109 protein-coding genes, 1 pseudogene and 1 riboswitch (2 of these 111 cut by a window edge) are annotated in these 110900 nt (G+C 66.4%); of the genes and pseudogenes, 30 read left to right on the top strand and 80 right to left on the bottom strand.

What is annotated here, in order from left to right; genetic code table 11:
- A protein-coding gene (cphA, locus tag K2L43_RS03500; protein WP_220638512.1) for a cyanophycin synthetase crosses the window boundary here: on the top strand, positions 1-789 show its final stretch. 1797 nt of this gene lie to the left of the window's left edge; only the last 789 of its 2586 coding nucleotides appear in the window; its start codon lies beyond the left edge, outside the window; it ends in the stop codon at positions 787-789.
- Complete coding sequence (locus K2L43_RS03495; protein WP_047349115.1) at positions 786-1292, top strand: CreA family protein; 507 nt, start codon at positions 786-788, stop codon at positions 1290-1292. The genes cphA and K2L43_RS03495 overlap by 4 nt, the downstream gene beginning before the upstream one ends.
- 68 nt (positions 1293-1360) lie before the next feature.
- On the opposite strand, the gene K2L43_RS03490 is transcribed toward K2L43_RS03495, so the two are convergent.
- Both K2L43_RS03490 and K2L43_RS03485 read right to left on the bottom strand, forming a co-directional pair.
- Positions 1361-2023 carry a DsbA family oxidoreductase gene (locus tag K2L43_RS03490; RefSeq protein WP_103738113.1) on the bottom strand — a complete coding sequence of 221 codons (663 nt, stop codon included), beginning with the start codon at positions 2021-2023 and terminating at the stop codon, positions 1361-1363.
- Positions 2024-2094: 71 nt separating this feature from the next.
- On the bottom strand, positions 2095-3645 hold the full coding sequence (locus K2L43_RS03485) for an AMP-binding protein (protein WP_220638511.1): 1551 nt from the start codon (positions 3643-3645) through the stop codon (positions 2095-2097).
- Positions 3646-3827: 182 nt separating this feature from the next.
- Here K2L43_RS03485 and alkB point away from each other — a divergent pair, with 182 nt between their 5' ends.
- Together alkB and K2L43_RS03475 are read left to right on the top strand one after the other, a co-directional pair.
- The gene (gene alkB / locus K2L43_RS03480; protein WP_012655641.1) at positions 3828-4490 is read left to right on the top strand and encodes a DNA oxidative demethylase AlkB; all 663 of its coding nucleotides are present in this window, start codon (positions 3828-3830) and stop codon (positions 4488-4490) included.
- Between the two features lie 159 nt (positions 4491-4649).
- Positions 4650-5021, top strand: coding sequence for a response regulator (locus K2L43_RS03475; protein ID WP_220638510.1), 372 nt, complete (start codon positions 4650-4652; stop codon positions 5019-5021).
- A gap of 52 nt (positions 5022-5073) precedes the next feature.
- Here K2L43_RS03475 and K2L43_RS03470 read toward each other — a convergent pair whose 3' ends face one another.
- The 4 genes from K2L43_RS03470 to K2L43_RS03455 are packed head-to-tail and all read right to left on the bottom strand — an operon-like array spanning position 5074 to position 11111.
- Complete coding sequence (locus K2L43_RS03470) at positions 5074-6222, bottom strand: hybrid sensor histidine kinase/response regulator (RefSeq protein WP_220638509.1); 1149 nt, start codon at positions 6220-6222, stop codon at positions 5074-5076.
- Positions 6219-6824 carry a chemotaxis protein CheB gene (locus tag K2L43_RS03465; RefSeq protein WP_220638508.1) on the bottom strand — a complete coding sequence of 202 codons (606 nt, stop codon included), beginning with the start codon at positions 6822-6824 and terminating at the stop codon, positions 6219-6221. The genes K2L43_RS03470 and K2L43_RS03465 overlap by 4 nt, the downstream gene beginning before the upstream one ends.
- Positions 6821-7654 (bottom strand): protein-glutamate O-methyltransferase CheR, encoded by an 834-nt coding sequence (locus K2L43_RS03460; RefSeq protein ID WP_011804100.1) that lies wholly within the window; start codon positions 7652-7654, stop codon positions 6821-6823. Before K2L43_RS03460 ends, K2L43_RS03465 begins: the two co-directional genes overlap by 4 nt.
- Positions 7655-7697: 43 nt before the next feature.
- Positions 7698-11111: a response regulator gene (locus K2L43_RS03455; protein WP_220638507.1), complete on the bottom strand. Its 3414-nt coding sequence runs from the start codon at positions 11109-11111 to the stop codon at positions 7698-7700.
- Positions 11112-11614: 503 nt separating this feature from the next.
- Here K2L43_RS03455 and infA point away from each other — a divergent pair.
- Positions 11615-11884: a translation initiation factor IF-1 gene (gene infA / locus K2L43_RS03450; RefSeq protein ID WP_011804098.1), complete on the top strand. Its 270-nt coding sequence runs from the start codon at positions 11615-11617 to the stop codon at positions 11882-11884.
- On the opposite strand, the gene K2L43_RS03445 is transcribed toward infA, so the two are convergent.
- Positions 11881-12942: an NAD(P)-dependent alcohol dehydrogenase gene (locus K2L43_RS03445; protein WP_103738107.1), complete on the bottom strand. Its 1062-nt coding sequence runs from the start codon at positions 12940-12942 to the stop codon at positions 11881-11883. The genes infA and K2L43_RS03445 overlap by 4 nt on opposite strands.
- 324 nt (positions 12943-13266) lie before the next feature.
- Between K2L43_RS03445 and K2L43_RS03440 the strand changes: the two are divergent.
- Positions 13267-13749, top strand: a pseudogene (locus K2L43_RS03440) (DUF4256 domain-containing protein); the annotation flags it as partial.
- A gap of 12 nt (positions 13750-13761) precedes the next feature.
- Here the strand turns inward: K2L43_RS03440 and K2L43_RS03435 are convergent.
- Positions 13762-14664: a LysR family transcriptional regulator gene (locus tag K2L43_RS03435; RefSeq protein ID WP_220638506.1), complete on the bottom strand. Its 903-nt coding sequence runs from the start codon at positions 14662-14664 to the stop codon at positions 13762-13764.
- A gap of 115 nt (positions 14665-14779) precedes the next feature.
- On the opposite strand from K2L43_RS03435, the gene K2L43_RS03430 reads away from it, so the two are divergent.
- A complete protein-coding gene (locus K2L43_RS03430; protein WP_255580521.1) occupies positions 14780-15316 on the top strand; it encodes an NAD(P)-dependent oxidoreductase in 537 nt (178 codons plus the stop codon).
- Positions 15317-15573: 257 nt separating this feature from the next.
- Here K2L43_RS03430 and glmS read toward each other — a convergent pair whose 3' ends face one another.
- Entirely contained in the window at positions 15574-17484 is a 1911-nt protein-coding gene (glmS, locus tag K2L43_RS03425) for a glutamine--fructose-6-phosphate transaminase (isomerizing) (protein ID WP_220638505.1), read from the bottom strand.
- A 136-nt stretch (positions 17485-17620) separates the two neighbouring features.
- Between glmS and K2L43_RS03420 the strand changes: the two genes are divergently transcribed.
- The 3 genes from K2L43_RS03420 to K2L43_RS03410 all read left to right on the top strand — a co-directional run bounded on the left by K2L43_RS03420 (position 17621) and on the right by K2L43_RS03410 (position 19577).
- On the top strand, positions 17621-18112 hold the full coding sequence (locus tag K2L43_RS03420; protein WP_220638504.1) for an Lrp/AsnC family transcriptional regulator: 492 nt from the start codon (positions 17621-17623) through the stop codon (positions 18110-18112).
- Positions 18113-18237: 125 nt separating this feature from the next.
- A complete protein-coding gene (locus K2L43_RS03415; protein WP_047349101.1) occupies positions 18238-19233 on the top strand; it encodes a DnaJ C-terminal domain-containing protein in 996 nt (331 codons plus the stop codon).
- A gap of 2 nt (positions 19234-19235) precedes the next feature.
- Positions 19236-19577, top strand: a complete 342-nt coding sequence (locus K2L43_RS03410; RefSeq protein WP_011804091.1) for a chaperone modulator CbpM — start codon at positions 19236-19238, stop codon at positions 19575-19577.
- Positions 19578-19611: 34 nt separating this feature from the next.
- Here the strand turns inward: K2L43_RS03410 and K2L43_RS03405 are convergent, their stop codons facing one another.
- The 3 genes from K2L43_RS03405 to K2L43_RS03395 all read right to left on the bottom strand — a co-directional run bounded on the left by K2L43_RS03405 (position 19612) and on the right by K2L43_RS03395 (position 22377).
- Positions 19612-20382 (bottom strand): ATP-binding protein, encoded by a 771-nt coding sequence (locus K2L43_RS03405; protein WP_220638503.1) that lies wholly within the window; start codon positions 20380-20382, stop codon positions 19612-19614.
- 4 nt (positions 20383-20386) lie between these two features.
- Complete coding sequence (gene glmU / locus K2L43_RS03400) at positions 20387-21817, bottom strand: bifunctional UDP-N-acetylglucosamine diphosphorylase/glucosamine-1-phosphate N-acetyltransferase GlmU (protein ID WP_047349099.1); 1431 nt, start codon at positions 21815-21817, stop codon at positions 20387-20389.
- Positions 21818-22008: 191 nt separating this feature from the next.
- Positions 22009-22377, bottom strand: coding sequence for a DUF2917 domain-containing protein (locus K2L43_RS03395; RefSeq protein WP_238526565.1), 369 nt, complete (start codon positions 22375-22377; stop codon positions 22009-22011).
- Positions 22378-22599: 222 nt separating this feature from the next.
- On the opposite strand from K2L43_RS03395, the gene K2L43_RS03390 reads away from it, so the two are divergent.
- Both K2L43_RS03390 and K2L43_RS03385 read left to right on the top strand, forming a co-directional pair.
- Positions 22600-23610: a LysR substrate-binding domain-containing protein gene (locus K2L43_RS03390; RefSeq protein WP_220638502.1), complete on the top strand. Its 1011-nt coding sequence runs from the start codon at positions 22600-22602 to the stop codon at positions 23608-23610.
- Between the two features lie 250 nt (positions 23611-23860).
- Positions 23861-24289 (top strand): bacteriohemerythrin, encoded by a 429-nt coding sequence (locus K2L43_RS03385; protein ID WP_220638501.1) that lies wholly within the window; start codon positions 23861-23863, stop codon positions 24287-24289.
- A 70-nt stretch (positions 24290-24359) separates the two neighbouring features.
- Here the strand turns inward: K2L43_RS03385 and tyrS are convergent, their stop codons facing one another.
- The gene (tyrS, locus tag K2L43_RS03380; protein ID WP_220638500.1) at positions 24360-25592 is read right to left on the bottom strand and encodes a tyrosine--tRNA ligase; all 1233 of its coding nucleotides are present in this window, start codon (positions 25590-25592) and stop codon (positions 24360-24362) included.
- Between the two features lie 193 nt (positions 25593-25785).
- Here tyrS and K2L43_RS03375 point away from each other — a divergent pair, with 193 nt between their 5' ends.
- Positions 25786-27150 (top strand): M23 family metallopeptidase, encoded by a 1365-nt coding sequence (locus K2L43_RS03375; protein WP_047349095.1) that lies wholly within the window; start codon positions 25786-25788, stop codon positions 27148-27150.
- Between the two features lie 12 nt (positions 27151-27162).
- Positions 27163-28284, top strand: coding sequence for an anhydro-N-acetylmuramic acid kinase (locus K2L43_RS03370; protein ID WP_220638499.1), 1122 nt, complete (start codon positions 27163-27165; stop codon positions 28282-28284).
- 62 nt (positions 28285-28346) lie between these two features.
- Here K2L43_RS03370 and erpA read toward each other — a convergent pair whose 3' ends face one another.
- The 6 genes from erpA to K2L43_RS03340 form a co-directional block, all read right to left on the bottom strand.
- On the bottom strand, positions 28347-28721 hold the full coding sequence (gene erpA / locus K2L43_RS03365) for an iron-sulfur cluster insertion protein ErpA (protein ID WP_103738617.1): 375 nt from the start codon (positions 28719-28721) through the stop codon (positions 28347-28349).
- Positions 28722-28781: 60 nt separating this feature from the next.
- Positions 28782-29180 carry a polymer-forming cytoskeletal protein gene (locus K2L43_RS03360; RefSeq protein WP_011804081.1) on the bottom strand — a complete coding sequence of 133 codons (399 nt, stop codon included), beginning with the start codon at positions 29178-29180 and terminating at the stop codon, positions 28782-28784.
- A 54-nt stretch (positions 29181-29234) separates the two neighbouring features.
- Positions 29235-29951, bottom strand: coding sequence for a DUF6776 family protein (locus K2L43_RS03355; protein WP_012655620.1), 717 nt, complete (start codon positions 29949-29951; stop codon positions 29235-29237).
- 140 nt (positions 29952-30091) lie between these two features.
- Positions 30092-30484 carry a 30S ribosomal protein S9 gene (gene rpsI / locus K2L43_RS03350; protein ID WP_011804080.1) on the bottom strand — a complete coding sequence of 131 codons (393 nt, stop codon included), beginning with the start codon at positions 30482-30484 and terminating at the stop codon, positions 30092-30094.
- Positions 30485-30494: 10 nt separating this feature from the next.
- Positions 30495-30923, bottom strand: coding sequence for a 50S ribosomal protein L13 (rplM, locus tag K2L43_RS03345; RefSeq protein ID WP_011804079.1), 429 nt, complete (start codon positions 30921-30923; stop codon positions 30495-30497).
- A 153-nt stretch (positions 30924-31076) separates the two neighbouring features.
- Entirely contained in the window at positions 31077-32963 is a 1887-nt protein-coding gene (locus K2L43_RS03340) for a serine/threonine-protein kinase (protein WP_220638498.1), read from the bottom strand.
- Between the two features lie 215 nt (positions 32964-33178).
- Here K2L43_RS03340 and K2L43_RS03335 point away from each other — a divergent pair, with 215 nt between their 5' ends.
- Positions 33179-34069, top strand: coding sequence for a 23S rRNA (adenine(2030)-N(6))-methyltransferase RlmJ (locus K2L43_RS03335; protein WP_220638497.1), 891 nt, complete (start codon positions 33179-33181; stop codon positions 34067-34069).
- A 44-nt stretch (positions 34070-34113) separates the two neighbouring features.
- On the opposite strand, the gene K2L43_RS03330 is transcribed toward K2L43_RS03335, so the two are convergent.
- The 5 genes from K2L43_RS03330 to ahcY all read right to left on the bottom strand — a co-directional run bounded on the left by K2L43_RS03330 (position 34114) and on the right by ahcY (position 38917).
- Positions 34114-34827: a septal ring lytic transglycosylase RlpA family protein gene (locus K2L43_RS03330; RefSeq protein ID WP_255580520.1), complete on the bottom strand. Its 714-nt coding sequence runs from the start codon at positions 34825-34827 to the stop codon at positions 34114-34116.
- Between the two features lie 19 nt (positions 34828-34846).
- Positions 34847-35470 carry a DUF4124 domain-containing protein gene (locus K2L43_RS03325; protein ID WP_220638496.1) on the bottom strand — a complete coding sequence of 208 codons (624 nt, stop codon included), beginning with the start codon at positions 35468-35470 and terminating at the stop codon, positions 34847-34849.
- A 69-nt stretch (positions 35471-35539) separates the two neighbouring features.
- The gene (gene metF / locus K2L43_RS03320; protein ID WP_103738621.1) at positions 35540-36379 is read right to left on the bottom strand and encodes a methylenetetrahydrofolate reductase [NAD(P)H]; all 840 of its coding nucleotides are present in this window, start codon (positions 36377-36379) and stop codon (positions 35540-35542) included.
- Positions 36376-37374 (bottom strand): TlyA family RNA methyltransferase, encoded by a 999-nt coding sequence (locus K2L43_RS03315; protein WP_220638495.1) that lies wholly within the window; start codon positions 37372-37374, stop codon positions 36376-36378. The genes metF and K2L43_RS03315 overlap by 4 nt, the downstream gene beginning before the upstream one ends.
- 112 nt (positions 37375-37486) lie before the next feature.
- The gene (gene ahcY / locus K2L43_RS03310; RefSeq protein ID WP_220638494.1) at positions 37487-38917 is read right to left on the bottom strand and encodes an adenosylhomocysteinase; all 1431 of its coding nucleotides are present in this window, start codon (positions 38915-38917) and stop codon (positions 37487-37489) included.
- 66 nt (positions 38918-38983) lie between these two features.
- Positions 38984-39065: riboswitch (S-adenosyl-L-homocysteine riboswitch) on the bottom strand.
- 137 nt (positions 39066-39202) lie between these two features.
- Between ahcY and K2L43_RS03305 the strand changes: the two genes are divergently transcribed.
- From K2L43_RS03305 to K2L43_RS03295, 3 genes are all read left to right on the top strand, one after another.
- Positions 39203-40828: a peptide chain release factor 3 gene (locus tag K2L43_RS03305; RefSeq protein ID WP_220638493.1), complete on the top strand. Its 1626-nt coding sequence runs from the start codon at positions 39203-39205 to the stop codon at positions 40826-40828.
- Positions 40829-40845: 17 nt separating this feature from the next.
- Entirely contained in the window at positions 40846-41682 is an 837-nt protein-coding gene (locus K2L43_RS03300) for an HAD-IIB family hydrolase (protein ID WP_103738624.1), read from the top strand.
- A gap of 96 nt (positions 41683-41778) precedes the next feature.
- Positions 41779-42435 carry a c-type cytochrome gene (locus K2L43_RS03295; protein WP_011804069.1) on the top strand — a complete coding sequence of 219 codons (657 nt, stop codon included), beginning with the start codon at positions 41779-41781 and terminating at the stop codon, positions 42433-42435.
- Positions 42436-42460: 25 nt separating this feature from the next.
- Here K2L43_RS03295 and K2L43_RS03290 read toward each other — a convergent pair whose 3' ends face one another.
- Positions 42461-42892: an Lrp/AsnC family transcriptional regulator gene (locus K2L43_RS03290; protein WP_012655610.1), complete on the bottom strand. Its 432-nt coding sequence runs from the start codon at positions 42890-42892 to the stop codon at positions 42461-42463.
- A gap of 112 nt (positions 42893-43004) precedes the next feature.
- On the opposite strand from K2L43_RS03290, the gene K2L43_RS03285 reads away from it, so the two are divergent.
- The gene (locus tag K2L43_RS03285; RefSeq protein ID WP_220638492.1) at positions 43005-44057 is read left to right on the top strand and encodes an ornithine cyclodeaminase; all 1053 of its coding nucleotides are present in this window, start codon (positions 43005-43007) and stop codon (positions 44055-44057) included.
- A 284-nt stretch (positions 44058-44341) separates the two neighbouring features.
- Here K2L43_RS03285 and K2L43_RS03280 read toward each other — a convergent pair whose 3' ends face one another.
- The 6 genes from K2L43_RS03280 to K2L43_RS03255 all read right to left on the bottom strand — a co-directional run bounded on the left by K2L43_RS03280 (position 44342) and on the right by K2L43_RS03255 (position 49680).
- Positions 44342-45079, bottom strand: a complete 738-nt coding sequence (locus K2L43_RS03280) for an amino acid ABC transporter ATP-binding protein (protein ID WP_011804066.1) — start codon at positions 45077-45079, stop codon at positions 44342-44344.
- A 22-nt stretch (positions 45080-45101) separates the two neighbouring features.
- Complete coding sequence (locus K2L43_RS03275) at positions 45102-45773, bottom strand: amino acid ABC transporter permease (RefSeq protein WP_011804065.1); 672 nt, start codon at positions 45771-45773, stop codon at positions 45102-45104.
- Between the two features lies 1 nt (position 45774).
- Positions 45775-46527, bottom strand: a complete 753-nt coding sequence (locus tag K2L43_RS03270) for an amino acid ABC transporter permease (RefSeq protein WP_011804064.1) — start codon at positions 46525-46527, stop codon at positions 45775-45777.
- Positions 46528-46647: 120 nt separating this feature from the next.
- Positions 46648-47547 (bottom strand): transporter substrate-binding domain-containing protein, encoded by a 900-nt coding sequence (locus K2L43_RS03265; RefSeq protein WP_011804063.1) that lies wholly within the window; start codon positions 47545-47547, stop codon positions 46648-46650.
- 122 nt (positions 47548-47669) lie between these two features.
- Positions 47670-48560 carry an amino acid ABC transporter substrate-binding protein gene (locus K2L43_RS03260; protein WP_172206126.1) on the bottom strand — a complete coding sequence of 297 codons (891 nt, stop codon included), beginning with the start codon at positions 48558-48560 and terminating at the stop codon, positions 47670-47672.
- Between the two features lie 181 nt (positions 48561-48741).
- Positions 48742-49680, bottom strand: coding sequence for a LysR family transcriptional regulator (locus K2L43_RS03255; protein WP_011804061.1), 939 nt, complete (start codon positions 49678-49680; stop codon positions 48742-48744).
- 250 nt (positions 49681-49930) lie between these two features.
- Here K2L43_RS03255 and K2L43_RS03250 point away from each other — a divergent pair, with 250 nt between their 5' ends.
- From K2L43_RS03250 to K2L43_RS03240, 3 genes are read left to right on the top strand one after another with little or no spacing between them, the layout of a single operon-like run.
- Positions 49931-50521, top strand: coding sequence for a TRAP transporter small permease (locus K2L43_RS03250; protein WP_012655605.1), 591 nt, complete (start codon positions 49931-49933; stop codon positions 50519-50521).
- A complete protein-coding gene (locus K2L43_RS03245; RefSeq protein WP_220638491.1) occupies positions 50518-51816 on the top strand; it encodes a TRAP transporter large permease in 1299 nt (432 codons plus the stop codon). The genes K2L43_RS03250 and K2L43_RS03245 overlap by 4 nt, the downstream gene beginning before the upstream one ends.
- Before the next feature lie 33 nt (positions 51817-51849).
- Positions 51850-52881 carry a DctP family TRAP transporter solute-binding subunit gene (locus tag K2L43_RS03240; RefSeq protein ID WP_012655603.1) on the top strand — a complete coding sequence of 344 codons (1032 nt, stop codon included), beginning with the start codon at positions 51850-51852 and terminating at the stop codon, positions 52879-52881.
- A gap of 113 nt (positions 52882-52994) precedes the next feature.
- Here K2L43_RS03240 and K2L43_RS03235 read toward each other — a convergent pair whose 3' ends face one another.
- Both K2L43_RS03235 and K2L43_RS03230 read right to left on the bottom strand, forming a co-directional pair.
- Positions 52995-53309 carry a nucleotide pyrophosphohydrolase gene (locus tag K2L43_RS03235; RefSeq protein ID WP_220638490.1) on the bottom strand — a complete coding sequence of 105 codons (315 nt, stop codon included), beginning with the start codon at positions 53307-53309 and terminating at the stop codon, positions 52995-52997.
- Between the two features lie 18 nt (positions 53310-53327).
- Entirely contained in the window at positions 53328-55175 is a 1848-nt protein-coding gene (locus K2L43_RS03230; RefSeq protein WP_220638489.1) for an ABC transporter ATP-binding protein/permease, read from the bottom strand.
- Between the two features lie 42 nt (positions 55176-55217).
- On the opposite strand from K2L43_RS03230, the gene K2L43_RS03225 reads away from it, so the two are divergent.
- Positions 55218-55649, top strand: coding sequence for an acyl-CoA thioesterase (locus K2L43_RS03225; RefSeq protein ID WP_011804055.1), 432 nt, complete (start codon positions 55218-55220; stop codon positions 55647-55649).
- 52 nt (positions 55650-55701) lie between these two features.
- On the opposite strand, the gene K2L43_RS03220 is transcribed toward K2L43_RS03225, so the two are convergent.
- The 19 genes from K2L43_RS03220 to K2L43_RS03130 form a co-directional block, all read right to left on the bottom strand.
- Positions 55702-56256: a polymer-forming cytoskeletal protein gene (locus tag K2L43_RS03220; protein WP_220638488.1), complete on the bottom strand. Its 555-nt coding sequence runs from the start codon at positions 56254-56256 to the stop codon at positions 55702-55704.
- A 187-nt stretch (positions 56257-56443) separates the two neighbouring features.
- Positions 56444-56926: a thioesterase family protein gene (locus K2L43_RS03215; RefSeq protein ID WP_011804053.1), complete on the bottom strand. Its 483-nt coding sequence runs from the start codon at positions 56924-56926 to the stop codon at positions 56444-56446.
- A 180-nt stretch (positions 56927-57106) separates the two neighbouring features.
- Positions 57107-57883: an enoyl-CoA hydratase gene (locus K2L43_RS03210; RefSeq protein ID WP_011804052.1), complete on the bottom strand. Its 777-nt coding sequence runs from the start codon at positions 57881-57883 to the stop codon at positions 57107-57109.
- Between the two features lie 17 nt (positions 57884-57900).
- On the bottom strand, positions 57901-58743 hold the full coding sequence (locus tag K2L43_RS03205) for an acyl-CoA thioesterase II (RefSeq protein ID WP_011804051.1): 843 nt from the start codon (positions 58741-58743) through the stop codon (positions 57901-57903).
- 25 nt (positions 58744-58768) lie between these two features.
- Positions 58769-59665 (bottom strand): alpha/beta fold hydrolase, encoded by an 897-nt coding sequence (locus K2L43_RS03200; RefSeq protein ID WP_220638487.1) that lies wholly within the window; start codon positions 59663-59665, stop codon positions 58769-58771.
- 80 nt (positions 59666-59745) lie between these two features.
- Complete coding sequence (locus tag K2L43_RS03195) at positions 59746-60942, bottom strand: acetyl-CoA C-acyltransferase (RefSeq protein ID WP_220638486.1); 1197 nt, start codon at positions 60940-60942, stop codon at positions 59746-59748.
- A gap of 21 nt (positions 60943-60963) precedes the next feature.
- On the bottom strand, positions 60964-63366 hold the full coding sequence (locus K2L43_RS03190) for a 3-hydroxyacyl-CoA dehydrogenase/enoyl-CoA hydratase family protein (RefSeq protein WP_220638485.1): 2403 nt from the start codon (positions 63364-63366) through the stop codon (positions 60964-60966).
- 100 nt (positions 63367-63466) lie between these two features.
- The gene (locus tag K2L43_RS03185; protein WP_220638484.1) at positions 63467-63901 is read right to left on the bottom strand and encodes a DUF2147 domain-containing protein; all 435 of its coding nucleotides are present in this window, start codon (positions 63899-63901) and stop codon (positions 63467-63469) included.
- A gap of 52 nt (positions 63902-63953) precedes the next feature.
- The gene (locus K2L43_RS03180; protein ID WP_220638483.1) at positions 63954-65750 is read right to left on the bottom strand and encodes an acyl-CoA dehydrogenase C-terminal domain-containing protein; all 1797 of its coding nucleotides are present in this window, start codon (positions 65748-65750) and stop codon (positions 63954-63956) included.
- A gap of 67 nt (positions 65751-65817) precedes the next feature.
- Positions 65818-66483, bottom strand: a complete 666-nt coding sequence (locus K2L43_RS03175) for a TetR/AcrR family transcriptional regulator (protein WP_012655592.1) — start codon at positions 66481-66483, stop codon at positions 65818-65820.
- 206 nt (positions 66484-66689) lie between these two features.
- On the bottom strand, positions 66690-67334 hold the full coding sequence (gene slmA / locus K2L43_RS03170) for a nucleoid occlusion factor SlmA (protein ID WP_011804043.1): 645 nt from the start codon (positions 67332-67334) through the stop codon (positions 66690-66692).
- Between the two features lie 196 nt (positions 67335-67530).
- Entirely contained in the window at positions 67531-68421 is an 891-nt protein-coding gene (gene argB, locus K2L43_RS03165) for an acetylglutamate kinase (RefSeq protein WP_220638482.1), read from the bottom strand.
- Positions 68422-68490: 69 nt separating this feature from the next.
- Complete coding sequence (locus K2L43_RS03160; protein WP_011804041.1) at positions 68491-69591, bottom strand: glycosyltransferase; 1101 nt, start codon at positions 69589-69591, stop codon at positions 68491-68493.
- Positions 69592-69655: 64 nt separating this feature from the next.
- Positions 69656-70738 (bottom strand): DUF1972 domain-containing protein, encoded by a 1083-nt coding sequence (locus tag K2L43_RS03155; protein ID WP_011804040.1) that lies wholly within the window; start codon positions 70736-70738, stop codon positions 69656-69658.
- Between the two features lie 37 nt (positions 70739-70775).
- Positions 70776-72146, bottom strand: a complete 1371-nt coding sequence (locus tag K2L43_RS03150; protein ID WP_011804039.1) for a TolC family outer membrane protein — start codon at positions 72144-72146, stop codon at positions 70776-70778.
- A gap of 4 nt (positions 72147-72150) precedes the next feature.
- Positions 72151-73518, bottom strand: a complete 1368-nt coding sequence (locus tag K2L43_RS03145; RefSeq protein WP_011804038.1) for an HlyD family type I secretion periplasmic adaptor subunit — start codon at positions 73516-73518, stop codon at positions 72151-72153.
- Between the two features lie 51 nt (positions 73519-73569).
- Positions 73570-75291, bottom strand: a complete 1722-nt coding sequence (locus K2L43_RS03140; RefSeq protein WP_220638963.1) for a type I secretion system permease/ATPase — start codon at positions 75289-75291, stop codon at positions 73570-73572.
- Positions 75292-75328: 37 nt separating this feature from the next.
- Positions 75329-77074 (bottom strand): type I secretion system permease/ATPase, encoded by a 1746-nt coding sequence (locus tag K2L43_RS03135; protein ID WP_172206104.1) that lies wholly within the window; start codon positions 77072-77074, stop codon positions 75329-75331.
- The gene (locus tag K2L43_RS03130; protein WP_011804035.1) at positions 77071-77685 is read right to left on the bottom strand and encodes a hypothetical protein; all 615 of its coding nucleotides are present in this window, start codon (positions 77683-77685) and stop codon (positions 77071-77073) included. The genes K2L43_RS03135 and K2L43_RS03130 overlap by 4 nt, the downstream gene beginning before the upstream one ends.
- Positions 77686-78142: 457 nt before the next feature.
- Here K2L43_RS03130 and K2L43_RS03125 point away from each other — a divergent pair, with 457 nt between their 5' ends.
- Entirely contained in the window at positions 78143-78961 is an 819-nt protein-coding gene (locus tag K2L43_RS03125) for a SapC family protein (RefSeq protein ID WP_083766787.1), read from the top strand.
- Between the two features lie 5 nt (positions 78962-78966).
- Positions 78967-79524, top strand: a complete 558-nt coding sequence (locus K2L43_RS03120; RefSeq protein ID WP_011804033.1) for a hypothetical protein — start codon at positions 78967-78969, stop codon at positions 79522-79524.
- A gap of 63 nt (positions 79525-79587) precedes the next feature.
- Here K2L43_RS03120 and K2L43_RS03115 read toward each other — a convergent pair whose 3' ends face one another.
- Both K2L43_RS03115 and K2L43_RS03110 read right to left on the bottom strand, forming a co-directional pair.
- Positions 79588-81144, bottom strand: coding sequence for a glycosyltransferase (locus tag K2L43_RS03115; RefSeq protein ID WP_011804032.1), 1557 nt, complete (start codon positions 81142-81144; stop codon positions 79588-79590).
- Between the two features lie 113 nt (positions 81145-81257).
- Positions 81258-81608, bottom strand: coding sequence for a hypothetical protein (locus tag K2L43_RS03110; protein WP_172206100.1), 351 nt, complete (start codon positions 81606-81608; stop codon positions 81258-81260).
- Between the two features lie 51 nt (positions 81609-81659).
- On the opposite strand from K2L43_RS03110, the gene K2L43_RS03105 reads away from it, so the two are divergent.
- The gene (locus K2L43_RS03105; protein ID WP_011806505.1) at positions 81660-82646 is read left to right on the top strand and encodes an IS5 family transposase; all 987 of its coding nucleotides are present in this window, start codon (positions 81660-81662) and stop codon (positions 82644-82646) included.
- Positions 82647-82812: 166 nt separating this feature from the next.
- Here K2L43_RS03105 and K2L43_RS03100 read toward each other — a convergent pair whose 3' ends face one another.
- Positions 82813-84204, bottom strand: a complete 1392-nt coding sequence (locus K2L43_RS03100) for an IS701 family transposase (RefSeq protein WP_196996032.1) — start codon at positions 84202-84204, stop codon at positions 82813-82815.
- A 148-nt stretch (positions 84205-84352) separates the two neighbouring features.
- Between K2L43_RS03100 and K2L43_RS03095 the strand changes: the two genes are divergently transcribed.
- Positions 84353-85036 (top strand): site-specific integrase, encoded by a 684-nt coding sequence (locus K2L43_RS03095; protein ID WP_085947529.1) that lies wholly within the window; start codon positions 84353-84355, stop codon positions 85034-85036.
- 24 nt (positions 85037-85060) lie between these two features.
- Here the strand turns inward: K2L43_RS03095 and K2L43_RS18965 are convergent, their stop codons facing one another.
- From K2L43_RS18965 to K2L43_RS03075, 5 genes are all read right to left on the bottom strand, one after another.
- Positions 85061-85192, bottom strand: a complete 132-nt coding sequence (locus K2L43_RS18965; RefSeq protein WP_255519514.1) for a hypothetical protein — start codon at positions 85190-85192, stop codon at positions 85061-85063.
- A gap of 9 nt (positions 85193-85201) precedes the next feature.
- Positions 85202-86716, bottom strand: a complete 1515-nt coding sequence (locus K2L43_RS03090) for an IS66 family transposase (protein WP_011804030.1) — start codon at positions 86714-86716, stop codon at positions 85202-85204.
- Positions 86717-86796: 80 nt separating this feature from the next.
- Positions 86797-87108: an IS66 family insertion sequence element accessory protein TnpB gene (gene tnpB / locus K2L43_RS03085; RefSeq protein ID WP_011804029.1), complete on the bottom strand. Its 312-nt coding sequence runs from the start codon at positions 87106-87108 to the stop codon at positions 86797-86799.
- 20 nt (positions 87109-87128) lie between these two features.
- Positions 87129-87536, bottom strand: a complete 408-nt coding sequence (locus tag K2L43_RS03080; protein ID WP_041835871.1) for a transposase — start codon at positions 87534-87536, stop codon at positions 87129-87131.
- Between the two features lie 282 nt (positions 87537-87818).
- Positions 87819-88124 carry a phage tail assembly protein gene (locus tag K2L43_RS03075; protein WP_011804027.1) on the bottom strand — a complete coding sequence of 102 codons (306 nt, stop codon included), beginning with the start codon at positions 88122-88124 and terminating at the stop codon, positions 87819-87821.
- A gap of 57 nt (positions 88125-88181) precedes the next feature.
- Here K2L43_RS03075 and K2L43_RS03070 point away from each other — a divergent pair, with 57 nt between their 5' ends.
- Together K2L43_RS03070 and K2L43_RS03065 are read left to right on the top strand one after the other, a co-directional pair.
- Complete coding sequence (locus K2L43_RS03070) at positions 88182-88634, top strand: antitoxin Xre/MbcA/ParS toxin-binding domain-containing protein (protein WP_011804026.1); 453 nt, start codon at positions 88182-88184, stop codon at positions 88632-88634.
- A complete protein-coding gene (locus tag K2L43_RS03065; protein WP_011804025.1) occupies positions 88634-89110 on the top strand; it encodes an RES family NAD+ phosphorylase in 477 nt (158 codons plus the stop codon). The genes K2L43_RS03070 and K2L43_RS03065 overlap by 1 nt, the downstream gene beginning before the upstream one ends.
- 61 nt (positions 89111-89171) lie before the next feature.
- On the opposite strand, the gene K2L43_RS03060 is transcribed toward K2L43_RS03065, so the two are convergent.
- Positions 89172-90521, bottom strand: a complete 1350-nt coding sequence (locus K2L43_RS03060; RefSeq protein WP_011804024.1) for a DNA cytosine methyltransferase — start codon at positions 90519-90521, stop codon at positions 89172-89174.
- 215 nt (positions 90522-90736) lie between these two features.
- Positions 90737-90949, bottom strand: a complete 213-nt coding sequence (locus K2L43_RS03055) for a hypothetical protein (RefSeq protein WP_041835870.1) — start codon at positions 90947-90949, stop codon at positions 90737-90739.
- A gap of 249 nt (positions 90950-91198) precedes the next feature.
- On the opposite strand from K2L43_RS03055, the gene K2L43_RS03050 reads away from it, so the two are divergent.
- Entirely contained in the window at positions 91199-91969 is a 771-nt protein-coding gene (locus K2L43_RS03050) for a hypothetical protein (RefSeq protein WP_011804022.1), read from the top strand.
- Positions 91970-92429: 460 nt separating this feature from the next.
- Here the strand turns inward: K2L43_RS03050 and K2L43_RS03045 are convergent, their stop codons facing one another.
- The 18 genes from K2L43_RS03045 to K2L43_RS02960 all read right to left on the bottom strand — a co-directional run.
- Positions 92430-93542 (bottom strand): transposase, encoded by a 1113-nt coding sequence (locus K2L43_RS03045; RefSeq protein ID WP_220638481.1) that lies wholly within the window; start codon positions 93540-93542, stop codon positions 92430-92432.
- Between the two features lie 222 nt (positions 93543-93764).
- Complete coding sequence (locus K2L43_RS03040) at positions 93765-94874, bottom strand: transposase (protein ID WP_220638480.1); 1110 nt, start codon at positions 94872-94874, stop codon at positions 93765-93767.
- Positions 94871-95104 (bottom strand): DUF2442 domain-containing protein, encoded by a 234-nt coding sequence (locus tag K2L43_RS03035; RefSeq protein ID WP_196996034.1) that lies wholly within the window; start codon positions 95102-95104, stop codon positions 94871-94873. Before K2L43_RS03035 ends, K2L43_RS03040 begins: the two co-directional genes overlap by 4 nt.
- Positions 95105-95120: 16 nt before the next feature.
- Complete coding sequence (locus tag K2L43_RS03030) at positions 95121-95285, bottom strand: DUF4160 domain-containing protein (RefSeq protein WP_231403456.1); 165 nt, start codon at positions 95283-95285, stop codon at positions 95121-95123.
- A gap of 389 nt (positions 95286-95674) precedes the next feature.
- Positions 95675-96787, bottom strand: coding sequence for a transposase (locus K2L43_RS03025; RefSeq protein WP_220638479.1), 1113 nt, complete (start codon positions 96785-96787; stop codon positions 95675-95677).
- Positions 96788-96791: 4 nt separating this feature from the next.
- Positions 96792-97100: a BrnA antitoxin family protein gene (locus K2L43_RS03020; protein ID WP_103739200.1), complete on the bottom strand. Its 309-nt coding sequence runs from the start codon at positions 97098-97100 to the stop codon at positions 96792-96794.
- Positions 97060-97332, bottom strand: a complete 273-nt coding sequence (locus K2L43_RS03015) for a BrnT family toxin (RefSeq protein ID WP_103739201.1) — start codon at positions 97330-97332, stop codon at positions 97060-97062. Before K2L43_RS03015 ends, K2L43_RS03020 begins: the two co-directional genes overlap by 41 nt.
- 46 nt (positions 97333-97378) lie before the next feature.
- Positions 97379-97564, bottom strand: coding sequence for a hypothetical protein (locus K2L43_RS18960; RefSeq protein ID WP_255580519.1), 186 nt, complete (start codon positions 97562-97564; stop codon positions 97379-97381).
- Positions 97565-97620: 56 nt separating this feature from the next.
- Complete coding sequence (locus tag K2L43_RS03005; protein ID WP_255580518.1) at positions 97621-97992, bottom strand: transposase; 372 nt, start codon at positions 97990-97992, stop codon at positions 97621-97623.
- Between the two features lie 213 nt (positions 97993-98205).
- Positions 98206-100644 (bottom strand): hypothetical protein, encoded by a 2439-nt coding sequence (locus K2L43_RS03000; protein ID WP_220638478.1) that lies wholly within the window; start codon positions 100642-100644, stop codon positions 98206-98208.
- A 286-nt stretch (positions 100645-100930) separates the two neighbouring features.
- A complete protein-coding gene (locus K2L43_RS02995; protein ID WP_220638477.1) occupies positions 100931-102052 on the bottom strand; it encodes an acyltransferase in 1122 nt (373 codons plus the stop codon).
- A 17-nt stretch (positions 102053-102069) separates the two neighbouring features.
- Complete coding sequence (locus K2L43_RS02990) at positions 102070-103119, bottom strand: glycosyltransferase (protein ID WP_011804014.1); 1050 nt, start codon at positions 103117-103119, stop codon at positions 102070-102072.
- 36 nt (positions 103120-103155) lie between these two features.
- Positions 103156-103833: a response regulator transcription factor gene (locus tag K2L43_RS02985; protein WP_220638476.1), complete on the bottom strand. Its 678-nt coding sequence runs from the start codon at positions 103831-103833 to the stop codon at positions 103156-103158.
- A 31-nt stretch (positions 103834-103864) separates the two neighbouring features.
- Positions 103865-105892, bottom strand: a complete 2028-nt coding sequence (locus tag K2L43_RS02980) for an ATP-binding protein (RefSeq protein WP_220638475.1) — start codon at positions 105890-105892, stop codon at positions 103865-103867.
- Positions 105889-106833, bottom strand: a complete 945-nt coding sequence (locus K2L43_RS02975) for an ABC transporter substrate-binding protein (RefSeq protein WP_011804011.1) — start codon at positions 106831-106833, stop codon at positions 105889-105891. The genes K2L43_RS02980 and K2L43_RS02975 overlap by 4 nt, the downstream gene beginning before the upstream one ends.
- 11 nt (positions 106834-106844) lie before the next feature.
- On the bottom strand, positions 106845-108821 hold the full coding sequence (locus K2L43_RS02970) for a TonB-dependent siderophore receptor (protein WP_220638474.1): 1977 nt from the start codon (positions 108819-108821) through the stop codon (positions 106845-106847).
- Between the two features lie 384 nt (positions 108822-109205).
- Positions 109206-110357, bottom strand: a complete 1152-nt coding sequence (locus K2L43_RS02965; protein ID WP_103738560.1) for a DegT/DnrJ/EryC1/StrS aminotransferase family protein — start codon at positions 110355-110357, stop codon at positions 109206-109208.
- A 284-nt stretch (positions 110358-110641) separates the two neighbouring features.
- Positions 110642-110900, bottom strand: the 3' portion of a protein-coding gene (locus K2L43_RS02960; protein ID WP_011804008.1) for a GtrA family protein. It continues 125 nt past the right edge of the window; the window shows 259 of its 384 coding nt (coding positions 126-384); the start codon falls outside the window, past its right edge; its stop codon occupies positions 110642-110644.

Genomic DNA, 110900 nt, shown 5'->3' with positions numbered 1-110900 from the left:
CTCAACGCCGCCGACCCGCACGTGGCCGCCATGGCCAGCGTATGCCCGGGCAAGGTGATCTTCTTCGCCGCCGACCGCCACCACCCCGTCATGGCCACGCACCGCGCCCAGGGCAACCGAGTGGTCTACGTGGATGGGGACTCCATCGTGGCGGCCGAGGGCTCGTGGCGCGAGACCATCTCCTTGCGCGAGATCCCGATCACGCGCGGCGGCACCATCGGCTTCCAGGTCGAGAACGTCATGGCCGCGATCGGCGCGGCCTGGGGCGTGGGCCTGCCCTGGCAGACCATCCGCCGCGGCCTGGCCGGCTTCATGAACGACAGCGACAACGCGCCCGGCCGCTTCAACGTGATGGACTACCGCGGCGCCACCGTGATCGCCGACTATGGCCACAACCCCGACGCCATGCGCGCGCTGGTGCAGGCCGTGCAGGCCATGCCGGCCCGGCAGCGCAGCGTGGTGATCAGCGGTGCGGGCGACCGGCGCGACCAGGACATCGTCGAGCAGACCCAGATCCTGGGCCAGTCCTTTGACGACGTGGTGCTGTACCAGGACGCCTGCCAGCGCGGCCGTGCCGACGGCGAGGTGCTGGCGCTGCTGCGCCAGGGCCTGCAGGGCGCGCCGCGCACGCGCTACGTGACCGAGATCCACGGCGAGTTCCTCGCCATCGACCATGCGCTGGAGCGCCTGCAACCGGGCGACCTGTGCCTGGTGCTGGTGGACCAGGTGGAGGAAGCCCTGGCCCACTTGGCGCAGCGCTGCAGCGAAGCCTCGGCGGTTGCGCCATGAATGCGCGCGGCGGCCTGCGCGCGGGCATGGCAAGCCTGGCCCTGCTGGCATGCGCCCTGGGCTTGGCTGCCGGGCCGGCCGCGGCCCAGGCCGAGAAGATCGGCACCGTGGACACCGCCTTCCAGTGGATCGGCCGCGACCACGACATCATCGTGGAGGCCTATGACGACCCCGCCGTGCAGGGCGTGACCTGCTATGTGTCGCGTGCGCGCACCGGCGGCATCAAAGGCACGCTGGGCCTGGCCGAGGACCGCGCCGAGGCCTCCATCGCCTGCCGCCAGGTCGGGCCCATCACCTTCATGCAGCCGCTCAAGGCGCAGCAGGAAGTGTTCAGCGAACGCATGTCCATCCTGTTCAAGCGCCTGCGCGTGGTGCGCATGGTGGACGCCAAGCGCAACACGCTGGTGTACCTGACCTACTCCGAGAAGCTCATCGACGGCTCGCCGCAAAACAGCGTGACGGCCGTGCCCGTGGACCGGGGCACGCCGATCCCGCTGCGCTGACAGGTTTCAAGCCAAAACAGGCTGCAGCGCTTGATGGGCAAGCGCTACCAGCTATCAATAAAAGAGCATCAAGCCTGCTGCGCGATCTGCCGCAGCGCCTGCTCGAACACCTCGACCGGCTGGCCGCCCTGGATCAAATGGCGGTCGTTGATGATCACCGCCGGCACCGAATGGATGCCGTGACCCTGGTAGAAGGCCTCGCGCTCGCGCACCGCCTCGGCATATTCCTGGGACGCCAGCACGGCGCGGGCGCGCGCCTCGTCCAGCCCCAACTGCGCCACCAGCCGCAACAGCACGCCGTGGTCGCCAGGGTTCTCGCCCTGCGTGAAATACGCGGTGAACAGCGCATGCTTGAGCGCGCCTTGCTGCTCCGGCGTGCCCTCTTCCTCCAGCCAGTGCAGCAGGCGGTGCGCATCGAAAGTGTTGTAGATGCGGCCGCGCCGGTCCATGTTGAAGGTAAAGCCCAACTGCGCGCCGCGCGCGGCGATGGCCTCGCGGTTTTGCTGTGATTGCTCCGGCGTGGCGCCGTACTTTTGCTGCAGGTGTTCGCCGATGTCCTGGCCCTCGGGGCCCATCTGCGGGTTCAGCTCGAAGGGCTGAAAGTGCAGATCCAGCGCCACCTCGCCGTCGAGCCGCTTCGCGGCCTGCTCCAGCGCGTGCAGGCCGATGGCGCACCAGGGGCAGGACACGTCGGAGACGAAGTCGATCTTGAGGGAGACGGGTTGGTTCATGGCAAGGGCTCCAGCCGGGGCAAAGCGCCCATGGTAGGGGCGACGCAATGTCCGCGCCGACCCCGGGTTTGTTACGCCCCGCTCCCCGCCCCTTCGGCCTGCAGCCATGCGCGCAGCTCGGTCTTGAGCACCTTGCCATAGCTGTTCTTGGGCAGTGCGGGCACCCAGCGGTAGGCCTTGGGGCGCTTGAAGCGCGCGATGTGGTCCAGGCACAAAGCGTCAAGTTCCGGATTCAGCGCGGCATCGTCCACGGCGCCGCCCTCGCCCGCCACCAGGAAGGCCACCACCACCTCGCCCCAGTCGGCGTCGTGCTGGCCCACCACGGCCACCTCGCTCACGCGCGGGTGCAGCAGCAGCACCTCCTCCACCTCCCGCGGGTAGATGTTGGAGCCACCCGAGATGATCACGTCCTTGCTGCGGTCGCGCAGGGTCAGAAACCCGTGCGCGTCCAGGCTGCCGACATCGCCCGTGTGCAGCCAGCCGCCGCGCAGCGTCTGCGCAGACGCCTCGGGATTGCGCCAGTAGCCGGCCATCACGGTGTCGCCACGCACCACCACTTCGCCCAGTTCGCCCGTGGGCACGGGTCGGTCCTCGTCATCCACCACCCGCACTTGTACGCACGCATGCGCCACGCCGACCGAGGCGATGCGCTCGGCCCGGCGCGGGTGCGCCGTGTCGGCCAGGTGCTCGCGCGCCAGCGCGGTGATGGTCATGGGGCTTTCGCCCTGGCCATAGATCTGCACGAACTTCTGCCCCATGGTGTCGATGGCGCGACGCAGGTCGTCCACATACATGGGACCGCCGCCGTAGACGATGGTTTTGAAGCCGTCCACATTGGCGCCCGTGCGGCGCACGTGCTCCACCAGCCGGTGCACCATGGTGGGCGCGGCAAACAGCGACAGGCGGCCCACGTCCGCGGCCAATTGCACCAGCTCGGCCGGGTCGAACCCGCCGGACGCGGGCACCACGTGGCGCGCGCCGCGCAGCATGTGGGCGTAGTTGTACAAGCCCGCACCATGCGACATGGGCGCGGCATAGACCATGGCGTCGCCGGGCTGCACGTCGTCCACGTCGGTGAAGTAGGCCATGGTCATGGCCAGCAGGTTGCGGTGCGTCTGCATCACCCCCTTGGGCCGCCCGGTGGTGCCCGAGGTGTAGAACAGCGAGGCCACGTCGTCGGGAGCGCGCTCCTGCAGCGCCAGCGGCGCGCCCTGCGCCGCCTGCTCCCAGGCGGATGCCCCCAACACCTGCACCGCCGCGGCGTCGGCGCCCGCAGCCAGCGCCGCATCGTGCAGCGCCGCAGACACGCACACCACGCGCGCGCCGCTGTCGGCAAGCACGTAGGCCAGCTCGCGCGCATGCAGCTTGTAGTTGACGGGCACCGAGATGCCGCCGCACCAGTGGATGGCGTGCAGCGCCTCCAGGTACTGGGGACCATTGGCCGAGAAGATGGCCACGCATTCGCCCGGCTGCACGCCGCAATGCGCGCGCAGGTGTGCGGCCAGCGCGGCCACGCGCGCGGCAAGGGTACGGTAGTCGTGCAGCAGGCATGTGCCGGCCAGCAGCGCGGGCCGCTCGCCATGCACCAGCGCGCTGCGCTGCAACAGGTGGGCAATGTTCATGGGGTTGTCGCGTTGTCTCCTGGGGCGACTATAGGCAAGCGCCGGCAGCGCGCACAGTCGCAGAAATACACAAGGGAAATCCCTGGCGGGGATGAGCGCCGATCAACCGATTGCTCCTCTATCAGTAGCACGTTGCGCTGGATGGTTAAGCGCTGGAGGCCGTTTTGGCTCACACTACGGGCATGCCATCTGCGCCCTCCGACGACCTATTTGCCGACGACCCCGCGGAGCCGTCCACGCTGGCGCTGGGCATGCAGGCCGTGCTGCTGCGCGGCTTCGCGCTGGCACAGGCACCCCAGTTGCTGGAAGAAGTGCGACAGGTGGTGCGCCAAGCGCCGTGGCGCCACATGCAGACCCCTGGAGGCAAGGCGATGTCGGTAGCCACCACAGGCTGTGGGCCGTTGTCGTGGGTGAGCGACCGGCGCGGTTACCGCTACGCTGCGCTGGACCCGCTGACCGGCAAGCCCTGGCCCGCCCTGCCCGCGGACTTCGCGCAGCTGGCACATGCCGCAGCGCAGGAGGCCGGCTTTGCCGCTTTCGTGCCCGACGCCTGCCTGATCAACCGCTACGCCCCCGGCACGCGCCTGTCGCTGCACCAAGACCGCGACGAGCAGGACCTGGCAGCGCCCATCGTGTCCATCTCGCTGGGTCTGCCCGCCACCTTCTTGTGGGGTGGCGCCACACGTGGCGAGCGCGCCTTGCGCGTGCCGCTGCGCCATGGCGACACGGTGGTCTGGGGCGGGGTGGACCGACTGCGCTTTCACGGCGTGCTGCCGGTGGCGCCGGGCCAGCACCCGGCAACGGGCGAATGCCGCATCAACCTCACGCTGCGCAAGGCCACCTGATACTACATGTTTGATAGCTGCTTGCGCTTACTGGGCGGATCTTGTAGCCATTTTTAACGATAATTTCGCAGAACGGCACATTGTCTTACACCGGCGTAAGACGTTCCCCGCACAATGCCCCTTTGCCCTGCGGCAGAGCCCGCATCCCAAGGACCTCACTTGCGCATCCTCTACGTCGAAGACAACTGCGAACTGCGAGACACCATCGGCCTGCTGATGGAGGGAGAAGGCCGCACCGTCGTCACCTGCGCCAGGGCCGAGGAGGCCTTGCAGCGCGATGCGGCCCAGCCGCACGACGTGGTGGTTTCCGACGTGAGCCTGCCCGGCATGAGCGGGCTGGATCTGTGCCGCCACCTGCTGGCAAGCAACCCCCAGCGCTGGGTGGTGCTGTGCTCGGGCTATCCGCTGGAGCACGGGGTGGGCACGCTGGGCCCGCATGTGCGGTCCCTGCTCAAGCCGTTCGAGCTGGAAGAGCTGGAGGAGTTGCTGGACGTGATCGCCAGCCACCTGCAAAGCGCCAGCCCCGCCTGAGGCGGCACCTGCCGGGCCGCTGAAGGCCCGGCATCCCCCCGCCCCCGTCCTGTCAAGCCGCCACCGCGCGCCGCGGCAGCGTCACCGTGAAGCAGGTGCGCCCCGCCTGCGAGGCGGCATCGATCGTCCCGCCATGGGCCTGCACGATCTGGTGCACGATGAACAACCCCAGCCCCAATCCCTGGTGTTGACCGGCCCGGTTGCGCCGGCCCGTAAATGGCGCGAACAGCCGGGGCAGCAGTTCGGCGTCAATCCCGCCGCCGTTGCTCACGCGCAGCACCACGGTATCGGCGGCGGCGCCGTCCAGTGACAACTCCACCGGCTGGTCGGGCGTGCCGTGGTGCATGGCGTTGCCCAGCAGGTTCGCCAGCATCTGGCCCAGGCGCTCTTCGTCCCACTCGCCGCGCAGATCCCCTTGCTGCTCAAGCCGCAGGTGGCGCTCGGGGTGGCCGGCGCGGACTTCCTGCACCACGCGCTGCGCCTGCTGCCCCAGGTCCATGGGTGCAGGCTCGATGGCCAGCCTGCCATGCTGGCGGGCGCGCGTCACATCCAACAGGTCCTCGATCATGCGGCCCATGCGTCGCCCGGCCTGCTGCACGTTGCACGCCAGAGCCTGCACCTTGGCGGGCTCGGGAGCGCGCTGCAGCGCACTGGCCACGGCCATGATGGCGCTGAGCGGGCTGCGCAGATCGTGGCTGAGCACGGCCATGAACATCTCGTTGATGTACAACGCCTCGGTGCGCTCCTGCAGCTCGCGTGCCAGCGCATGCCGCTGGCGCTGCAGGTCGAAGAACACCCGGGCCTTGTTGACCAGCATGTGGGGGTCGACGGGTTTGTAGAGGAAGTCCACCGCACCTTTTTCGTAGCCGCGGAACTGCCAGCCCTGGTCCCGCGAGCCGGCGGTGATGAAGATCAGCGGGATGTGCCGCGTGCGCTCGCTGCCGCGGATCAACTCCGCCAGTTCGAAACCGTTCATCTCGGGCATTTGCACGTCCAGCAGCGCCAGCGCCACGTCGTTGTGGGCCAGCAGCAGTTCCAGCGCCTGGGCGCCGGAGCCGGCCATGAGGATCTCTACGTCCTCATCCTTCAACAGCGCCTGCAATGCGACAAGGTTTTCAGGAACGTCATCCACGATCAGGCATTTCACGCACGCGCCGGTTCGATGACTCGCGGCCTGTGCAGCCGGTGGGGCAAAAATCACGAAAGTCCCTCCTTATGCAAGGTGGTCAACAGCGCGGCGATGCGTGCCGGGGGCAGCACCTGATCGGGCTGGATCAGGGCCAGCGCCGCCTGCGGCATGGCCATGGACGAAGCGCTGTCGGGCGACTGCACCACCGTGGCGCCGCCAGCGGCCTGCACTGCGCGCAAGCCCCGCGCTCCGTCACTGTTCGCGCCCGACAGGAGCACGGCCATGAGCCGCGGCCCATATTCATCGGCGGCGGATTCGAACAACACGTCGATCGACGGGCGCGAAAAATTCAGCGGTGCATCCACGGACAGGGACAGCCTCGGCCCCGAATCCACCAGCAAATGATAGTCAGGCGGCGCGAAATACACCGTGCCCGGCTCCACGGGCTCCTTGTCCTGGGCCTCGCGTACCGGCAGGGCGCAGCGCTGGCGGAAGATGTTGCACAGCAGGCTGGGCCGCTCGCGCGGCAGGTGCAGCACGACCAGCAGGGCCGCATGGAAACCCGCAGGCAGCGCGGGCAGCACCACACCCAGCGCTTCGATGCTGCCGGCCGACCCGCCAATGGCGATGGCGATGGCGTCCAGGCGCACGCGTGGCAAAGCCGCCTGCCTCATGCGTCACCTCTCTTCTGAAAGATGCGCTCGGGCGCCACGAAGTCTTCGAATGCCGGCGCGTGCGAGGAAAAGCGCAGGGATTCCTTGGCCCCCAGGCCCAGGAATCCACGCCGGCACAGGGCCTCGCGGAACAGGCCCAGGGCGCGGTCCTGCAGCGTACGGTCGAAGTAGATCAGCACGTTGCGGCAGGAGATGAGGTGCACCTCGGCAAATACACTGTCGGTCGCCAGACTGTGGTCGGAGAAAACGATATGCCGGCGCAGGCTCTTGTCGAACACCACGCGGCCGTAGGCGGCGCTGTAGTGGTCGGACAGCGAGGAACGCCCGCCCGAGCGCGCATGGTTTTCGGTGAAGCCGGGCACGCGCTCAATGTCGTACACGCCCGCCTCGGCACGCTGCAGTGCCGTGCTGTTGATGTCGGTGGCGTAAATCAACGAGCGTTCCAGCAACCCCTCTTCACGCAGCAGGATGGCGAGCGAATACGCCTCCTCTCCTGTGCTGCAGCCCGCGACCCAGATCTTGAGCGAGGGGTAGGTGCGCAACAGCGGCACCACCTTTTCGCGCAGCGCGCGAAAGTACTCCGGGTCGCGGAACACATCGCTGACCTGCACGGTGAGGTAGTCCAGCAGCGCAGGAAACACCGCGCGCTCGTGCAGCAGCCGATGCTGCAGTTGGGACAGCGTCTCGCAATCAAACCGCGTGAGCGCGGCCTGGAGCCGGCGCTTGAGCGACGACTGCGCATACCCGCGGAAGTCGTAGTGGTAGCGCAGGTAAATGGCCTCGATCAGCAGCTGCTGCTCGATCTCTGCGGTCTTGCGTTGGTGCGGCAAGTGTTGGCTCCGATATCGTGTGTCTCCGCGCGCTGGCGCACGCTCACTTGGGCATCCACACCCTCACCAGCGACAGGAGTTTCTCCACGTCCAGCGGCTTGGCGATGTAATCGTTGGCGCCGGCGGCCAGGCATTTTTCCTGGTCGTCCTTCATGGCCTTGGCGGTCAGCGCGATGATCGGCAGACGACGCCACTCGGGGCGCCGGCGGATTTCCGCCATGGCGGCGAAGCCGTCCATCTCGGGCATCATGATGTCCATCAGCACCAGGTCCACGGTGTTCTCGCCGGCGGCGTTGGAACGCTCCAGCGCCTCCAGCGCCTCGCGTCCGTTGCGCGCGATCTCCACGCGCGCCCCCGTGGGCTCCAGCACGCTGGACAGCGCGAACACGTTGCGCACGTCGTCCTCCACCACCAAAATGGTGCGCCCTTCAAAAGTGGACTCACGGTCGCGCGCCAGCTGCAGCATGCGGCGCCGGTCGTCCGGCAAGGTGGATTCCACCTGGTGCAGGAACAGCGTGACCTCGTCCAGCAGGCGCTCGGGCGAGCGCGCGTCCTTGATGATGATGGACTTGGAGAAGCGTCGCAGTTGCTGTTCCTCGTCGCGCGACAAGTTGCGCCCGGTATAGACGATGACGGGCGGAAAGGACACCTCTTCCTGCTCGGCCATCTGCTGCAGCAGCTCGTACCCGTTCAGGTCGGGCAGGTGCAGGTCCATCACCACGCAGTCGAACGTGCTGCCCTTGAGCAGGTCCAATGCCTGCCGCGCGGTGGCGGCGCCCACGATCTCCACGCCGTCGGTTGCCAGCAGATGGTGCACGCTCTCGCGCTGGCGCGCGTCGTCTTCCACCACCAGCACGCGGCGCATGCTCTGGGTGAACTTGGCCTGCATGTGGCGTAGCGCCTGCTCCAGCTCCTCGCGCTTGACGGGCTTGAGCGCATAGCCGATGGCGCCGCGCTCCATGGCCTCCTGCATGTAGTCGGCCACCGAGACCACGTGCACGGGAATATGGCGCGTGGCCGGGTTGCGCTTGAGCTGGTCCAACACGCCCAGGCCGGAGAAATCCGGCAGGTTCATGTCCAGCACCACCGCGCTGGGGCCGTATTCCAGCGCCGCCGCCAGGCCGTCGCTGCCCGTCGAGGCGATGACGCACTGAAAACCCATCTCATGCGCGAGGTCGCAAAGGATGCGCGCAAACCGCGGGTCGTCCTCGATGACCAGGATGGTGTAACGCCCCTGTTCCAACTGCTCCCGGTCATCCGGCAGGACGTGCACGGGGGCGCATGGTTTTGCCGCCGGGGCCTCTGGCTGGCTCGCATGCGGTGGTTCGGCAGCGCGTGTGGCAAGCGCCGGCGCCACTGGCAGCTTTGCAGGACGCTCGCCCGGATCGCCGACAAGGGGCGCCGTGACGGGCAGGGTCAGCGTGAAGACGCTGCCTTCGCCCGGCGCACTCTGCACCGCGATGCTGCCGCCGAGCAACTGCGCCAGATCCCGGGAGATCGACAGGCCCAAGCCCGTGCCGCCGTATTTGCGATGGGTACTGCCATCGGCCTGGTGGAAGGCATCGAAGATGCGCTCTTGCAGGTCGGGCGCGATGCCGATGCCCGTATCCCGCACAGCAAAGCACAGCGTGTCGTTGTCTCCTGCAAAGACGCGCATGGTCACTTCGCCGCGCGCGGTGAACTTGAGCGCATTGGAAAGCAGGTTTTTGAGAATCTGCGCCAGGCGCTGCGCGTCGGAGGTTATGAATGCCGGCACGCCCGGCTCCACCACCGCGTTGAATTGCAGGCCTTTGTCCTGCGCCTGGGCCCGCAGCGGCTCCATCACGCCCGCCACCACTTTGGCCACCGTCACCGGGCCAATCTCGACAGAGGTCTGCCCCGCCTCGATCTTTGCCAGATCGAGGATGTCGTTGATGAGGTTCAGCAGATCGGTGCCAGCGTTGTGGATGGTCTGCGCGTAGCGGACCTGTTCCGCCGTCAGGTTCTGCTGCTTGTTGTCGGCCAGCAGCTTGGCCAGGATCAGGCTGGAATTCAACGGCGTGCGCAATTCATGGCTCATGTTGGCCAAAAACTCGCTCTTGTACTGACTGGCCTGCGCCAAATCGCGCGCCTTGGCCTCCAGGGCGTCCTGTGCAGTCAGCAGGCGCTGCTTCTGGTACTGCAGCTGCTCGGTCTGCGCTTCCAGTTGGGCGTTGCTGTGCTCCAACTCCGCCTGCTGCGCCTGCATCAGGTTTTGGGACTCCTGCAGCATGCGGCTTTGCTGCTCCAGTTCCTCATTGTTGACGCGCAGCTCTTCCTGCTGTGCCTGCAACTCCTCCGCCTGGCGCTGCGTCTCGTCCAGCAGACTCTCCAGGCGCGAGCGATCCAATGCGCCCCGAACGGCCTGGGCCAACTGCTCCCCGGCGCGCACAAGGAAGTCAACTTCGTGCGGAGCAACCGCGCGGAACCACCCCATTTCGACGACCGCGAGCGCTACGCCATTGAGCACGATGGGCATCATCACCAATTCGGCGGGCGTGGCCTGGCCCGTGCCGGAGGTCACGGGCAGATACCCGCTGGGCACGTGGCGCACATGCTGAAGAGTGCGGCTCTGCAACGCCTGGCCCAGCAGGCCCTCTCCCGCCCGCACGGCCCCAGGGCCGGTGTCGGGCGCCAGCGCATAGCCGCCCATGCGCTCGAAGATGCCGTGGCCTTGCGTCACGTAGATGGCCCCTACCCTGGCATCCAACTCCGTCGCCAGATAGCCGATGACAGCACCCGCCATGTCATGGATGCGCTGCTCACCTTGCAGCCGCGTGCCCAGCCCTACAAGGTTGCCTTTGATCCAGTTCTCGACCTCGCGGCTGCGGTACTCCGCCATGGTCATCACCGCAGACGCACAGGTCAGCAGCAACAGCACGGCGGCACTGCCCCACGTCAGGTAGGCCGAGATGGCAAACGCTCCTTCCCACACCTCCCGCTGGGCCTGCAGTTGCTGCTGTTCGGTGTTGAGCATCTCGCGCACCAGCGTGCGGGTGGTTTCCATGGTGGCCTGGCCGTCGCCGCGCATGGCCTCCAGGGCCTCTTCGCGCCGGCCCTCGCGCTGTAGCGCAACGATGTGCGCAAGTTCGGTCATGCGCTTCGTGGCCAACCCCTGCAATTGGTCGAAGCGCTGCTGCTCCAAGAGACTCCCGCGCGTCATCCCGCGCAGCTTTTCCAGGGCCACCGGCACGGCGGCCTGGGCTACGGTGAACAAGCCCAGCGTCTGCTCCTGCCCTGACAGCAGGTAGCCCCGCTTGGCGGATTCAGCGTCCTTCAAATGCGACCAGACCATCTGGATCTGCGTGATCCGTTCGACCGTCGCGTTGAGATTGTCCACGGCTTTCGCGCGCTCGTCGTTGGACCGGTAGGTGACCACGGCGATCAACAGGGCGGCAAATGCCGCCAAAGCAAATCCCACCATCAGGCGGACGGGCATGCCCCCTCGGATGGCCGCACGGGGCCGAGCATCGGAACTGGAGACAGTCATGTGTGACGTGGAGTAAACATTGCCGCGCGATGACAGGAGCAACGGGTCCCTTGCTCCTGTAGGGCAACGTCTTCACCGCAGCGTATCCCTCTAGCGATCTTATGTCGCACCTGCCGGCAGGGCCAATCCACCACTGGTCAGCAAGGGTTAGGTAATCGTCCTAAACTCCCATCCTTTCCCGCGTTACGCGCGCCCGGGGAGCAGATCCCCGCAGCGGCAAGCGCCGGCTTCCCACCCCTTCCCTCGGTGATCCGCCGCACTGTGCGTTCTACAGCGCGCTTACGGCCCTTCATTTCACTGCCGCAGGTGGCAACGCGCCAGCGCAGCAAAAGACGGGCAATACCTCGTCTATCGCGCCGGACGGCCGGCGCGTTCCGCAGCCTGTGCTCTCACAGGCCCCCAGGCAAGGGCATGCCCATGCTGGCTCTTGCCGTTGATCTCAAAGGAGTTCCGTGTCCAATAAAGAGCAGTTGATTGAAATGCAAGGCAAGGTAGACGAAGTGCTGCCGGATTCCCGTTTTCGCGTGGTCCTCGAGAACGGACACACCCTCATCGCCTATTCGGGCGGAAAGATGCGCAAGCACCGCATTCGAGTGCTTGCGGGCGACACCGTGTCTCTGGAGATGTCCCCCTACGACCTTACCAAGGGCCGTATCACCTTCCGCCACCTGGAGCCGCGTGCCGGCGGCGCACCGCGCCGCCCCTCGCCCCATCGCCGCTAGGCCCCGGCTGATTCGGCCAGCGTGGCAATATCGATGACGAAGCGGTATTGCACGTCGCCCTTCAACATGCGTTCATAGGCGGTATTGATCTCATCGGCGCGGATCAACTCGATATCCGCCACGATGCCATGCTCCGCGCAGAAATCGAGCATCTCCTGGGTCTCGGGAATGCCGCCGATCAAGGAGCCAGCCAGCGTGCGCCGCTTCATGATGAGGTTGAACACGTTGGGCGACGGATGGGGCGACGCTGGCGCACCCACCAGCGTCATCGCACCGTCGCGCCGCAGCAGGCGCAGGAAGGCATCCAGGTCGTGCGGCGCCGCCACCGTGTTGAGGATGAAGTCGAGACTGTTGGCATGCGCTGCCACCTCCTGCGGATGACGGGAAACCACCACTTCGTGCGCACCTAACGAGAGCGCCGCAGCGCGCTTGGATTCAGAGGTGGTGAATGCCACCACATGCGCCCCCATTGCGTGCGCCAGCTTGATGCCCATGTGGCCCAGCCCGCCGATGCCGACCACACCCACGCGATGCCCCGGACCCACCTTCCAATGGCGCAATGGCGAGTAGGTGGTAATGCCCGCGCACAGCAGCGGAGCAACCGCGGCCAACTGCCCTTGCGGATGGCGCACCCGCAGCACATAGCGCTCATGTACGACGATCTGTTGCGAGTATCCGCCCAGCGTGTGGCCCGGCGCGTCCTCGGTCGGGCCGTTGTAGGTGCCGACCATGTGGCCGCAATAGTTCTCCAGCCCTTCGTCGCAATCCTGGCAATGCCGGCAGCTGTCGACAATGCAGCCCACGCCGACCAGGTCGCCCGCCTGGAACGCCGACACCTGCGCGCCCACGGCCACTACGCGCCCGACGATTTCATGCCCCGGCACGCACGGATACAGCGTGCCCGCCCATTCCGAACGCACCTGGTGCAAATCGGAATGGCACACACCGCAATAGGCAATGCCAATCTGCACGTCGTGCGCGCCCGGCGCGCGCCGTGCGATCTCCAGGGGCTGCAATGGGCGGTCGCTCGCGTGGGCGCCGTAGGCTTTGACGGTCATGGGGTTCTCCTGTGAATGGCTCACGCCCCTGTTGTACAGGTTCGGTCCGATGCGTTTCGGAACAGAATCTTATCGGCACTTCCGGCCTGAGGCAGGGCGTTGCTGGAGTAGAACCGCGTCAACGGCCCCTCAGCCTGGCCATGCCCCCGACCAAGGAGTTGACATGAAGGACACGATGACACCCCCACACCGTGCGGTGGTGAAACGGCTGCTTGCCCACCTCCGCACCGGCCCGGTGGCGTGAAACCGTGACGTCTATGCCAGCCTACTCGGGGTCGGCATCCCACAGCGCTCGCGTCCATATAGGTCGCCGCTGGACATGCCATGCGTCGTCGTTTGGGCCCGCTGACGATGCAACAAGCCACCACCCAGGCGCTGAAGGCGCCGTTGCCAGGAGCAGACATGAAAACAGCACAACGTGATGTCCTTGTCCAGACGCTGAAAAAGCGGTTCGAGAGCCACATGCACCGGCACCCCACCGTCGCCTGGGCCGATGTCCATGCACGCTTGAATGCCAACAAACTGAAGGCGCTGCAGGACATGGAGGCAACGGGCGGCGAGCCCGACATCGTCGGCAGTGCCACCGCGGACGGAACCTACCTTTTCTGCGATTGCACGGCCGAGAGCCCGAGCGGGCGCAGGAGCCTGTGCTACGACGCACAGGCCCTGCATGCCCGCAAGCTGCACAAGCCGCAGAACAGCGCCATCGAAGCGGCCGCGGCCATGGGCGTCACCCTGCTGACAGAGGCGCAGTACCGCGCACTACAGGAGGTAGAGGATTTCGACCAGAAGACTTCGAGTTGGATTTGGACCCCTGCATCAGGCCCTCCGGAGCATTTCGCCCTTCAGAAGCTCGACGAAGGCGCGCGCCGCAGGTGCAATGGCTGTGCCGGGCGGATACACGGCATAGACGCCTCCTTTGGGCAATGTCCATTCCGGGAGCAGCCGAACCAGCGTTCCACTGCGGATGTCACTCTCCAAATGAAGCAAACTGCCAACCGAAACGCCTGCGCCATTGAGCAGCAAGGCGCGCAAGGCAACAGCGGAATCGGTGCGCAGCTTGGGCGCCATGCGCACCGTGATGTCCTTTGTCCCGTTGGTGAATGACCATGTGAGGGGCGCCGGCAGCAAGGTCAGCGCGATCCACCGGTGATGCGCCAGGTCCTCGGGAGCCTCCGGACGCGGACAGCGGGCCAGGTACTCGGGTGACGCCAGGGCCGCCTGCCCAAATTCCCCCAGTTTCGCAACCCGCGCGCTTGAATTGCGCAACCACCCCACACGGATGCTCACGTCGATGCCCTCGCCAACGAGGTCTTGCACCTTGTCACTGACCACAAGTTCCAAACTGACCTCGGGATGGCGGACAGCGAACTCCGCCACCACCGGCGACATGACCTGAACGGCATATTCAACAGGCGCACTGACACGCAAGCGGCCACGCAGACCCGATCCACGCGATCCGGCGTGTTGCAGCACTTGCTCAAGCCCCTGCATGAGAGGCGCGCTTTCTTCGAACAACCGTTGCCCCGCATCGGTGAGCGTAACCGTGCGCGTCGTACGGTGGAACAGGGCCGAGCCCAGCACGTTCTCCAGACGGCGAATCTGAAGACTCACCTGCGGACGCGCAATGTGCAGACGTTCGGCGGCAGCCGTGAAGCTGCGCGCATCGGCGACGGCCAGGAAAGCGCGCAACAGGTTGAGATCGCCCACGGGGGATGGCATGATTGGTTCGAATTAGATACCAGTATTGTCCTTTTTGTCCTCTTTTTCTGACGATGCGGCAAGAGGATCATTGACCCCGCACCCCGAATCCGCGGGTCAAAGAAAGGAACATTCCATGCGTATCGCACTGATCGGCGCCACTGGCTTTATCGGCTCCGCCATCCGCCAAGAGGCGCTCTCGCGCGGTCATCACGTGACCGCCATCGTGTCCAACCCCGCAAGACTCCCCGCCGCGCAGGGCCTTGAGGTTCAGGGCGCAGATGCCCTGGACTCTCAGCAATTGCGAGCGGTTCTCCGTGGGCACGACGTGGTGATCAGCGCATTCAGTGGCCATGCCAACTCCGACGTATATGGCTATTACCTCAAAGGAATGCACTCCATCATCGATGCAGCGCGTGCCACGGGCGTCCGCCTGCTGGTCGTCGGCGGGGCGGGCAGTCTGGAGGTCGAGCCCGGCGTGCAATTGCTCGACACACTGTCGTTCCCTGAACAATGGAAAGCGACGGCCGAGGGTGCCCGAGCAGCCCTGAAACTGCTGCGCGAAACACCCGATGTGGATTGGACGGTGCTGAGCCCCCCCGCCCATGATCCACCCGGGAACCCGCACCGGACAGTACCGGACCGCGAACGATGCCGTGATCATGTGCGATAGCGGGCCCAGCGACATCTCGCTGGAGGACTATGCGGTCGCCATGGTGGATGAAGCAGAGTCCGCGAAACACCGCGGCCGGCGCTTCACCGTGGCGAACTGAGAACGAACCGAAAGCCCCGTGCCGGTTCGCGCCCGACCCGGGGCGATCCCCTGCCCCGACTTTCGCTGTACCAATGAACCACCGATGCCGGCGATAGGCATCGTTGGAATACCGCAACCGGGCGGCGGCAACCACCATGCCGCCGGTGTGCTTGGCCTTACTCCACCGTGACGCTCTTGGCCAGGTTACGGGGCTTGTCCACATCCGTTCCGCGCGCGCAGGCCGTGTGGTAGGCCAGCAGTTGCAGCGGCACCACGTGCAGCAGCGGCGACAGGGCGCCGTAGTGCTCTGGCATGCGGATGACGTGCAGACCTTCGCTGCTGTCGATATGGGTATCGGCATCGGCCAACACGTAGAGCACGCCGCCACGGGCGCGCACTTCTTCCATGTTGCTCTTGAGTTTCTCCAGCAGCGCGTCGTTGGGCGCCACGGTCACCACCGGCATGCTGCTGGTGACGAGAGCCAGCGGGCCGTGCTTGAGTTCACCCGCAGGGTACGCCTCGGCGTGGATGTAGCTGATCTCCTTGAGCTTGAGGGCACCCTCCAGTGCAATGGGGTAGTGCAGTCCGCGGCCCAGGAACAGGGCGTTCTCCTTCTTCGCGAAGTCCTCGGACCAGCTGATGATCTGCGGCTCCAGCGCCAGCACGGCCTGCAGCGCGGCGGGCAGGTGGCGCATGGCTTTCAGGTAGTTGCCCTCGGCCTCCTCGGTCAGGCGCCCGCGCGACTGCGCCAGCGCCAGGGTCAACAGGAACAGTCCCGCCAGCTGCGCGGTGAAGGCTTTGGTCGACGCCACGCCAATCTCCACGCCGGCGCGGGTGACGTAGGCCAGCTCGCACTCGCGCACCATGGCGCTGGTGGCCACGTTGCAGATGGTGAGCGTGTGGCGCATGCCCAGGCTCTGCGCATGGCGCAGTGCGGCCAGGGTGTCGGCGGTTTCGCCGGATTGGCTGATGGTCACCACCAGCGTGCGCGGGTTGGGCACGCTGGTGCGGTAGCGGTATTCGCTGGCCACTTCCACCTGGGTGGGAATGCCCGCGATGCCCTCCAGCCAGTACTTGGCGGTGCAGCCGCTGTAGTAGCTGGTCCCGCAGGCGAGGATGAGCACGGAGTCGATCTCCTTGAACACACGCCAGGCTGCCGCGCCCGGCTGTCCGGGCTGACCCACGCCGTCGAACAGCTCGGGCACGATGCCCTGCAGGCCGTGCAACGTGTCGGCAATGGCGCGCGGCTGCTCGAAAATTTCCTTTTGCATGTAGTGGCGATAGGGCCCCAGCTCCACCGCACCACTGTGTGCGTGCACGGTGCGCACGGGGCGGCTGCCGGCGTCCAGCGGCTGGCCATCGGCCGTGGTGATCCAGTAACGGCCCAACTGCAGGTCCACCAGGTCGCCCTCTTCCAGGTACACGATCTGGTCGGTCACACCAGCCAGGGCCATGGCATCACTGGCCAGGAAGTGCTCACCCTCACCGACACCCAGCACCAGGGGCGAGCCCGCGCGCGCGCCCACCACGCGGTGCGGCTCGTCCTTGTGGATCACGGCGATGGCGAATGCGCCGTGCAGCCGCGCAGTCGCGGCGCGCACGGCCTGGAACAGGTCGCCGTCGTACAGGCTGTCCACCAGATGCGCGATGACCTCGGTATCGGTCTGGCTGGAGAACACGTAGCCGCGCGCCTGCAACTCGGCGCGCAACTCCTCGTGGTTCTCGATGATGCCGTTGTGCACCAGCGCGACGCGGCCGGGGCGCTCTGCCTGCGCCGGCGCGGCACCGGGTCCGTGGCTGAAGTGGGGATGGGCGTTGTGCACGGCGGGGGCGCCGTGCGTGGCCCAGCGGGTGTGGGCGATGCCCGTGGCGCCTTGGAGGTGTTCATGGTTCACCTGCGCCAGCAATTCGGCCACGCGGGCAGTGCTGCGCGCACGGTGCAGGCCACCCGCGGGCATTTCGCCCAGGCTCGCCTCGTGCACGGCGACGCCGCAGGAGTCATAGCCGCGGTACTCCAGCCGCTGCAGGCCTTGCACCAGGATGGGAACGATATTGCGGGTGGATACCGCGCCGACGATGCCGCACATAACTACTGCTCCAATGAAAGAATGGGCGAGATGCTAGGCGGCCTATCCAGAAATTTTTGATCTGATTTTCATAACATATGAACAAAAATTTCTTCCGTAATAATCTAAGAAATATTTCTTCATAAAACACACTCTTATGGAATCTGACTTCTCGCTGGATGCCGTGGATTTGCAATTGCTGGACCTGCTGCAGCGCGACGCCTCCCTCAGCAACCAAGCTCTGGCAGAACAGGTGCATGTCTCCCCACCCACCTGCCTGCGCCGCGTGCGGCGGCTGCACACCCTGGGCCTGATCGAGCGGCAGGTGGCGCTGTTGCAGCCCGACCGCCTGGCCGCGCTGCAGGGCCACGGGCTGGCTGCGATCGTCGAGGTTGCACTGGACCGCCAGGGTGCCGAGCACCTGGACGCGTTCGAGGCCCGCGCCGTCGCCGAAGACGAGGTCCAGCAATGCTGGCGTGTCTCGCCGGGGCCGGACTTCGTGCTCATCGTGCACACGCGCGACATGCCGGGCTACCTGGCCCTGTCGCAGCGGCTATTCACGCAGGACGCCAATGTGCGCAACGTGAAGGCGTTCTTCTCGGTCCACCGTGCAAAATTTGAAACAAAAGTACCTCTAGCGCTCATCTAGCAAGCGCCAACAGCTATTTAATTTATAGCAATCCTGCACGACCCCTTGACCTTCCGGGACATCGACTCCACTCTGTGAACCTCAAGGCCGCGCCCACTGCGGGCCGGCCATGCATGGAGGGACGCATGGAGTTCAAGGACTACTACCAGATCCTCGGCGTGGCACGCGACGCCACTGCCGCCGACATCAAGAAGGCCTACCGCAAGCTCGCGCGCCGGTACCACCCCGACGTGAGCAAGGAGGCCGATGCCGCGGCCCGCATGGCCGAGGTGAATGAGGCCAATACCGTGTTATCGGACCCGGAGAAGCGCGCCGCCTACGACGCGCTGGGCCGCGAGGCACCGCACCGCGCGGGGCAGGACTTCCGCCCGCCGCCGAACTGGGACGCAGGGTTCGAATTCACCGGCACGCCCGGCGCCGAGGGCATGGACGCGGCGCAGTTCAGCGACTTTTTCGAGCAGCTCTTCGGCCGCGCCGCCCGCGCCCAGCGCAGCCGGCACGCGGGCCCGTCGGCCCATGATGGAAGCGGCAGAACCTCACCACAGCGCGGGCGCGACCACCACGCCAGCATCGAGCTGGACCTGCGCGATGCCTACCTGGGCGCCGAGCGCACGCTGACGCTGCGCGGCGCGCGGCTGGACGACAGCGGCCACCTGGTCAATGAAGAACGCCAGCTGCAGGTGAACATTCCCAAGGGGGTGCGGGAGGGCCAACTCATCCGCCTGGGCGGCCAGGGCGGCCCGGGCCTGGGCGGCGCGCCCGCGGGCGACCTGTTCCTGGAGGTGCATTTCAAGCCCGACGCACGCTGGCGCGCCGAAGACCGCGACGTGTACCAGTCCGTCACCCTCGCGCCCTGGGAGGCCGAACTGGGCGGCCCCGTCGAGGTGCAGACACCCGGCGGCGCCACCGTGGAAGTGACCGTGCCGCCGCGCTGGAAACCCGGCCGCAAGCTGCGCCTGAAGGAGCGCGGCATTCCCGCCGCCACGCCCGGCGACCTGTACCTGGAACTGCACGTGGCCCTGCCCCCCGCCACCAACGAGGCCCAGCAGCAGGCCTACCGCGCGTTCGCGCAGGCCTTCCCGCAATTCCAGCCCCGCAAGCCCTCTACGCAAGGAGCCTGAGCATGCCCACGCCCCCATTTGTTGATCATGCCCTGGCCGAGCTGCTGGACGAGCAGCCCCGCCTCACGCTGGAAGACCTGGCGCGCACCTGCTGCATGGGCCCCGACTGGGTTGTGGAGCGCCTGGAGGCCGGCTTGCTGCAAGGGGAGCAGGCAGGCGGGCACTGGCGGTTCAGCAGCGCGAGCGTGGTGCGCGCGCGGCGGCTGGCACGCCTGGAATCCACTTTTGACGCCGACCCCGAGCTGGCCGCACTGACGGCAGACCTGATCGAGGAAGTGACCGCGCTGCGCCAGCGCCTGCGCGAGCTGCAGACGCGCCTGGGCCTGCCTGCGGCGATGCCTTGAGCGCGGCGGCGGGAAGTGCGGCAAGCGCAGGCCGCTACCGCGCCGCAGCCGGCCACTCCAGCGCCACCGTGCAGCCCGCACCGGGCGCCGCGGTGGCCTGGATGCGGGCGCCATGGCGCTGCGCGATCGCCTGGCACAGCGCGAGACCCGCGCCCACGCCCTCGAATTCGGCTTCGCGGTGCATGCGCTGGAACACGCCAAAGAGCTGCTGCGCGCGCGTGCCATCAAAGCCCACCCCGTTGTCCCGCACGGTGATGCGCACACTGCCCTGGGCCGCAGGTTCAGCCTGCACCTGCACATGGGGCTGCGCCACGCCGCGCGAGAACTTCACCGCATTGCCCAGCAGTTGCACCAGCAACTGGGCCAGCAGCTCGGCATCGGCCTGCACGACGGGCAGATCCGGCGCAATGTTCCATGCCGCGCCTTCGGCCGCCGCACCCAAAGCCTGCCGAGCCTCCTGCACAGCCGCGGTCAGCGCAACGGCCCGGGGCCGCAGCGCAGCGCTGCGTGCGCGGGCGATGGCCTGCAGCCCGTCGATCATCTGCGCCATGCGGCGCGCGGACTGCTCCATCGTGGCCAGGAAACCCAGCGCCTCGTCCACCTGCGGCGGCTGCTCCTGTAGTACCTCGCGCACCAGCGCGCCATAAGAGGTGACGTGGCGCAGCGGCGCGCGCAGGTCGTGCGACACACCCCGTAGAAAGTCCTCCTGCGCCGCCGCCATATCGCTGATCTGCTGGCGCGCCTGGGCCAGTTCGCTGCGCAGTTGCGCCAGCGTGTCCGCCGGTGGAATGCCCTCGCCGGTCATGGCCTCAACCCTTGGCCTGTTTGGCGGGGCGCTTCCAGTTCGCGATGCTCACCTGCCGGCCACGCGCCACGCTCAACACCCCCGGTGGCGTGTCCTTGGTGATGGTGGAGCCGCCACCCACCGTGCCGCCCGCCCCAATGGTGACGGGCGCCACCAGCACGCAGTTGCTGCCGATGTGCACGTCGGCCTCGATCACCGTGCGGTGCTTGTTGGCACCGTCGTAATTGGCGGTGATGCTGCCGGCGCCGTAGTTCACGCGCTCGCCCACGCTGGCGTCGCCCAGGTAGGCCAGGTGGTTGGCCTTGGCGCCGTCGGCCAGCGTGCTGTTCTTCACCTCCACGAAGTTGCCAATGTGCACCTCGCGCCCCAATTGCGCGCCGGGGCGCAAGCGCGCGAAGGGACCAATCAGTGCGCCTTCGCCCACATGGGCGCCGGCCTTCTCGCCATCGATGTGGGTAAAGGGGTGGACCACCGCGCCCGCGGCGATGGTGGCGTTGCTGATGTGGCAGTAGGCGCCGATGCGCGCGCCCTCGCCCAGTTCCACGCGGCCGGTGAAGATGCAACCCACGTCGATCTCCACATCCTGCGCACAGAGGATTTCGCCGCGCGCGCCGCTGCGCGCATCGTCGCGCAGGTCAAAGCGCGCGGGGTCGGCCAGGCGAACGCCCTGCTCCATGAGTGCCGCGGCCTGGGCGCGCTGGTGCGCGCGCTCCAGCTCGGCCAGTTGCGCGGGGCTGTTCACGCCCGCCACCTGCAGCGCATCGCCAATGCAGTGGGCCGCCACGGGCACGCCGTCCGCCACAGCCATGGACACGATGTCGGTCAGGTAGTACTCGCCCTGCGCGTTGTCGTTGGTCAGACGCGCCAGCCAGCCCGCCAGGCGCTGCGCGGGCACGGCCATGATGCCGCTGTAGACCTCGTCGATGGCGCGCTCGGCATCGTTCGCATCCTTGTGCTCCACGATGCGCTGCACCGTTCCGCCCTCGCCGCGCACGATGCGGCCGTACCCTGTGGGATCGGGCAGGCGCACGGTGAGCAGCGCAAGGCGCTCGCCCGCCCCGGCCTCGACCAGCGCGCGCAGCGTCGCGGCCTGGGTCAACGGCACGTCGCCCGACAGCACCACCACCGTGCCATCGCCCGCCAGCGCGGGCGTGGCCTGCTGCACCGCGTGGCCCGTGCCCAGCTGCGGCTCCTGGCGCACGAACTTCAAGTCAAAAGTGCCCTCATGGCCCGCCAATCCTGCGCAAGCAGCTTCTACTTCTGTAGCGCCATGGCCCGTTACCACCACCACGCGGCGCGCCTGCAGGCTGGCGGCCTGGCCCAGCACATGGTGCAGCAGGGGCCGGCCGGCCAGGCGCTGCAAGACCTTGGGAATGCGGCTTTTCATGCGCGTGCCCTTGCCCGCGGCCATGATGATGATGTCCAGTGCTGTCATGAAGGTGTGGAGAGTGGAAGGTCGTCGTGTCCTGCCAGCCCAGGCCGGCAGCCCGCCGCCATTATCCCGCCGCCCATGCGCTGCCCCTCTGCGGCGCGGAGGCGTCACCGTCCCCGATCATTCCTAAAAAAATAGCTGCTAGCGCCCGTCATTCGGGCGCTAGCAGCCAGTTTGATGCGATAGCCGGACGGTCAGGCGCGGCAGACATCGCCCCGGGGGGCGGCGTGCTGCGGTGACGGTGCGCGCACCGCGGCGGCGCTGCGCCACTGGAACTGCAGCGGCTCGCGGCCCATCGGCTCGACCACGGCGTGCTGGCCGGAGGCCACGCACACGCTCTGGCCCGCGTGCAGCATGAGGTCCCCCGAATCCTCGCGCCAGCCATGGGGGCCGTCGCTCAGGGTCACCCAGGCCAGGCCGCTGACCACGCGCAGTTGCATCGGCGCGCGGGGGTGCAGGCTGCGCGCCGCGCCCTGGGGAATGGTGCACAGTTCCGGTCCGGCAACGCCGGCGGGAACGCTGGAGGCTTGCGAATGCAGAACTTGCGAGGTGGTCACGGTCATCTCCTGGTAAACCCTTTGAAGTGACGTCAGTGTGCGACTGCGACCCGGGCACCGTCCAATGAAAACGGAAGGCCTCATCGATTACGGAACGGCATCAATCACGGTATCACCCCTGCCCCGGGGGACTGCAACCACCAGCGGCGCTTCCGCTGCCTGAGCAGCCCGCTGCGCGATCGATGAAAAAGCGCTAGCATTTTGATTCCTAATTGTCATCAATCTGCCATGAACTCCCCGATCTTGCCCGCCAGCGCTCCTCCCATCGCGCATCTGCGCACCCGGCCCGTGGCCGTAGGTCATTGGCGCGCATTTCTGGCCGTGGCGCGGCATTTGAACTTCCGCGCCGCGGCCGAGGAACTGGCCCTGACCCAGTCGGCGGTGAGCCGCCAGATCCAGGCGCTGGAGGACGAAGTGGGCGTGCCCCTGTTTCTGCGCCACACACGCGCCGTGGAGCTCACCAGCGCCGGCGGCCAGCTGCAGCGCGCCGTGGCGCCCGCGCTGGAGCGCATGGACGCGGCCGTGCGCCTGGTGCGCCAGACGGCGGGGCGCAAGAGCGTGGCCATCACCACCTGGGCCAGCTTTGCGTCCATGTGGCTGATCCCGCGCATGGAGGAATTCCAGCGCGACAACCCCGACATCGACATCCGCATCGACGCAACCGACACCATCGTGGACCTGGAGACGGCCGACGTGGACCTGGCCCTGCGCTCCAGCGTGCCCGGCACGCAGGCCGCGGGCGCGCAGCGGCTGTTTGGCGAGCAACTGGCGGTGGTGGCCAGCCCCTGGCTCCTCAACAGCATGCCGCCCATCCGCACGCCGGCCGACGTGGCGCAGTTCACGCTCATCGAGGCAGGCGACGCGCACCGCATGCCCTATTTCGAGTGGATCACCTGGCGGCGCTGGTTCGAACTGCACGGCCTGGGGCGGCTGCAGCCCAAGCGCTGGCTGTACTTCAACTACGCGCAGCAGATCGTGCAGGCCGCGCTGGCCGGCCAGGGCCTGGCGCTGGCGCGCATGCCGCTGATCGCGGAAAGCCTCGCCTCGGGCGACCTGCAGGAGGTGCTGCCGGGCCACCGGCTGGACTCTCCGCTGGTGTACTGGCTGGTCGTCGGCCCGCGCAGCGGCCAGCGCCCCGAAATCCAGGCGTTCAGCGCCTGGCTGCTGCTGCAGGCCGAAGCCACGCGCCAAGCCGTCGGCGAAGTGCCGGACACGGACCTGAACGACGACATCTCCTGAGCGCGGCACGATCGCTCCTCTATTTATAGCGCCTAGCGCGTGATGGGCGGGCGCGCTTGGCTTTTTTGCTCAGGAATGCGTGGCAAACCACTCACGCAGCCGGGCGCTTCGTCTGACGAAGATCAAGGTCCATGTAAATCCATGCGAATGGCATGGTCTTCCCCTATGGGTTGTCACGCAAAGGTCTGCGACCGTCGGCAGGCTATGCCCCGCCCCCGACAACACGAATAGACAAAAGAGAAGACCCTGTATGCCTTTCATGCCCTGGACCGCGGAACTGGAGCTTGGCCTGCCCGAAATCGACGACCAGCACCGTCAACTGGTCGCGCTGACCAACCTCCTGCACGATGAACTGAGCGCGGCGAGCCCGCGCCGCAGCGCCGTGGGCGAAATTTTGGAAGGCCTGGTGGACTACACGCACAACCACTTCATCGTGGAGGAGGTGCTGTTCCAGCAGCACGACTACGCCGAGACTCCTGCCCATAAGGCCGAGCATGACGGCTTCACGCGCAAGGCCATGGATCTGCTGACGCGCTTTGACGGCGGGCAGGAGGTCACGCTGGAGGCGCTGGAATTCCTCAAGCAATGGCTGGTGCACCACATCTGCAAGGTGGACCGCGCCTACCTGCCGTTCATGCGCGAGGCGCTGCAGGCGCAACGCACCGCCGCCCTGGCCTGAACGGGCATGAAAAAAGCCACTGCGCGGAGTGGCTTGGCAAAGCGGGAGCGCGGTCGCGCCCCGCCGGGCATCAGGCCAGGGTGACGCGCGCGAACTTGCGCTTGCCGACCTGCACCACGTAGCTGCCCGCTTCCAGCTTCAGGCCCTTGTCGCTGACCACGACGCCGTCCACACGCACGCCGCCGCCGTCGATGAGGCGGTTGGCCTCGCTGGTCGAGGGCGCAAGGTTGGCCTGCTTGAGCAGCGCACCGATGCCCAGGGGCGCGCCCGCCAGGGGGACTTCGGGAATGTCGTCGGGGATGCCGCCCTTGCTGCGGTTGACGAAATCCTGCTCGGCCGCGTCGGCCAGTGCGGCGCTGTGAAAGCGCGCGGTGATCTCCTTGGCCAGCATCACCTTGGCATCCTTGGGATTGCGGCCTGCCGCCACCTCGGCCTTGAGCGCAGCGATTTCGCCCAGGCTCTTGAACGACAGCAGCGTGTACCAGTCCCACATCAGGGTGTCCGAGATGGAGAGCACCTTGGCGAACATGGAGTTAGCGTCCTCCGTGATGCCGATGTAGTTGTTCTTGGACTTGGACATCTTGTCCACGCCATCCAGCCCCACCAGCAGCGGCATGGTGAGCACACACTGCGGCTCCTGCCCCCATTCTTGCTGCAGATGGCGTCCCATGAGCAGGTTGAACTTCTGATCAGTGCCGCCCAGCTCCAGGTCGCTCCTGAGCGCTACCGAGTCATAGCCCTGCAGTAGCGGGTAGAGGAACTCGTGCAGGCTGATGGAGCTGCCGTCGGTGAAGCGCTGGTGGAAATCGTTGCGCTCCATCATGCGTGCCACGGTGTACTTGGCCGACAGCTGAATCATGCCGCGCGCACCCAACTGGTCGCACCACTCGCTGTTGTAGCGGATCTCGGTGCGTGCAGGGTCCAGCACCTTGGCCGCCTGGGTGTAGTAGGTTTCGGCGTTGGCCTTGATCTGCTCGGCCGTCAGGGGCGGGCGCGTGCTGTTGCGGCCCGATGGGTCGCCGATCAGCGTGGTGAAGTCGCCGATCAGGAAGATGACCTGGTGGCCCAGGTCCTGCAATTGGCGCATCTTGTTGAGCACCACCGTATGGCCCAGGTGGATGTCCGGCGCCGTGGGGTCCAGCCCGAGCTTGATGCGCAGCGGCTGGCCCGTGGCCTCCGAACGCGCCAGTTTCTGGGTCCATTCTTCTTGGGGCAGAAGCTCGTCGACCCCGCGCAGGGAGACTTCAAGCGCCCGTCCTACACCATCGGTCACCGGGAATGTTGTAACAGCAGATTGATTCATAAGGGTTTTTTGGGGTGCCGCCAGGGCCCCAACGACTATACTTCCGGGCACTTTCCAGCCGTGGATTCTAGTGGGCCACCCGTACGCCCGGCGTTCGCTCCCTTCCACAGCACTACGACATTGACAGTGCCTCCCGCCCTTTAAGACCCCTGGCCCGGGGCCTGGAAGCACACAGACGCCTGGGGTAAGACTCTTGAACAACGGCTTGACGACCGCCTGCCTGGTATTGCTCAACCAACTGAAGCAGTCCGTTCAGAAACATCCAAAACGCATCACTGCCGCCGTGGCCACCCTGCTGCTCACCGGCGGCGGCGGTGCCTTCGCAGTGGCTTCGTTCGCGCCCGACCCGGCCGACCTGCCCGTGCGCACCGTCACGCAGGCCGTGCAGTCGCTGGCGGCAGACGAACCGCTATCGTCGCTGGTGGACATCCCGCAGTACGCGCTGTACCGCTCCGACGTCACCCGCAGCGCCGATACCGCCGAGAGCATCCTGCAGCGCCTGGGCGTGGCAGACCCCGCCGCTTCGGCCTTCCTGCGCAGTGACGCCAACGTGCGGCAGAACCTGCTGGGACGCACCGGCCGCTCGATGTCCGCCGAGACGACCGACGACCACCGCCTCACCCGCCTGACGGCGCGCTGGGCCCCCGACGACAGCGAGAGCTTCAAGCGCCTGGTGGTCGAGCGCCAGCAGGACGGCAGCTTCGCCTCGCGCATCGAGACGGCGCCGCTGACGGTGGGCAGCCGCCTGGCGGGCGGCATCATCCGCAGCTCGCTGTTTGCAGCAACGGATGCCGCCAACATTCCCGACGCCGTCGCCGTGCAGCTGGCAGAGGTGTTCTCCGGTGACATCGACTTCCGGCGCGCCCTGCGCAAGGAAGACCGCTTCTCGGTGGTGTATGAAACCCTGGAGGCAGATGGCGAGCCCCTGCGCAGCGGCCGCGTGCTGAGCGCCGAGTTCCACAATGGCGACAAGACCCACAGCGCCGTCTGGTTCCAGGAGCCGGGAGCCACCAAGGGCTCGTACTACACGCTGGACGGCGAGAGCATGCGCCGCGCCTACCTGTCGTCGCCGGTCGAGTTCTCCCGCGTCTCCAGCGGCTTTGCGATGCGGTTCCACCCCATTCACAAGACCTGGCGCGCGCACCTGGGTACCGATTTCGCGGCGCCGACCGGTACTTCCGTACGCACGGTAGGCGACGGCGTGGTGGATTTCGCCGGCGTGCAGAACGGCTACGGCAACGTGGTGTACATCAAGCACCGCAACCAGCACGTCACCGTCTACGCGCACCTGAGCCGCATCGACGTGCGCAAGGGCGAAAGCGTAGAGCAGGGCCAGAAGATTGGCGCCGTGGGCTCCACCGGCTGGGCCACGGGCCCGCACCTGCACTTCGAATTCCGCGTCGCGGGCGAGCACAAGGACCCGATGGTTATTGCGCGCCAGAGCGAGGCAGCCCAGCCGGTCTCGGCCGCCGCACGTCCGGCATTCGACCGCCTGGCCGGCAACATGCGCGTGCAGCTGTCCTCCGCCGCACAGATCCTGCAAGCCAGCGCCGAGTAACGCCCTTCGCCCATGGATACGCCGCCACGGTGGTTCATCGGGCTGATGTCGGGCACGTCGCTGGACGGCGTGGATGGTGTGCTCGCGCATTTTTCAGGCCAAAAATGCGCTGTAGCCCAGCATGCATCAGCGCCACTAGCTCCTGATTTAAGAGCAGAATTCCTCGCTCTCAACAGTACCGGCCACGACGAACTGCACCGCGCGGCGCTCGCCGCGAATGCGCTGGCGCGTACCTATGCGAAGGTAGTCCACCGTCTGCTGGACCAAGCGGGCCTCACGGCGGCCGCGGTGCAGGCCCTGGGCGCGCATGGGCAGACGGTGCGCCACCGGCCGCAGGCGTTCGATGGCACGGGCTACACGCTGCAACTCAACCAGCCCGCCTTGCTCGCTGAAATCACCGGCATCACCGTCGTGGCCGACTTCCGCAGCCGGGACGTGGCGGCGGGCGGCCAGGGCGCGCCGCTGGTGCCCGCCTTCCACCGCGGCGTGTTCGGCCAAGCCGGACGCACCGTGGCGGTGCTGAACCTGGGGGGCATTTCCAACCTGAGCATCCTGCGGGCCGACGGGACCACCGTGGGGTTTGACTGCGGCCCGGCCAACGCCCTTATGGATCACTGGTGCGAGCGGCACACGGGGCAGCCCTACGACCACGAAGGCGCCTGGGCACGCAGCGGCCATGTCCTGCCCGCCCTACTGGAGGCGATGCTGGACGAGCCATTCCTCGCCCTTGCGCCCCCAAAGAGCACAGGGCGTGACCTGTTCCATCCGCAATGGCTGGCCACACGCCTTGCGGCCAGCGCCGTGGGCGCCGCGCCCCAGGATGTCCAGGCCACCCTTGCTGAGTACACGGCCCTTACGTGCGTCCAGGAGTTGTCACGGCACGCACGGGACTGCGGGCTGTTGATCGTCTGCGGCGGCGGGGCACTGAACCGCTATCTGATGGAGCGCCTGCAGCAATTGGCACCGACGGTTCGTGTCGAAAGCTCGGATCACCACGGGCTGCCCCCCCTGCAGGTCGAAGCGGCTGCCTTCGCGTGGCTGGCGCATCAATGCGTCAGCGGCCAGACAGCCAGCTTGCCCGCGGTCACGGGCGCCCGCGGGGAGCGTATCCTCGGCGCCATCTACGCCGCCTGAGCAATCTGCCACGCAGCCATAAAAAAGCCGCCCGTAGGCGGCGGATTCTCATGGGCTGTGCGTCAGTGGTCTTCCACGGAGAAGCTGGAGCCGCAGCCGCATGTCGAAGTGGCATTCGGGTTCTTGATGACGAACTGCGCACCCTGCAGGTCTTCCTTGTAGTCGATCTCTGCACCCACCAAGTATTGGTAGCTCATGGCATCGATGAGCAGTGACACACCGTTCTTGGTCATGGTGGTGTCGTCTTCGTTCGTGATTTCATCAAATGTGAAACCATACTGGAAGCCCGAGCATCCCCCGCCCTGCACGAAGACCCGCAGCTTGAGGTCAGGATTGCCTTCTTCGGCAATCAACTCGGCCACCTTGGCGGCGGCGCTGTCGGTGAAAAGGATGGGGGCGGGCATCTCGGTCGTGGTGTTCTCGGCAACGGCGCTCATGAAGGGCTCCTTGGGTCAGTCTTTGTTTCGATGGTAAGGCATAGCCCCCCAGCGCTCCGTTCACTGTGCGTTTGACGCCAGTTTCAGTGTGGGCTTTTCTTCCAGCAGCAGCGGCGCGGCCGGGCAGAGCTGCCCGGCAATCACCGCGCCCTGGTGCATTTCAAGGGCCTTGTAATGCACGTTACCGGTGATCCGCGCCTTGGGCTGAACCTCCAGCAGCTCCGTGGCATGTACGGGCCCCTCCACCGTTCCGTTGACGATGACATGGGCGGCATGCACCGCACCTTCCACCTTTGCTGATTCGGACACCACCACAATGCTGGGTTCAGCCGAAGACCGCAGGTCGCCGATCACTTCGCCATCCACCCGCAATCCGTCAGCGAACAGCACATCGCCCTGCACGCGCGTTCCTTGCGCAATCAGGCTCTTGATCGGGGGTGGCTTCTTGCGCGAAAACATGTGGTATTCCCTCGGGGTGTAGTAGTCATTGCCATGCGGGTCCGCAGCCGGGCCCTATGGCTCTAGTGAAAAAGTCTGGGCCGCGCGCAACGAGGTTCCATCCATCAGGCGCGCGGTCACGGTTTTTACCATGGCGCCCGGCGGCAGGGCCGCCACGCCCTGAACCCGCCGGTACTGCCGGAACTGAAGCGGCTGGATGACCGCTGGAGACGTGGAGGACCACTCCGCCCCGTTCAGCGTGCCCGCCAGCAGCAGTTCCAGCCGGCCCTTGAATTCCGGCGCATTGCGCATGGGCTGCATGGCCAGCACCTGCCAGCGCAACTGCCCACCTCCTTCCAAGGTCTCGGCATGCAGCCCGCGGATGGTCAGGTTGCCAGGCTTGCCGGTGGGGGTCAGCTTCTCGAAGAAGCCCAGGTCCTCCCGCAGGCTACGGTTGTCGGCTTCGAGTTGCCGCAGTTGCTCCAGCAGGCGATCCATGGCCGCCTGCTCGGCTATGCGCAGGCTGCCCGCGGCTTCCTGCTTTTCGTGCTGGAGACGGTTGTGCTCGCGCAACTGCGACACCTCTGCACGAAGGCGCTGCAATTCCTCCCGGCTGCCCGCGTCCAGCCCGGCGATCCGCTTGCCCAGGTCGAAGGCCCACAGCGTCATGGCCGCGCACAGGCCCAGGACGATGGCCACGGCCGCCCAGCGCAGCGGCCACGGAAGCGCGCTGCGCACGGTGACGCGCGGAGCGGAGATCGTGAGGCGGCGGCGCAGCAGTCGGTAACGCATGGGCAGTGCACGTTTCTTTCAGTGGGATGGTCGCCGCCCGCGGCAACGCCCAAAAACAAAAAACCGCCCCAAGGGGCGGTTTCTGCAGTCTGCAGCACGCCAAAGGGCGCTGCAGCATAACGCAAGGCAGTGGCCGAAGCTTAGCGCTTCGAGAACTGCTTGGCGCGGCGTGCGGAGTGCAGGCCGACCTTCTTACGTTCGACTTCACGGGCATCACGCGTCACGAAGCCGGCTTGGCTCAGTGCGGGCTTCAGCGTCGCGTCGTAGTCGATCAGAGCGCGGGTGATGCCGTGGCGGGCAGCGCCAGCCTGGCCGGATTCACCACCGCCGTGCACGTTGATCTGGATGTCGAAGGTTTCGACATGGTTGGTCAACGCCAGGGGTTGCTTGGCAATCATGATCGAGGTTTCGCGGCCGAAGTACTGCTGAATGTCTTTGCCATTCACAGTGATCTTGCCGGAACCCTTCTTCAGAAACACGCGGGCGACGCTGGACTTGCGACGGCCGGTGCCATTGTTCCATTCACCAATCATTCAAGGCTCCTTAGATTTCCAGCGCTTTAGGCTGCTGAGCGGTGTGCGGATGTTCCGCGCCGCCGTACACCTTGAGCTTCTTGATCATGGCGTAGCCGAGCGGGCCCTTGGGCAGCATGCCCTTGACGGCCTTTTCCAGCGCGCGGCCGGGGTGCTTGGCTTGCAGATCGCGGAAGTTCGTGGCCGTGATACCGCCGGGATAACCCGAGTGGCGGTAGTACACCTTGTCCAGGGACTTGGTGCCGGTGACCTTGAGCTTGGAGGCGTTGATGATGACGATGTAGTCGCCGGTATCAACGTGAGGCGTGTAAATGGCTTTGTGTTTGCCGCGCAGACGGAGGGCAACTTCGCTGGCTACCCGGCCGAGCACCTTGTCGGTGGCGTCAATCACAAACCACTCGTGCACGACCTCAGCGGGCTTTGCGCTGAATGTGGACATGAGTTTCTCTTTTCTAGAGGTGGTTTGGCGGTCCTTTTCCACGGTCGGTGCTTTTCTGATGAAAGCCTCTTAGGTGGGATGTGCGCTTCGCCGCGGGACCTAAAAATCGCTGCGAAGCCGGCCATTATACAAAATCGACCGCTGCGCAGTGCCCTACTGCGAGTAAAGCTGTCGCCTGTGCTCCTCGGCTTCCTGCCGGCGGCGGTTTTCCACGCAAACGGGATGGTTGGCCAGCCCCGGCTTCTGGCATTGCTCGTGAATGCACAACGGGCGAGCAAAGAAACTGGATGCCTCGCAGGCCTCGTCAGGCCCGGGCACCCTTGCGGGCACCGCAGGGCGTGACGGCGCAGGGGGAGGTGGCGCCGGCTCGGGAGCCGGAGTCACAGGGGCGGGCGCTGGGGCAGGCGCGGTCGCCTCGGCAGCCTTGCGCGCAAGCCGGGGTTTGGAGACGGCCGCCGGCCGGGCCTCAGCCACCGACGCAGCCTCTGGCTGCATTGCCATTGCCGCCGACGCGGGGTCCGCCGCCTCATGCGACACCATCACCACCTCTGCCGGCTCCGGTGCTGGCGCTGGTGACGCAAGTTCCGTGATGATCTCGTTTTCGGGTGTATACCGCGGCGCGCTCTCCCGGCCTCCCCACCACGGACTGCTGGCGATGACCAGCAGCGCCAGAGAGGCAGCCATACCCCACACCAGCCGTGCCCGTCCGCCATGACCTGCTCTGGCAACACGGGGGGCTGATGCATGGCGTGCAGCCTTCTGGGGGCGGGGTGCGCGCGCGCGCGTCGGGTGGCGTGTACCGGTCGGCGCGTCATGTTGCGGCATCTCGCGCGTATCTGCGAAGGCCTGCGTGTCGCCCGCATCGGCAACGGTTTCCGCAAACACGGTCGCAGGCTCCACGGTTGACACCATGAGGTCTGCCGGCGCGCTAACCGGCGCCGCCACAACGGTGGCGGCCTGCGGCCGGGAATCCTGCGGTTGCGACATCGCCGTGAGGTCGATCATCGGGACTGCCACGCCCTGCGCATCCTTGCTCGAGGGCTCCACCCAGATGGAGCCCAGTTCGGCACGGAAGTCGAACCCGTCCAGTCCCGCGGGCGCCGCCGTCATGCCCATCGTCTGCAGGAACGCGTCGATCGATTGCGGACGGTCTTGCGGCTGCAGCGCCAGGCATTGCGACACCGCATCGACGAACGGACGCGAGTATTCCACGCCGAACTGCTTGCGCACCGTGCGTGCTACGCGGGAGAACGACACCATGCGGTCACGTATGGCACGCAGAGTAGCGGGCAGCGGCGTGTCGTTGCACAGGCAGCCATGCACGACGGCGCCCAGCGAATACAGGTCGCTCCACGGCCCTTGGTGCAGGTGCGATGCCGCGTCCGTGTACTGCTCTATGGGCGCGTAGTTGACTTTGAGCACGGCCGTGTGCTTCTGGTCCCGGTCGCTGATCGCATGCCGCGCGGCGCCGAGGTCCAGCAGCACTGGTGGGCCATGGTCCTGCAGGAAGATGTTGTCCGGCGAGATGTCGCGGTGCAGCGTCTGTCCATCGTGCAGCACCCGCAACGCGCTAGTGACCGACCACAACACCTTGCGCAGCCATTCCTCGGGGGGCGGCGTGCGCATGTGCGCGCGCGCCTGCTTGAGGGTCAAGCCGCTGTACAGGGGCATGACCATGTAGGCCGTGTGATTGGCTTCCCAGAACCGGAAGACCTTCACCAGCGAGGGATGGTCGAACTGCGCCAGCAGGCGCGCCTCGTCCACGAACGAGGCCAGGCCCGCCTGGAAAGACTGCTCGTCCGACGAGGAACGCACCCAGAGCGAATGCCCGTCCGCGCGGCCCGCCAGGGCGGCAGGCATGTATTCCTTGATCGCGACGAAACGCAGCAGGGAATGGTCGAACGCCTGGTACACCATGCCGAAGCCGCCCACGCCCAGCAGCGCCACGATCTCGAACTCTCCCAACCGGGTGCCCGCCGGGAGGGCGTCGACGTGGTGCGCGACGCTGGCGGGCGTGAAGCGGGGGGGGAGCGAAGACATGGAGGGCGTTGCGGACAAGGGATGCGGATCAGCGAGGGCAGCGAAGTCTAACGAGGAAGCGGAGGAAGCACCGCGGCACGCCGCAGCGGACGCCATGATGCGCCAGGCAGCCAGGCCGACGCGCAACAAAGCGCATCCTGTCTGCCAAAAACATCACTTCCCGTACCAGGCGGACCCGCATTGTGCCCGCGATGGCGCTGGTTACCATTGGGTGCATGTTCAGTTACCGCCACGCCTTCCACGCAGGCAACCACGCCGATGTGCTCAAGCACACGGTGCTCATTGCCACCTTGCAACACCTTCTACAGAAAGACGCGGCCCTGACCGTTCTGGACACCCACGCCGGCGCGGGCCTGTACCGGCTCGACGGAGACTATGCCTCCACCAGCGCCGAATCCGCGGACGGCATTTTGCGCCTCGTGCCGCCAGCGGCTCTTCCCGCCCTGGCACCCGCGCTGCAGGACTACGTGGACATGGTGCGCGCCTTCAACCAGGGCGATGCCACGCGCGTCTACCCCGGCTCGCCCTTCATCACGCAGCGCCTCTTGCGCGCCCAGGACAAGCTCAAACTGTTCGAGCTGCACCCCACCGACGCCCGCTCCCTCGCAGGCAACATAGCCCAGCTTGAAGCAGGCAGGCAGGTGGCCGTGCTGCAGGAGGACGGTTTTGAGGGCGTCAAAAAGTTCATCCCCCCACCGGCCCGCCGCGCGCTTGTACTGTGCGATCCCAGCTATGAAATCAAGAGCGACTACCTGCGCGTGCAGGCGCTGTTGCAGGATGCGCTGAAGCGCTTTGCGACCGGCGTGTATGCCGCCTGGTACCCCATCATTCCGCGGGCGGAGGCGCACGATCTGCCGCGCCGGCTCAAGACGCTGGCCCAGAAGGCGGGCAAGCCCTGGCTGCATGCGACGCTGACCGTGAAATCCAGCAAACTGGCCTCCCCTGCGGCCGGTGAAGGCGCGCGCCGGCCCGGCCTGCCGGCCAGCGGCATGTTTGTGGTCAACCCTCCCTTCACGCTGCAGGGCGTGCTGCGCGAGGCGTTGCCGCAGATGGCGCAATTGCTGGCCCAGGACCGCAACGCGTCCCACACGCTGGAGGTGGGTTAAGCCCCCGGCCAGCGGCGCACGCACGATCCCTGGGATGCCGTGGTTTAGCGCCGCCGGGCCCGGCTCTTGCGGGGAGTAATGCGCGCTGCGCCCTGATTTGTGCGCGCTTGCGCGGCGCCCGCTGGAGCAGCGGCCGGCGAGGCTGCGGGCGTGGACGGGTCCAGCTCCGGCAGATCTTCGGGGCAGCTGTCGTCGTCCGGCCCCATGTGCCAGATCTCCACGGGCTTGATACCCAGGCCCACCATGCCCAGTTCCTGCGCCGCGGCCTGGCTCAGGTCGATGACCCGGCCTGGCGCGAACGGTCCGCGATCATTGACGCGCACCACCACCACCTTGCCGTTGACCAGGCTGCGCACGCATACCCGCGCCCCGAAAGGCAACGTGCGGTGCGCGGCGGTGAGTTCCCCACGGTCAAAACGCTCGCCGCTGGCCGTGCGCCGGCCATGCAGGCTGCCGCCGTACCAGGAGGCCAGCCCGCGCCCGAGCAGCACGCCGCTTTCTTCCTCGTCTTCGCGGCCGCGCTCGATGGCGGTATCGGCTTCACGCGGAGAAGACGGTGCCGAGCGCACCCTGCCCTCCTTGCGAGCCCGCGGCGGGGCCGATACACCGGAGTCCGGTGGGCTGTCCGCCTGCGCGCCCGCCGGTCCCGGCAGTGCCCGCGACGGGCCATGTGCTATTACAGGGGGCGCATCGGCGGGTGGCGCCGCGCAACCCGCCAGCACGGCCGCCAACAGCACGCCGGCCAACCACCGTCCCATGCGGCCGGGATGCAAAGGGTCAGAAGTCGCCGCAGCGGGTGATGACGTTGGTCTCAAAACGGCGCAGATCATTGCGTTCACCCGGTGTCAGGTCGGTGCGCGCTCTCTTGGCGGCCAGGATGCGCTTGGACTCCGCGCATTGCAGCGCCTTGCGGCTTTCCTGCTCCTCCTGCGCCAGTTGGGCTTGTTCCTCGCGCTCGCGCTCTGTGCGGCGCTGGCTGCGTGCCTCGCGGCGCTCGCGGTAGTAGCGCGAGGCGGCATCGCTCTCCTCGTCGCTGCAGTCGCGCCGGTATTCGCGCTGCATGCCTGCGATGACGTCGTAGCTGGAGCCGTTGGCCGATGCCCCGCGGATGCTGTTTTGCAGCGTGCGGCAGCGCCCGCTCATGTAGCTCTCGTATTCCGGCACCTCGCGCATCGCACTGCTGCGCCGGGACGGAGCGGGCGCATAGCTGCGGGGCTCTGCACGCGGCTCCACCGGCCCCGCCGAGACGGCGCTGGTCACCATGCCTTTCGGGCACGGGCGCGCCAGGGTGTAGACGGCGCCCTGCTCGTCGCGGCAGGAATAGCGCGTCTGCGCCGACGCGGGCGATGCCATCGCAAGCGACAGCGTGGTGAACAGCAGGAAGGCAATGACGGGACTCATACCGCAAACGCGCAGGGGAAGGAGGAAGAGGACGGGAAAAAGCTGCCGATATTACCCACCCCCGCCGCTTCAGAGCCCCAGGCGGTCGCAGATTTCCAACGTGGCCGCGCTCTGGTTCATGGTGTAGAAGTGCAGGCCCGGCACGCCCTCGCGGCGCAGTTGCTCGCACAGGTGCGTGACGACATCCAGGCCGAAGGCGCGAATGCTCGCCACATCGTCACCATAGCCCTGCAGGCGCAGGCGGATCCAGCGCGGGATCTCGGCGCCGCAGGCGTCCGAAAAGCGCAGCAGCTGCGACGCGCCCATGATCGGCATGATGCCCGGCACCACGGGCACGTCCAGCCCCAGGCGGCGCACGTCCTGCACGAAGCGCAGGTAGGCGTCGGCATTGAAGAAGTACTGTGTGATGGCCGAGTCGGCGCCCGCGCGCACCTTGGTGGCAAAGGCCTGCAGGTCGGCATCCGACGAACGGGCCTGGGGATGGACCTCGGGGTAGGCCGCCACCTCGATGTGGAAGTCGCGCCCCGTCTCGGCGCGGATGAACGCCACCAGATCGCTCGCGTAATGGAACTCGCCCCCGATGCCATAGCCACTGGGCAGGTCGCCGCGCAGCGCAACCAGGCGCTTCACGCCCATGGCTTTCAGCTCGGCGAGCTGCGCGCGCACGCTGTCCTTGGTGGCGCCGATGCACGAGAAGTGCGAGGCCGCGCTCACGCCCTCGGCGAGGATCTCGCGCACCGTGCCGAAGGTGCCCGCCTGCGTGGAGCCCCCCGCGCCGTAGGTGACGGAGCAGAACTCGGGCCGGCGCGCATACAGCTGCTGGCGCACGGCGCGCAGTTTGTCGGCGCCCTCGGGCGTCTTGGGCGGGAAGAATTCAAAGCTGACCGGAAAGGCCGTGGAAAGGCTCATGCCTTCCTCCTTGCATGGATGAAGAACTCGCGGTTGCCGTCGCCCCCCTCGATGGGGCTATCGATCCAGGCCACCACGTGCAGCCCCAGCTCCGTGCAGCAGTCACGGATGCGCTGCTCCACCTGCGGATACAGCTGTGCATCGCGCACGATGCCGCCCTTGCCCACTTGGCCGGGTTGCAACTCAAACTGCGGCTTGACCAGCATCAGCAGCTGGCCCTGCTCTTTCAACAGCGGCACCAGCGCAGGCAGCACCAGCGTGAGCGAGATGAAGGACAGGTCGCCGGTGACGAGATCGAACGCTGGCGTGATGTCCACGTCCTCGCACCCGGGACGGCGGCGGCGCTGCACGGGCAATGAGCCCTCGGCGCGTGCCTTGGCCTTGGCGGCGCGCTCGGCCTTGAAGCTCTCGATCTCATGCTCCTTGGCGTCGTCGCTGTCGTCGTACTCATCGTCCACCATGCCGCCGTTGCGCATCCAGGCGTAGGGGGCCTGGGGCTGGGTGTCGTTGTCTTCCGCGTCCTCGATGACTTCGGACAGCGCCACGTCGCAGGCGTTCTGCAACGCCTCGGGCGTGAGGGCCCGGGCATTCACGCCTTCCACGCAGACCACCCGCGGGTCGGCGCGCAGCCGCTCGTGCAACTGGCCGTGGCCCACGTCCACGCCAATCACCTGGGCAGCGCCATGTGCCAGCAGGCAGTCGGTGAAACCGCCGGTGCTCTGCCCCACGTCCAGGCAGCGCAGGCCAGCCACTTGCATGCCCGTGGCCGCCAGCGCGCCTTCAAGCTTGAGGCCGCCGCGCGAGAGGTACTTGGCCTCCGCAGCGTCCAGCAGCTGCACCTCAACCCCCGCAGGAATGTCGTCGCCGTTCTTGGCCACCTTCTGCCACGGCAGCGTGGGCGCCAGGCGCCACTGCACGCCGGCGGCAATCAACCGCTGGGCCTGCGACCGGGTGGCCGCGTAGCCGCCTTCCACCAGAAATACGTCCGCGCGCATCGCGCTATCCTCTCATATCGATAGCTGGCAGCGCTTGCAGCGAGCCAATTTCAGCAATTTTTCATGCTGAAAACGACTACTGGCAAGCGCAAGCAGCTATGCTTTTTAACAATCAATAGCGGTAGGTGTCGGGCTTGTAGGGGCCCTGCTTCGGCACGCCGATGTAGGCGGCCTGCTCGTCGCTCAGCTCGGTCAGCATGGCGCCCACCTTCTTCAGGTGCAGGCGCGCCACCTTCTCGTCGAGGTGCTTGGGCAGCACGTAGACCTTGCCCACGTCGTAGCCCTCGGGGTGGGTGAACAACTCGATCTGCGCGATCGTCTGGTTGGCGAACGAGTTGGACATCACGAAGCTGGGGTGGCCCGTGCCGCAGCCCAGGTTCACCAGGCGGCCCTTGGCCAGCAGGATGATGCGCTTGCCGTCCGGGAAGATCACATGGTCGACCTGGGGCTTTATTTCTTCCCACTGGCAGTGCTCTTCGAGCTTGGCGACCTGGATCTCGTTATCGAAGTGGCCGATGTTGCAGACGATGGCCTGGTCCTTCATCGCCTTCATGTGCTCGAAGGTAATGACGTCGCGGTTGCCCGTGGTGGTGACGAAGATGTCGGCCTTGTCGGCGGCCCACTCCATGGTCACGACCTTGAAGCCTTCCATAGCGGCCTGCAGGGCATTGATGGGGTCGATCTCGGTCACCCACACCTGGGCGCTCAGGGCGCGCAGCGCCTGGGCCGAGCCCTTGCCCACGTCGCCATAGCCCGCCACCACGGCCACCTTGCCGGCAATCATCACGTCGGTGGCGCGCTTGATGCCGTCCACCAGCGACTCGCGGCAGCCGTACAAGTTGTCGAACTTGGACTTGGTGACCGAGTCGTTGACGTTGATGGCGCGGAACATCAGCGTGCCCTTGGCCGACATTTCCTTGAGGCGGTGCACGCCGGTGGTGGTCTCTTCGGTCACGCCGATGATCTGGGCGCTCTTGCGGCTGTACCAGGTGCTGTCCTCGGCCAGCTTGGCCTTGATGGCGGCGAACAGGATGCGCTCTTCCTCGCTGCCGGGGTGGGCCAGCACGGAGGCGTCCTTTTCAGCGCGCTTGCCCAGGTGCATCAGCAGCGTGGCGTCGCCGCCGTCGTCCAGGATCATGTTCGGGCCTTCGCCCTCGTTGCCCTTGGGGCCGAAGTCGAAGATGCGGTGGGTGTAGTCCCAGTAGTCCACCAGGGTTTCGCCCTTGATGGCGAACACCGGCGTGCCGGTGGCGGCAATCGCGGCGGCGGCGTGGTCCTGGGTGGAGAAGATGTTGCACGAGGCCCAGCGCACGTCGGCGCCCAGGGCCTTGAGCGTCTCGATCAGCACGGCCGTCTGGATGGTCATGTGCAGCGAGCCGGTGATGCGTGCGCCCTTCAGGGGCTGCTTGGCCGCGAATTCCTCGCGGATGGCCATCAGGCCAGGCATCTCGGTTTCGGCGATGCGGATCTCCTTGCGGCCCCAGTCGGCCAGGGAGATATCGGCAATCGCGGAGTCGGCTGGGGACTTGAGAACAGCGCTCATGGTGGTTTCCTTGATGGGTATCTGAAAAAACCGCGCCTGGGGGATGGGACTCACCGCACCGCAAGGCGTGGGTGAGCGTCGTTGCTGGGTATGACTTCCGAGCCTCGCGCCCCGCCGTGCTGGGGACGCTGCAACGCTCCTCGGAAAGTGCAAGATTATACCGGCGCCCCCGCACCACGCGCCGCGCCGTAGAATCCCCGCCCAATGCCAGGGCGTTCCCGCAGGGTGCGCCCGCCTCTTCTCGCACCGGCCGCAGCGCACCGCGCGGCCTCACCCAGAATCACTGTGTCGTACGCCCCAGAAACCCGGCGCCGCCGGACTTTTGCCATCATCTCCCACCCCGACGCCGGCAAGACCACGCTGACGGAAAAGCTGCTGCTGTTCTCCGGCGCCATCCAGATCGCCGGCGCCGTGAAGGGCCGCAAGGCCAGCCGCCACGCCACGTCCGACTGGATGGAGATCGAGAAGCAGCGCGGCATCTCGGTGGCGTCGAGCGTGATGCAGATGAGCTACCGCGACCATGTCATCAACCTGCTGGACACGCCGGGCCACAAGGACTTCTCGGAAGACACCTACCGCGTGCTCACGGCCGTCGATTCGGCCCTGATGGTGATCGACGCGGCCAACGGCGTGGAGGCGCAGACGCGCCGCCTGATCGAGGTCTGCCGCCAGCGCGACACGCCCATCATCACCTTCGTCAACAAGATGGACCGCGAGGTGCGCGACCCGCTGGACATCCTCGACGAGGTGGAGCGTGAGCTGGGCATGCCCTGCTGCCCCATCACCTGGCCCGTGGGCCAGGGCAAGAGCTTCGGCGGCATCATCAACCTGCGCACGCAAAGCATGACGGTCTTCCAGCCCGGCAGCGAAAAGCGCCCGCAGGACTTCGAGGTCATTCCGCTGGCCGATGCCGACAAGCTGCGCGCGCGCTTCGGTCAAGCCTTTGACGACGCACTGGAAAGCATGGAGCTGGCGCAGGGCGCCTCGGCGCCCTGGGACCATGAAGCCTTCCTGGCTGGCAAGCTCACACCGGTGTTCTTCGGCTCGGGCGTGAACAACTTCGGTGTGATGGAAGTGCTGGATGCGGTGGTGGACATGTCGCCCCCGCCCGGCCCGCGCAAGAGCTCGCTCATCGTCAACAAGCAGACCGTCGAGAAAACCATCCTGCCCGAAGACGAAGGCTTTTCGGGCGTGGTGTTCAAGGTGCAGGCCAACATGGACGCCAACCACCGCGACCGCATCGCCTTCGTGCGCGTGGCCAGCGGCAAGTACACGCCCGGCATGAAGCTCAAGGTCCAGCGCACCGCCAAGGAACTGCGCCCCACCAGCGTGGTCACCTTCATGAGCCAGCGCCGCGAGGCGGTGGAAGAGGCCTACGCCGGCGACATCATCGGCTTCACCACGCACGGCGGCGTGCAGCTGGGCGACACCATCACCGACGGCGCCAACCTGCAGTTCACCGGCCTGCCGTTCTTCGCACCCGAGATGTTCATGACCGTGGTGCTGAAGAACCCGCTGCGCACCAAGCAACTGCAGCAGGGCCTGATGCAATTGGGCGAGGAAGGCGCCATCCAGGTCTTCAAGCCCGAGGCCGGCGGCAACATGCTGCTGGGTGCCGTGGGCCAGCTGCAGTTCGAAGTGGTGCAACACCGTCTGAACACCGAATACGACTGCGACATCCGTCTGGAAGCCTGCCAGTACACGGGAGCCCGCTGGATCACTGCCGACACGCCGGCCGAACTGCGCGAGTTCGAGAACGCCTACCCCATGCGCATGGCGCGCGATGCGGCGGACACGCTGGCCTATCTGTGCACGAGCCCATATGACGTACGGCTGGCGCAGGAGCGGTTCCCGAAGATTCACTTCCATCCGCTGCGGGAGCATGCGGGGTTGGCGTTGCAGAACAGTTGACGCGACCCCCATCCGCCATGCACCCTCTTGCCTCATGGGACGAGTTGGCGCGCACGTGCATCACCGGCGTGCTCACCGACATCGACGACACCCTGACCACCGATGGCGCCATCACCGCCGATGCCCTGCAGGCGCTGGCCGACCTGAAAGCCTCAGGGCTGCACGTCATTCCGATCACGGGCCGGCCGGTGGGCTGGAGCGAGCCTTTTGCCGCTGCCTGGCCGGTGGACAGCATCGTTGCTGAGAACGGTGCGGTGGCGCTGCTGCGGGCGTCCCGAAATTTTGCCCCAAATGGCCTACAGTCCCCGTGCGATAAGCGCGAGCAGCTATTAAAGTTGTATCAACAGGACGCCGCCACGCGCGCCTCCAACTTCGCGCGCATGCAACAGGTGCTGGCCGAGATTGAAGCCGCCGTGCCCGGCGCCCGGCGCGCCACCGACTCGCCGGGGCGCGAGACGGACATCGCCATCGACCACAGTGAATTCACGCACCTGCCCCAGGCGGCCATCGACCAGGCTGTCGCCCTGATGCATGCCGCGGGCATGAACGCCACCGTGAGCAGCATCCACATCAACGGCTGGTTTGGCGCGCACAACAAGCTGGAGGGTGCGCGATGGATCGTGCGCGAGCTGTTCGGGCGCGATCTGGACGCCGAGCTGGAGCGCTGGGTCTACATCGGTGACTCCACCAATGACCAGCTCATGTTTGCGCACTTCCCGCACAGCGTGGGTGTGGCCAATATTGCGCGTTTCGTGCCCCAACTGCAGCATCTGCCGCGCTATGTGACGCAGGGCGAGCGCGGGGCAGGGTTTGCAGAACTTGCGCAATCCTTGCTCGCCATCAACGATCGCTGACATCGACCGTCCAGGTGCGCGTTGCACTACCAAAACGCCACCGGGGCTTCACAACTCGCCTTCTAAAATGACCCTTTTCACAAAAAGGGTTACACCATGGCAAGGCGCATTCCCGCAATGCTGGCGCTGGCGTTGTTCGCCGGGCTGGCGTGGCAACCCGCGGCGATGGCCCAGGCCGGCCGCAGCAAGGTGGATATCGACACACGCTTGCAGCAAGCCATGGCGGACCCCAAGCTGGCCGACGAGCTCTACAAGGTGGGCCGCAAGGTCTCGGCGGTGTGCGCCAACTGCCATGGCGACGGAGGCAACAGCACCAAACCCTCGGTACCCAACCTCGCGGGCCAGAACCCGGCCTATCTGCTCGAGCAGGTGCGGCAGTTCGCAGACGGGCGCCGCCGCTACGAGTTCATGGAAGGCATGATCCGCGCGATGAACAGCGACGAGAAGATCGGCATGGTGCTCTTCTACGCCGCGCAGCCCGTCACTCCCAAACCCGTGGCGGACGCAGCGCTGCTGGCCAAGGGGCAGGAGATCTTCGGCAAGAACTGTTTTCGCTGCCATGGCGACATGGGCCGGGGCAACGACCAGATCGCACGCATTGCCGGCCAGCAGACCGACTACCTGCGCAGCACTCTCAAGCGTTACCGCGACGGCCCAAACACGCGCGCCAATTCGATCATGACGCCCAACACCAAGCTCCTCACGGACGCCGACATCGAGTCGCTGGTGGCGTACGTCTCGTCGATGCAATGAAGCACCGCCCGCTCGGGCGGGACGATCACAGCTTGTACGTGGACAGCAGGATGCTGGTTTCGGTGCGCGCGATGCCCGGCGTGAGCCGAATGCGCGTGAGCGCCAGGTCGAATTCCTCCAGGCTCTGCGCGTGCAGCTCGGCCACGATGTCCCAGCGGCCGTTGGTACTGTGCAGCGCGCCGACCAGCGGCTCTCCACGCAGGGCGCGAATCACGTCAGGCGCCGCGTTCCCTTGCACTGCAATGCTCATCCAGGCGCGGATCCGGTGGGGCTCCGATTCGGGGCGCAGCCGCACGGTGTAGCCGACGATGACGCCCTCTTCCTCCAGCCGGCGCAGGCGGTTCTGAACGGTGCCGCGGGCCACGCGCAGACGTACGGCGAGCGCCGCCACCGGCATGCGGGCATCCGCACGCAGCAGCGCAATGATCTCGCGGTCGACGTCGTCCATGTTGCGCATAGTGCCACGGGTTGCTGGCGAAACGCCAGTTTTTTGCGCTTATTGAGCAGTTTGTAGGCTGGCCGCAAGCGCAGGGCCTGTCCACAATGGGGAAACACGTTGGACCGACACCATGACACGCCTCATTGATTTGCCGACCCTTGCTGCCTTCGTGCATGAACGGGGTGCCGCACGCTGCATGACCGAGCTGGCGACCGAGCTTCGCGCCGACTTCCTGCGCTGGGAGTCTTTTGACAAGTCCGCCCGCACGGCCAGCCACAGCCCGCGCGGCGTGATTGAGCTGATGCCCGTGGCTGACGATGCGCTCTATAGCTTCAAGTATGTGAACGGCCATCCCGGCAACCCTGCCAGCGGACTGCCTACAGTGATGGCCTTCGGCGTGCTGGCGGAGGTCCGTACCGGCTATCCGCTGCTGCTGTCGGAGCTGACGCTGACCACGGCGCTGCGCACCGCTGCCACGTCGGCGCTGGCGGCGCAGGCGCTTGCACGACCCGGCAGCCGCCGCATGGCGCTGGTTGGCAACGGGGCGCAGGCGGAGTTCCAGGCCCTGGCCTTCCACGCGTTGCTGGGCATCCGCGAACTGCGGGTGTACGACACCGACCCCGCCGCCACCGACAAGCTGGTGCGCAACCTGGCGCATGTCGATGACCTCACCGTGGAGCGCGCCGCCAGCACGGCCGAGGCCGTGCGCGGCGCGGACATCGTGACCACGGTCACCGCCGACAAGAGCCGCGCCACCATCCTCACTCCCGCGATGGTGGAGCCCGGCATGCACCTGAATGCCGTGGGTGGCGACTGCCCCGGCAAAACCGAACTGCACCCCGATGTGCTGCGCGGGGCGCGCGTGGTCGTGGAATACGAGCCACAAAGCCGCGTGGAGGGCGAGATCCAGCAATTGCCCGCGGACCATCCCGTTACCGAGCTTTGGCGGGTACTGCGCGGCGACGCGCCGGGGCGCACGCGGGCCGACGAAGTCACGGTGTTTGATTCCGTAGGCTTTGCGCTGGAGGACTACTCCGCACTGCGCTACCTGTACCAGCAGGCCCAGGCGCGCGGCCTGGGCGTGGATGTGGAGCTGGTGCCCACAGACGACCCCAAGGACCTGTTCGGCCGCACGCGCGGCGCGAGCGTCCAAGGCCGCACGCGGCTGCGGCGCGTGGCTTGACCGCCTCAAGCCAAATCAGGCTCTAACACCCATCCATAAAGCGCTAGCAGCTATCAAAATAAAAGCAAAAGGCGCCAATGGCGCCTTTTGCCCTTTTGCCCTTTTGCCCCTTTGCTTTTGTACGCCACCCGGGCAATCCTGGGCCACGGCCCATCCCACTGGCGCGCCCCGGACCATGGCAGCCGTGGGCCGGGCTCTGCCCTGCCGCCGGCTGCGCCCCCCTCCTGCAGCGCAGCGCTGCGAGTGTGGGGGAAGGCGCGAAGCGCCTCAGGGGGTATGCGGAATCAATGCTGCAGGATCTTGTTGAGGAAGTCCTTGGTGCGCGGCTGGCGCGCCTCGGGGTTGCCGAAGAATTCCTCCTTCGAGCAGTCCTCCAGGATCTTGCCGCCCACGTCCATGAAGATCACGCGGTTGCTCACCTTGCGCGCGAAGCCCATCTCGTGCGTCACGCACATCATGGTCATGCCCTCCTGGGCCAGGCCCACCATGACATCCAACACCTCGCCCACCATTTCGGGGTCCAGCGCCGAGGTCGGCTCGTCGAACAGCATCACGATGGGGTCCATCGACAGTGCGCGTGCGATCGCCACGCGCTGCTGCTGACCGCCCGACAGCTGGCCGGGGAACTTGTCCTTGTGCGCCGTCAAGCCCACGCGCTCCAGCATCTTCAGGCCGCGCGCCTTGGCGTCGGTGGGGTTGCGGCCCAGCACCTTGATCTGCGCGATGGTCAGGTTCTCGGTCACCGACAGGTGGGGAAACAGCTCGAAGTGCTGGAACACCATGCCCACGCGGCTGCGCAGCTTGGGCAGGTCGGTCTTGGGGTCGTGCACGGCCACGCCGTCCACGAAGATCTCGCCCTTCTGGAAGGGCTCCAGCGCGTTGATGGTTTTGATGAGGGTGGACTTGCCGGAGCCGGAGGGCCCGCAGACCACCACCACCTCACCCTTCTGGATGTTCGTGGAGCAGTCCGTGAGCACCTGGAAGCTGCCGTACCACTTGGAAACGTTCTTCAGTTCAATCATTGCAATTCCTTGGAACGCCGCTTCAGCGAATGATGGCGATCTTCTTGTGCAGGCGCTTGACCAGCCAGGACAGCGCGTAGCAGAGGATGAAATAGACCACGGCCGCGGCCAGGTAGGCCTCGATCGGGCGGCCATAGTTCTTGCCCGCGATCTCGAAACCCTTGAGCATGTCGTAGGCACCGATGGCGTACACCAGCGACGTGTCCTGGAACAGGATGATGGTCTGCGTGAGCAGCACCGGCAGCATGTTGCGGAAGGCCTGCGGCAGCACCACCAGGCGCATGTTCTGCCCGTAGGTCATGCCCAGCGCCTGCCCCGCGAACACCTGGCCGCGCGGGATGGACTGGATGCCTGCGCGCATGATCTCGCTGAAGTAGGCGGCTTCGAAGGCGATGAAGGTCACCACGGCCGACACCTCGGCGCCGATGGGGCGACCGATGATCATGGGCACCAGCAGGAAGAACCACAGGATCACCATCACCAGCGGAATCGAGCGCATGCCGTTGACATAGATGGTGGCCGGCACGTCCAGCCACTTCTTGCCCGACAGGCGCATGAGCGCCAGCACCGTGCCCAGCAGGATGCCGCCCACGGTGGCGATCACCGTCAGCACCAGGCTGAAGTACAGCCCCTTGATCACGAAGTTGCTGAACAGCTCCCAGGTGAAGAAGGACCAATCGATATTCAGGTTCATATCAGTGGCCTCCCCCGCCTGCGGCAATCAGGCCCGGCACCCGCGTGCGCTTTTCGATGAACGCCATGATGCGGTTGATGGCAAAGGCCGAGATGATGTACAGCGCCGTGACGGCCAGGTACACCTCGATGCCGCGTGAAGTCTCTTCCTGCGCCTGCATGGCGAACATGGTCAGCTCGGCCACCGAAACGGCAAACGCCACCGACGAGTTCTTGAACACGTTCATGGTCTCGCTGGTGAGCGGCGGGATGATGATGCGAAACGCCATCGGCAGCAGCACGTAGCGGTAGTACTGGAACGTGGTGAAGCCCAGCGCCATGCCCGCATAGCGCTGGCCGCGCGGCAACGCCTGGATGCCCGAGCGCACCTGCTCGGCGATACGCGCCGAGGTGAAGAAGCCCAGCGCAAACACCACCAGCACGAAGCCCGGCAGCGATTTCATGGCCGGGAAGATCGACGGCACCACGTGGTACCACACAAAGATGTGCACCAGCAGCGGAATGTTGCGAAACAGCTCGACCCAGGCGTTGCCCAGGCGCACCGTCCATGGACGGCCTTCCAGCGTGCGCAGCGTGCCGACCAGCGAACCGACCACCAGCGCAACGGCCAGCGACAGCAAGGAAACGGATACCGTCCAGCCCCAGGCTGACAGCATCCAGTCGAGGTAGGTGATGTCGCCGTTCTTGCCGAAGCAGCTTTGACCGACCTCTTGGGTAATGGTGTCCTGGCAGAACACCTGCCAATCCCAATTCATAGGAGCACCCCTTCTATTCTTCGATCCGTGTTGCCGCGGCGGCACATGGCGGCGCTGGCGCAACAACAAAAAACGCCCCTTCGGGCCCAGAGGCCGAAGGGGCGATGCAATGCAAGCCGATTACTTGACTTCGTACGACTCCATGGGCTTGTCGTTCGGATTCGCCCAGGCTTCCTTGGTGGCTTCAGACAGCGGCAGGCCGATCTTCACGTTGGCCGGCGGGATGGGCTGCATGAACCACTTGTCGTACAGCTTGGCCAGGCTGCCGTCTGCAATCTGGCGCTTGATGGAGTCGTCCACGGCCTTCTTGAAGGCGGGATCGTCCTTGCGGATCATGCAGGCGATGGGCTCCACCGACAGCACTTCGCCCACGATCTTAAAGTCAGAGGGGTTCTTGGACTTGGAGATGTTGGCGGCCAGAATGGAGCCGTCCATGATGAAAGCGTCGGCACGGCCCGTTTCCAGCATCAGGAAGCTGTCGGCGTGGTCCTTGCCCATGACTTCCTTGAAGTTCAGGCCATCGGCGCGCTTGTGCTTGCGCAGCGTCTGCACCGACGTCGTGCCGGTGGTGGTGACGATGGTCTTGCCGTTCAGGTCCTTGATGCCGGTAATGCCCGACTTGGCGTTCACGGCAATGCGCACCTCTTCCACATAGGTGGTCACGGCAAAGGCCACTTCCTTCTGGCGGGCCGTGTTGTTGGTCGTGGAACCGCACTCGATGTCCACCGTGCCGTTGGTCACCAGCGGAATGCGGTTCTGCGAAGTAACCGGCTGGTACTTGATCTCCATGTTGGCCAGGCCCAGCTGCTTCTGGATGTCGGCCAGGATGCGCTCACCCATCTCGGTGTGGAAGCCCACGTACTTGCCGTTGCCCAGGGTGTAGCCCAGGCCCGAGGACTCGCGCACGCCCAGCGTCACGGCACCCGTAGATTTGATCTTGGCCAGGGTGTCGTTGGCCTGTGCGAACGCGCTACCAGCGGCCAGGACGGTAATGGCTGCGGCCAGCAAATGCTTCTTCATGAATATCTCCTTGTGGGTGAAGCGAAAAGCGAAGTGTATTGAAATCGAACGACCGTTCTGAGGAACCGATGGCGGTCAAGCCACACCCTGCGGCGCGTTCAAGACAGGGGCGTATTGTGGGTTCAGAAGGGGACCTGATCGGTAGGGTATTTCCAGAAGTCCCGCAGCAGGTAGCTCACGGGCAGGTTCAGCGCACGATGGGTAGGCGCAATGGGCTGCATGAACCACTTGTTGTAGATGGCGTTGATCTCATTGCTCACGATCAGGCGGCGCATCTCCTCGTCCACCAACTTCTTGAACTCGGGATCGTTCTTGGGAAGCATGATCGCCAGCGGCTCGGTGGTGACGAAGCGGCCCACCACCTTCAGCGCCTTGGGGTCGGGGCGGTTGGCCGCCAAGCCATACAACAGCACATCGTCCATCACGAAGGCGTCGGCCTGGCCCTTCTCCACCATGACCACCGCGGCCTCATGGTCGGGCGCCTCCACCATCTGGATGCGCATCAGCCGTTCGCGGTTGGCCTGCTCGGCCGCTTTGTAGGGCGTCGTGCCTTTGGTCGACACGAGCTTCTTGCCTTCCAGATCCTCCATGCGCGTCACCGTGCTGGCCGCGGGCACCAGCAGGCGCGCACCCGTGATGAAGTGCGGAATGGTGAAGGCCACATCCTTGCGGCGCTCGGCGTTGTTGGTGGTGGAGCCGCATTCCATATCGGCCTTGCCGGTCTTCACCATCTCAATGCGATTGGCGGGTGTCACCTGCACCAACTGCACCGGCATGTTCTTCATGCCGGTCTTCTTGCGCACCACTTCGGCGATATGCAGGCACAGGTCCAGGGCGTAGCCCATGGGCTTGCCCTCGTGCACGTACGAAAACGGCACCGACGATTCACGGTGCGCCAGCACCAGCGGTCCGCCGCCGCGCACACGCTCCAGCACCCCTTGGGCTTGCGCGCCCACGGCGCAGCACAGCGCCACCGCGGCGCCCAGCGCCTTCCATCCTTGCTTGCAATTCATTCAGAGGGTCTCCCTTGTGCATGGCTTAGCAATCTCCGCACCAGGTGCGCGCCATGTTTCGGTGCGACCGTGCGTTGCCACATTTAGTTTCAAAGACTGTAATGTCGCGTGACCACGCAATCCAATGCCAGGGATGTGGGTTCGCATGCAAGACTTGCCTGCCAAGTGTGGTGCGCCCGCGTCAGATGGGGTTCTGTCCGGCGCGCGTCTGCAGGTACGTCCACAGGGACTGGGCCAGGCCCTTGGCCGGCTCCTTGCGCGAGGGCTTTTCGCGGTAGGCGCGCACTTCCATCACCATCTGCAGGTCCTGCGCATCGGGCGGCGCCGCGCTCAGGAGTTTGCGCGAACGCAGTTCCTTCTTCACCGCGCTGTAGGGCAGGAAGGCGACGCCGTGCCCTTCCAGCGCCATGGCCTTCAGGCCTTCGGCCATATCCGTTTCGTACACGCGGTCCAAGTGGATGGCCGTCCCCGCCTGCTTGAGGATCAGCTCCGTCACGCGCCCCAAGTAGGCCCCCGGCGCATACCCCAGGTAGGGCAGCGGCTCGCCAGGCCGGCCCGGCAGGCAAAACAGCGGCTGACCATCAGCGCCCGCCTTGGCGTAGGGGGCCAGTACCTCCTGCCCCAGCGTCACCATCTCGTAGCGGTCCGGGTCCAGTTGCAGGGGCTGCGATGGATGGTGGTAGGAGATGAGCAGATCGCAGCCGCCCTCCACGAGGCGCATCACTGCGTCGTGCACGTTCAGGGCGATCAGCCGGCTTTTGAGCGGGCCGAAGTCCGCCCGCAGCGCCGACACCCAGGCCGGGAAAAAAGTGAACGCCAGCGTATGCGGCACGGCGAACTCGATCATGTCGGTGCCCGCGCTGGTGTGCGCGCGCAGCATGGCGCGCGTGTTCTGCAGCGCCTGCAGCACCTCCAGCGCCTGGTCGTACAGCGTGTTGCCCGCGGCCGTCAGCCGCGTGGGGTAGGAACTGCGGTCCACCAGATCGGTGCCGGCCCAGGCCTCCAGCGCCTGGATGCGCCGCGAAAAAGCGGGCTGTGTCACATGGCGCAATTGCGCCGAGCGGCTGAAGCTGCGCGTTTCTGCCAGGCTGACGAAGTCTTCGAGCCATTTGGTTTCCATGGCCCGCATTATCGATGCGCCCAGGCAGGCCTTCTCGATGCGCCCAGGCAGGCCTTCTCCCCCTGTTGAGCGCGACTGGGCCGCCCCAGCGCCCTCCTGGGGAACACCCTGCGGCGGAGCACCGTACGTTTGATTGCAAAATAGGCCCTCTCGCGCCCACAGCGCAATCCTTCGACCAGGCCCCTGGTGCACAACACCGGAGGGCAGAGCGGCCAGCCTTTCATGTTCGACTTTTCTGTTCTCTGCCCCCATGTCCTCCCTACCTACCCCCGGGCCGGCCGACGATGCCGCCCCGGATGGCGCGCGCGTCTCTAGCGCCCCCGCCTCCAGCGAACCCCGTTCCCTGCGCATCGAGGACTGGCTCACCGTCATCGTCATGGCGTTGCTGGCGCTGATCACGTTTGCCAACGTGCTCGTGCGCTATTTCACCAATTCGTCCTTTGCCTGGACCGAGGAGCTCTCGGTCTTCCTGATGATCGTGCTGGCCCTGGTGGCTGGCTCTGCCGCGGTGGCGCGCGACCGCCACATCCGCATCGAATTCTTCTGCGACAGCGGCTCCGCAGCCCGCCGCCGCCGGTTGGCACAACTTGGCGCACTGCTGGTGGCCGTGCTGTTCGCGGTGATCGCCGTGCTCAGCGTGCGCGTGGTCTGGGACGACTACCGCTTCGAAGAAACCTCGCCCGGCATCGGCGTGCCGCAGTGGTGGTACTCGGTCTGGCTGCCCATCCTCTCGCTGCTCATCACCTGGCGCGCCATTGGCCTGCTGATCCGCCGCACGCGCCAGCCGGACGTGGAGTTTCTCGGCAATGACGCAGACGACAACGGAGAGCGCCAGCCATGATCGCCACGCTGCTCTTCGTCGCCTTCCTGGTGCTGATGTTTGTGGGTGTGCCCATCGGTGCCGCCCTGGGGTTGGCCGGCGCCGCCGCCATTGCGCTGGCCAATGCCGAGACGCAATGGTTTGGCCTGCTCGCCGTGCCGCAGAACTTCTACGCCGGGCTGGGCAAGTACCCGCTGCTGGCGATTCCCATGTTCGTGCTGGTGGGCTCGATCTTCGACCGTTCGGGCGTGGCGCTGCGCCTGGTGAACTTTGCCGTGGCGATTGTCGGGCGCGGACCGGGCATGCTGCCGCTGGTGGCGATTGCCGTGGCCATGTTCCTGGGCGGCATCTCCGGCTCGGGACCGGCCAACGCGGCCGCCGTGGGCGGGGTGATGATCGCGGCCATGAGCCGCGCGGGCTACCCCGGTAGCTTCTCGGCCAGTGTGGTGGGGGCGGCCGCAGCCACGGACATCCTCATCCCGCCTTCGGTGGCGTTCATCATCTATTCGGTGCTGGTGCCCGGGGCCTCGGTGCCGGCCTTGTTCGCGGCGGGCATGGTGCCGGGCGTGCTGGCGGGCATTGCGCTCATCGTGCCGGCCGTGTGGATGGCGCGCCGCCACCGCATGGGCCACCTGGAAGCCGACATGCCCCGCCCGCCGTTCTGGCGCAGCCTGCGCGAAGCCTCCTGGGGCCTGGCCGCGCCGGTGCTGATCCTGGGCGGCATGCGCGCAGGCTGGTTCACACCCACCGAGGCCGCCGTGGTGGCCGTGTTCTACGGCCTGTTCGTGGGCATGGTGATCCACCGCACCATTCAGGTGCGCGACCTGTTCACCATCCTGCGCGAAGCGGGCGAGCTCTCAGCCGTGATCCTGATCGTGGTGTCGCTGGCGGGCATCTTCGCGTTCTCACTGTCCACACTGGGCGTGATCGACCCGGTGGCCAACGCCATCGTGAACTCCGGCCTGGGCGAATACGGCGTGCTGGCGCTTTTGATCCTGCTGCTCATCACCGTGGGCATGTTCCTGGACGGCATCTCGATCTTCCTGATCTTCGTGCCGCTCTTGCTGCCCATCATGCAGCACTACCAGTGGGACCCGGTGTGGTTCGGCGTGATCCTCACCCTGAAGGTCGCACTGGGCCAGTTCACGCCGCCGCTGGCCGTGAACCTGATGGTCAGCTGCCGCATCGCAGGCGTGCGCATGGAGTCCACCGTGCGCTGGGTCGGCCCCATGCTGCTGGCCATGTTCCTGGTCATGGTGGCCGTGATCGCCTTCCCGCAGCTGGCCCTGTGGCTGCCTGCCCAGCTGGGCTATTGATTCGTTCGCATTTTTTCCAAGGAGACCTGTCCCATGAAACTTCGCACTTTCCTCACTTCCGCCGTCGCCGCTGCTGCGGCCCTTGCCTTCGGCACACCCGCGCTGGCGCAGAACTACAAGAGCGAATACCGCATGTCGCTGGTACTGGGCACCGCCTTCCCGTGGGGCAAGGGCGGCGAGATCTGGGCACAGAAGGTCAAGGAGAAAACCCAGGGCCGCATCAACATCAAGCTCTACCCGGGCGTGTCGCTGATCCAGGGCGACCAGACACGTGAGTTTTCCGCGCTGCGCCAGGGCGTGATCGACATGGCCGTGGGCTCCACCATCAACTGGTCGCCCCAGGTGAAGGCGCTGAACCTGTTCTCGCTGCCCTTCCTGTTCCCCGACTACGCGGCTGTCGATGCGGTCACACAGGGCGAAGTCGGCAAGAGCATCTTTCAGACGCTGGAAAAGGCCGGCGTGGTGCCACTGGCCTGGGGTGAGAACGGCTACCGCGAGATCAGCAACTCCAAGCACGCCATCAAGAGCCCCGCCGACCTCAAGGGTCTGAAGATCCGCGTGGTGGGCTCGCCCCTGTTCCTCGACACCTTCACCGCGCTGGGCGCTAACCCCACGCAGATGAGCTGGGCCGACGCGCAGCCCGCCATGGCCAGCGGCGCCGTGGACGGCCAGGAGAACCCCATCGCCGTGTACCAGGCCGCCAAGCTGCACACCGTGGCACAGAAGCACGTGACCATGTGGGGCTACATGAACGACCCGCTGATCTTCGTGGTGAACAAGGACGTGTGGAACAGCTGGACGCCCGCCGACCGCGAAGCCGTCAAGCAGGCCGCCATCGAAGCCGGCAAGGAAGAAATTGCCATCGCGCGCAAAGGCATGATCGAGGCCGACAAGCCGCTGCTCAAGGACATTGCCGCGAATGGCGTGACCGTGACGCAGCTGAGCCCCGCCGAGCGCGACGCCTTCGTGAAGGCTACGCGCCCCGTGTTCGAGAAGTGGAAGGGCCAGATCGGCGCCGACTTGGTAAGCGCAGCCGAGAAGGCGATTGCGGCGCGCAAACAGTAATGGGGCAGTAATGGGGCGCCTTGCCCCATAGCGCAGGCTCTGCCAGCGCTATCAAATCAAAAGCGGCTAGCGCCCTAACCACGGGCGCTAGCCGCTTTTTTACGCCTCACGCATCAGGGAACGGGATGCTTGACGGCGTTCTTGGCCAGCTTGCGCCGCACGGCAACTTCCAGGTCCACGCCCGCGTAGTCCGCCAGCTGCAGCAGGTACAGCAGCACATCGGCCATCTCGTCGCCCACGCGCTCGTGGGCGGTGGCGTCCTGGGTGAAGGTGCGCGACTGCTCCGGCGTGAGCCACTGGAACAGCTCCTGCAGCTCGGCCGCCTCCACCATCAGCGCCATGGCCAGGTTCTTGGGCGTGTGAAAGGGCTGCCAGTCACGCGCGGCGGCGAAGGCGCGCAGCTCACGCTGCAGGGCGGCGATATCCATGCTCAACGCTCCGTGCTTTCATTTTGATAGCTGCTTGCGCTTGCCACATAAGCGCTTCAGCCCGTTTTGACCATCATTCTTCTGCAGCGCCCACATGCGCGCGTAGTGCCCGCCGTGGGCCAGCAGCTGCGCGTGCGTGCCACGCTCGACGATACGGCCGGCCTCCATGACCAGGATTTCGTGCGCGTCCACCACGGTGGACAGGCGGTGGGCGATCACCAGGGTCGTCTTGTTCTGCGCGGCGCTGGCCAGCTCGGCCTGGATGGCGCGCTCGTTGGCCGAGTCCAGCGCGCTGGTGGCCTCGTCGAAGATCAGGATGGGCGGGTTCTTCAGCAGCGTGCGCGCGATCGCCACGCGCTGCTTCTCGCCGCCGCTGAGCTTCAGGCCGCGCTCGCCCACCGTCGTCTCGTAGCCCCTGGGCTGGGCGGCGATGAAGCCGTGGATATGCGCGGCGCGCGCGGCCTGCTCGACCTGGGCCTGGCTGGCGCCGGTGCGGCCGTAGGCGATGTTGTAGGCCACGGTGTCGTTGAACAGCACCGTGTCCTGCGGCACGATGCCGATGGCGCGGCGCAGGCTGTCCTGCGTGACCGCCCGGATGTCCTGCCCCGCGATGGTGATGCGCCCGCCCTGCAGGTCATAGAAACGGTACAGCAGGCGGCTCAGGGTGCTCTTGCCTGCGCCCGAGGGGCCGACCACGGCAACCGTCTTGCCGGCGGGAATCGTGAAGCTCACCCCCTGCAATACGGGCCGTGCGGGGTCGTAGGCGAAGTGCACATCCTCGAAACGCACGGTGGGCGTGTGCAGGTCCGTCAGCGGCTGGGCGCCGGGCGCATCGGCCACCTCCTGCTCCCTGTCCATCAGCGTGAACATCTTGTCCAGGTCGGTCAGGTTCTGCCGGATTTCGCGGTAGATCACGCCCAGGAAGTTCAGCGGGATGTAGATCTGGATCATGAAGGCGTTGACCATGACCAGGTCGCCCAGCGTCATGCGCCCCGCGGCCACGCCCTCGGTGGCGCGCCACAGCATGGCCACCAGCCCCACGGCGATGATGAGCTGCTGCCCGCTGTTGAGCAGCCCCAGGGTGCTGCGGCTCTTGAGCTGGGCCTGCCGCAATTGCTCCAGGCTTTCGTCGTAGCGGCGCGCCTCGAACTGTTCGTTGTTGAAGTACTTGACGGTCTCGTAGTTCAGCAGCGAATCGATGGCCTTGCTGTGCGCGGCCGAGTCGAACTGGTTCGCCTGGCGCCGGAACTGGATGCGCCACTGCGTCACGCCCACGGTGAAGGCGACGTACAGCACCAGCGCGGTGAGCGTGATGACGGCAAACCAGACGTCGAACTGGCGCGCCAGGATGAACAGCACCAGCAGTACCTCGACCAGCGTGGCGGCCAGGTTGAACAGCGCGAACGACACCAGCGACTCGATGCCGCGCACGCCGCGCTCGATGTCGCGCGTCATGCCGCCGGTCTGGCGCTCCAGGTGAAAGCGCAGGGACAGCGCATGCAGGTGCTCGAAGGTCTTGAGCGCGATGGCGCGCGCCGCGCCATGCGTGGCCTTGGCGAACACCAGCTCGCGCAACTCGTTGAACACCGCGTTGGCCAGGCGCAGCGCCCCGTAGGCCAGCAGCAGCCCCACGGGCACCACCAGCAGCGCCGTGGTGCTGCCGGCGGGCAGCGTCATGGCATCGACGAGCCTCTTGAGCAGTAGCGGCACCCCCACGTTGGCCAGCTTGGCGCCGACCATGAAGGCCATGGCCGCGACCACGCGCCATTTGTACTGCCACAGATAGGGCAGCAGGCGCTGCAGGGTGGCCCGGTCGGAACGAACGCGTGGGCTGTCGGAGGCGATGGCTTCGCCGTAGCGGCGCATGATGGACAATCCGTGGAGTCAAGCAAACCAAAGATTGTGCCCATGTCCCAGGATCGCCCCGCCTCCCACACCCAGTTGCCCGCCGACAAGGAACTGGTACTCAAGGTGATACCCATGCCCGCCGACACCAACGGCAATGGCGACATCTTCGGCGGCTGGGTCATGGCGCAGGTGGATCTGGCCGGCTCCGTGCTGCCCGCGCGGTACATCCGCGGCCGCATGGCCACGGTGGCGGTGAACGAATTCATCTTCAAGCAGCCCGTGCGCGTGGGCGACCTGCTGTCGTTCTTTGCCGAAGTCACGCGCATCGGCAACACCTCCATGACCGTGCAGGTGGAGGTCTATGCCGAGCACATCCGCACCCAGGGCAGCTACGTGAAGGTGACCGAGGCGTCGCTGACCTATGTGGCCATCGACGAAAACGGCCGCCCGCGCCCCATTCGGAAGCCGGGCGACGAAAGCGTCGCGCCGTAAAAAAACGGGAGCGCCTCACGGCCTCCCGCTGGCGGCGATGGGTGTGCCGGCGTCAGGCCGCGGCCAGCGCGGCCGACGATGCGGCAGACGACGAACCCGAGGCCGCGCTCATGCGCGCGCCACCACCCAGGCCCACCTCGATCTCGCCGGAGAGCTGGCCACCCTCTTCGATCACCACCTTGCCGTAGCGGATCTTGCCGCTCACCTTGCCGGTGCTGAAGATCACCAGCTTCTGGCGCACGGTGAGCGTGCCGTCGAACTCGCCGTGGATCTCGGCAATGTCGATCTCGGCGGAGCCGCGGAACGCGCCCTGCTCGGTGATCTGGATCACGCGCGAATCCATGGTGGCCTCCACCGTGCCTTCCACGACGAGGGTGTCGCAATCGGTGATCTCCACACCCTTGAGCTTGATGTTGGGGCCCACGGTCAGCTTGCTGCCGCTGCCCTCGGCCGCGGCGCTGGAGGCCGTAGACACAGCGGTTCTGGTTGCGGGAGCGGCGGTTGGGGTGCTTGCGGTGGTGGTGGTGCCCCCCAGCGCTGACGAAGGCTGGCGGGGTTGGAAAGTGTCGGGTTCGCGTTTGCCAAAGAAGGGGTTTTGCACGGCCATCGGATCGGATCTCCTAGAAAAGACCCGCAGATGCTAGGAGTTGCCACAGATCAAAACCGCCCCTGTTACGCAAGAACGGTAACCAAACCGTTCGATGGTTGCATGCACTTGCAGGGCTTGCAGCAGCACACAGCGCGTATCCCCCAAACGGCGCGTGCCCGGCGCGGCCCGTCTTCGCACGGTCGCGCTAAGAGACGATGTACGCCGCGGCTCCCGCGGACATCAGCTCGCCCTGCGGGCCGAGGAACTCCATGCGCGTGGTGGCCACGCGCGAGCCCAGGCGCAGCACCTCGGCCCGCAGCTCGAAGTGGCTGCCGATGCCGGGGCGCAGATAGTCGATGCGCAGGTCGATGGTGCCCAGCTTGGCAAAGCGGTGCAGGCGGTCCATGGGCGCCTCGTCCATGTGCTTGGCGCCGATGGCCGCCATCACGGCCAGACCGCCCATGGCATCCAGCCCCGCGCTGATGACGCCGCCGTGCAGCCGGTTGTAGGCAAAGTGCCCCACCAGATCGGGACGCATGTCGATGCGCGCCGCGACGGCCGCGGGCTCCAGGCGCGTGATCTTCAGGCCCAGCAAGTGGTTGAAGGGAATCTTCTCTTCAAAGATCTGGCGCAGGCCGGCGATGAACTCGGGCTCGAAGCCCACTGGCAGGCTGGCAGGTTTGCTCATGGAATTTTTGCTCTCTTATCAGGAGCTGTTAGCGCTTATTGGACAAGCGCTAGAGCCATTTTTCATTCAAATGCACGGCCACCCTGTCCAGCAGACACGGTGATCACCGGCGCGTAGGGCGAACACGGCATGGATGCCGGCGTCGCCCTGCCCCCGCCCCGTTCGGTGGCGGGGCGGATGTCAGCAGGCGCTGAAATCCGGGCGGCGTTTGTCCATGAACGCGGTGAAGGCCTCGCGGGCGGCGGGCTCGCGCAGCATGCGGCCAAAGCTCTGGCCCTCCTCGGCCATGCGCTCCAGCACGGCGGCGGTCTGGCTCTTCTTGAGCAGGCGCTTGGTCTCGATCAGGGCCGACAGCGGCTTGGCCGCGAGCTTGCGCGCCTGGGCCTGGGCCACCATGTTGCATTCGGTCGGCGGCACCACGCGGTTGACGAAGCCGACTTCCAACGCCGCTTCGGCCATGAAGGGCTCGCCCAGCAGCAGCGCCTCGGCCGCGCGGTGGTAGCCCAGCATCTGCGGCGCGAACAGGCTGGAGGCGGCCTCGGGGCACAGCCCCAGGTTCACGAAGGGCATCGAGAACGCCGCGTTGTCCCCGGCGTACACCAGGTCGCAGTGGAACAGCAGGGTCGTGCCGATGCCCACTGCCGGGCCGCACACCGCAGCCAGCACGGGCTTGGGAAAGGTGGCGATGGCGCGCAGGAAGCGGAACACGGGCGCGTCCTGTGTGGCGGGCGGCTGCTGCAAAAAGTCGCCGATGTCGTTGCCCGCACTGAAGATGGCCACGTCGCCCTGCAGCACGACCACACGCACCGACGCGTCCTGCGCCGCGGCCTCGAACGCATCGGCCAGCTGCGCGTACATGGCCGTGGTGATGGAATTCTTCTTCTCCACGCGGTTGAAGGTGATGGTGGTCACGCCCTCTTCTGCGTGGACCAGGATGTCTGCTTTCGTTGTACTCATGGGTGTTGCTCCGGGGGTCATTCCTTGTAATAAACGATCTGGTGGCTGGTGGCCAGCATGGCGCCGGCCTCATTCCACAGCTGCACGGTCTGGTCGAAAAAGCCGTTGCGAAACTCCTGCGCGCGCGCCTGGCCCAGCAGGTAGCCCGTGCCGGTCTGCGCCAGCAGGTCCGCGCCCGCATGGAAGTACACGGTGATGGACACGGTGCCCGCGGGCACCTGGCGCGCGCGGCGCAGCCACACGCGAGGGAAGAACACATCAGCCAGCGCCGCCAGCGCGCAAAAGTCCAGCGCCCGCGCGGGTGCGTCGCGCATCCACAGCTGCGACAGGCTGGTGTCGCCGCTGTCGTCCCACTGTTCGGGCAGCGCGCCGGTCACCGGGCGCATCTCGTAGCGCTGCAGCCACTCCGAGCGGAACGCCGGTTGCACGGGTTTGCACTGCGCCGGCGCGGGGACCTGCGGCATGGGCGTGTCGGCGGCACCCCAAGTCTCGCGCCGCGCGGCCGTGACCACGGTGGCCGTGGTGGTGACCACGGGCGCTCCGTCCGCCCCCGCCTGCAGGATGGACAGCGTCCAGTGCTGGGTGGAGCGGTTGGTGCGCACCGGTGTGGCCTGCAGCGTGAACGGCCCCTCGGCCAGCGCGCCCGCGTAGTTCACCGTGAGCGACAGGGGCTCGCCCAGGCGGTCGGGGTGCTGCATCACGGCCTGCAGCAGCGTGGCCGCGGTGATGCCACCAAACGGCCCGACCATGTTCCAGTAAGCCGGCGAGGTGTGGCCGGTGTACTGCCCGGCCCCTTCGGAATGGCTGGACGAGAGCGCCAGCGCCGCGTCCAGGGGATGAATGCTGTGGTGCGTAGTCATGGGTGCGAGTGTGCCGTGAATCGGCTCAGCCTGCGGTGGCGGTGGCACCTGCGGTGCCCTGCGGCTGCGCCCGGGCCAACGCCTCCAGCTGCTGCAAGGCGCGGGGCCACAGCGTGTCGCGGAACTGTTCGCGGAAAAATCCAAAGTGCCCGATGCGCCGCGCCTGCGCCTCGTGCGGCGCGATGCGCTCCACGCTGCACGGCGCGTTCGCATACAGCGCCAACAGGCTTTGCGTGCCGCGCCAGGTCATGAGCTCATCGTCCTGCATGGACCAGGCGTGTACCGGAAAGCGCACCGCCGCGTAGCTGCGCTGGGCGGATTCTCCCTCCGCCCCCACGCTGTAGCGCGGGTGCAGGCACCAGCGGCGCCACTGCAGGATCACCCCCGCGGGCAGGTCGCCCACGGCGCGCAGGCGCCGCCCAGGGAAGTAGCCGCACAGCCGCACCGACAACGGCACCAGCACATGCCAGAACGCGGGCATGGCGCGGCGGATGCGGGGTGCGTTGTCACGCCAGTAGCCGCTGCCCGCGGCGACGCTCAGCAGGCCGCTCACGCGCGCATGCTCGCGCAGCAGCCCGGGCAGCTGCGCGCCCAGGCTGTGCCCCACCAGCAGCAGCGGCTGGCCAGGCAGCGCCTGGGCTGCATGGGCGATCACCGCGTCGTAGTCGCGCGCCCAGTCGAACAGGTTGGCCCGCACCTCGCGCATGCCACCGTTCAGCGACTCGCCCTGCCCCCGGTAGTCGAAGGTGGTGACCCGCAGACCCTGCTGCGCCAGCCAGGCGGCGAACGGCCCATAGAAGGCCTGGCGCACGCCCATGGCGCCGCCAATGACGACGCTGGCGCGCGCGGGGCCAGTCCGTGGCACGTACACGCGCAGCGCCAGCGGCACTGCGCCATCGACCATCAGGGTTTCACTCTGCATGGCTTGTCTCCATGAAGGCGGCCGGTCTGCGCCGGCTCGGCTGCAATCCCCGCGCGCTGCCGCGCGGCAGTGGCGCTTACTTACACGCGCTCGAAGATACCCGCCGCGCCCTGGCCCATGCCCACGCACATGGTGACCATGCCGTACTTGAGCTGCTTGCGGCGCAGCGCATGCACCACGGTGGCCGAGCGGATGGCGCCCGTCGCACCCAGCGGGTGGCCCAGCGCGATGGCGCCGCCCATGGGGTTGACCTTGGCCGTGTCCAGCCCCAGCGTGTTGATGACGGCCAGCGACTGGGCGGCGAAGGCTTCGTTGAGCTCGTACCAGCCGATGTCGTCCTGCTTCAGACCGGCATAGCGCAGCGCGGCGGGAATGGCCTCGATCGGGCCGATGCCCATGATGGACGGCGGCACGCCCTTGCTGGCGAAGCTGACGAAGCGCGCCAGCGGCGTGAGGCCGAAGCGCTTGACGGCGGCTTCGCTGGCCAGGATCAGCGCGCCGGCGCCGTCGCTGGTCTGCGAACTGTTACCGGCCGTCACCGTGCCGCGCGCGGCAAACACGGTGCGCAGCTTGGCCAGGCCTTCCAGGCTGGTGTCGGGGCGGGCGCCCTCGTCCAGGCTCACGGTGCGGGTGCTGGCAATGACTTCGCCCGTCTCCAGGTTGACCGCGCGGTCGGTCACCTCGATGGGCGTGATCTCGTCCGCAAACTCGCCGGCCTGCTGCGCGGCGATGGCGCGGCGGTGCGACTCCAGCGCGAAGCCGTCCTGCGCCTCGCGGCTCACCTTCCACTGCTGGGCCACCTTCTCGGCGGTGAGGCCCATGCCGTAGGCGATGCCCACGTCGCCGTCACGCTCGAAGATGCTGGGCGACAGGCTGGGCGCGTTGCCCATCATGGGCACCATGCTCATGCTCTCCACGCCGGCGGCGATCATCACCTCGGCCTCGCCCACGCGGATGCGGTCGGCCGCCATGGCCACGGCCGACAGGCCCGAAGCGCAGAAGCGGTTCACCGTGATGCCGCCCACGCTGGTGGGCAGGCCCGCCAGCACGGCGCCGATGCGCGCCACGTTCAGTCCCTGCTGCGCCTCGGGGATGGCGCAGCCGCAGATGATGTCCTCGATCGAGGCGGGGTCCAGCCCCGGCACCTGGGCCAGCGCGCTCTTGAGCGTGGTGGCCAGCAGGTCGTCCGGGCGGTAGTTGCGGAAAAAGCCCTTGTGCGAACGGCCGATGGGCGTGCGCGTGGCGGCAACGATGTAGGCGTCTTGGATCTGTTTCATGGTTTCTCTCCTCGGGCGGCCTCAGTTACGCACCGGCTTGCCAGTGTTGAGCATGCCCAGGATGCGCTCCTGGGTCTTGGGGTGCTCGATCAGGGCGCAGAACGCCTTGCGCTCCAGCGCCATCAGGTATTCCTCGCTCACCAGCGTGCCGGCGTCCACGTCGCCGCCGCACACCACTTCGGCGATCAGCGTGGCGATGTGCTGGTCATGCTCGCTGATGAAGCCGCCGTCGCGCATGTTGACCAGCGAGCCGCGGATGGTGGAAATGCCGCTGCGCCCCGCTACGGGGAACAGGCGCTTGTGCGGCGCGCGCCAGCCGCCAGCGGCCATGGCCTTGGCTTCGTTGATGGCGACGAACAGCACCTCGTCCTTGTGCGGCACGATGAGGTCGCTGTCGAGCAGGTAGCCGAGCTTCTTCGACTCAAGGGCGCTGGTGCCTACCTTGGCCATGGCCGCGGCGGTGAAGCCTTCGGTCAGGAAGGGCAAAAGGTCCTTGCCGGTGCTGGCGGCGGCGTTCTCGGCCGCGCGGCGGGCGATGTAGGTCAGGCCGCCGGCACCGGGCACCAGGCCCACGCCCACTTCCACCAGGCCGATGTAGCTTTCCATGTGGGCCACGCGGCGTGCGCTGTGCACGGCCAGCTCGCAGCCGCCGCCCAGCGCCATGCCATGGATGGCCGAGACCACCGGTACCTGGGCGTAGCGCAGGCGCAGCATCAGGTTCTGCAGCTCATGCTCCACGCCCTCGATGGCGGCAATGCCGGCCACCACGTAGGCAGGCATGGTGGCCTGCAGGTCGGCGCCCACGCTGAACGGCGCGTCGCCCGACCAGATGACCATGCCGTCGTACTCGCGCTCGGCCAGGTCCACGGCCTCCATCAGGCCTTCCATCACGTCGGGGCTGATCGCGTGCATCTTGCTCTGGATGGAGGCGATCAATACCTTGCCATCGAGCGTCCAGGTGCGCAGCGCATCGGTCTCGCTGATGGTGGTGCCGGCCTTGCGCCAGTCGGGCAGGTTGTCTTCGCCCAGCAGTTTCTCGGGGAAGTACTGGCGCTCGTACACCGGCAACTGGCGGCGCGGCACGAACTTGCCTTGGCGCGCGCTCCACGAACCCTGCGCCGTGTGCACGCCGCCGGCATCCGCCACCGGGCCCTTGAACACCCATTCGGGCAGCGGCGCCTTGGACAGTGCCTTGCCCGCGTCAATGTCCTCCTGGACCATCCTGGCCACCTCCAGCCAGCCCGCCTCCTGCCACAGCTCGAACGGCCCCTGGCTCATGCCGAAGCCCCAGCGCATGGCCTGGTCCACATCGCGCGCGGTGTCGGCAATCGTGGCCAGATGCACCGCAGCGTAGTGGAAGCTGTTGCGCAGGATGGCCCACAGGAACCGGCCCTGCGCGCCTTGCGAGTTGCGCAGCAGCTTCAGGCGCTCGGCGGCGGGCTTCTTGAGCATGCGGCCGTACACCTCGTCGGCCTTGGCGCCAGCGGGCACATATTCCTCGCTCTCCAGCTCGAAGCGCAGGATGTCGCGCCCCACCTTCTTGTAGAAGCCCGCCTTGGCCTTCTGGCCCAGGTTGCCCAGCTCGATCAGCTTTTGCAGCACGGCGGGCGTGCCGAAGCTGCCGTAGAACGGGTCGGTCTGCTCGTTCAGGTTGTCCTGCAGCGTCTTGATGACGTGGGCCATGGTGTCCAGGCCCACCACGTCGGCGGTGCGGAAGGTGCCGCTGGAGGCGCGGCCCAGCTTCTTGCCGGTGAGGTCGTCCACCACGTCGAAGGTCAGGCCAAAGTTCTCCACCTCCTTCATCGTGGAAAGCATGCCGGCGATGCCCACGCGGTTGGCGATGAAGTTGGGGGTGTCGTGCGCGCGCACCACGCCCTTGCCCAGGCCGCTGGTCACGAAGGCTTCGAGCTGGTCGAGCACCTCTGGGCGGGTGGTGGGTGTGTTGATCAGCTCCACCAGCACCATGTAGCGCGGCGGGTTGAAGAAGTGGATGCCGCAAAAGCGCGGCTTGATGGCGTCGGGCAGCGCCTCAGACAGCTGGGTGATCGACAGGCCCGAGGTGTTGGACGCCACGATGGCGTGCGGTGCGACGTGCGGCGCGATCTTCTTGTACAGATCGAGCTTCCAGTCCATGCGCTCGGCGATGGCCTCGATGACGAGATCGCACTCGCCCAGCAGCGCCATGTTCTCCTCGTAGTTCGCCTGCTGGATCAGCGCGGCGTCGTCCGCCACACCCAGGGGCGAGGGCTTGAGCTTCTTGAGGTTCTCCACCGCGCGGGTGACGATGCCGTTCTTCGGACCTTCCTTGGCGGGGAGATCGAACAGCACCACCGGCACCTTCACATTGACGAGGTGGGCCGCGATCTGCGCGCCCATCACGCCCGCGCCGAGCACGGCGACTTTCTTCACTTGGAATCGGGACATTTGCTTGTTCCTTGGATGGTGGGATGCGCACGGGGCCGCGCGCCAGGCCCCGCACCACGCGGGCGGGCCGGCTGCGGCGCCGTGGCGCTCACTGCTTTGCTTACTGCACGCGCTGCCAGGTCTGGGTGCGCCAGAACGGGCCCAGGAAGCCGCGCACCTCCAGCCGCTTGCCGCCGTCGATGGGCGTGAGGCTGGCGCGGTACTCCTTGCCGTTTTCGGGGTCGAGGATCTTGCCGCCCTCCCAGACCTCTTTGTCATCGGCCTTCTTGACGCCGCGGATGATCTCCAGACCCGCGATCGCCTTGCCCTTGCGGTCGTCCTTGCACTCGGTGCAGGTGGCGGCAGGGTCGGCGTCCTTTTTGAGGGACTTTTCGATGCGGCCGTTCAGCACGCCGCTGGTTTCGGCAATACGGATCTCGGCCTTGGCCTCGCCCGTCTTGTCGTCCACGCTGCGCCACAGGCCCACGGGGGACATCTGGGCCCATGCAGGGGCCGCGATTGCTGCAAAAATAATAGCTGCTAGCGCTTGTCTCATAAGGCCTCCAGTGCAAAAACGTTCAAAATTGGCAATGCGTGCAATCGCTGGCTCAGGCCAGGGCGGCGTCGGTGTCCATGAGCACCTTGCTGCCGGCGCGGGCGGTGCGCATCAGCGTGTGGACTTCAGGGAACAGCTTGGCGAAGTAAAAACGCGCCGTCTGCAGCTTGGCCTGGTAGAACGGGTCGGTGTTGCCGGCGGCAATCTCGCGCAGCGCCACCTGGGCCATGCGGGCAAACATGTAGCCAAACACCAGGTGGCCGGCCACGCGCAGGTAGTCCACGGCGGCGGCGCCCACCTCATCGGGGTTCTGGAAGCCGCGGAAGCCGATCTCGGTGGTGAACTTGGTCATCTGGTCGCCCAGGTAAGCGATGGGGTTGATGAACTCGGCCATCTTCTCGTTCACGCCTTCTTCGGCCACCAGCTGCCCGACCAACTTGCCGAACTTCTTCAGCGTGGCGCCGTTGTTGCCCAGCACCTTGCGGCCCAGCAGATCCAGCGACTGCACGGTGTTCGTGCCTTCGTAGATCATGTTGATGCGGTTGTCGCGCACGAACTGCTCCATACCCCATTCCTTGATGAAGCCGTGGCCGCCAAAGACCTGCATGCAGGCGTTGGTGGCAATGTGCCCGTTGTCGGTGATGAAGGCCTTGACGATGGGAGTCAGCAGCGCCACCAGCTCGTCGCTGTCCTTGCGCACCTTCTCGTCGGGGTGGCTGTGGGCCTTGTCCAGCAGCAGCGTGCAGAAAATCTGCAGCGCGCGCGCGCCCTCGGCGTAGGCCTTGGCGGTGAGCAGCATCTTGCGCACGTCGGGGTGCACGATGATGGGATCGGCTTCCTTATCCTTCGCCTTGGTGCCCGACAGGCTGCGCATCTGGATGCGGTCCTTGGCGTAGGCCAGCGCGTTCTGGAAGGCCACTTCGGTCAGGCCCAGCGACTGGTTGCCCACGCCCAGGCGGGCGGCATTCATCATCACGAACATCGCGGCCAGGCCCTTGTGGGGCTCGCCCACCAGGGTGCCGATGGCGCCGTCGATGGCAATCTGCGCCGTGGCGTTGCCGTGGATGCCCATCTTGTGCTCCAGGCCCGTGCAGTAGATGGGGTTGCGCTCGCCCAGCGAGCCGTCGGCGTTCACCTTGAACTTGGGCACCACGAACAGGCTGATGCCCTTGCTGCCCTTGGGCGCGTCGGGCAGGCGGGCCAGCACCAGGTGCACGATGTTCTCGGTGAAGTCGTGCTCGCCGGCGCTGATGAAGATCTTGTTGCCGGTGATCTTGTACGTGCCGTCGCCCACCGGTTCGGCCTTGGTGCGCAGCAGCCCCAGGTCGGTGCCGCAGTGCGGCTCGGTCAGGCACATGGTGCCGGTCCACTCGCCGCTCGTGAGCTTGGGCAGGTACAGCTTCTTCTGCTCGTCGGTGCCGTGGGCGTGCAGCGCCTCATAGGCGCCGTGCGACAGGCCGGGGTACATGGTCCAGGCCTGGTTGGCGCTGTTGAGCATCTCGTACAGGCACTGGTTCACCGTGTGCGGCAGGCCCTGGCCGCCGTACTCGGGGTCGCACGACAGCGCCGGCCAGCCGCCCTCGACGTACTGGCGGTAGGCCTCCTTGAAGCCCTTCGGCGGCGTGACCTCGTGCGTCTGCGGGTCCAGCTTGCAGCCCTCGGTGTCGCCGCTGATGTTCAGCGGGAACGCCACGCCGGCGGCGAACTTGCCGGCTTCTTCCAGCACGGCGTTGATCGTGTCGGCATCCACTTCAGCATGCGCGGGCATGGCCTTGAATTCGTCGGTGACCTTGAAGACTTCATGCAGGACGAATTGCATGTCGCGCAGCGGAGGCGTGTAAGTAGGCATGTGGAGACTCCTGGGAAGAAGGAAGGTTGGAAAAGAAGAAAAACCGAAATACGAACGGTGGCAGGACTCAACCGCGGTGGCCAGGCAGCGCGCTGTAGCGCGCCAGGATGTTGTCAAAGCCCGTGTTGGCCCGGTCGATGGAGCCAGGGGTGTGCAGGAAGCGCGCCTCGTAGTGCAGCGCCAGGATCAGGCCGTGGATCTCGAACAGCATCTGGTCCTCGCTGACGTCGTCGCGGATCTCGCCGCATTCCTTGCACTGCTGGATGGCGCGCTTCATCGCGGCCTGCCAGGTCATCACCGAGTTGGCCAGCGCATCGCGCACCGGGCCCGTGCGATCGTCGAACTCCACCGCGCCGCTGATGTAGATGCAGCCGGAGTCGATCTCGATGGAGGTGCGCTTCATCCAGTTGGCGAACAGCGCGCGCAGGCGCGGCACGCCGCGCGGGGCCTGCATCGCGGGGTAGAACACTTCCTGCTCGAATCGCGTGTGGTACTCGCGGATCACCGAGATCTGCAGTTCCTCACGCGAGCCGAAGTGCGCGAACACGCCTGACTTGCTCATGCCCGTCACGTCGGCCAGCGCACCGATGGACAAACCCTCCAGGCCGATGTGCGTAGCCAGGCCCAGGGCGGCATCGATGATGACGGCCTTGGTGTGTTGCCCCTTGTGCAGCGCCCGGCCCTCGCGGCGTGGCGCGCGAACCGTCTTGGTGGGGGAAGGAGAAAGAGACATGAAGCAAAATAAAACGAACGATCGTTCTATTTTGCATAAAACACGCAGGTAACGCCAGTATTTCCAGGCGCGCAGAACGCGCTTCGGGGTAAACCCCTAAGTGGATGATTTATCGAGCCCCACCATCGCGGGGGACCGTGCCAAGGGCGAAATGCTTACCGCGCCTTTCGCGGGTGGTCATGCCATCACGCTTGCCTGCGCCGGCGTTACAGCCACAGTGCCAGAGTGGCGTCCAGGTGTTCCGTCGGCATGCGGCGAAAGCCTGTGCGTGCGTAGCGCTGCAAGCGGCCGCGGATCAGGTCGGACAGTGCGGCCGCCCGCACCTGTGTCTGCACCGTGGGTGTCGCCGAGCCGTCCGCGTCGGCCACGGGACGCAGGCACTGGCGCAGCGTGGCCTCCACCTTGTCGAAGAACAGGTTCATGCGCTGCTGCAGGCGCTCGTTTTCGAAAACCAGCGCATCCCCCACCATCACGCGCACCATGCCGGGGTTGCGCTCGCCGAACTGCAGCACCATGGCCGTGATGCGCGCCGCGCGTTGCGCGCCCTCAGACTCGCCACCGCGCTCCATGATCTGGTGCACGAGGGTAAAGACGCTCTGCTCGATGAAATCGATGAGCCCCTCGAACATCTGTGCCTTGCTGGCAAAGTGGCGGTACAGCGCCGCCTCGCTCACCTGCAGGCGCGCCGCAAGCGCTGCCGTGGTGATGCGCTCGGCCCCGGGCTGCTCCAGCATGGCCGCCAGGGTCTGCAGGATTTGCTCACGCCGCTCGCCCGGCCGCGGCCGGCGGCGCGCAGTGGGCGCGTCGTCGGTGGAGGCTGGCGCGTCAGTAGCAGGCGTGAATTCAGTCATGAGGCATGGATTGGGGAGGGAGAGCAACAAGTGTGTGCAATTGATTCTCGCACACCACCACTCCAGCATCGTGACGGCTGCTCGCTGTTGCCGCAACCCTTGGAGCCGCTTCCAAAAAAATAGCTGCTAACGCTTGCTGGACAAGCGCTGCAGCCATTTTTGACTCCAATACACCCGGGCCATGCCCGAAAAGAGCCTAGTGACTCCGGATCATGGTGCCGTAGGCCTGGTCGGTCAGAATTTCCAACAACATCGAATGCGGTACGCGGCCATCAATGATGTGCACGGCATTCACACCAGCCTTTGCCGCATCCAGCGCCCCGCTGATTTTGGGCAGCATGCCGCCGGAGATGGTGCCATCAGCGAACAATGCATCAATTTCGCGCGCCGTCAGGTCGGTGAGCAGCTTGCCTTCCTTGTCCAGCACACCAGGGGTGTTGGTGAGCAGCACCAGTTTCTCTGCCTGCAGCACCGTAGCTAATTTACTAGCCACCACGTCGGCGTTGATGTTGTAGCTTTCGTTTTCCTCGCCAAACCCGATCGGGCTGATGACGGGAATGAAGGCATCGTCCTGCAGCGCCTTGACTACGCTCGGGTCGATCGCCACGATGTCACCGACCTGCCCCACGTCATGTTCGACGCTCGGGTCCTTGTTGTCCACCATCTTGAGCTTCTTGGCGCGGATCATGCCGCCATCGCGCCCCGTGAGGCCCACGGCCTTGCCACCCGCCTGGTGAATCAGGCCCACGATGTCCTGCTGCACCTCGCCGGCCAGCACCCATTCCACGACTTCCATGGTTTCGGCATCGGTCACGCGCATGCCCTGGATGAACTCGCCCTTCTTGCCCAGACGGTTCAGGGCTTGCTCGATCTGCGGGCCTCCGCCGTGCACCACCACCGGGTTCATGCCTACCAGCTTGAGCAGCACCACGTCTTCCGCAAAGTCGGCCTGCAGGGCCGGGTCGGTCATGGCGTTGCCGCCGTACTTGATCACCAGGGTCTTGCCGTGGAACTTGCGGATGTAGGGCAATGCCTGAGCCAGGATTTCAGCCTTGTCGCGCGGGGCAATCGAAAGAAGGTCGGTCATGTGAGCGGGTTGGGAGGGTGGAACACAAAGAGCGCGAATTGTGCCGCAACTGGCCACCACGCGCGGCGCTCAGAAACGCATCCAGCCCGGCACCTTGAAGCGCACGATGCCGATGTAGGCCGTCACGTAGGTCGCACCGAACAGACCGCAGAACGTCATGAGCACGGGCGTGTTGTTCCAGAACAGCACGGCCGGCACCACCGTGAGCATCGTGAACGCCCACAGATAGGGAGACGTGCGGTTGTTGCGCTTGAGCATGCGGCGCGCCTCGTCCTCGTGGAACACACTGCGCACGATGCGTCGGTAGATCAATTGGTGGAAATGCAGCGCATCCGCCATGCCGGGCGACACGCCGCGCGCCAGCTTGCGGTAGATGGAAAACAGGGTCTCCCCCACGGGATAGATCAGCAGCAGCAGGGGAAACCAGGGCGACACCTCGGCATTGCGCTGCACCAGCGACAGGCTCGCCAGCGCGATCACCCCGCCCCAGATGTACGCGCCGCCATCGCCGGCGAACAGCATGCCACGCGGGTAATTCCAGACCAGAAACCCCCCCGTCGCCGCCGCCAGGCAGACCAGCAGCGAGGCCAGGGCGCGGTCGCCCACCTGCAGGCACACATGGGCCAGCGCCAGGCATACGATCAGCGCCACCATGCCGGCCAGGCCGTTGTAGCCGTCGATGATGTTGAACGCATGGGGCAGTCCCGCCATCGCCAGCAACACGACCCCCATGCCGAGCCACGGGGCCTGGCGCAGCAGCATGTCCAGCCAGGGCAGCCCCAGGCGCGGCACGTTCATGTCCAGCAGCCAGACCGCCAGACCGCCGGAAATCAGCGTGAGCAGCAACCGGTAGCGCACAGACAGCCGCTGGGTCATGTCTTCGGCGATGCCGCCGAGCACGGCCGGCAGCAGCACCGCGATCCAGAGGAGCACCCAGGGCCCCAGGCGCAGCGAACCGGGATCGCCCAGACGGGTTTGCCACATGCCCAGCAACCAGCTGACGACCAGGCCTGCCAGCAAGGCCAGACCGCCCAGGCGCGGCACCTCGCCCACGTGAAAACGCTGCGGCATGGCGTCGCCGTATGCGACGGCCCGCCCCCCCGACCAGCGAATAATGGCTGCGGCGACGACCGTGGTGACGATCAAACTGACGAGAGATAACCAGATCATGGGGCGCCAATGTTAAGCGTCGCCCCGCCGCCGGCGAAGTATCTCAATGCAATAAAGGGTGCGCTCATGCCCCCAGGGCCTCGAAATACTCCGCGCCGATCCGGTCCCAGGTGTAATGGAGCCGCCCCAATGCCTGCATGCAATTTCCCACGGCTTCGGCCCGCGCACCCTCCAGGTCTGAGAGCAACGCCGTGAGCGCCTGGGCATCCGCAAAATACCGAGCCTGCCCATGCGTCGTGTAGCGGTTGAAGGAGCAGTCATAGGCGGCCACCGGCAAACCAAAGTGCATCGCCTCCACCAGGGAAGGGTTGGTCCCGCCCGCAGAATGGCCATGCACGTACAGACTGGCGCGCTCGCGCAGCGTCCGCAGGGCACCGGGGTCGTATTTGGGATCGGCCAGTGTGATGTGGTCACACCCGCCATAACGCGCGCGCATTGCGCGGCCAAAGGCGCTGGCCTCCCAGTTGCCCACAAACACCAGCGGCAGCACGGGCTGGCGCGCAAAGGCATCGAGAATCATCTCCACATTGTTCTCGGGCTCGATGCGGCACAGGGCCAAGGCATAGCGCGGCGGCAGCGCGGTATGCCAGGGTCGGCGCGTGCACTGCACGGCATGTTCGCCACCATAGGCGATCACGGTGCAGGACCTCGCGTAGCTGCGCGCCACATGCTCGGCGACGCCCTCGTTGTCCGCGACCACCACATGCGAACACCGCACGGCGAGCCACTCCGACAGGCGCAGGAAAGCCCTGGCCGCCCTCCCCCACTTGGCTCTGCGCCATTCGACGCCGTCGATATTCGTCACCACTTTGGTACGCCCGAAGCAGCGCAGCAGGGGCAGCGCGATGGCGCCCGACACCCCGAGCAGCAGCACCGTGTCCACGCGCTGGCGCCAAGCCAGCGCCAGCGACCAGAGGTCGTAGGCGATGCTGGACACCCCGTTGGCGGAGATCGGCAAATGGTGCAGACGCGCACCATGGAAGCGCCGCGCCTCCTCCGCGGGCATGGGGCCACTGCAGAAAATCGTCAGGTCCACGTCCAGGCCATGCCGCTCCCGATAGAGGGCCAGGTTCTCGGCCAGCGTCTCAAACCCGCCATAGGCCGCGGGCACGCCGGCGCACCCGACGATCGCCACTTTTCGCGTCATGCCCGCCCTTCAATCACCGCCGCCCCGGCCGCCCACCTCAGGGGGCCAGCGACGCATTGGCCTGCTCGATGCTGGCCTGGCGATCCTGGCCGGCCAGCGACTGCAGCCGCATGCGCGACAGCAGGTACAAATAGCGCGCCTGCGCCAGGTCGCGCAGCGCCATCGTCTTTTGCTGCTCGGCATTGAGCACATCGACCGTGGTGCGGCTGCCGGCCTGCTGCGACTTGCGGCTGGAGATCACGGCCTGCTCGGCCGAGCGCACCGCCTGCTCCAGCGCGGCAATGCGCAGCGCGCCCTCGGTCATGCCGCGAAACTCCTTGTGCACGCGCACGCCCAGATCCAGGCGCGTCGCCTCCAGCGCTTCGCGCGCGCGTTCCTGCGCGGCCAGGGCCTGGCGCACGGTCGAACTCACATAGCCGCCCGAATACAGCGGAATCGTCAGCTGCAGGCCCACCACCCCCTGGTCGTAGCGCGAGTTCACGCTGGTCACGCTGTCGCTGCTGGAGCGCGCCCACTGGGCCACGGCATCCAGCGTCGGCTTGTGTCCGGCCTGGGCCTTGTCGATCTCCAGCCGCGCCGCCTCCACCTGGGCGCGCAGCGAGCGCAGCTCGGGGCTGGCCTCCTCGGCCAGGGCCACCCAATCCTCCAGCCGGGCCGGCATGGGCGGCTCGGGCCTGAAGCGCTGCACATCCAGGCCGGCCAACTGCGCCAACGGCTGGCCGGTCAGCGTCTGCAGCCTGCGCTGCGTGAACTCCAGGTTCTGCAGGGCCTCCAGCTCCTGCGCGCCGGTCATGTCCAGGCGCGCCTGGGCCTCGTCCACATCGGTGCGGGTGCCCGAGCCGGCCGCCAGCCCCTTGCGCGCGGCATCGAGCTGCACGGTGTAGCTGGCCTTCTGCGCGGCGACCAGGTCGAGTTGGTCGCGCGCCAGCAGCACATCGAAATAGGCCTCGCCCACGCGCACCACCAGGCTGTACTCATCGCGCTCCAGCAGCGCGTCGGCATCCTCCACCTGGGCCCGCGCCTGGTCGACCAGGGCGTTGTTGTACGGCCGGTAGATCGGCTGGCGCACCGTCAGGCTCTGGTTGCCGCTGTAGTAGTGGTTCTGCTGGGTCACCGGCTGGCCGAGGAAATTTCTCGTGCGGGCCGTGAGGTCGTTGTAGTTGCGCGTGGCGCTGAGCGACACGCTCGGCAGGCGCTGCGCCTGCGCCTGGGGCAGGCGCTCGCGGCTGGCGTCGGCGGCGGCGCGCGACGCGCGGATCGAGGCATCGTTCTGGAGCGCGGCCTCGTAGGCCTGGCGCAGATCAAGCGACCAGGCCGGCCAGGCCAGCGCCACGCCGGCCAAGGCGGCGCAGGCACGCGCCAGGCGGTTCAGGCGCGGCATGCCCAGGAGGGTGGAAGAACGGGCCATCGTCTCACTCCTCGGTCATCGAGGCTGCCAGGCGCTTGGTCAGCGGATGCAGCAAATAGGTCAGCATGCTGCGCTCGCCGCCCTTGAAGATCACCTCCACCGGCATGCCCGGATGCAGCTGGCGCTGGCCCAGGGCCTTGGCGCCCTCGCCCGTCACCTGCACGCGCGCCAGGTAGTAGCTGACGTTGGACTGCGGCTCGGTCAGCAGGTCGCCCGACACCGACTCCACCGCGCCCTGCACCACCAACTGGGGCGAATTGGCGAACGACGAAAAGCGCACGTCCACCGGCATGCCGGCCTTGACGCGGTCGATCATGTGCGGCGCCACGCGCGCCTCCAGCAGCAGCGGCGCGCCCTTGGGCACGATGTCCATGAGTTTTTGCCCCGGCTGCACCACGCCGCCCACCGTCTGCACGGCCAGGCCCACCACCTGGCCGTCGGCGGGCGAGCGGATCTCCGTGCGCTCCAGGTCGTTGCGCACGGCGCGGAATTTCTCGCCATCGACCAGCACCTGGCGGCTCACGTCGGCCAGCTGCGTCTCGACTTCCTTGCGGTATTCCTGCTGGCGCGAGATCGCGCGCTGGCGCAGGTCCGAGATGGCGCTGCGCGCGCGCAGCGTATTGCCCTGCAGATCGGCGATCGAGGTGTTGACGTCCGCGACCGAGCGCTCCAGCTCCAGCTGGCGGTTGCGCGGCGCATAGCCCTCCTTGACCAGGTCGCGCAGATGCCCCAACTCCTCGTGCAGCAGCGCCAGCTGGTTCTTGCGGTTGCCCAGCATGCCGGCGTAGGACTGCAGCAGCCCTTCCTGGCCCTGGATGTTTTCCTCGATCGACTGCAGATCCGAGCGCAGCAGGCTGCGGCGGGTGTGGAACAGCTGCTCCTGGTTCAGGATCTGCTGCTGGATCAGCGGATCCGATGCGGCCTCCTTCAGGTCGGCAGGCCAGGCGATGCCGGGCTTGCCCAGCTGCTCGGCCTGCAGGCGCGCCTGCATGGCCAGCAGCCCCAGGTAGCTCTGGCGCACCGACTCGTAATTGGCGCGCGCCACGGCCGCATCGAGCTTGATCAAGAGCTGCCCCTCCTTGACCTCGTCGCCCTCGCGCACCAGCACCTGCTGCACGATGCCGCCGCTCAGGTGCTGCACCGCCTTGCGTTTGGTGTCCAGCGCCACCACGCCCGGCCCGGGCACGCCCTCGTCCAGCGGCGCCAGCGCGGCCCACAGCAAGAAGCCGCCGAAGCCCAGGCCCAGCGCCCACAGCCCCCAGCGGCCGGCCCGGCCGAGGTCGTGCTTTGCTACTGTATCCGCAGCATCCAGCGCTTGTGCATCAGGCGTCAACTGGGATTTTTTATCTGAAAAATGTAAGGATTCAGCCATGTCAGAACTCGGCAAAAAAAGGGGGCGCCAACCACAAGGGAAAGGAGGGGCTCAGGCCACGGCCAGCGATGCCTGGGCCGCCGGGGACTGGGCATTGCGCAAGGCCGCCAGCACCGCATCGCGCGGCCCGTCGGCCTGCACGCTGCCGTTCTTCAGGATCACCAGCCGGTCGGCGACGGCCAGGATGCCGGGGCGGTGCGTGACCAGCACCACCGTGCTGCCCCGGGCCTTGAGGGTCTGCACCGCGCGCACCAGCGCGGCCTCGCCCACGTCGTCCAGGTTGGCATTCGGCTCGTCGAGCACCACCAGCGCCGGATCGCCATAGATCGCCCGCGCCAGGCCGATGCGCTGGCGCTGGCCGCCCGACAGCAGCCCCCCGGCCTCGCCGATCGGGGTGTCGTAGCCCTTGGGAAAGCGCAGGATCATGTCGTGCAGCCCGGCATTGCGGGCCGCGGCGATCACCTTCTCGGCATCGACCTCGCCGAAGCGCGCGATGTTCTCGGCGATCGAACCTTCGAACAGCTCGATGTCCTGCGGCAGATAGCCGAGGTAGGGCCCGAGCTCGTCGCGGTTCCAGCCGGCGATCGGGCGCTCGTCGAGCAGCACCTCGCCTTCCATATGGGGCCAGATGCCGATCATGCAGCGCGCCAGCGTGGACTTGCCCGAGCCCGAAGGCCCCAGCACCACCGTGGCCGTGCCGGGCTGCGCCTGCAGGCTGACGCCCTTGAGGATCGGCTCGGAGCGCCCCGGCGCCACCGCCACCACGTCGCGCAGCAGCAGCGCGCCCGTGGGCGGCACGCGGGTCAGGGCGGGGTCGCGCTCGGGGTTGCCCTCCAGCAGCGCCTCCAGCCGCTCGAAGGCGGAGCGCGCGACCATGAAGCCGCGCCAGGTGCTGACCAGCAGGTCGATGGGCGCCAGCGCGCGCGTCATCAGCACGTTGGCGGCGATCATCGCGCCCGGAGAGAGCTGGCCGTCGATCACCAGCAGGGCGCCGGCGCCCAGCGCCAGCGACTGCTGCGAGTAGCGGATGAACTTGCTCCAGGCGGTGATGCGGTGCGTCACCGCCTGCGCCTGGCCCTGCAGCCGCTGGGCCTGGCCGTGCTTGGCCAGCCAGCGCGCGCGCAGGTTGTGCACGATGCCCATGGGCTCCAGCACCTCCACGTTGCGCAGCTTGCTTTGCAGGTACAGCGTCTCCTCGCTGGCCGCGGCCTGGGCCTGCTCCGAAGGGGTCACGGTCTGGCGGTGGCCAAACCACACCAGCGCCACCTGCACCAGCGCGAAGAAGATCGCCAGATAGCCGAGCAGGGGGTGCAGGAAGAACAGCACCGCCAGATAGACCGGCGCCCAGGGCGCGTCGAACAGCGCAAAAATGCCGTTGCCCGTGAGGAACTGCCGCACCTGCACCAGATCGCCGAAGGCCTTGGCCGTGCTGCCGCCCAGCTGTTTCAGGTTGGTCTCGAAACTGGCATTGAACACGCGGGTGCTGAGCATGCCGTCCAGCCGCATGCCGGCGCGCACCAGCACGCGCGAGCGCATCCATTCCGAAAACGCCCCGACCAGAAAGAGGAACAGGGTGATCAGCGACAGCATCAGCAGCGTCAGCTCGCTCTGGCTGAGCATCACGCGGTCGAACACCTGCAGCATGTACAGCGTGGGCGCCAGCAGCAGCACATTCGCCACCATGCTGAACACGCCCACCACCATGAATTCGCGGCGAAAGGCCCACAGCGCCCGCGTCAACTCGCTGCGCTCGAAAAATCCGGGGGTCGTCATCATTGGACTCTGTTCTTGGTCTTGGATCGTGGCCGCCTCAGGCGACGGCCTGCCCGGGCGCCAGCGCCGTCGGGGCCGCTGCGGCCGCTGCCTGGCGCGCCGCCTGGTTCAGCGCGGCGAGCACCTCGTCGCGCGGGCCGAAGGCCTGCTGCTGGCCGTCGCGCAGCACCAGCATCTTGTTGGCCACGGCGAGCACGCTGGTGCGGTGGGTGATCACCACGACGGTCGCGCCGCGCGCGCTGGCCTGGGTGATCGCGGCGGCCAGGGCGGCGTCGCCCTCCTCGTCGAGGCTGGAGTTCGGCTCGTCCAGCACCACGTAGACCGGGTCGCCATACAGCGCCCGCGCCAGCGCCACGCGCTGGCGCTGCCCGCCCGACAGGCGCGCGCCGCCCGGGCCCACCCGCGTCTCGTAGCCCTCGGGCAGGGAGGCGATCAGCCCCTGCAGCCCTACGGCCCGCGCCGCGGCCTCCACCTGGGCCATGTCCACCTCGCCGAAGCGCGCGATGTTCTCGGCCAGCGTGCCCTCGAACAGCTCCACGCCCTGGGGCAGGTAGCCCACATGGGGCCCCAGCTCGGCCTTGTTCCAGGTCTGCACATCCACGCCGTCGAGGCGCACCTTGCCCATGGCCGCGGGCCACAGGCCCACCAGCAGGCGCGCCAGCGTGGTCTTGCCCGAGGCCGAGGGGCCGACCACGGCCAGCACGTCGCCGGGCTGGAGCGCGAACGCGATGCCGCGCAGGATCGTCGCATTGCTGCCCGGCGCGCCGGCCACCAGCTGCTCCACCTGCACGCTGCCGCGCGGCGCGGGCAGCGGCATGGCCGGCGCCCGGGCCGGCACCGCGGCCAGCAGCGCATCCAGCCGGTTCCAGGCGTCGCGCGCATTCACCACCGTCTGCCACTGCGTGACCACCTGCACCAGCGGCGCCAGCATGCGCCCGCCCAGGATGGAGCTCACGATCATCATGCCGCCGCCGCCATGCAGCTCGCCATGCAGCAGCAGCCAGCAGGCCAGGCCCAGCAGCATCGAGCTCAGGATGTTCTGCAGCAGCTTGCTCAGCGCCTGGAAGCCCCCGGCGCTCTCCGACGCCTGGGCCTGCAGCTGCAGGAACTCCCGCTGCTTGGTGATCCAGCGGCGGTGGGTGTTGCGCAGCATGCCCATGGCCTCGATCACCTCGGCATTGCGCAGCGTGCCGTCCGCATACTGCTGTGCGGCGATCGCCGTGCGGTTGGCCTCCATCAGCGGCGGCTTGGTGCGCCGCTCGTTGAGCCAGGTCACTCCCACCTGCAACACGCCGAACACCACGGCCGACCAGCCCAGCACCGGGCTGATCAGGAACAGCAGCACCATCATCACCAGCGCGATGGGCGCCTCCATGATGGCCAGCAGCGCCGGCGAATGCAGGAATTCGCAGATCTTCCTGAAGTCCTGCATCGGCTGCACCGTGCCGCCGGGCACGCGGCGCACATTGGCCTCGAAGATCGCATCGAACACGCGCACGCGCAGCTTGCGGTCCAGGGCCTCGCCGGCCGCGCGCATCACCTCGCCGCGCGCCCATTCCAGCACCTCCATGAGCACGAAGGCCCCGAGCACCGCCACCGTCAGCCACCACAGCGTGAGATGGTTGCGGCTGTTGACCACGCGCTCGTACACCTCGAGCATGTAGCCCGAGGGCGCCAGCACCAGCAGGCTCGCGAACAGGCTGAACCAGGCGGCGCGCACGTAGTAGGGGCGCAGGGCCACGACGGCCTGGCGCAATTCGGAAGGGGCTTGGGTTGGGTTCATACGGCCTCGTCGACCATCACATATTCGGGAATCTCGCCCGGCTCCGGCGGCGCCAGCGCGCCCTCGGCCGCGGCGGCCGGCTGCGCCTGGTCCACCAGCAGGAAAGACAGTTCGTAAATGCCGTCGGCACGGCGCGACAGCACGATCTCGCGCAGCTTCTGCGCATGAAAGCGCGCCTCGACCTCGGCATCCAGCGACAGCTGGAAGCGCATGCGCCCGTCGAGCGTGAACATCGACAGCTGCCCCGCCTTGAGGCTCAGCGTGTGGCGGTCGAAATACACCGGGCAGCTGTCGGCAAAGCGCAGCAGCGGCAGGGGCCGCTCGCCCAGCTTGTCCAGGTGCAGCGGGCTGTCGGGGTGCTGGAACACCATGCGGCAGGTGCGCGACACCGAGTAGATCGCGTTGCACACCATCTGCGAGCCCATGTCCGGAAACTGCTCGCGCAGCTGGCGGTAGGCCAGGTGGTGCAGGGCCACCCGGTTCCACACCCGCGTGGACTGCACCAGCGGCGCCAACGCATTGCACAGCTGCGCAAAGCCCTGCTGCAAGGCCTGCAGGCGCTGGGCCTGCTCGGGCGAGGTGTTCAGGGGAATGCGGAGAATGGCGTCCATGGCAGGCTGCGCAGTCTAACAAGAACTCCTATATGAATTTCATATAAGAGACCGCGACGGCGAAAAAACAACGCGTGCGGCAACGCATGGATCCGGCCTGCATCACCCGCCCTCCCCTCACCACCACAGGCTTGTGTACGCACACATCTTTTTCAGTAGCAATGCCATCAGACTGGGCGCGGCTGTTACCCCTTCCCCCACTGGGGGAAGGTGGGGATGGGGGCCCGCTGACGCGTACGCAACGCATGAAAAAACAGGCCGTGGCGGCCCCACCCCAACCCTCCCCCAGCGGGGGAGGGAGCAAAACCGCGCCCCGCTTTGGACTACGTGCCATTCGCAAAGAGGTGTGCATACGCTATGCCAAGTAAAGCAAAACCGCGCTGCGCGCCATGCGCACAATACCCGGCACGGCCCCCGCGGCGTTATGCTGCGCCGCACCTTCCCGCACCCACCCAACATGACCGACACCCCCTCCAACCCGACCGCCAACCCCTTGACGCCGCTCTCGCGCCAGCAGCACGGCCAGCTGCGCTGGCGCGGCCCGGCCGACTACGGCTTTGCCCGCCACGACCAGCTCTGCCCCCTGGTGCTGCAGGAGCTGCCCAAGGCCGCCCTGGCCCTGCCCATCGGCTTCGTCGCGCAGCAAGAGCAGTTCCTGCCCGTCGCCATCCAGGGCCTGCAGGCCGGCCGCAACCTCTACGTGGCGCCCGACGGCCGCTGGCTTGCCGGCTACATCCCCGCGCCCTACCGCAGCTACCCCTTCCGCCTGGCCCGCACCGAGGACGGCCAGCAGGTGCTGTGCATCCACGCCGATAGCGGGCTCGTGGGCCCCGGCGACGGCCAGCCCTTCTTCGACGAGCAGGGCCAGCTCTCCCCGGCCACCGCCCAGGTGCTGCAGTTCTTCCAGCAGCTCGAGGCCAACCGCCAGCACACCACCGCCGCCTGCGCCCTGCTGCAGCAGCACGGGCTGATCCAGCCCTGGCCGCTGCGCCTGCAGACCGATGCCGGCACGCAGGAACTGGGCGGCCTGCTGCGCATCGACGAGGCCGCGCTGAACCGGCTCTCCGGGCCGGCACTCGAAGCGCTGCAGCGCGGCGGCGCCCTGCAGCTGGCCTATTGCCAGCTGCTGTCCATGCAGCACCTCGCCAGCCTGGGCCGGCTTGCGACCCTGCATGCCCAGGCGCGGCAGGCGCCGCCCCCGGCGCCCGCGCCGGCGCGCGACCTCGACCTGGAATTCCTGAACCAGGGCGGCACGCTGCGGCTCGGCGCGCTGTGAGCGCCATGCCCGAGGCTGTACCGCCGGCCCCGGTGCTGCAGCGCATCACCACGGCCTACGACCCCGCGCAGGACCGCATGCGCCTGGCCGGCGAACGCGCCGACGGCAGCACGCTCACGCTGTGGCTCACCCAGCGCCTGCTCAAGCGCCTGCTGCCGGCCCTGTGGCAATGGCTGGAGCGCCACGACGCCCCGGCCGGGGCGGCGCACTCCGCCCGCCTGCCCGGCTACCACAGCGATGCCGTGCACGGCTTTGCCCAGCAGGCCGCGCGCGCCCAGCTGCCGCCGCAGCCCCCGGTCACCCCGCACGAGCGCAGCCCGCAATGGCTGGTGCACAGCATCCAGCTCTCGGCCGGCGCGTCGGGCGTGGAGCTGCGCTTCAGCGGCGAACCAGGCACCGATGCCCCGGTCGGTCTGACGCTCGCCGCCCAGCCCCTGCGCCAATGGCTGTCGATACTGCAGCAGCAGTACCACGAGGCCGAATGGCCTACGCAGGACTGGCCCGCATGGCTCGCGGCAGCGGCCGGCCCGGCCGCCCCCGCGGGCCGGGCCATGCTGCATTAGGGAACGCTCTCAAATAAAGAGCTGCCAGCGCTTGCCTGACGGGCGCCACCAGCCGATTTGGCTTCAAACCAGCGGCGGCGCGGCCTCCATCGCCTCCGCCTCCGCCTCCAGCAACTGGCGCACACCCGCCAGCGCCTGCACCGCCTCCTGCAGCAGCGCATCGGCGGCCTGGCGACCGGCCTCGGCGCTGTCGCGGGCGCGGCCCGCCTGCTCCAGTTGGGCCTGGGCCAGCGCCGCGGCCTGCTGCGCCTGGTCGCGCGCCTGCTCGGCCCGGGCCAGTTCGGCGCGCAGGGCCTGGGCCGCGTCCGGCGTGGGCGCCGGGGCCGGCGCCGCGGCGCCGTCGGCCAGCGCCTGCAGCCATTGCAGCTGGCGCGGCAGGCAGACGCCGTGCAGGTCGTACCGCGCCTGCACGCATTGCCGCGCCTGCGCGCCCAGGCGCTGCCGTTCGGCCGGCGCCTGCAGCAGGCGCGCCACCTCGTCCGCCAGGGCCTCGGCGTCGAAGAACTCCAGCAGCCGGCCGGTCTCGCCATCGGCGAGCACCTCGCGCACCGGCGCGGTGTCGCCGGCCACCACGGCGCAGCCGGTGCTCATGGCCTCCAGCAGGCTGCGCGACAGCGCGAGCGGGTAGGCCCAGTGCACATGCACCGCCGCCAGCTGCAGCACGGCCACCACATGGGCGTGGGGCAGCGGCCCCAGGAAATGCACGCGCTGCCAGTCGGCCTCGGGCATCTGCGGGAGCACCTCGTCGATGAGGTGCTGCTTCCAGCTGCGCCCGTCCGCAGGCAGCGGGCCCTGGCCCGGGCCCTCCGCGCCCACGATGAGCACCCGCGCCGCGGGGCGCTGGGCCAGCAGCCGCGGCAGGGCGCGCATCACCACCTGCAGGCCGCGCCGCGGCTCCAGGCTGCGGGCCACGAAGCTCACGACCTCGTCGCCGGGCGCCAGCGCCACGTCGCCGGGCAGCGTCGCGCGCACCTGCGCGTTCGGCGCCAGCGCTTCGGTGTCGATGCCGTCGTGCGCCACCCACAGCCGCTCGCGCCACGGCGCGGGAAACCGCGCCGCCTGCCAGTCGGTGGGCACCAGCAGCCCGTCCGCCTCGCGCAGGTGCAGGTCCAGTTGGGCATTGCGCATGCGCAGCTGCGCCTGCACCAGCGCCTCGGCGCGTGCGCGCGCCGCCGCGTCCAGGGCCTGTAGCGGGCTCAGGCCCGGGTCATGGTCCGCATGCCGCGCACTCGCCGCGTCGTGGTAGTGAGCGCCCCACAGGCCCAGGCGGGCGCCGGGCCACACCGCCTTCAGGAACAGGCTGTCGCCCAGGCCCGCATGGGCCAGCATCACGTGGGGCGCGAACCCCTGCTCGTCGCGCAGCGCCAGCGCGGCCTGCAGCGCCGCCTCGCCGCGGATCGCCCGCAGCTCCAGCTCGGCCACCCAGCCCTGCGCCCCCGGCGTGCCGCCGCGCGGCAGGCCATAGGCATGCACCTGCACGCCGGGCACGTCGAATTCGGGGGCGGCGCCCTCGGGGGGCTTCTGGCACAGCGCCCGCACCGCATGCCCCTGCTGAACCAACGCCTGCGCCACATGGCGGAACTGTGCCGGGAACCCCGGGTGCACGAAAAGAATACGCATGGACCTCATTCACTCAAAAAAGCCGTGGGCTGCCCATGCAGCCCACGTGCGAGTGAATTTATCGCGTCCCGGAGGGGATTCCCGCTGTTTTCTTGTATCAATTCTCGCCCGGCTCAGGCCAGCTGCAGCGCCTTCAGGATCGGCAGGCGCTTCTCGGCCAACTCGGCGGCCTGGGCGGTGAGCTCGGCCAGGTTCTGCTCGGGCGTGTCCAGCGCCCTGCCCTGCTTGACCAGGCGCTGCCCCTGCACGGCCAGCAGGTTCCACACGAAGCCGGCCCAGTCCTGCGGGGCCTTGTGGCCGTGCTGGCGCGCGAGCAGGAACAGCTGCTGAAAGCGTGGCACGCTGACACCACCGCCGGTGACCGGGCTGGCCAGGTAGTTCAGCTCGCTGCTGCTGCGCGCCTTGGTCATCAGGTGGGTGTTGAGGCGCTCGGTGCGTTTCTTCGCCTTAGGGACTCTCTGCACGAATCCCTGTACGATGTGGCTGAGCAAGCCTGAAGCTCAGACAATAAGCGCATGAAGCAAAGCAGCCTGGGCCTGAGCAACACCACCAAACGCACCCGCAAGCGCGAATTTCTCGATGCCATGGAGCTGGTGGTGCCTTGGGCTGAGCTGGTCTCGCTGATAGAGCCCTACGCACCCGAGAGTGGGCGCCGGGGCCAGCAGCCATTTGCAGTGAGCACGCTGCTGCGCATCCACTTCATGCAGCAGTGGTTCAAACTCAGTGACCCCGCCATGGAAGAAGCCTTGCACGACGTGCCAGCCTTTCGGGACTTTGCAGGCCTGTCCCACTGGGACGCACAGATCCCCAGTGAATCGAGCATCCTGCGCTTTCGTCATATGCTGGAGCGCCACAAGCTGGCCGATCAGATCCTGGCCACCGTGAATGCGCTACTGCAAGCCAAGGGGTTGCAACTCAAGGCAGGCACCGTAGTGGATGCCACGCTGATTGCTGCGCCCAGTTCAACCAAAAACCAAAGTCACGAGCGTGACCCCGAGATGCATCAAAGCAAGAAGGGCAATCAGTGGTACTTCGGTATGAAGGCCCACATTGGGGTGGATGCAGACTCAGGCCTGGTGCATACGGTGCGAGGCACCAGCGGCAATGTCGGTGATGTGGTCGAGGCCAACAGCCTATTGCACGGGCAGGAGACAGACGCCTTTGGTGATGCAGGCTACCAAGGTGTAGACAAGCGGCCCGATGCCAACAAGAACGTACGTTGGCATGTGGCCATGCGCCCAGGGCTGCGCCGGGCTTTGGACAAAGACAGGCCTGTGGAGGCTCTGATTGACCAGTTGGAGCGCACCAAGGCCAGCATCCGGGCTAAGGTCGAGCATCCTTTCAGAGTGCTCAAGCAGCAGTTTGGGTATGTGAAGGTGCGCTACCGAGGGCTCAAGAAGAACACGGCGCAGATCATCACGCTGTTTGCGCTCTCAAACCTGTGGATGGCGAGGCACAAGTTGCTGACTTGCATGGGGCAGGTGCGCGTGCAGGGAGCGTAGTGCTTTCAATATCGGGGCAATAGCCCTCGCGCAGCGCCTGCGGCAAGCGCTGCACCAGTCCAATTGCTCAAAGTGAGTGCTGTTTTAGTTCAGGCATCGCCGTGACACAGGCAGAACTGATTCGTGAAGAGCTTCCCTGGTCTTACTGTGTCATAAAAGTAGTTTTTCACTCATGCTGATGCGGCCGCAGCAAGGGCACTGTCCCAGACGGTCTATGAGTGCGTAACTCAGCAGATGACGCAAGCTTGTGATCGAGTTGTCCACGTGCCGCTGTGCGCGCAGGCCTGCCTCTGGGGATGTAATCTTGGGGAACGGCAGGCACTTGGCGTTCGATGAAGTTTTTTTTACCCCCGGCAGGCTTGTCGGCGATAAGTCGCTCGCTCATCAAGAAGGCGTAGGCTGCGATGCTCAAGCTCGCATGGTGGTGGAACCCTCGCCAGCCGCGCCCCTCGTAGTGCCCCAAGCCGAAGTCCTGCTTGAGGTCTTGGTAGTCGCGCTCGATACGCCAACGCTGGTAGGCGCAGCTGACCAAATCGTTCAAGGCAGTGCTCTCGGGCAGCGTTGACAGGATGTATTTGACTGGCTCGGCCTGCTCCACTGGCCACTCGATGAGCAACCACTCTTGCGGGCGCAGACTCGCCTTGCCAGCATTGCCACCAGCGTGACGCACCCGCACCGCTGCGAACCGTCCCGTGAGTGGCGCGTTGGTGCCCTCGCGCCAACTGATTGTCTGGAACGCCTGCGCCGGTAACGACAAAGCCAGGGCCTTGACGCTCATCGGTTGCAACTGAGCGGTGCGCCTTGGCGTCACTGGGGGCCTGCCTTTGCCGCTGTAGGTCTCAGGTGGCAGTGGCTCGACGCCAGGGGGCCAGACTACGACCGCTGAGGTCACCCCCACCGCATAGTGCAACCCCATGTCGCTGAGCGCCTGCCGGAACGCGGTGTCCACGCCGTAGCCTGCATCAGCCAACACGCAGTGTCGGGGTGCACCCTCGCTCAGCAGGGTGCGCAACTGATGCAAGGCAATCTGTGTCTTGGTCGCAAAGCGAACCGACTCTGGTACGCCTGTGCGCTTGCGTCGCTCAGCGTCTTGCGCCCAGTCCTGGGGCAAATAGAGCTGCCATGCCACAGGAATGCTGCCTTGATCGCAAGCCAGCGAGACGCTCACCGCCACCTGGCAGTTGTCCTGTTTTCCAGGCATGCCGCAGTATTGACGGGCTACGCCCACCGAGTGCACGCCCTTTTTGGGAAAGCCCGTGTCGTCGATGATCCACCAGCCTCCTCGGCTGAAATCCATGTGTGGCACAACCCACTGGCAGACCCGGCGCAGAACTTCGACATCGGACCATTGGGCCTTAGCCACAAAGTGATGAAGTGCTTGGTGCCTTGCACTGGCATGAAGCGGATCCACCCGCGCGGCCATGGGCTCCACACTCTTTCGCGATAGTGGCAGCATCAAACCTGTGCAATAACCCTTGAGACCTGCGTAGCGATCTGCGTGTCCCAGCGCCCGCGACAAATGCGCCATGTACTGGTCAAACCGTTCACTCGCACTCATCGTCCCTCACAAAAAGAATTGGGAGGATTCATGATGCCACATTTATGACACAGTAGGACTAGAGGACATTGAGGCCTACCACCATGCTGACCTGGCCCGCGGTGCGGCGCGAGGCTCCGCCAACCGGCGCATCATCTTGCTGCGCTACATGTTCAATCTTGCACTCAAATGGGAAGTGCCCGGAGTGCTCAAGAATCCGGCCAAGCATGTGCAACTGGCCGATCCGCAGAATGCGAGGGAGCGGTTTCTTTCACCCGAGGAGATGGTTCGACTGCAGCAGGCTGTGCAGGACAGTCCCAACAAGATGCTGCGCTTTATCGTGCCAGCCTTGTTGCTGACCGGCATGCGCAAACGCGAGGTATTGGATGCCAAGTGGGCAGACATTGACCTACAGGCCAAGACCTGGTTCCTGCCCGATACGAAGTCAGGCAAGCCACGGGTGGTGCAGCTCTCAGATGCCCTGGTGGGCATGCTCCAGGCCATGCCCCGGCGCGGTGAGACGCCCTGGGTGTTTGCCAACCCGGCCACCGGCAAGCCTTTCGTTTCCATCTTCTACGCCTGGAACTCGGCACGCAAGAGGGCCGGCTTGGCAGATATCCGTGTGCATGATTTGCGCCACACGTTTGCCAGCTTGCTCATCAACAGCTCGTTTGAGCTGTACGACGTGATGCATGCGCTGGGGCACACGCAGATGCGAACGACGATGCGCTACGCGCATCTCTCGCGTGCCAGGAAGTCGGCTGCGGCCGATGCAGCAGCGCTGCAATCGGGCCTGCAGAGCTGGTTGCCGGTGGCTGCAGCCAACGAAGGGGCGTTCTTGAAGTCTGCCTGAGGCCGTGTTGTGCCGAGCGGCCGCTCAGTGCGGGCCTACGGCGCCGTCATAGAACAGTGTTTTGCTGTAATGCACCTGAAATCGAGCCTTCACAGCAAAGAGCTCGATTTCACGTATCCGTCCGGCCACCCCATATTGACCGTCGCCGGCGGTCATGACTGAGACTCAGATCGTGGCGCTCTGCCACCGATGCGGCAACAGTTCCCCGATGCGGCTGTCCTTGTGTGTGGGCAGTCGGGTCATCACATCCTTGAGGTAAGCGTGTGGGTCGTGGCCATTGAGCTTGGCCGACTGGATCAGGCTCATCACGGCAGCCGCACGCTGTCCCGCCCGCAGCGACCCGGCAAATAACCAGTTCTTACGACCGAGCGCGACCGGTCGCATCTGGTTCTCGATCCAGTTGTTGTCGATCGGCAGTTGGCCGTTGTCCAGCAAGCGCGTGAGCGGCTGCCAGCGCCGCAGGCTGTAGTCGATGGCCCGTGCCGTGGCTGAACCCTCGGGTACCTTACTGCGGTGCTCGCTCAGCCAGGCGTGCAATTTGTCCACGATCGGGCGGCTGTGCTGCTGGCGCATTCGCAGCCGCTCGGTGCCATCGACATTGCTCGCCTGCCTCTCCACCTCGTAGAGCTGCCCGATCTGCACCAGCGCCTGCTCGGCGATCTGGCTCTTGTTGGCTGCGTGCAGCTCAAAGAACTTGCGCCGGGCGTGCGCCCAGCAAGCCGCTTCGGTGATGTGCTCGCCCATGAGCTGCTTGTAGCCCGCAAAGTCATCGACCAGCAGCGTGCCGCGCCAGCCGTTGAGAAATTCACCGGCGTGCTTGCCCGCGCGGCTTTCGCAGAAGTCGTAGACCACGGCCTTGAGGTCTTCGTGCCGCCCCGGGGTGTAGGCCCACAGGTAGGCGCGGTGCGTCTTGCCATCGCGCTCGCTGCCGCGCTTGAGCATCTGCACCGGGGTCTCATCGGCGTGCACGATGCTGTGTGCGAGCACCTCCTGACGCAGCGCATCGACCAGCGGCTGCAGTTGCACGCCGCAGCTGCCCACCCACTGCGCCAGGGTCGAGCGTGCCAGCGGCACCCCAGCACGGGCATAGATGCTCTCCTGGCGGTACAGGGGCAGGTGGTCCGCGTACTTGGCCACCAGCACCTGGGCCAGCAAGCCGGTGGTGGCCAGGCCCTTGTCGATGATGTGCGCCTCGACCGGCTGCTGCTTGAGCGTCTGGCAGCACGCGCACACCCATTTGCCGCGCACATGGCGGTGCACCATGAACACGCCGGGCGTGTAGTCGAGCTTCTCGGCCACGTCCTCGCCCATGCGGCGCATGGCCTGGCCGCAGCACTCAGTCACCTCGGGCTCGTGTGTGAATTCCTGGCGCAGCAGTTGTGCCGGCAATGGCAGGCGCTTGGGTTGCTGGCGTGGGCTGCGCTCTTCAGCCGAGCGCAGCTGCTCGATCTCCTCATCCACCGCCTGCAGGTCTTCTTCGAGCGCGTCTTCCAGCAGACTGCGCTGATCGGCGTTCAATGCCTCGGTCTTGGCGGCGAACTTCAGCCGCTTGAGGATGGCCATCTCGTAGCTGAGCTTGTCCAGCAGCGTCTGCTTGTGTTTGAGCTCGCTCATGAGGTGCTGCAGCATCTGGCGCATTTGCGCCTCGTCCATGCTCTGCAGATCCACCGGTTCGTTCATGGCCGTCATCATCCCTGATGGGTGGGCAGCCGCCTACTGGCATATCCACGAATTGAACGCCGCCCCAGGGGCGACCAACATCACAGCACCGTGATCACAGCGTCTTCTCCCAGGCGCTGCCAGGGCAAGCCCGTGACCAGGGCTTGCAGTTGTTCGACGCTGAGTGTGAGCCGAGGACCCAGGCGCTCATCGCCCCAGGCAAACTTGCCCTGGTTCAGGCGCCTTGCGGCCAGCCAGACGCCAAAGCCATCGTGCACCAGTACCTTCAGGCGGTTGGCCCGTGCGTTGGCAAAGAGATAAGCGTGGTGCGGGCGGGCCGCGCCAAAGACTTGCACCACTCTGGCCAGGGCCGTCTCGGGGCCGGCGCGCATGTCCAGCGGTTGCGTGGACATCCAGACCGCATCGACCCGGATCACCGCAACACCTCGCGCAAGAGCGCCCCGCACTGGCCCAGTGGGCACTGCAGGCTGACCACCAGTTCGCCGCGTTGCAGGCGCACATGGACTGGCGCAGACGGCAGCGGTAAAGGCGCGGATGGCGGTAATGCAGCCAGCGCCTGCTCCTCATGGGTGCTGTCCGCCATTGCCGTCAGCGGCAGCGAGATGAAGCCGGGCTCAGCATCCGAACAAACGCCCGGTTGAGCGCGCACAGGGCCCGCCTCCCGAATCCATCGGTGCACCATGTTCGCGTGCAGCCCGTGCGACAAGGCCACACCACCGACACTGGCACCGGGCTGCGCGCACGCAGCCACCAACTGTGCCTTGAACGCTTTGCTGTATTCACGCCGGCGCGGCCGGCCTTCGCTTGAAACCTGTTCCATCGTCTCCACGATCCTCCAATCGTGGGCACGATGCCCGCTTCTCACGGCGCGTTCAATATGGGGTCACCGGACGGATACGATTTCACGAGCATTTTTGCGATTGGAACGGTCGCCCGACAGTATGCACATGAACGCGGTATTACGTACCCCACAAGGTGGACAGCCGCCGCGCCAACGACAAGGCCTCGACCAACTCACTCACCTCCAGGACGAGAAGTTCAGATCGAGGCCAGTGGGTGTAGAGAGCGAGTTCCACCACGAGGGCGGGCAGCTCGCCCGGATTCACTGCAAAAACCCGCCCAGCACCTTCTGCAGTTGGGCGTAGTCCTTCATGTCGAGCCGGTGGATCACCGCTGGCGGCAGTTCGGCCAGATTGGCAATCAGCCGGATTTTGCGTTCGGCATCGGTGCCGGCGGCTTTCTGCGCGGTGAGATGGTCGCCCACCGTGGGGCGGCGTAGCGCAATCTCCTTGATTGGCAGGCCATCGTGTTCGATGGGGAAAGTGAGGGTGATGTGTTCAGTGGTGTTTACCGTGATTCCTTTGAAAGCGTGTGTAATGAATACGAGTGGGACAGGCGCCCTGGACATTAACGCCAATTTTGACTAAACTTCATGCCAAATGGCTTTACCCCATAGGAGAACATCATGACCACTGCCAGCGTGCATTCCTCGGTTGCTTCGGCGTTGAACCTTCTCGGTGGCGAGGCGGTGCTGCATGCCCGCCCCCGGGTAGTCATGGACTGGATTCCCCTGGTGCGTCGGGGGCTGCCATCAGCCTCAGTCGATGCCCTGGTGCGTCTCACGCGCATCACGCAGACCGAGCTGGCGCACGCACTGGCCATTCCGGAGCGCACACTGGCCAGGCGCAAGCGTGAGGGTGCGTTGTCGGCCGAGGAATCCGCCAAGTTCGTTCGCTTTGCCCGCGTGGTCGAGCGCGCCGAAACCGTCTTTGAAGACACCGACAGTGCGCTGAGTTGGCTGCAAAGCCCGAATGCATCGCTCGGTGGCGTGACCCCTCTGTCGCTGCTGGACACGGATATTGGTGCCGACAGCGTACTGGACACCTTGGGGCGGATCGAGCACGGGGTGTTTGCCTGATGCGCACCGTCTGGCGCATCACTACTGCGCGCTTTGCTCAGACAGCCTTCAGCGGTGAAGGCGCGAGGCTTTACGGCGGGCGCTGGAATCCAAAGGGCTGGGAGGTGGTCTATACCGCCGAATCCCAGTCTTTGGGCTTGCTTGAACTGATGGTGCAGGACGATCCCTTGCGGGCGCACTACGTGCTGATTCCCGCACAGCTGCCTGACGATCTGCCCGAGACACGCATCAACATCGAACAACTACCCGACGATTGGCGCACCATCGGTGCGAGAGATGTCCTTCAGTCCATGGGGCAAGCGTGGCTGCAAGGTGCCCAGACGGCGCTATTGAGCGTTCCCAGCGCCGTGGTGCCGGCGGAGCGCAACATTCTCATCAACCCACGCCATCCGGATTTCGCCCGCATTGTGTTGGGGGCCCCCCAGTCCTTGCATACTGATACTCGCCTGCTGCGCAATCTTGGCAAACCCATCTGACAGCAGGTCGCCGTGCCAGACAAACTGCCTGCAGTGGTTTCGCATGCAGTCTCCCTACCTTTCAGGTCTGTGCCTGCCACAGCGCCCGGCCAATGGCCGTCACCAGCCCCGTCACCAACGCATTGCCCATCAAAAACCCTCGCTTTGCGGGCGTGATGCCGGCAATGTCCGTGAAGCCCCGGGCAAACCCGTTGAGCACTTCCAGCTCCTCGGGCACCAGGCGCCGAAGCCGCCCATCCGCATGCCGCACCACGTGCGTCGTGCGCGACGCACCAGCGCCACCTTCGCTCGTGATGACGGTGCGTGCCGGCGCGTCCAACCGGTCCGGAAACGCCATCGCGCCCTCGCTGAAATGGTAAGCATGGCCATGCGCACTGACACGCGCAATCGACTTGGCTGCCTTGAGCCGCTGCCACTTGGGCAACGCGGCATCCGCCAAAAAACATGCCGGCGCCACCGCCTCGCCCGTCTCGCGCACGACATCGCCCAGTGTCAGGGCCTGTGCCAAGCCGGTGAACTCCGTGAAATCCGTCAGTTTCTGGGCCACCAGGGGTGCTGTGCACACCCAACCTGCCGCACACACCCCGCCCGAGGCAAAGCCGCTGCCGCGCTTGAGCGGCACATACGACATCGCCGCAAAATCTCCAACAGGCAAAGAAAACACCTGCAGCTTGCCCCCGTCTTTGACACTTGCGGGCAAAGCCTTGGACAGCACCCCCGCGCTGAGCAACCACGGCAAGCTGCCCTGCTGGGCCTCTCCCGCACATGCCGCCATCCGGGTATACAGCGGCGTGCTCTCATGCGCGGCCACCATGAACAACCTGCGGCGCTTTTGTGCAAACCCGTAGTCCGCTGCATTGACCACCCGCCACTCGACCGCATAGCCTTCTTGCTGCAGGGAGACCAGAATCCGGGCAAAGTCTTGCCCTGGACACGTGGCCGGCGAAGAGAGCAACCGGTCCACGTTCTCCAGCACCAGGTACTTCAGCGGTGCGCCCGCTGCGCGGCGCGCTTGCAGCATCCGGCTGACCGCCCACCACATCACCCCCTTGTCCCCTTGAAGCCCCTGCGAATGGCTCAGCGGCTTCGCCACGGAGTAGTCTTGGCATGGAAAGCCCCCGACCAACACATCCGGGCACAGTGCATCAAGGCTCGCCATCAGCGCCGGCTCCTGCAGCACTTCAAAGATGTCCTCGTTGACCAAGTCCTGCACTCCCCAGCGCGCGCGGTAGACCTCGGCCGCCCACTGTTTTTTGCTCGCGGGCTCATACTGATTGGCCCACACCACTTTAAAAGCGGCCTGCTGCGCTGGTGTGCGCACTTGCTCAAGCCCTTGGCGAAACCCGCCCACCCCCGCAAACAGCTCCATCACGCGCAGGGTTCCCGTACCCTGGTTTTTTATACCCAACATCTGTCATCTCCGGTAAAAACCCGGCGACGACGGCGTTGAGCGGCATGCAACCCTTGCACGCACCAGACAACTCAGCGGCCATATCGGCCGGACTGAGAGGTCTAGGGGGTGGGGTTTAGCCTTTTTGCGGGGGGCGAAAAAAAACCGCAGGTCGTACAACCCGCGGTCTCAATCAGTGGCAATCCCTCAAAAATCAGCCTTGTGTTGGTATGTCCTCAGTCTTGGTGGTGTCCACCTTCTTTCTTGAGCAACCCCTCGAGACCATCGCTGTCCAGCGTGATCCCGGCCAGCAGGCCGGCAAACACGGACACCGATGCAGAGGTCTGCAGCAACTCAGGCGCCCCGAGCTGCAGGGGCACCTGCCAGCGGCAGCGAGGCAGTGGGCGGTGGCTGTTCACCAAAGCGGTGGTGTCTTTGTCAATACGCATGTCATGTCCTTTCTTTCAAAAATGGCCTGAGAACACCCTGTCCTCCTTGCGTATAGCGACTGGCGCACAGCACGCACGCGCAAAAAAACCCTGCTCCCGCAAAAACTTGGAATCTTTCTTGTTCGCGCGCACAGCGCGCTCGCTATACCCAGCAAAGCCCCGGCCCACAAGGCTTTGCCTTGTTGGTGCCGGTGCCCGCCGCCCGCCCGGCACTTCAAAACACAGCCAGAACGATTCAAGGAGACCCGCATGAGCCACACCCCTGGCCACGACCCCCTGGTGCACACGCACCTCTCGAGCTACCTGCAGCGCATTTGCGACCATGTGCGCCTGGGATACCGCCACTGGTGCAGCGGCACGATCCGCGTGGACAAAGCGGCGGCGCTGGTGCGCAAATTCGACCGCCTGTACGCCGTGGGTCGCTCGCGCCACCAGCGCGCATGGGCACGTCACAAGGGTGAGGCCGCTGCCGTGCTGCTGCTATATGCGCCCACGGTGCCAGGTACCGCCGACACCGCCGAAGCCGATGACGACGCCCTGCTGTGGACGCTGCTGCTCACCCCTGGCCAGAGCCTGGCCCAGCAGCTGGAAGTGCTGCACGACGCAGGCACGGCCACCGGGCGCGTGCAGGTGCGGGACTTTGAGCTCGTGCAGTTGCCCCGCGCAGGCCAGGCCCACAGCGCCTGGACCTGGCGCCTGAGCGAAGGGGCTTACCAAGGCTGGCGCGCCCATCTGATTGACACCGCCCGGCGCAGCCCCTGGCTGCTGCCAGGGCAGGTGCAGCGCCTTGCGCGCACCCCCGGTTTTGCTGGCTGCCGTGTGCAGGTCAAGAAACTGCAGCAACTGGCGCGCGCCGAACACCAGCGGCGCATGCCGGGCCAAGCCGTCCTGGCGCTGCCGCGCGTGCTGTACGTGCAGCGCCTGGCCAGCGGCCAGCTGCGACTGTCGCAGCTGCGCCGTCGCTATACAGCGCAGACCTCGTGTGCTGCCAACACAAGGGGTGACAGAACCTGCCACTGAACCGTGCGCGGGGGCTGCCACCCCCGCTGCATCGAGACTTCGAGGCTGGAAAGCCTCACGATTCCGTCGCCAATCGGGATCAGACTGCGATAGCCGCATGCGCGTAGTTGCGCTGGTGCGGCTGTAACGGGGCGCTGCAGGCTGCAATGCCTGCTTCGACCCCATTCGAGACACAGGACAGAACGAGTTTGGGCGACACGGACACGGCCGCCGGGAGCAAATGCCCGGATGTGCCTGTCGATGGGCGTGTGGGTAGCAGGCAGGTGTGTACGGGTGCAGCCAAGGCACTGCTTAAGGTGCTCGACAAAGCCCCCGAGGCAGCCCTCGCAGCCCTGCATTGAAACTGGAGCGGCTTTCTGCTGTGGCAATGAAGGTGAGGGGGCCTTTTGTGAGCCCCTCGGAAGAATGATTTTGATAGCTGCCAGCGCTTGCTGCATAAGCGCTGGAGGCCTATTTGGCTTCAAGCCACGCGTTCTGGTCTGGGGGACAGCATTTGGCGGGCGGTGGCCATGCCGCGCAGGGCGCGTGCCTGGCGCCGGGCAGCCAGTTGAGCCAAACTGGCCGGCGTGCCCACCGCGTTGGCAAAGGAGCGAAAAAAGGTATCGGCGCAGGCAATGAACGCCTCGGTGTCCATGCCCAGGCGCTGCAGCAAGGGCGGCACATGGTGGGCAATGGTGCCACGCTTTGTGGGGTGAACCACGCGGCCCACGGTGTCCACCAAGTCCAGGTATTCCTGCAGCCCGAACGGTACTGCCTGGGCAAACCTGCCGGTAGGGTCGAACGGCATCAGCGGTGCCTCGGGCAGGCAGGCCAGGGCCTGCTCGGGCAGCAAGTGGGGCAGAGGCGCAGCGGCGCCAGGCGCGCTGCTGTGCTGCGCAGCCTGCAGAGGCGCCTGCGGCGCCTGCACCGGCACAAAGGGCTGGCCCCGCAGCTCGGCCAGGCGGGCGGCGATGGCCGTGTGGGCGCTGTCCTCCAGGCTCTCGGCCATGCCGGCGCGCACCGGGTTCAAGTCCACATAGGTCATGGCCGACAGCAGGGCCTGCTCGTCCAGCAGCGCCTGGCTCTTGAAGCGCCCCTCCCAAAAGCGGCCTTTCACGCCGTCTTCGGCATTGGCCTGGCGCGCAATCGACTCGTTGAGCACGCGCATGAACCACGACAGTTCAAACAGACGGGCGCGGTAGGTGTCCGCCAGTGCATGCACCTGCTCGAGTTGCGCCTGGCCCATCAGGGCGCGCTGCGGCGGCTGCAGGAACTGCTGCACCAGCAAGGGGCCGGTGAAGAGCTGCGTCCAGCGGCGCAGCACCTCTTCATCGCTCCAGCCGCGGGCACGTGCTGCATCCACGCGCAGCACGACGTGGTAGTGGTTGCTCATGACGGCGTAGGCTGCCACGTCGATGGCAAAGACCGAGGCCAATTCACGGATGCGCGTTTCCACCCAGCCACGGCGGTGTTCAAAGTCCTGACCGGAGTGCGCGTCGTGCCCGCACAGGAAGGCGCGGCGCACGCAGCGGTTGACAACGTGGTACCAGGGCGTATCGGCCAGGGAAACGAGGGCGCAGCGGGGGCGGGTCATGGGGTGAGTGTAGGGCGTGCTGATTATTTAGGCAACTAAAGTGGGTGTCCTTTTATTCTGCGACACCACCGCGCTCAAGCTCGCATTAATGAATGCGCTGGTTGAGCACCTGCTTTTTGCTATTTATTTAATAGCTGTTTGCGTTCGCTAGATGGGGGCTGGGCACACCCCTACCACGCCGCGCGACGTCCCGTGCGCAGAGTGACGGCAGTAGCGCCTGCCTTACGCGGCTTTGGCTTCGAACACCCTCTTGGCCGCAGCCAGGCCACGCAGGCAGCGCTGCTGTCGGTGGGCGGCCAGCTCGATCAGCTTGGCGGGCGTGCCCACGGCGCTGGCAAAGTCCTTGAAGAAATGGTCGGCCGCGGCAATGAAGGCTTCGGCATCCATGCCCAGGCGGCCCAACAGGGGCGGCGTGCCGGCGGGAATGGCGCCGCGCTTGGCCGGGTGCACGACGCGACCCATGGTGTCGACCAGGTCCAGGTATTCCTCCAGGCCAAACGGCACCGCCTGCGCAAAGCGGCTGGTGGGGTCAAATGGCATCAACGGTGCCTCGGGCAGCGCTGATAGCTCTTCTTCTGATCGCAGGCTGGGCCATTGCGGGCTTGGCGTGGGTGCCGTTTCATCCGCAGCCTGGGGCAAGGCAGGCAGTGCGGTCGCTGCCACAGGTGCCCGCACGGGCACAAAAGCTTGGCCCAGCAGCTCGGCCAGGCGCGCGGCAATGGAGGTGTGGGCACTGTCCTGCAGGCTTTCGGTCATGCCGGCGCGAATGGGGTTGAGGTCCACATAGGCCATGGCGGCCAGCAGGGCCTGCTCGTCCAGCAGCGCCTGGCTTTTGAAGCGCCCTTCCCAAAAGCGCCCGGTACAGCCGTCCTCGGCATTGGCTTGGCGGGCAATGGTTTCGTTGAGCACGCGCATGAACCACGACACATCGGCCAGCCGCTGCCGGTACAGCGCAGCAAACTCGCGCACTTTCAGGCGCTCCGCCTCGCCCAGCGGCACGCCGCCCAAGTGGCGCTGCACCAGCACCGGACCGGTGAACAGCTGCGTCCAGCGGCGCAGCACCTCATCGTCGCCCAGGGCCTCGGCGCGGGCAGCGTCCACCCGCAGCACGGCGTGGTAGTGGTTGCTCATCACCGCATAGGCCGCCACGTCGATGGTGAAGACCGAGGCCAGCTCGCGGATGCGCGTTTCTATCCAGCCCCGGCGGTGGTCAAAGTTGCCGCCCGTGGCGGCATCATGTCCGCACAAAAAGGCACGGCGCACGCAGCGGTTGACGACGTGGTACCAGGGCGTGTCGGCCAGCGAAATCAGGCTAGAACGTGGGCGGGTCATGGCTTCAAGCCCACCTGAGGCGCCCTGGCGCCGCGCAGCAGCCCCTCGGTGCTCAAATCTTCGTCAATATCAGGCCAATGGATGCCATAGCCCCCACCAGCCAGCTCCCAATGGCTGCGTTGCTGGGGCGTGGCGTTGGCCAATCTGGGGTACCAGACCAACGGCACCGCAATCGTGCGCCCGTCCATCAAATCGACCACCAAACGCGCATCTTCTACGACCACATGCATTGCGCGCACGTCTGTTTCAGGTGCCAAAGAATGCATTCCATGCCTCCTTTAAAGAAGATTGGTGAATTTTCACCATCCGTTGAATTTTGCTTAAATCTTGTGCAGAGAAACCCATGCTGCGTGCAACCGCCGCATCATGTAACCACACTTTGGCGGTCGCTGCATCCTTGTCGATATGCACATGGGGCGGCTCGTTCGGCTCGTGGCTATAAAAATAGAACCGAAATCCATCCACTCTCAAAATTGTTGGCATATGTTGTTTGGCCAGCAGGCTTAGCGGGGGCGGGGCATGCGGCCTCAGTGTAGGCAGTGCTACGGATTGAGGCAACTAAAGTGGGGAGGCAACTAAAGTGGGTGTCCTTTGTATTGCAACTAAAGTGGGTGTCCTTTGTATTGGAGGTCTGCAGCAACTCAGGCGCCCCGAGCTGCAGGGGCACCTGCCAGCGGCAGCGAGGCAGTGGGGGGGTGGGCGGCAGGGTCTGGTGGCGGAAAACTTTACTTAGTTATCCAAGAGATTTGACCAAAAAAACCATGCCCTACCCCCTGGTATTTGCGGCTACAGCATCCGGCTTACGCGGCCTTGGCTTCGAACACCCTCTTGGCTGCCGCCAGGCCACGCAGGCAGCGCTGCTGGCGGTGGGCGGCCAGCTCGATCAGCTTGGCGGGCGTGCCCACGGCGCTGGCAAAGTCCTTGAAGAAATGGTCGGCGCTGGCAATAAAGGCCTCGGCATCCATGCCCAGGCGGCTGAGCAGGCGCGGCGTGCTGGCGGGGATGGCCCCGCGCTTGCTCGGATGCACGACGCGGCCCATGGTATCGACCAAGTCCAGGTATTCCTCCAAGCCAAACGGCACCGCCTGCGCAAAGCAGCTGGTGGGGTCAAACGGCATCAGCGGTGCCTCGGGCAGCGCCGATAGCTCTTGCTCTGAGCGCAGGCTGGGACATGGTGGGCGCGGCGTGGGGGCCGCTTCACCCGCAGCTTCTGGGGGCAACGCAGGCAGTGCGGGCGCCGCCACAGGTGCCCGCACCGGCTCAAAAGCCCGGCCTTGCAGCTCGGCCAGGCGCGCGGCAATAGAGGTGTGGGCGCTGTCCTCAAGGCTCTGGGCCATGCCAGCGCGAATGGGGTTCAAGTCCACGTAGGCCATGGCAGCCAGCAGTGCCTGCTCATCGAGCAGCGCCTGGCTTTTAAAGCGCCCTTCCCAAAAGCGCCCCGTGCAACCATCCTCGGCATTGGCCTGGCGGGCAATGGTTTCGTTGAGCACGCGCATAAACCACGACACATCGGTCAGGCGCTGGCGGTACAGCGCGGCAAACTCGGCCACCTTCAGGCGCTCTGCCTCGCCCAGCAGCGCACCGCCCAGGTAGCGCTGCACCAGCAAGGGGCCGGTGAACAGCTGCGTCCAGCGGCGCAGCACCTCATCGTCGCCTAAGGCCTGGGCGCGGGCTGCGTCCACGCGCAGCACGGCGTGGTAGTGGTTGCTCATCACCGCATAGGCGGCGAGGTCAATGGTGAAGACCGAGGCCAACTCACGGATGCGCGTTTCTATCCAGCCCCGGCGGTGGTCAAAATTGCTGCCGGTGGCTGCATCCTGGCCGCACAGAAAAGCGCGGCGCACGCAGCGGTTGACGACGTGGTACCAGGGTGTTTCGGCCAGCGAGATAAGGGATGAGCGGGGGCGGGTCATGATGTCACGCTGGCGAATGCGTCTGCAGCCAGTCTTTCAAGGCATCATTCATGCGTGTCTGCCAGCCTTTGCCGGTGGCTTTGAAGGCCGCGATGACCTCCGCGTCGTAGCGCACCGTCAGGGCCTGTTTGGTGCTTTGCGCCTTGGGGCGGCCACGGGAAAGTGCCTCACGCAGCGCAGCCGCGCCTTCTGGGGCAGATACTGGCTGCTCACCGATTTTCCACTCGCCCTGCTCGAAGAAATCTTGCGTCAACTCCGGCGCGTCGTCTGGGTCAACCCAGGGCTTGGGCGAATCTTGCGATTTCACGTTCATTGGCTTTCCTCATGCTGATGATGCGGCGAACCTCGCCGCGAGGCGTCCAGACCAAGATAACCATCCGGCCATCCAACACACCGACGGTAGTGAACCGTGGCTCACCATAGTCAAAACGGGCATCTTCTGCCGTGACATTCACCCCGGCGAACACCTCGCCAGCCTGGGCGAAATCCAAGCCACGCTCTGCGAGTGTCTTGTCGCGCTTGTCGGGGTCGAACTCGATCTGCATAGCACTTATTGTAGTTACGTTATTTCGAGGGAGGAGCGGGGACGGGTCATGGGCAGGAGTTTAAAGAATGCTGTTTATTTAGGCAATTAAAGTGGGTGTCCTTTTTAATTCCAAAGTCCTGACCGGAGTGCGCGTCGTGCCCGCACAGGAAGGCGCGGCGCACGCAGCGGTTGACAACGTGGTACCAGGGCGTATCGGCCAGGGAAACGAGGGCGCAGCGGGGGCGGGTCATGGGGTGAGTGTAGGGCGTGCTGATTATTTAGGCAACTAAAGTGGGTGTCCTTTTATTCACTCGAGTTGCGCCTGGCCCATCAGGGCGCGCTGCGGCGGCTGCAGGAACTGCTGCACCAGCAAGGGGCCGGTGAAGAGCTGCGTCCAGCGGCGCAGCACCTCTTCATCGCTCCAGCCGCGGGCACGTGCTGCATCCACGCGCAGCACGACGTGGTAGTGGTTGCTCATGACGGCGTAGGCTGCCACGTCGATGGCAAAGACCGAGGCCAATTCACGGATGCGCGTTTCCACCCAGCCACGGCGGTGTTCAAAGTCCTGACCGGAGTGCGCGTCGTGCCCGCACAGGAAGGCGCGGCGCACGCAGCGGTTGACAACGTGGTACCAGGGCGTATCGGCCAGGGAAACGAGGGCGCAGCGGGGGCGGGTCATGGGGTGAGTGTAGGGCGTGCTGATTATTTAGGCAACTAAAGTGGGTGTCCTTTTATTCCCTCCCTTACCAAGGGAGTGCTCTACCACTGAGCCACATGGGCGTGAGGACGCTGATTATCGATGTAAAAAACCCCCGACTCCGAAGAGTCGGGGGTTTTGCAGGCTTTCACCTCAAGCACCTACCCGGGGGCGGGTGCTTGTCTCCGGGGGAGATTAGGCGAAGGTGAACTGACCAGCGGTGAGCAGGTCAACCGAGTAATTGCCCACCAGCAGCACCACCGAGTCGGTCGCGGCATTCCAGTCACCGTTCTTGTCCGCGTCGATGAACACGAAGGTTTCATTGGCGTTCGTGTAGAGCGCCACGCCCAGGTCTGCGCCGGCATTGGCGAAGAAGTCCTTGGCTTGTGCATCGGTGATAGTGAAGTTCACTGCTGCGGTACCCGTGCCAGTCACCGTTGCCTTGCCTGCTGCCAGGGTAAAGATGCCAGCCTGTGCGCCCGTGAAGCCAAAAGCGGACAGGTCCAGCTTGTCGGCGTTGGCTGCAACCGTCGTACCACCCGCGAAGTTGGTGATGCTGTCAAAACCAGCGGCCGTCGAATCCGCTTGGCCCGTCAGCTTGACCACGTCGCCCTTGTTGTTTGTAGCGGTACCGCCCAGAGTGATTTTGTCAGCACCCTTGCCGCCGGTGATGGTGGAAACCACGCCGGCTGCATCGCTGGCCACGATCGTGTCCTTGCCGTCACCGCCCTTGATGGTCATGGACTTGGTGGCGCCAGTGGCCGTGATCGTCAGCGCGCCGGTGGCGGCGGAGCCGTCGATAAGGGTCAGAGCCGAGGCGGCAGCCGTCGTCAGTTCAGCTGCTTGGCTACCGGCGATCTTGATGTTGGTGAGCTGAGCCAGGGAGTTGGCCATACCCGTCAGATCAATCTTGTTCACCGAGCCAGTTGCCACCGTGCCGTTGGAGGCAAAGTTCAGCACGTGGGCATTGGTATCGATCAGAGTCGAAATACCGGCTTGTGCCACACCGCCGGCAGCAGTCACGGCCGCGCTGTTGTCCAGGCTGACGTTCACGGCGCTGGTAGCGTCGGAGTTGTCGGCCAGGGTCAGGGTTTGCGTGCCCGTGGAAGATGCGGAGATCTTCACGCTGGTGGCGCTAGCGAGCTTGTCGAGCGTTGCCGAGGTAGCAGCACCAGAGGCAATCTCAAAGCCCGTGATGCCGGCAATGTGGCCCACGGTGTAGCTGGATGCGCCCTTGAGCACGATGTTCTCGAAGCCCGTGAACATCTTGCCGCTGGTGGCGTCGATAGCCGTCGTGGTGGTGTTCAGCACCAGGGTGTCGTTGGTACCGGCGCCGGCCACAAAGGTCGAGCCAGTGGTCAGCGCAGTAGCGCCTTGAACGATTTCCAGGGTGTTGTTGCCTGCGCCCAGGTCAATGGTGGCCTTGGCACCCAGTGCGTCCGTGAATGCAATTTTGTCGTTGCCCGCACCGCCGGTAACCTTGATGGGGTTGGTGCCGAATTGAGCATCCGTCAGGGTCAGGTTCACGCCGCCGGTGTTGGCCGAGGCGTCAACCGACTTGAGCACGGTGGTGCCGGGAACGAGCGTGGCGGTGACCGAACCAGCGCCGGTGAAGGTGATGGTTTCAGCAGCAGCGGCAACCAGATTGCCCAGCTTGTTGCTACCGGTGGCGTTAACCGTCAGAGCTTCGATGCCAGCAACGGTGATGGAGGTGTAAGCCGTGGTCTTGCCAGCGTCCTTGACGGCGATGGTAGCTGCATCGGCAGTGCCACCCACCGCGGTGAAGGTGGCGACAGCTGCTGCACCACCAGCGGCATCACCGAAACCAACCACTTGGGTCTTGGCAGCGGTAGCGGCGTTGGTGCTGGCCTTGTTCAGCCAAACTTCCTTGATGTCGGCATTGGCGGAAACATCGATAGTGGTAGCGCCAGTGTAGTCCTCGACGATTTCGACGCCCTTGATGGTGGCGGAAGCAAAGTTTGCCAAGCCAGCGTAAATCTTCAGCGTATCGATGCCAGCGCCAGCGTTGATTTGGTCGCCAGCACTGAGGGTAGCAACGCCGTTCTGGTCACCAGCCAGAATGGTGTCGTTGCCAGCGGTGCCGACGATGTTGTCGATACTGTTAGTGAGCGTGAAGGTCTGGCCGTTGGAAACCGAAGTGCCAGGAGCCGTGCGGCCTTCGGCAGCACCGAACTTCACATAGTGGGCCAGGGCGCCGTTGGTGGCGCTGCCGCCAAACTGGGCCAGGTTGGCGTTCACGTAGGCGGCCACATCGGGGTAGGCGGCCAGGTAGGCCTTGCCGTCGAACGAAGCCAGTGCGGCGTTGGGAACGCGGCCTTCGTCCAGGCCGTACTGCATGAAGTGGTACAGCAGGTCGGCCGAGTCGAAGCCCTTGCCCTTCAGGTCGGCGAAGGCATTGGCGTAGTAAACGGGGTCGAACGTGGCGTTGGGCTTGTAGCCACGGGCCGCGCCGATCTGCACGAAGTGCTCGATGGGCGACAGGGTGCCCTGGTAGTCACCCATGTATTGCTGACCGTAGAAGAAGGAGTCGAACGCGACAAAGTTGCCCGTCTTGGTGTTGGGCAGTGCGTTCAGGGCTGCTTGCAGCTGAGCGCCGGTGGTGAAGTACGTCATAGGAAAAGCCTCTTTCAAACGTTGAAAAAATCGACCGAAGAGGGGGGCTTCCCCGCCCGTCGACCCGAATGATTCTATCGGTAGTATTTGGCAACACCTGCGCCCCGGAAGGCTTAGCTCCACGACTACACCCCCGGGTTCCGGCCGCCCTTTTTCAGCCGGATTTTTTCCTTGCGAATCAACAACTTAGGAGCATCATCTCCTATATGAAATCGAGTGTACTAAGCCCAAAGGATTAGTCCGATTGTGTTGCATATTGACAACGCACTGCGCTGCCTGCAGGACCTCAGCTCAGGTAGCCGCCGCGCAGCGCCAGGAAGGGGCGCTCGATAAGGTGGTAGGTGATGGCCGACAGGGCCAGCACGGCCGGCAGCAGCAGGGCGCCGGTGGCCAGGGCGTCCGCCACGGGGCCGGCGCCGGTGGCCAGGGGCGGCAGCCGGGCGTTGTAGGCCGCGATCACCAGGTTGTGCAGCACATAGGTGGAAAAGCTCACGGCCCCCAGGGCCGCGAGCGCGCGGTCGATGCGCTGGCGCAGCGCCTGCGGGCCCGGCCAGCGCGTGCACAGGTAGACCCCGACGAAGACGGCCCATAGGGCGGCCTCCAGCCCCGGCCAGATGATCCACACGGGGCTGGCCAGTTCGGAAAACCCCACCTTGCGGCTGAAGGCATGCAGCCCCAGCAGCAGCGCCAGGCCCGCCAGCGCCAGCCACAGCGGCGACAGGTGGGGCGCCACCGCCCCGCCCGCCCGGGCGGCGCGCGCCTGCAGCGCCTGCCGCACCCGCCAAAAGCGCGCGAGCAGCATGCCGATGATGAACTGGTCGAGCCGGCCGAAGAGGGTTTCGTAGGCGATGAAGCGCACGCTGCCGCTGGCCGCGTACACCAGGGCGCGCACCAGCACCAGCAGGCCCAGCCAAGCCCAGAGGTAGCGGCTGCCGTGGCGCCGGCTGAAGGCCAGCAGGAAGGGAAAGATCAGGTAGAACTGGAACTCGACCCAGATGGTCCACAGTTGCACGAAGTACGGCGACAGGGGCACGGTTTCCGACCGGAAGGGCATGAGCCAGCCCAGCAACTGTAAAAACCCGTAATTGCGCTGGTCGTTGTAGGTGCTGATGAACAGCTGCAGGAAGACGGCAAACACGAACAGCGGGTAGATGCGCAGCACGCGGTTCTTGATGAAGCCGCCGTAGTGGATGTGCCGTTCGCCGGCGATCACGGTGAAGATGAACCCGCTGATCACCATGAACAGGGCGATGCCGGTGTGGCCCTCGTCCACCAGCGAGACCAACGGGTTGCCCGAACGCAGGTCGCCCACCTGGGTATGGAAGTAGTGGAACAGCACCACCAGCGCCGCGGCGAAGAAGCGCAGGTGGTCGAGGCGGCTGAGGTAGGCGTGCTGGGTGGTTTGCATCTGGTCGTGGGGGGCGGTCAGCCGCCGATGCGGTGGGGGTTGGCGGCGGCGGTGGCGGCGATGTAGCGCCGCCAGGCGGTGGGGTCGCCGCCGGCCGGCGGCGCGGCGGCGGGGCCGGGCGCATCGAGCAGGCCGCCCGCGGGCAAGGCGTCGAACCAGGCCTGCAGCGCAAAGCGCTGGTGAAACGGCGTGCCCAGGGCCAGGGCGTGGCAGGCCAGCTGCTCGACCAGGCTGGCGCCCTGGCCGGCGCCCTGGCCGGCGAACTCGGGGAACACCTGCAGCAGTTGCGCCGGGGGCAGGCGCAGGTAGTGGCGCAGAACGTCGGCACGCTCCCAGGCGTCGCGGCGCACCACCTCGGGCCGGGCGCCGCTGGCGTTTTGCTGGCCGCTGCGGATGCGAAACGCGGTGAGCGGCTCGGGCAGCACGTGGATGTCGTAGCGCATGCACACGCGTATCCATTGGTCCAGGTCGGGCACCTGCGCCAGCCGGGGGTCGTACAGGCCCACGTTCTGGTAGACCTCGCGGCGCAGCAGCGCCGTGGGGTGGCACAGGGCGTTGCCCTGGTCGAAGAAGTGGCGCAGCCATTGGTGGCGGCCGCGGTTGGGCTGGTGGAAGACGGCGTGGTCCTTGTGCGCGGGGTCGTGGAAGGGCTGGCCCTGCTCGTCGATGAAGCTGGGCCAGCCGAAGACGGCGCCGACCTGCGGGTTGTGCTCCAGGAAGTCGATCTGGCGCCGCAGCTTGCCGGGCAGGAACAGGTCGTCGGAATTGAGCACGGCGATGTAGCGGCCCCGCGAGCGGCGCAGGGCGTCGTTCATGGCCAGGCAGGCGCCGCGGTTCTGCGCAAAGGCGTGCAGGTGGATGCGGGGGTCGCCCAGGGCGGCGACGTGCTGGGCGGTGGCGTCGGTGGAGCCGTCGTCGGTGACGAGGATTTCCAGGTCGTCGATGCCCTGGCTCAGCGCGCTGCGCAGGCAGTCTTGCACGAAGGGGGCGTGGTTGTAGCTGGCCACCACCACGCTGACCAGGGGCGCGCGCGCGCGGCGCCGCAGAAGTTGGGCAAACAATGACATCGGACTGGCCCGCAGGATGCCGGGCACGGGGTTGCTTCAGTGGTCCGCGGCAGCGGCCTGCCGAGGCGTGGAGGGAGACGGGCTCAACATGCCGTATTTGGCGATCACCTCGGCGCGGCTGCTCACGCCCAGGGTGCGCAGGATGCCGCGCACATGGATCTTGACGGTGGGCTCCGCCAGGTCGAGTTCGCGGCAGATCTGCTTGTTGGACAGGCCTTGCAGCAGCAGCCGGAACACGTCGGTCTGCCGCGCGGTGAACCCCAGGGACGCAATGGAGACCGGGGCCTGGGGCCCGGCCGCGGCGGGGCGGGCGGCCGGCTTTTGCAGCGCCTCGGGCGGCACGTAGACGCCGCCCGCGGCCACGAGCCGAATGGCCGATACCAGCACCTGGTTCAGCGACGACTTGGGCAGGAACCCACGTGCGCCCTGCTCCAGCGAATGGTGGACGATGCCGGCGTCGTGGTCTGCGGAGAGCATGATCACCGGCAGCTGCGGCAACCGCTGCGTGAGCTCTTCGAGCAGGCTCAGGCCGCTGACATCGGGCAGCTGGATGTCCATCAGCACGAGGTCGATGTCGGCATGCTGCTCCAGCTGCTGCCACAGCGACGCGGCGTCCCACGCCTGCACGCACTCGGCGAGCAGCTCGGAGCGGCTGAGGATGGCTTGCAGGCCCTCCCGGACAAGGCCATGGTCGTCAACGATGAGGATCTTCACGAGGCGCGATATTACAGGCACTCGGCGCCCGTCAATCCCTGGGCGGGGTGGCGGCGCCCCCGGCGCGCCACAGTTGCACCAGCACCTGGCGCAGCTCTGCCGGCTTGACGGGTTTGTAGAGCACGCGCAGGCGCTCGGTGCCCGACTGGCCCAGCGCGGCGTCTTCGGTGTCGCCGGTCAGGATGACCGCCGGCAGCTCGGCCGCCCAGTGGCGGCGCAGCGCGTCGATGAGCTGGCGGCCGTTGAGCGCGCCGCCAAGGCGGTGATCGGTGACGATGAGGTGCGGGCGCCAGCCGCCCTGGCCCAGGGCGGTGAGCACCGCGTCGGCGTTGGCGTGGACGCGGGCCTCGCCCCCCCACAGCTGCAGCAGGCGCGCGTAGCCGTCGCGCACCAGGGCATCGTCTTCCACGAGAAGGATGCGGCAGCCCTCCAGGCCGGGCGATGCCGGCGTGGACGCGCCGTGCGGCGGCGGCACGCCGGGCGCCGCCGGGGGCGCGACTTCGCAGCGGGGCAGCTGGATGTGGAAGGTGGCTCCGTGCCCCAGGCAGGAGCGCACGCCCACGGGGTGGTCGAGCAGCCGGGCCAGGCGCTGGACGATGGCCAGGCCGAGCCCCAGCCCCTGGCTGCGGTCTCTTTGCGGGTTGTGCAGCTGCACGAATTCCTGGAACACGGCCGCCTGTTCGTCGGGCGCGATGCCGGGGCCGTTGTCGCGGACCTGGATCACGCAGTGCGCGCCGCGCAGGCGCACGGCCAGCAGCACGCAACCTCCCGGCGGGGTGTAGCGCAGGGCGTTGGAGAGGAAGTTGCCCAGGATGCGCTCCAGCAGCAGGGGGTCGCTGCGCACGCAGGCCTGCGAGCCGTGGATGACCAGCGCAATGCCCTTGCGCTCGGCCTGGCGCTCGTAGGTGTCGCGCAGGCGCAGCAGCAGGGGCTGCAGCTGCAGCGGGGCGCGCTGCAGGCGCACGGTGCCGGCGTCCAGCCGCGAGATGTCGAGCAGGGCGTCGAGCAGCGCGCTCATGGCCTGGCTGCTGGCCTCGATGCGCTCCAGCAGCCTGGCGCGCTCGTCACTACGGCTTTCCTGCTTCAGGGCCTCCAGCAGCAGGTTCAGGGCGTGCATGGGCTGGCGCAGGTCGTGGCTGGCGGCGGCCAGGAACCGGGTCTTGTCGCGGTTGGCCTGCTCGGCGGCATCGCGCTGCTCGCGCAGGGCCTGGGTGGCCTCGAGGACGCGCTGCTCCAGCCGTTGGCGCGACTGTTCGAGTTGTTCGGCCATGCCGTTGATGTCCTGCGACAGACGTGCGAACGAGGGGATGGCGCTGGCGGGCAGCCGGATGCCGATATGGCCCGCGCCGATTTTTTGCGCCGCCTGCACCACGGCCTGGATGCGCTGGTCGAGGCTGGTGCTGATGCGGCGCGCCATGACCCAGCCGCTGAGCAGCACCCCCGCCAGCAGCACCATGACGCGCAGCCCGAAGTCGAACAACTCGGTGCGGATGCTGCGCGTGCTCACTTGCACGATCACATGGCCTTGCGGGGGGGCGTGGCGCTGGGGATGCGCCGCCTCGGGCAGGTCGTCGACGTCCAGCAAGGGGGTGCGCACCGGCTCCAGGTGGGCCACCCAGTGCGCATTGTGTTCGCTGACCCCGCCCCCGCCGCCACGCCTGGAGGCCTCCAGCATGGCCTGCAGCTGGCCGGGGGGGATGGCCTGGCCCTGGGCGGGCGCATGGCGGGTGGCCAGCACCCGCCCGTCAGCAGCGATGATGGTGGCCGAGATCACCGAGGATTCGCGCAGCACGCCCAGGGCGATGTTGTCCAGCGCCGCCTGGTTGAAGGAGAAGATGCCGTAGTCCGCCGCCACCGCCAGTTGCCGCGCCAGCAGCTGGGCGCGCTGCTGCAGCTGCGCCGCCAGGTCGGCGTCGCGCTGGCGGATCACGTAGCTGCCCCAGACCACTGCAAACACCAGCACCGGGAACATGGCCAGCCACATCAGGCGCCCGCGCAGGTCCATGCGGTGCCACGCCAGCGGGTGCAGCAGGCGCGCGGCGATGCGCCCAGGCGTCATTCGCTGCTCTCCAGCGCTTGCAGGCGCTGCTGCACCGCGGCCTCGTCGGGCAGGTTGAGCCCCAGGCTCTCGGCCAGCGGCCGGTTGATGGCGATGCTGAAGTTGCGCGGATAGCGGGGCGTGGGCAAGGCCCCGCCGCGCCACAACTGGCGCGCCACCTGGGCCGCCTCCTGCCCGATCTGGCGCGGTGTGCTGTAGGCCGCGGCCAGCGCCCCGGCGCGCACGTAGGCGGCCGAGTAGCCGATGACCGGCACCCGGAACCGGAAGGCGGTGAGCAGCAGGTTTTGCGCGGTGGATACGTTGATGACGTAGGGGTCTGGCAGCGCCAGCAGCACGTCCGAGGACCTCAGGACGGACTGGAGCGCCGGGTACAGCTCGGTGTCGCGCGCGGCCTTCTCCGTGACCAGCGCCAGGCCCTTGGCGGTGGCCAGCGCGCGGATGGCGTCGAGGTCGCGCTGGTGGGTCGGTCCCACCACCAGGCCCACGTTGCGGGCGCCGGGCAGCAGGGCGCGGATCAGCTCCACCTGGCGCTGCGGGGGCTGGTCGATGTAGATGGCGGAGAGCCGCCGCGCATTGCGCGGGGGCGGATTCAATGCCTCGAAGGAGGCCCGGGGCACCATGACGCTCAATAGCGGCCAACGCGCATCGGCCGGTGCCAGGGCCACGGTGCGGCGCGTGGCCTGCAGCCCCACGGCCAGCACCATGAAGGTGTCGCCGGGCAGCGGCAGGGCGCTGGCCTCGGCGTCGAGCCCGACCAGCTGGATTTTCAGCCCCGGTACGGATTTCAGTTCCTGGCGCACGGCCTCGACGAACTCATCGTAGGCCGCGCCCTGCCCGCTGGTGACGATGCCCAGGGTGTTGGCCTGCACACCCAGGCAGAGCAGCAGGCCGGCGGCGCCCAGGATATGCCTGAGCAGGGCGCGGACGATTGCGCGGGCCATGAGCGTGCGCCTCAGTATTCCAGGCTCACGGCAAGCCACAGTTTGCGCCGTTCGCGCTGCAGCTCCCGGAATTCGTCGGATTGCCCGAGCGGCTGGAACCAGCGGACGGCGACATGCACATGCGAGCCGTTGACGCGCAGGGAGCGCGCCACGCGCAGCGAGGCAAATCGCTGCGCGCCGACCTGCGTGGGCTCGCCCAGCCAGCGCAGGGAGCTCATGCTGGTGTAGCCCAGCCCCGTGGTCCAGCCCCGGGGCCAGGCATGCGAGACCAGCAGGCCGGTGCTGCGCCGCGCGATGGTCTGCGCGATGACCGCGGGCGAGGCCTGGGGCCGGGCAAAGTACTGGTTCCAGCTTACGATGGTGCCGCCGGCGGGGCGCCAGCTCAGCTGGTACTCCACCCCGCGGTTGATGGCCGAGGCGTTGTTGCGCAGGTCATAGGCCGCCGCATTGGGAGCAAAGGTTGCGCCCATGGGCAACAGGGTCAGCCTGCCGGTGACGATGCGCGAGAGTTTTTCCTGAAACAGCCGTGCATCCAGCGTCAGGCCCTGCTCGCGCCATTGGCCCAGATACACCAGATCCCAGGCGTTCACCCTCTCTGGCAGCAGCCCTCCGCTGGACAGGTAACGGATGTCCAGCGTGTTTCCTTCGTTCTGGATGCGCCAGTCGGCGCGCTGCTCAAAAATGCTGGGGGTGCGAAACGCAGACGAGTAGCCGAGCTTGAAGGTGTGTGCGGCCAGCGGCTTCCAGTTGATCGCCAGCCGCGGCGCCCATTGGGTGGGCGCCAACCGGTCGCGCTCGACCAGGCTGCCGAAGTTCAGCGTCCAGTGCGTGGAGGGTCTCCATTCGGCATTGAGAAAGCCCAGCCATGAGGCGTTGGTTTGGGGGGCGCCGCTGTTGAAGAGCTGGAACGCGGTGACGCTGTCTTGCCGGTAGCCCAGCCCCCACGAGGCTCGCCATTGCGGCGACAGGTCCTTGAAATGCTGGTAATCCAGCGCATAGCGGTTGGCGCGGCGACGGCCGTCGATGTGCAGGGAGCCTTTGTCGAGCAAGGGGATGTCGAAGCTGTCGTCGCCGCTGTCCTGGGTCGAGGACATGGTCACGCTCCACTCCTGCCCGGGGTCGACAGTCTGCCGGTAACGCGCCTGGAGGGAGGCCGATTCCGCGATCTCCGTGCGCGGGGGGTCGCCCACCCGCTTCTCGAAGCCCGAGCCCAGGTGGCTGCGGGTGATGCCGGAGGTGATGGACCACTCCTGGGTACTGGAGGGCTGGAATTCGGCGCGCAGGTCGAGGTAGTTGGTGCGGTAACCGTCGGGACGCCCGGCCAGGCCGTCGTCCGAGCGCTGACCGGCGGCAATCCGCCACTGCGCTGCGGGCTGCGCATGCCCCCAGCGGATGTGCCGGTCGGCCACGCCGGCGCTGCCCTGCACGACCTCGGCCCGCACCCCCACGCTCTGCGCGGCGGCGCGCGTGACGATGTGGATGACCCCCAAAAAGGCGTTGGCGCCATAGGTGACGGAGTTGGAGCCGCGCTGGATTTCGATGCGCTCGATCTCGTCGAGGGGCACGCTCAGGGCGCTCCAGTCGACCCCGCCAAACAGGTAGGGGGCATACACCGAGCGGCCGTCCACATAGACCTGCATGCGCTGCGATATCTGCCCCGACAGCCCGTGGTAGGCCACCACGGAGCGCCCCCCGGCCGAGGTGGCCACCTGGAAGCCGGGCACCCAGCGAAACACTTCCGTCAGCTCGCGCGCGCCCGTCAGGCGGATGAATTCGCGATCGAGCACGGTGAGCGCGCCGGCGGCGTCTTCCAGCTGCTGCGGCAGCCGCGAGGCGGAGTAGATGTGCGGTATCTCGCTCAGGTAGTCCCGCTCCGACAGCTCGTAGCCCAGTTCGTCGGCCTGGGCCGCCAGGGTCACGCCGGTACTCAGAACGATGCAGGCACACCCTGCAGGCAGGCTGCGGCGAGACACTCGGAAATACTTCACGATGGATCCAGGAATCAGGCAGGTATTGACATACGACCTTGCTTACGCGGCGCTGCAGCGATCTTTCCCTTGAAAGCATCTGGACGGTATGGCGTTGCATGGCCAGGCCGGTCAGCCGCGCGGCGGGGTCGATCGCGGACCTGCGGGAATGGGCGTTGGCCGGGTCGGACTGGCCCCGCCCTCACGAAGGTGTCCACCGTGTCAAGGATACCCCATGGCATGGGCACTGTTACCGGAAGTTTCTAGAGCGCCTGTCCCCGCCGGCATGCCGGCACCAAGGGGCTATAACGCAATTTTCATAGCATCAAGCGCTTGCCTGGCAAGCACTACAGGCATGAAACACCTTAATCACTGCTTGCGCCAGCCCATGCATGGCTGCGATGCTCAGGCGCGCAGGCTATGCACGATGGTGTCGCAGATGCGGTGCACGTCGTCGCCGCTGAGAGCGCCGTACAGGGGAAGCGCCAATACCTCGGACGCGACCCGGTAGGCGTTGGGAAGCTGTTGCGGGCTGGCGCTGGGCAACTGCCGATAGCAGCTGTACTCACTGCACAGGGGGTGGAAGTATTTGCGCGTGATGATGTTGTAGCGCTTGAGGCGCTCGTGCAGGGTGTCGCGGCTGCAACCGGCCTGCTCGGCGTTTACACGCAGCACGAGGTATTGCAGGCTGTTGGTCACGCCGGCGGGCATGGCATGCAGGCGCAGGCCCTCGATGCCCGCGAGGCGCTGCTCGTACACCTGGCGCACGGCGGCGCGGCGCTGGCGCTCCTGGCCGACATGGCGCAGCACCACACGGCCCAGCGCGGCCTGCAGCTCGCTCATCTTGCCGTTGATGCCGGGCATGACGACCTCTTCCTCGTTCTTGATGCCGAAATTCTTCAGCAGGTCGATGCGCTGCTTGAGTTCGGGGTCGTTGACCGCCAGCGCGCCGCCCTCGGCGGTGTGGAACAGCTTGGTGGCGTGGAAGCTGAGCATGGTGGCATCGCCAAAGCTGGCGATGGTCTGCCCGTCGATCTGGGTGCCGAAGGCATGGGCACCGTCGTAGACCACGCGCAGGCCGTGGCTGCGGGCGATGCCATCCAGGGCGTGCACATCGCAAGGTACGCCGTAGACATGCACACCGAGGATGCCTGTGGTGCTAGGCGTCACACGGGACTCCACGCCGGCCGGATCGATGCACAGGGTTTCCGGGTCGATGTCGGCGAACACCGGGGTGATGTTGTTCCAGCGGAGCACATGCGGCGTGGCCGGGAAGGTGAAGGGGGTGGTGATGACTTCACCGGCAAGGCGCAGCGCCTGGCAGGCCACGACCAGGGCGATGGTGCCGTTGTTGAAGAGGCTGAGGTGGGGCACCCGCAGCCACTGCACAAGCTCGGCCTCGAGGGCACGGTGCTGCTCGCCACCATTGGCCAGCCAGCCGCTGTCCCATACCTCCTGCAGCAAAGCGGTGTATTCACTCAGCGGCGGCAGCATCGGCCGGGTGACGTAGATGGGCTGGGCGAAGGGAACAGGCGTCGAGGCGTGGGGAGTCAGCATGGGCGGCAGTCTAGCGAGCGGGCTCTGGAGCGCACCAAGCGCGCACCCCAGCGTCGGCTCGGGTTTTCAATCAGGTAATGTAGCAATGCCGCCAAGGCCAGGGTGAGGACGATGTTGGACAGCAGCGCCTGCCAGCCACGCCCCCCCCCCAACGCGTCAATGGCAAAGATCATTCCCACATGGATGAGGTAGATGGGGTAGGAGATGTCACCCCGCCAGTGCAGGCAACCGGTGACGTTGTTATGGTGCGCCCCGCTCACCATTCGGGGACGATCCCTGCACGCCTAGCGCGCGAACACGAAGCGGCTGGAGGTGTAATAGTTGACCGCCATCCCCGCCAGGGAGCCGAAGGCCACGCCGAGCCAGGGCTGGCGCATGGCCAGTGGCAGCCACAACAAAAGCGCGGCGTATGCGCCATAGTTGACCAACCCGCCCAGCACCATCGTGGTGACGTAGCGCATCCACTCCCCTGCGCTGGCCTGGCTGCCCACGCGAAACGTGAAGCAGCGGTTGAGCCACCAGGTGGCCGTGGCGGCGGCCATG

It is taken from the genome of Diaphorobacter sp. MNS-0 (assembly GCF_019602835.1).
Lineage (GTDB): Bacteria > Pseudomonadota > Gammaproteobacteria > Burkholderiales > Burkholderiaceae_C > Diaphorobacter > Diaphorobacter nitroreducens.
This window is presented reverse-complemented; position numbering and strand designations above follow the sequence as displayed.

What these genes read in the sequence shown, in the direction of transcription:
- K2L43_RS03495 (WP_047349115.1), top strand. Translation starts at nt 786, where the DNA reads ATGAATGCGCGCGGCGGCCTGCGCGCGGGCATGGCAAGCCTGGCCCTG.
- K2L43_RS03490 (WP_103738113.1), bottom strand. Translation starts at nt 2,023, where the DNA reads ATGAACCAACCCGTCTCCCTCAAGATCGACTTCGTCTCCGACGTGTCC.
- K2L43_RS03485 (WP_220638511.1), bottom strand. Translation starts at nt 3,645, where the DNA reads ATGAACATTGCCCACCTGTTGCAGCGCAGCGCGCTGGTGCATGGCGAG.
- alkB (WP_012655641.1), top strand. Translation starts at nt 3,828, where the DNA reads ATGCCATCTGCGCCCTCCGACGACCTATTTGCCGACGACCCCGCGGAG.
- K2L43_RS03465 (WP_220638508.1), bottom strand. Translation starts at nt 6,824, where the DNA reads ATGAGGCAGGCGGCTTTGCCACGCGTGCGCCTGGACGCCATCGCCATC.
- K2L43_RS03455 (WP_220638507.1), bottom strand. Translation starts at nt 11,111, where the DNA reads ATGCCCGTCCGCCTGATGGTGGGATTTGCTTTGGCGGCATTTGCCGCC.
- K2L43_RS03445 (WP_103738107.1), bottom strand. Translation starts at nt 12,942, where the DNA reads ATGACCGTCAAAGCCTACGGCGCCCACGCGAGCGACCGCCCATTGCAG.
- K2L43_RS03435 (WP_220638506.1), bottom strand. Translation starts at nt 14,664, where the DNA reads ATGCCATCCCCCGTGGGCGATCTCAACCTGTTGCGCGCTTTCCTGGCC.
- K2L43_RS03430 (WP_255580521.1), top strand. Translation starts at nt 14,780, where the DNA reads ATGCGTATCGCACTGATCGGCGCCACTGGCTTTATCGGCTCCGCCATC.
- glmS (WP_220638505.1), bottom strand. Translation starts at nt 17,484, where the DNA reads ATGTGCGGCATCGTCGGCGCGGTATCCACCCGCAATATCGTTCCCATC.
- K2L43_RS03420 (WP_220638504.1), top strand. Translation starts at nt 17,621, where the DNA reads ATGGAATCTGACTTCTCGCTGGATGCCGTGGATTTGCAATTGCTGGAC.
- K2L43_RS03415 (WP_047349101.1), top strand. Translation starts at nt 18,238, where the DNA reads ATGGAGTTCAAGGACTACTACCAGATCCTCGGCGTGGCACGCGACGCC.
- K2L43_RS03410 (WP_011804091.1), top strand. Translation starts at nt 19,236, where the DNA reads ATGCCCACGCCCCCATTTGTTGATCATGCCCTGGCCGAGCTGCTGGAC.
- K2L43_RS03405 (WP_220638503.1), bottom strand. Translation starts at nt 20,382, where the DNA reads ATGACCGGCGAGGGCATTCCACCGGCGGACACGCTGGCGCAACTGCGC.
- glmU (WP_047349099.1), bottom strand. Translation starts at nt 21,817, where the DNA reads ATGACAGCACTGGACATCATCATCATGGCCGCGGGCAAGGGCACGCGC.
- K2L43_RS03395 (WP_238526565.1), bottom strand. Translation starts at nt 22,377, where the DNA reads ATGACCGTGACCACCTCGCAAGTTCTGCATTCGCAAGCCTCCAGCGTT.
- K2L43_RS03390 (WP_220638502.1), top strand. Translation starts at nt 22,600, where the DNA reads ATGAACTCCCCGATCTTGCCCGCCAGCGCTCCTCCCATCGCGCATCTG.
- K2L43_RS03385 (WP_220638501.1), top strand. Translation starts at nt 23,861, where the DNA reads ATGCCTTTCATGCCCTGGACCGCGGAACTGGAGCTTGGCCTGCCCGAA.
- tyrS (WP_220638500.1), bottom strand. Translation starts at nt 25,592, where the DNA reads ATGAATCAATCTGCTGTTACAACATTCCCGGTGACCGATGGTGTAGGA.
- K2L43_RS03370 (WP_220638499.1), top strand. Translation starts at nt 27,163, where the DNA reads ATGGATACGCCGCCACGGTGGTTCATCGGGCTGATGTCGGGCACGTCG.
- erpA (WP_103738617.1), bottom strand. Translation starts at nt 28,721, where the DNA reads ATGAGCGCCGTTGCCGAGAACACCACGACCGAGATGCCCGCCCCCATC.
- K2L43_RS03360 (WP_011804081.1), bottom strand. Translation starts at nt 29,180, where the DNA reads ATGTTTTCGCGCAAGAAGCCACCCCCGATCAAGAGCCTGATTGCGCAA.
- K2L43_RS03355 (WP_012655620.1), bottom strand. Translation starts at nt 29,951, where the DNA reads ATGCGTTACCGACTGCTGCGCCGCCGCCTCACGATCTCCGCTCCGCGC.
- rpsI (WP_011804080.1), bottom strand. Translation starts at nt 30,484, where the DNA reads ATGATTGGTGAATGGAACAATGGCACCGGCCGTCGCAAGTCCAGCGTC.
- rplM (WP_011804079.1), bottom strand. Translation starts at nt 30,923, where the DNA reads ATGTCCACATTCAGCGCAAAGCCCGCTGAGGTCGTGCACGAGTGGTTT.
- K2L43_RS03340 (WP_220638498.1), bottom strand. Translation starts at nt 32,963, where the DNA reads ATGTCTTCGCTCCCCCCCCGCTTCACGCCCGCCAGCGTCGCGCACCAC.
- K2L43_RS03335 (WP_220638497.1), top strand. Translation starts at nt 33,179, where the DNA reads ATGTTCAGTTACCGCCACGCCTTCCACGCAGGCAACCACGCCGATGTG.
- K2L43_RS03330 (WP_255580520.1), bottom strand. Translation starts at nt 34,827, where the DNA reads ATGGGACGGTGGTTGGCCGGCGTGCTGTTGGCGGCCGTGCTGGCGGGT.
- K2L43_RS03325 (WP_220638496.1), bottom strand. Translation starts at nt 35,470, where the DNA reads ATGAGTCCCGTCATTGCCTTCCTGCTGTTCACCACGCTGTCGCTTGCG.
- metF (WP_103738621.1), bottom strand. Translation starts at nt 36,379, where the DNA reads ATGAGCCTTTCCACGGCCTTTCCGGTCAGCTTTGAATTCTTCCCGCCC.
- K2L43_RS03315 (WP_220638495.1), bottom strand. Translation starts at nt 37,374, where the DNA reads ATGCGCGCGGACGTATTTCTGGTGGAAGGCGGCTACGCGGCCACCCGG.
- ahcY (WP_220638494.1), bottom strand. Translation starts at nt 38,917, where the DNA reads ATGAGCGCTGTTCTCAAGTCCCCAGCCGACTCCGCGATTGCCGATATC.
- K2L43_RS03300 (WP_103738624.1), top strand. Translation starts at nt 40,846, where the DNA reads ATGCACCCTCTTGCCTCATGGGACGAGTTGGCGCGCACGTGCATCACC.
- K2L43_RS03295 (WP_011804069.1), top strand. Translation starts at nt 41,779, where the DNA reads ATGGCAAGGCGCATTCCCGCAATGCTGGCGCTGGCGTTGTTCGCCGGG.
- K2L43_RS03290 (WP_012655610.1), bottom strand. Translation starts at nt 42,892, where the DNA reads ATGCGCAACATGGACGACGTCGACCGCGAGATCATTGCGCTGCTGCGT.
- K2L43_RS03285 (WP_220638492.1), top strand. Translation starts at nt 43,005, where the DNA reads ATGACACGCCTCATTGATTTGCCGACCCTTGCTGCCTTCGTGCATGAA.
- K2L43_RS03280 (WP_011804066.1), bottom strand. Translation starts at nt 45,079, where the DNA reads ATGATTGAACTGAAGAACGTTTCCAAGTGGTACGGCAGCTTCCAGGTG.
- K2L43_RS03275 (WP_011804065.1), bottom strand. Translation starts at nt 45,773, where the DNA reads ATGAACCTGAATATCGATTGGTCCTTCTTCACCTGGGAGCTGTTCAGC.
- K2L43_RS03270 (WP_011804064.1), bottom strand. Translation starts at nt 46,527, where the DNA reads ATGAATTGGGATTGGCAGGTGTTCTGCCAGGACACCATTACCCAAGAG.
- K2L43_RS03265 (WP_011804063.1), bottom strand. Translation starts at nt 47,547, where the DNA reads ATGAAGAAGCATTTGCTGGCCGCAGCCATTACCGTCCTGGCCGCTGGT.
- K2L43_RS03260 (WP_172206126.1), bottom strand. Translation starts at nt 48,560, where the DNA reads ATGAATTGCAAGCAAGGATGGAAGGCGCTGGGCGCCGCGGTGGCGCTG.
- K2L43_RS03255 (WP_011804061.1), bottom strand. Translation starts at nt 49,680, where the DNA reads ATGGAAACCAAATGGCTCGAAGACTTCGTCAGCCTGGCAGAAACGCGC.
- K2L43_RS03250 (WP_012655605.1), top strand. Translation starts at nt 49,931, where the DNA reads ATGTCCTCCCTACCTACCCCCGGGCCGGCCGACGATGCCGCCCCGGAT.
- K2L43_RS03245 (WP_220638491.1), top strand. Translation starts at nt 50,518, where the DNA reads ATGATCGCCACGCTGCTCTTCGTCGCCTTCCTGGTGCTGATGTTTGTG.
- K2L43_RS03240 (WP_012655603.1), top strand. Translation starts at nt 51,850, where the DNA reads ATGAAACTTCGCACTTTCCTCACTTCCGCCGTCGCCGCTGCTGCGGCC.
- K2L43_RS03235 (WP_220638490.1), bottom strand. Translation starts at nt 53,309, where the DNA reads ATGGATATCGCCGCCCTGCAGCGTGAGCTGCGCGCCTTCGCCGCCGCG.
- K2L43_RS03230 (WP_220638489.1), bottom strand. Translation starts at nt 55,175, where the DNA reads ATGCGCCGCTACGGCGAAGCCATCGCCTCCGACAGCCCACGCGTTCGT.
- K2L43_RS03225 (WP_011804055.1), top strand. Translation starts at nt 55,218, where the DNA reads ATGTCCCAGGATCGCCCCGCCTCCCACACCCAGTTGCCCGCCGACAAG.
- K2L43_RS03220 (WP_220638488.1), bottom strand. Translation starts at nt 56,256, where the DNA reads ATGGCCGTGCAAAACCCCTTCTTTGGCAAACGCGAACCCGACACTTTC.
- K2L43_RS03215 (WP_011804053.1), bottom strand. Translation starts at nt 56,926, where the DNA reads ATGAGCAAACCTGCCAGCCTGCCAGTGGGCTTCGAGCCCGAGTTCATC.
- K2L43_RS03210 (WP_011804052.1), bottom strand. Translation starts at nt 57,883, where the DNA reads ATGAGTACAACGAAAGCAGACATCCTGGTCCACGCAGAAGAGGGCGTG.
- K2L43_RS03205 (WP_011804051.1), bottom strand. Translation starts at nt 58,743, where the DNA reads ATGACTACGCACCACAGCATTCATCCCCTGGACGCGGCGCTGGCGCTC.
- K2L43_RS03200 (WP_220638487.1), bottom strand. Translation starts at nt 59,665, where the DNA reads ATGCAGAGTGAAACCCTGATGGTCGATGGCGCAGTGCCGCTGGCGCTG.
- K2L43_RS03195 (WP_220638486.1), bottom strand. Translation starts at nt 60,942, where the DNA reads ATGAAACAGATCCAAGACGCCTACATCGTTGCCGCCACGCGCACGCCC.
- K2L43_RS03190 (WP_220638485.1), bottom strand. Translation starts at nt 63,366, where the DNA reads ATGTCCCGATTCCAAGTGAAGAAAGTCGCCGTGCTCGGCGCGGGCGTG.
- K2L43_RS03185 (WP_220638484.1), bottom strand. Translation starts at nt 63,901, where the DNA reads ATGAGACAAGCGCTAGCAGCTATTATTTTTGCAGCAATCGCGGCCCCT.
- K2L43_RS03180 (WP_220638483.1), bottom strand. Translation starts at nt 65,750, where the DNA reads ATGCCTACTTACACGCCTCCGCTGCGCGACATGCAATTCGTCCTGCAT.
- K2L43_RS03175 (WP_012655592.1), bottom strand. Translation starts at nt 66,483, where the DNA reads ATGTCTCTTTCTCCTTCCCCCACCAAGACGGTTCGCGCGCCACGCCGC.
- slmA (WP_011804043.1), bottom strand. Translation starts at nt 67,334, where the DNA reads ATGACTGAATTCACGCCTGCTACTGACGCGCCAGCCTCCACCGACGAC.
- argB (WP_220638482.1), bottom strand. Translation starts at nt 68,421, where the DNA reads ATGACCGACCTTCTTTCGATTGCCCCGCGCGACAAGGCTGAAATCCTG.
- K2L43_RS03160 (WP_011804041.1), bottom strand. Translation starts at nt 69,591, where the DNA reads ATGATCTGGTTATCTCTCGTCAGTTTGATCGTCACCACGGTCGTCGCC.
- K2L43_RS03155 (WP_011804040.1), bottom strand. Translation starts at nt 70,738, where the DNA reads ATGACGCGAAAAGTGGCGATCGTCGGGTGCGCCGGCGTGCCCGCGGCC.
- K2L43_RS03150 (WP_011804039.1), bottom strand. Translation starts at nt 72,146, where the DNA reads ATGGCCCGTTCTTCCACCCTCCTGGGCATGCCGCGCCTGAACCGCCTG.
- K2L43_RS03145 (WP_011804038.1), bottom strand. Translation starts at nt 73,518, where the DNA reads ATGGCTGAATCCTTACATTTTTCAGATAAAAAATCCCAGTTGACGCCT.
- K2L43_RS03140 (WP_220638963.1), bottom strand. Translation starts at nt 75,291, where the DNA reads ATGACGACCCCCGGATTTTTCGAGCGCAGCGAGTTGACGCGGGCGCTG.
- K2L43_RS03135 (WP_172206104.1), bottom strand. Translation starts at nt 77,074, where the DNA reads ATGAACCCAACCCAAGCCCCTTCCGAATTGCGCCAGGCCGTCGTGGCC.
- K2L43_RS03130 (WP_011804035.1), bottom strand. Translation starts at nt 77,685, where the DNA reads ATGGACGCCATTCTCCGCATTCCCCTGAACACCTCGCCCGAGCAGGCC.
- K2L43_RS03125 (WP_083766787.1), top strand. Translation starts at nt 78,143, where the DNA reads ATGACCGACACCCCCTCCAACCCGACCGCCAACCCCTTGACGCCGCTC.
- K2L43_RS03120 (WP_011804033.1), top strand. Translation starts at nt 78,967, where the DNA reads ATGCCCGAGGCTGTACCGCCGGCCCCGGTGCTGCAGCGCATCACCACG.
- K2L43_RS03115 (WP_011804032.1), bottom strand. Translation starts at nt 81,144, where the DNA reads ATGCGTATTCTTTTCGTGCACCCGGGGTTCCCGGCACAGTTCCGCCAT.
- K2L43_RS03105 (WP_011806505.1), top strand. Translation starts at nt 81,660, where the DNA reads ATGAAGCAAAGCAGCCTGGGCCTGAGCAACACCACCAAACGCACCCGC.
- K2L43_RS03100 (WP_196996032.1), bottom strand. Translation starts at nt 84,204, where the DNA reads ATGAGTGCGAGTGAACGGTTTGACCAGTACATGGCGCATTTGTCGCGG.
- K2L43_RS03095 (WP_085947529.1), top strand. Translation starts at nt 84,353, where the DNA reads ATGTTCAATCTTGCACTCAAATGGGAAGTGCCCGGAGTGCTCAAGAAT.
- K2L43_RS18965 (WP_255519514.1), bottom strand. Translation starts at nt 85,192, where the DNA reads ATGACCGCCGGCGACGGTCAATATGGGGTGGCCGGACGGATACGTGAA.
- K2L43_RS03090 (WP_011804030.1), bottom strand. Translation starts at nt 86,716, where the DNA reads ATGAACGAACCGGTGGATCTGCAGAGCATGGACGAGGCGCAAATGCGC.
- tnpB (WP_011804029.1), bottom strand. Translation starts at nt 87,108, where the DNA reads ATGTCCACGCAACCGCTGGACATGCGCGCCGGCCCCGAGACGGCCCTG.
- K2L43_RS03080 (WP_041835871.1), bottom strand. Translation starts at nt 87,536, where the DNA reads ATGGAACAGGTTTCAAGCGAAGGCCGGCCGCGCCGGCGTGAATACAGC.
- K2L43_RS03075 (WP_011804027.1), bottom strand. Translation starts at nt 88,124, where the DNA reads ATGTCCAGGGCGCCTGTCCCACTCGTATTCATTACACACGCTTTCAAA.
- K2L43_RS03070 (WP_011804026.1), top strand. Translation starts at nt 88,182, where the DNA reads ATGACCACTGCCAGCGTGCATTCCTCGGTTGCTTCGGCGTTGAACCTT.
- K2L43_RS03065 (WP_011804025.1), top strand. Translation starts at nt 88,634, where the DNA reads ATGCGCACCGTCTGGCGCATCACTACTGCGCGCTTTGCTCAGACAGCC.
- K2L43_RS03060 (WP_011804024.1), bottom strand. Translation starts at nt 90,521, where the DNA reads ATGTTGGGTATAAAAAACCAGGGTACGGGAACCCTGCGCGTGATGGAG.
- K2L43_RS03055 (WP_041835870.1), bottom strand. Translation starts at nt 90,949, where the DNA reads ATGCGTATTGACAAAGACACCACCGCTTTGGTGAACAGCCACCGCCCA.
- K2L43_RS03050 (WP_011804022.1), top strand. Translation starts at nt 91,199, where the DNA reads ATGAGCCACACCCCTGGCCACGACCCCCTGGTGCACACGCACCTCTCG.
- K2L43_RS03045 (WP_220638481.1), bottom strand. Translation starts at nt 93,542, where the DNA reads ATGACCCGCCCCCGCTGCGCCCTCGTTTCCCTGGCCGATACGCCCTGG.
- K2L43_RS03040 (WP_220638480.1), bottom strand. Translation starts at nt 94,874, where the DNA reads ATGACCCGCCCACGTTCTAGCCTGATTTCGCTGGCCGACACGCCCTGG.
- K2L43_RS03035 (WP_196996034.1), bottom strand. Translation starts at nt 95,104, where the DNA reads ATGCATGTGGTCGTAGAAGATGCGCGTTTGGTGGTCGATTTGATGGAC.
- K2L43_RS03025 (WP_220638479.1), bottom strand. Translation starts at nt 96,787, where the DNA reads ATGACCCGCCCCCGCTCATCCCTTATCTCGCTGGCCGAAACACCCTGG.
- K2L43_RS03020 (WP_103739200.1), bottom strand. Translation starts at nt 97,100, where the DNA reads ATGAACGTGAAATCGCAAGATTCGCCCAAGCCCTGGGTTGACCCAGAC.
- K2L43_RS03015 (WP_103739201.1), bottom strand. Translation starts at nt 97,332, where the DNA reads ATGCAGATCGAGTTCGACCCCGACAAGCGCGACAAGACACTCGCAGAG.
- K2L43_RS18960 (WP_255580519.1), bottom strand. Translation starts at nt 97,564, where the DNA reads ATGACCCGCCCCCGCTGCGCCCTCGTTTCCCTGGCCGATACGCCCTGG.
- K2L43_RS03005 (WP_255580518.1), bottom strand. Translation starts at nt 97,992, where the DNA reads ATGACCCGCCCCCGCTGCGCCCTCGTTTCCCTGGCCGATACGCCCTGG.
- K2L43_RS03000 (WP_220638478.1), bottom strand. Translation starts at nt 100,644, where the DNA reads ATGACGTACTTCACCACCGGCGCTCAGCTGCAAGCAGCCCTGAACGCA.
- K2L43_RS02995 (WP_220638477.1), bottom strand. Translation starts at nt 102,052, where the DNA reads ATGCAAACCACCCAGCACGCCTACCTCAGCCGCCTCGACCACCTGCGC.
- K2L43_RS02990 (WP_011804014.1), bottom strand. Translation starts at nt 103,119, where the DNA reads ATGTCATTGTTTGCCCAACTTCTGCGGCGCCGCGCGCGCGCGCCCCTG.
- K2L43_RS02980 (WP_220638475.1), bottom strand. Translation starts at nt 105,892, where the DNA reads ATGACGCCTGGGCGCATCGCCGCGCGCCTGCTGCACCCGCTGGCGTGG.
- K2L43_RS02975 (WP_011804011.1), bottom strand. Translation starts at nt 106,833, where the DNA reads ATGGCCCGCGCAATCGTCCGCGCCCTGCTCAGGCATATCCTGGGCGCC.
- K2L43_RS02965 (WP_103738560.1), bottom strand. Translation starts at nt 110,357, where the DNA reads ATGCTGACTCCCCACGCCTCGACGCCTGTTCCCTTCGCCCAGCCCATC.